Source organism: Klebsiella sp. P1954 (assembly GCF_018199955.1).
Lineage (GTDB): Bacteria > Pseudomonadota > Gammaproteobacteria > Enterobacterales > Enterobacteriaceae > Klebsiella > Klebsiella pneumoniae.
In genome coordinates, this window is sequence record NZ_CP073373.1 from 2,456,064 (window position 1) to 2,570,728 (window position 114,665).

Sequence of the window (114,665 nt, forward strand, 5' to 3'; positions counted from 1 at the left end):
ATTCAGCCGCTGGCCGATGAAAATCACCAGACCCTGGCCGCGGTGGTCAACAAAGCGGGCGATAAAGGGGCCTCTATTCAATTTGATACCCGTCAGCTGCCGGTCCTGACACTGTGGAAAAACACCGATACCGTCAAGCAGGGCTATGTCACCGGTATCGAGCCGGGGACCAGCTACGCCTATCCGGTGACCATTGAACGCGAGCAAAAACGCGTGAAGCAGCTGCAGCCGGGCGCCAGCGCGCAGTTTGATCTAACCTACACCCTGCTGCACGATAGCGCCCAGGTAGCCGCCGTTGAGCAGAAAATCGCGCAGATTCAGGGCGATAACAAAGTCGCGGAGAACGAGACGCCGATCGCCAAAGAGTAACAGCGCCGCCAGTCGAATGCCCGGAGCGGTACGCCGAGCCGGGCTACTCCCGCCCCATCACCTCGTGCCCGAGATCCCGGGCAAACTGCTGATACTGCCGCTCATCGATCGGCTGCGGGTAGCTCAGCACCAGCAGCTCATGATCCGCAATGCCCTGATGATAGCTCGGGTGATGATGCGCCCAGGGATTAGCATGGAACCCCATCGACTGATAAAAGCGCAGCCGTTTATGGGCGATGGCCGTGGTTAGCGGATCGATTTCCAGAATGGTCAGCGGGGCGCGCGTCAGGATCTGCGCCAGCAGCTGTTTACCATAGCCGCGGGAGCGCAGCGTGTCGCCGATGGCCAGATGTTCGATATAACCGTAGCCGGCAAACTGCCAGCAGCCGCTGAGGCCGACAAAGACGCCTTCATCGAACCATGCTTCCAGCGCGTAGCGCGGGTGGCTCAGCGCCTGACGTTTGGCCTCGCTTTCGCGCTGCTCGTGCCACGGAAAGGCGCGCGCGTAAAGCGCGTCCAGCATGGCGAAATGGGGCGAGTCGGTAGAACGTACGCTTTCGCAGGTCAGCATCACACAATTCCTGGTAGCTAAAACAAAACTGCCCTCACGCGGAGGGCAGTGACCGGAGGCGTACGCGCTTATTCAGCCGCGGCCGCTTTTTGCGCCAGCTTATCCAGCAGCTTCTGATGAATGCCGCCGAAGCCGCCGTTGCTCATCACCAGGATATGGTCGCCCGGGTGGGCGGTTTTGACCACCATCTCCGCCAGGGTATCGACGTCGGCGCTCCAGTGAGCCGGCTGGACGCAGGCTTCCGCCACTTCCGCCACCTGCCACGGAATATGCTGCGGCTGCAGGAGGAACACCTCATCGGCGCGGCCGAGAGACGGCGCCAGATCGTCCTTGCAGACGCCCATTTTCATGGTGTTAGAGCGCGGCTCCAGCACGGCGAGAATGCGCGCGGTACCGCCTACTTTACCGCGCAGCGCCTGCAGCGTGGCGAGGATTGCCGTCGGATGATGGGCGAAATCGTCATACACGGTGACGCCGTTGGCTTCGCCGCGCAGCTCCAGGCGACGGCGGGCGTTGATAAAGCTGCCCAGCGCGTTCGCGGCATCCGCCGGCAGCACGCCGACGTGACGCGCCGCGGCAATCGCCATCAGGCCGTTATGCATATTATGCTCGCCGACCAGCGCCCACTTCACTTCGCCGACCTTTTCGCCGTCGAGTAAGACTTCCCACTGCGAGGCGTCGGCGTTCAGTTTTTTCGCCTGCCAGTGGCCCTGCTCGCCCACCAGCTCCTGCTCGCTCCAGCAGCCCATCGCCATCACCTGCTTCAGGTTGATGTCGTTCTCCGGCAGGATAATTTTGCCTTTGCCCGGCACGATGCGCACCAGATGGTGGAACTGTTTCTGAATCGCCTTCAGGTCATCAAAGATGTCCGCGTGGTCGAACTCAAGGTTGTTGAGGATCAGCGTCCGCGGGCAGTAGTGAACAAACTTGGAGCGCTTGTCGAAGAAGGCGCAGTCATATTCGTCGGCTTCAATGACGAAGAACGGGCTGTCGCCCAGGCGCGCGGAGACGTCGAAATTGCCCGGAACGCCGCCAATCACGAACCCCGGTTTATAGCCGCAGGCTTCAAGGATCCAGGTCGCCATGCCGGCAGTGGTGGTTTTGCCGTGGGTCCCGGCGACGGCCAGCACCCAGCGATCGCGCAGCACGAAGTCGTGCAGCCACTGCGGGCCGGACATATAGGGAATATTATTTTCCAGCACCGCTTCAACGCACGGGTTGCCGCGAGTCATGGCGTTACCGATGATCACCAGGTCCGGCCGGGGCTCCAGCTGGCTGGGGTCATAGCCCTGAATTAAATCAATCCCCTGGTTTTCCAGCAGGGTGCTCATCGGCGGATAGACGTTAGCATCCGACCCCGTTACCTCATGACCGAGGGAGCGCGCCAGCATGGCCAGCCCCCCCATAAACGTGCCACAGATTCCTAAAATATGAATGCGCATTCGTCATTTCCTTTTCTTATCCGGGGCACATTTTACCCATATCCCGGGCCCTGGCGAAATGCATTTCAGGCGAATCTGTATTTTGCTGGCGCGATTCACCTGTGCGCACTTTTTTGATTCTTTGTTAAGATTGTTGCGTTCGTTTTACTCAACATAAAAATGCAGGGAACGAGTTATGAAAACGTTAGGTGAGTTTATTGTTGAAAAGCAGCACGAGTTCTCCCACGCCACCGGTGAGCTGACTGCTTTGTTGTCAGCAATAAAGTTGGGCGCCAAGATCATCCACCGCGATATCAACAAGGCCGGTCTGGTCGATATCCTGGGTGCCAGCGGTGCTGAAAACGTTCAGGGCGAGGTTCAGCAAAAACTCGATCTGTTCGCTAATGAAAAATTAAAAGCCGCACTGCGAGCACGCGATATTGTTGCCGGGATCGCCTCTGAAGAAGAAGATGAGATTGTCGTCTTCGAAGGGTGTGAACACGCCAAATACGTGGTGCTGATGGACCCTCTGGATGGCTCCTCTAACATCGACGTTAACGTCTCTGTCGGTACGATCTTCTCTATCTACCGCCGCGTGACGCCTGTCGGCACGCCGGTGACAGAAGAAGACTTCCTGCAGCCGGGCAACAAGCAGGTGGCCGCGGGCTATGTGGTCTACGGATCGTCGACGATGCTGGTGTATACCACCGGCTGCGGCGTTCATGCCTTCACCTACGACCCGTCCCTTGGCGTCTTCTGTCTATGCCAGGAGCGCATGCGCTTCCCGGAGAAGGGCAATACCTACTCCATCAACGAAGGCAACTACATCAAATTCCCGCAGGGCGTGAAGAAGTACATTAAGTACTGTCAGGAAGAGGACAAAGCGACTCAGCGTCCTTATACCTCACGCTATATCGGCTCGCTGGTGGCGGACTTCCACCGCAACCTGCTGAAAGGCGGCATCTATCTCTATCCGAGCACCGCCAGCCACCCGGAAGGCAAGCTGCGCCTGCTGTATGAATGCAACCCGATGGCCTTCCTCGCCGAACAAGCGGGCGGTAAGGCCAGCGACGGTAAAGAGCGTATTCTGGATATTATCCCGGAAAGCCTGCATCAGCGTCGCTCCTTCTTCGTCGGCAACAACCACATGGTAGAAGACGTCGAGAACTTTATTAAAGCGTTCCCGGACGCCTAAGCGCCCTGCCCGCTCCTCCCGCGCCTGCGGGAGGAGCATTTCTTAGCGACTCCCCGCCCCGCTCACCCGCGTCACCGCCGCATTCTGCCGATTTTCCCACAGCACGGTCAGCCCACGCTGCAGCGCGATAAAGATAAACAGCAAAATGCCGATGGCGATTTTCGTCCACCATGAGCTGAGGGTACCGTCGAAGTTGATGTAGGTCTGAATCAGCCCCTGGATCGCCACCCCGAACAGCGTTCCCAGCACGGTACCGACGCCACCGCTTAGCAGCGTACCGCCGATCACCACCGAGGCAATCGCATCCAGCTCGACGCCGACGCCCGCCAGCGCATAGCCCGCCTGGGTATAAATGGAAAAGACGATCCCGGCCAGCGTCGCCAGTCCGGTGGAGAGCATATAGATACGGATCGTGGCGCTGCGAGTCGAAATCCCCATCAGATTCGCCGACATGGCGTTGCCGCCGATGGCATACACCTGGTTGCCAAAGCGGGTGCGATGGGCGACAAAAATACCGGCCACCACCACCAGCAGCATCAGCAGTCCCATGGCGCTGAGACGACCGCCGCCGGGAATGGTCCATGCCAGCCCGGACAGGGTGTCGTACACTGGGTGGTTAATCGGAATCGACTCCTCTGACACCAGATAGCTCACGCCGCGCAGGAAGAACATGCCGGCGAGGGTGATGATAAAGGCCGGGATCTTCAGGGCGTCAATCAGCAGCCCCATAAACGCGCCGAAGGCGCAGCCCATCACCAGCACCAGCGGAAAGGCCACCAGCGGCGAGATTCCCCAAAAGCCAATCGCTTTGGCGAGGAAGACGCCGGTAAAGGCGATCACCGACCCCACCGACAGATCGATCCCGCCGGAGAGGATCACGAAGGTCATGCCCACGGCGATGATCCCGAGGAAGGCATTATCCGTCAGGATATTGCAGATCACCCGCGTTGAGGCAAAACCGGGGAACTGAGTCAGGCAGTAGAGGTAGCCCAGCACAAACACCGCAAGGGTGATCATCAATGGTAAATTACGTTTTATCACGGCCGCGTACCCCTTTCAGTAAACCGATAAAGCGCGGCGACTGGACAATCAGTACGCACAGCACCACCACCGCTTTCACCACCTGGTTGAGCTCCGGCGGGAAGCCGGAGAGCAAAATCCCGGTGTTCATTCCCTGGATAATCAGCGCCCCCACCACCGAGAGCAGCAGGTTAAAGCGCCCGCCCATCAGCGAGGCGCCGCCGATGACCACCGCCAGAATGGCGTCCAGCTCAAGCCATAGCCCGGCGTTATTGGCATCCGCGCCGCGGATGTCCGCCGCCACGATGATCCCGGCGATCGCCGCGCAGACGCCGCTCAGGACATAGGCCAGCATCACCACGATGCGGGTATTGACGCCGGCGTTTTTCGCCGCGCGGATGTTGATCCCTACCGCCTCAATAAACATGCCCAGCGCCGTTTTACGGGTAAACAGCCAGAACAGCAGCAGCGTAGCGGCGGCGACGATCACCGGCGTCGGAAACAGCAGAAACGATCCGCTGCCGAGCCACGCCAGGGCCGGGGAATCAAAGGTGACGATCTGCCCGGCGGTGATCAACTGCGCCACCCCGCGCCCGGCCACCATCAGGATCAGCGTCGCCACAAAGGGCTGGATCTTAAGGACCGCCACGAGGATGCCGTTCCACAATCCGGCCAGCGCGCCCGCGGCCAGCGCGGCCAACAGCACCACCGGCAGGCTGTGCCCGGCGACGGTCATCGAGGCGGCCGTCGCGCCGGCAATCGCCATCACCGCCCCTACCGACAGGTCGATGCCGCCGGTGGCGATCACCAGCGTCATGCCAATCGCCAGCAGCGCCACCGGCGCGGCGCGGTTGAGAATATCGATCGGGCTGCCAAACAGGCGGCCATCCTGGAGCACCACCTGATAAAAATGGGGCGCCACCAGGCTGTCTACCAGCAGAACCAGCAGCAGGGCAATAATCTGCGGGGTGCCCTTCGGCCAGGTGAAGCGTCGCTTCTCCGGGCCGGTTTGCGAAAGAGATCGAGGCATCATGGGTTACTCCTTATGCCGCAATAGCGTTCATGATCGCCGGAACAGAGAGCTCGGCGAGCGGGATCTCCGCCACCTGTCGGCGATCGCGCAGGATAATGACCCGATCGGCGTAACCCACCAGCTCCTCCAGTTCAGAAGAGATAACCAGCAGCGCCAGGCCATCGGCGCAGAGGGTTTCAATCAGGCGAATAATTTCCGCATGGGCGCCGACGTCGATGCCGCGGGTCGGCTCATCGAGGATCAGGAACTGCGGTTTGGTCAGCAGCCAGCGGGAGAGCAGCACCTTCTGCTGGTTGCCGCCGGAGAGAAACTCGATCGGCTGCTCGGCGCTCGGGGTACGGATCCCCAGCTGGCGAATAAAGCGCTCGGCGATCTCATTCTGCTCCCGGCGGGGGATCGGCCGCAGCCAGCCGCGCTGCGCCTGCAGGGCGAGAACGATATTTTCCCGCACCGAGGCAGCGGCGATAATGCCGTCGGTTTTGCGATCCTCCGGACAGAAGCCGATCCCGAGGCAGGACGCCTGATGCGGGGAGCGCAAGGTCTGAGGTTTGCCTTTGATCCACGCCTTCCCGCTGTCCGCCGTTTTAATGCCGAAGATCACCTCGGCGGTTTCCGTGCGTCCGGAACCCAGCAGGCCGGCGAGGCCTACAATTTCACCCGGGCGGACCTGCAGGTCGAACGGGGCGATGGTTCCTTTTTTACCGTAGCCTTCAAACGCCGCTACCGGTTTATCGCTCAGCAGGGTACGGCCCGCCCGCTGCAGGGCATTGTGGTCCAGTTCGCGACCCAGCATCATTTTCACCAGCTCAATCTGCGGCAGCTCGCGGGTCTCACGGCAGCCCACAAATGTGCCGTTACGCAGCACGGTGATGCGGTCGCTGACCGCATAGACCTGGTCGAGAAAATGGGTGACGAAGATCAGGCTGACGCCGTTATCCCTGAGCTGGCGCATCAGGGTGAACAGCATCTCCACCTCCTGGGTATCGAGGCTGGCGGTGGGCTCGTCGAGGATCAGCACCTTGGCCGACAGGTCGATGGCCCGACAGATAGCGACGATCTGCTGCATCGCCACCGAAAAGCGGTTCAGCGGCTCGCGCACGTCGAGGGAAAAGCCGTAGGAGGCCATCAGCGCCGTCGCCCTGGCCTCCATCTCTTTACGTCGCAGCAGACCAAACCGCCGCGGCTCACGGCCGATGAACAGGTTATCCGCCACCGACATATTGGGCAGCAGGTTCACTTCCTGGTAGACGGTGCCGATCCCCAGCTGCTGGGCATGGGCGGTATTTTTGGGCGAAATAGCCTGGCCTTCCAGCCAGATAGTGCCGCGATCGGCATGGTAAACGCCGGTCAGCGCTTTGATCAGCGTCGATTTTCCGGCGCCGTTTTCGCCCAACAGGGCCATGATTTCGCCGCGCCGCAGGCTAAAGTTGACGTTATCCAGCGCCTTAACGCCGGGGAAGAATTTACTAAGTCCTTCGGTGCGAAGGATCTCCTGGTGTGCCTCGGCGCTCATAATCGATGTCACCTTCAAATGATGTCAGGTTACCCCGGGTCGCGCTGGGCTTCCCGGGGTTTCTGGAACGCTGCTTTTTACCCTCTCCCATCGGGGAGAGGGATGGAATGAGGGGCTCCCCACTCAGTAGCCCATATTTTTCTTCTTCTCTAACTCTTCTTTCGCCGTATCCGGCAGATACAGCGTCGATTTGGTGATGGTCAGCTTCTCCGGCAGGGTGCCGTCTTTTTTATATTTCTCCAGCGCATCAAACGCCGGGCCGGCCATATTTGGCGTCAGCTCGACGCTGGCGTTGGCTTCTCCGGCGATCATCGCTTTATAGATATCCGGCACGCCGTCGATGGAGCCGGTCAGAATATCTTTGCCCGGCTTCAGGCCAGCTTCTTTAATGGCCTGGATGGCGCCGATGGCCATATCGTCGTTATGAGCGAACACCATGCAGATGTTTTTGCCGTTATTCTCAGCTTTGATAAAGCTCTCCATGACCTCTTTCCCTTTACTGCGGGTGAAGTCGCCGGACTGGGAGCGGATAATTTTGATATTCGACGCTTTGGCAATCGCGTCGGCGAAGCCTTTCTTACGATCGATGGCCACGCTGGCCCCAACGGTGCCCTGCAGTTCAACGACGTTGCACGGCTTACCGTCGACGGTTTTCACCAGCCAGTCGCCAATCAGCTGGCCTTCCAGCACGTTGTTGGCGGTCACGGTGGTCATGTAGAGATCTTTATCTTTAACATCAATGGAACGGTCGAGGAGGAAAACCGGGATCTTGGCCTCTTTCGCCTCTTTCAGCACCGGTTCCCAGCCGGTAGCCACCACCGGCGCAATGAAGATCGCGTCGACCCCTTGAGCAATAAAGGAACGTACTGCTTTGATCTGGTTTTCCTGTTTTTGCTGACCATCAGCGATCTTCAGGGTGATACCGCGCTTGGCGGCCTCCTCTTTCGCGACGCTGGTTTCCGCCGCACGCCAGCCGGATTCAGAACCGACCTGCGAAAAACCTACGGTTAGCGGGGCAGCTATCGCCATAGACGACATAGCTGCGGAAACTGCTGTGACAAGAAGTAAGCGCTTCCACATAAGGGTATCCTCGTAGGGTTATTGTTGGTTAAAGTCTCACCTGCGGACAAACTATAGACAATCGGTGATGTAACTGAATGCGTTACATCACACTTCAAAAAAGTAAATGAGATGTTAATGATGGCCCTACTGCCCAGCGGAGAGCCGATAAGGCTTCGCAGGGAGCGCGGCTGTTGCGGTTTATGACGTTTTTTTAAGCAGTATGATAAATCAATCACATGCAATGAAAACGGTTACATAAATTTATTCATGATGTGGCTATGTTTATGGATTTTCATGTCATTATTACGCGAAAAATTCGGAGCACTCTGCGGCGATATCGGGAAAAAGAAGCGAAGACTTTCGATGTGAGTTGGCTATAATACCGAGCACTTGTTTGCCATACATTTTAAAGGAAACAGACATGAGCTTACTCAACGTACCTGCGGGCAAAGATCTGCCGGAAGACATCTACGTCGTGATCGAAATCCCGGCGAACGCAGATCCTATCAAATACGAAGTCGACAAAGAGAGCGGTGCACTGTTCGTTGACCGTTTCATGTCCACGGCAATGTTCTATCCGTGCAACTACGGCTACATCAACCACACCCTGTCCCTGGACGGCGACCCGGTTGACGTGCTGGTCCCGACTCCGTACCCGCTGCAGCCGGGCTCCGTGATCCGCTGCCGTCCGGTTGGCGTTCTGAAGATGACCGACGAATCTGGTGAAGATGCGAAACTGGTTGCCGTACCGCACACCAAGCTGAGCAAAGAATACGATCACATCAACGATGTGAACGATCTGCCGGAACTGCTGAAAGCCCAGATCACTCATTTCTTTGAGCACTACAAAGATCTGGAAAAAGGCAAGTGGGTTAAAGTCGACGGTTGGGACAACGCGGAAGCGGCGAAAGCCGAAATCGTTGCCTCTTTCGAGCGCGCTAAGCAGAAGTAATTCTGTCTCAGGCAGGGTCATCCCCTGCCTGATTGCGGCACGGATAGCCGCGATAACACCATGGAGGGTGTCCCGTGAAAAGCGTTCGCTATTTCACCCTTAACTTTTCTGGCTTCACGACCGCCGCCTGTGAAAAACAGGGGTATCTGCGTCTTATCGCCGGCGACCATATCTTTTATACCGATAAACGCTATTTTAACGACCCCTCGCTTTTTGACCACCTGACGATCAATCAGCCTTTGCATCCTGGCGCCCGTAGCTATTGCTCGCGCTGACGATGCTGGCTTCCGTGAAGTGGATGGTGAAGGATTATCTTCCGCTCTGGTAAGAAGGTGGGCGCAGGAAAAAACAACGCCACCCGAAGGTGGCGCTGTCGTGGTTAATACTGGTCGCGATCCAACCAGTTGCCGTTCGCTATCAACGTACAACCCTCAACGGAACGTTGATAGACATACATCCATGCGCTGCCGTAAGGCGTCTGAATCAGGTGGCGCGCATACTCGCCCCCCTTGGTGCGCAGCGCATCCAGTTCGGCCAGCGTCGATGCATCAATACGATAAACTTCACCATGTACTGTGCCTTCGCCGGGCACCGCGCCTGGATAGTGGCCCAGGCTGTACAGCTGATAATCGTCGACACTATGAGCGCCCAGCCACTGGGCGTTGGTCATCCAGTGGCTGTTGCCTTGTTTGCGTCGTAAACTGCCGTAAACAAATATTCGCATTGCTAAAACTCAAACTGATAGAGCAAATCGAGCGCCTGGTCGATGCCAGACACCGCTTCCACATATAGCTTAGGCATCAGGCGATAACGTAAAGTCAGCGTCGCCAGGGAATCGAAGATACCGACCCCGTATTTTACCTGTAGACCCGGCAGTACATAGCCGCTGACCACCACCTGGGAAGAATCGCCTACCCCTTCGGTGTCCAACGCCAAGTTGCTTACGCCAAACGTCTCGCCGATTTTACCCACAACCTGACCACTTTGTGCAACCCCCATACCAATAAGCATTGAGGTCATCGCGGCGCTATCGCTCTGACCACTACTCAAACCCTGGCCGCGCAGCAGATAAGACAGCGCTTCCTGCTGGGACATAACCGGATCAGAGAAGATCTCCGCTTTCGGCTGATCGGCGGAGCCGGTGACGCGAACGCCGGCGATCACATCGTCTTCGGTGGCATCCGGGTTACGAATCGCTTCGATATTCAGCAACGGCTGATCCGGCGGACCGGAGAACAGCAGCTCCCCTTTGCGGACAATCAAGTCCTGACCATAGGCGTGGAAACGGCCGTCCGGAATATTAATCTGCCCGTTGAGGCCCAGCCCCTGCTTGTCCTGCGCCACTTTCAAATCACCGGTCAGACGCGCTTTCAGGCCGAAGGCTTCCAGACGAACGTTGTTGCCGACGTGAATGGTCAGGTTGCTGTTGATCGGGATGCTGGCGCTCTGCTGCTTAATCGGCTTGAGGTTTTTATCCAGCATCACTTCATCAGAGGAGACGCCGACCGCGCTCTCCGGCACCTCGTTGACCACGATCCGCGCCCAGGGCACATCCACTTTGCCGTCGAGATTGAACAGGCTTGGCGTGGCGGTAAACACCACATCCGGCGATACATCGAGACGCACCATCGGCGGCACCGTGATCCGCACCCGGCTGCCTTTCGCCGCAATTTGCGCCCGCCAGTTATCGATCTGCGTCCAGTCGGCGTTACCGCTGAGGGCGATTTGCCCCTGGCGGGTGTTCACCGTCCCCTGCAGGGTCGAGCGCGTGCCGTTGAAGTTCATCGCCAGCTGGCTCGGCTGCATATCAAACGGCATAAAGTTGCCGTCGATATCCACCCCGCTCAGCTGCATCTGGCCAAACAGCTGCGGACTTTTCACATTGCCGCCCAGACGCAGACGGGCGTTGAGCCTTCCCTCTGCCTTTTCACCACGAGCGAAAATCGGGTTGATCATCGCCAGCGAGAAGTTGCTGATATTGACATTGCCGCCGAGATTACGCCGCCCCTGCGGGTCGGTAACCTGCACCTGCCCATCCAGCTGACCATTGTTGGTCAGGCGGATAAGCCAGCCCAGCTCGGCGCGATTGTTGTGCAGGTCGGCGCTGAGGTTCAGCGTATCGAACGCCACCGGCAACGGCGCGTCGTTGACGACCTGGGTCACCTTGACGTTGCGCCCGCTGAGGGTCACTTTGCCCTGCGGCAGTCCCTCTTTGGTGGTGTCCCAGCTCACATCGGCATTACCAGTAAACACGCCGCTGGCCTGGGTCGCCTCCGGCATAAACGGCTTGAGCATCGCCAGATCGAAGCGGTTGAGATTCACCCGCGCCCGTCCGCTGGCGCCCGCGTCAATGGTTTCAGGCACGCAGAGCTCGGCGTTCGGGTTGGTCCAGCAGTGTGGCCCAATGCTGATTTTCTGCTCCAGATTGCGATAGTCCAGCGCAATGCTGCGCGTCAGCGCTACCGGCCCCACCGGCGTCTGGAAGCGGGTATCGCTCAGCGAGCCCTTCCAGCGTTCGGCCTGACGATCGAAGCTGCCTGCCAGCGTCAGCTGGCCGGAAACCGGATCGCCCTGCACGCGCAGCCGCAGCTCATGCTGTTTCTCTGTACCTTTGGCATTGAGCTGCACCAGGCTGATATTGACCCCCGGCTGGCTGATGCGATCCACCCGCACGTCCAGGTTACCGCCAATCTGATCGGTGGATTTCACATCCCCTTTGACGTTGACCTGGGCGATGGTCAGCTCCTGCCAGCGCAGCGCCCGGGCGGTGATGTCGGCCAGCAGCTGCGGTGCATCGACAGTGCCGCGTACTTTTACCAAGCCCTTCGCCGTCCCGCCGAGCCCCGGCAGCGCATTATCCAGGTGCGGCGCATCGATGGTGGCGTCGAGATTAAGATCCTTCACCCCCAGCTCGCCTTTGATATCAGCGCTGTTCGGGCCTAACGCCAGATGCAGTCCCGGGATTTTCCACTGCAGATAGCTGTTACCCTGCAGCGAGCCCGCCACATCCACTTTGTTCTGCTTCACGTTGCCGGTAATTTTCAGCTCCGGCACCGACATCTGCCAGCTGCCGCCGTACAGGCTGCCCTGGGTCTTGATCCGGCCGTTAAGCTTCGACGGCCAGTCCGGCACCTCTTTGGCGGTGTTGATGCCGTCGAGGGTCAGCTCGCCGCGCCAGCTGATCGCCTGCTGCCAGTCAAGCAGCGCCTTCAGCTCGGTTTTCCCTTCCAGGGCGTTGACCGTCAGCTTGTCGAGATTGATCTGCCGTTCATTGCCTTTGGCGTTGAGGGCGATTTTCGCAGGCGGCAGCGATTGACCTTTCACCGCGGTGGAGAAGGCCAGCGCATAGTCGGTCATTTTGCCGCTGAACTTCAGCTGGACATCGTCGGCCTGGAACTGCTTCTCGCCGTTGAACGGCCAGGCGAGCTGCTTACTCTTCAGCTCCATATTGAGCGGCAGCCCGGCCTCCGCCAGCTGCGCATCCGCGCGCAGCGTGGCCGCGACCGGCCCGCTTAAGTCCACTCCGACTTTGAGCGTTTTACGCACTTCTCCGCCCACCTTCAGCTGCACCTTCTCCCCTTTCATTGGGTCGACGTTCAGGGTTCCGGCGAGGGTAATGTCCACCGGCCAGTTATCCTGCAGCTGCGCGCTGCCCGAGGCGCTGACCTTGCCCTGATCGGAGTCGATATCAAGGGCGTCGAGCTTCATCTGGCCGTCGATACTGCTGACTTTCAGCAGCAGGTTATACACGGTGATATCGGTATCGCCGGTCAGGCGCAGCTGCTCGCCGCGGAACGCCTGAATATTGAGGTTCAGCGGCAGATGGACATCGGTCATCGCCGGCAGCACCGGCTGCGAGAAGAGGTCGGTCATCGTCTCGCCGAGCGGTTTTTCCTGCGGCTGCGGGTTGTCAATTTTCGGCTCAACCACCTGCTCCTGCGCCACTTTCGCCACCTTAGGCAGGGCGATCAGCAGCCCCTGCAGCGAGGTCGGCGTCAGGGTCAGATTTTTCTCCTGCCAGTTCAGGCCGGTGGAAAAGTCGCGTACGGAGACCGCGGTATCATCGATTTTGACGTTGACGTTATGCAGCGCGACGCGGCTGAGGGTGATCGGATAAGGAGTGGAGAGATTCAGCGGCCCGCTGTCCTCTTCCTCGACCGGCGCTGAGGGCGGCATCTTCTTGGTATCGACGGCGACATAAATATCGCGCAGCGCGATGTCGTTTACGCACAGGCTGCTGTCCCACAGGCAGCGCAACCTGACGCTGAGGTGAAACTGACCGGCGGTCACCGCCACCCCGGGCTGTTCGTAGCGAACATTATCGAGGGTTAAATCACGCCAGCCACCGGTCACTTTGCCGATTTCCAGCCCCGGTACCCAGCGATCCGCCGCTTTGAACACCAGATGCAAGCCGGTGGTGGTCCCCACCAGGAACCCGACGGTGCCCAGCAGGAGCACCAACACGATTAAGACGCCGAGGCTTATCTTCTTCCATAAACTCATAATTCAGGCCCCAGACCGATGTAAAACTGTAAACCATGCTCTTCTTTGTCGCCGATCGGCCGGGCGATATCCAGCTTGATCGGTCCCACCGGCGACTGCCAGCGCACGCCCACCCCGGCGCCGGTTTTGAAATCGCTCTCGCGAATATCGCTGACCGCTTCGCCGCTATCGACAAACACGGCGCCCCACCATTTACCACTGACGTTGTACTGATACTCCAGCGAGCCGGTGGCCAGCTTCGAGGCCCCGATCAGCTTGCCGTCATCGTCCTTCGGCGAGATAGATTTGTATTTATAGCCGCGAATACTGCGGTCGCCCCCGGCGAAAAAGCGCAGATCTGGCGGCACCTTGTCAAAGTTGTCCGCTTCGATCCAGCCAAGGTTGCCGCGCACCACAAAGCGGTGGCGGTCATAGAGGGTACGGATCCAGACGTCCTGGGCCTGCATCACGATGAAGTTGATGTCCGAGCCCCACATGGTGTTGGAGTAATCCACCGAGTAGCGCTGGGAATCGCCCCAGGTAGGCATCAGGCCGCCGCGGGAGCGAGTGCGGTTCACCGAGACCCCAGGATAAATCAGCATGGTGGTGTTGGTGACGTTCGCCTGGGTAAAGTGATCCAGGCTCCAGCGCAGGTTAATAGCTCGCTGCCAGCCGCTCGACATCTCCCAGAAACGCGAGACACCCAGGGTGGTAGAGTCGGCCTGGGTATCATTGAGGTCGGTACGCTTAAAACCGCCCTGCATCAGATAATACTGTTCAAGGGGGCTCTTCAGCAGTGGGACTTTGTAGGTAAAGTCGAACTGCTGCTCCGGGGCGGAGAGGCTGACGCTGGAGGTCAGGCTGTGGCCATACGAGTTGACCCATGGTTTTTTCCACGTGGCTTTCACCCGCGGACCGACGTCTGTGGAATAGCCGACCCCGGTTTCCACGGTGTTCTCTTTGCGAGGCGAGACAACGCCCTGCAGAGGCAGCACCTTGGTTTTCCGCGACTTAGCAAAATCAGGCGCCACCACCACCGAACTGAACCAGCCGGTCGCCGCCAGGCGGCGGTTTAGCTCGGCCAGGTCCTGCGAGGTGTAGTAGTCGCCCTCTTTAAACGGCACGAGGTTTTGCAGGTATTCATCGCGGATTTGCGAGCCAGAGAAAGTGACGTGGCCAAAGCGATAGCGTTCGCCGCTGTCGTAATCGATATCCCAGAACGCCTGATGACGGTCGAGGGAGACCCCGAGCTGGCTCTTAAGAAACTCGCTGTCAAAGTAGCCTTTGCGCAGGGCGACGCGGGTCAGCGAGCTCTTGAAGCCGTCGTAATCCCCGTGGTTGAGCACCGTCCCGATGGCCGGGCGCGTTTTCAGCAGAGCCAGGTAGTCGCTATCGGTGCGGGCGCCGCCGCGCAGAATCACCTCGGTTCCGCCAATGCGCACCGGTTCTCCCGGGGTCACTTTGGCGATCAGCACCTGACGTCCCCTTTTCGGCGGCGGACGCAAATCAAATTCAATCGTCGGCTCGTAATAACCCAGCGCTTTCAGACCTTCGCGAATGGCGTCATCGACGCGCGCGCGAAAGCGACGATCCGGCGTGACTTCATCGCTCTGGATGGTGGAAAGCTGGGCGCGAACGTTTTTCTCCAGCTCCCCGGATAATCCCTCAACCTGCAAACGCACATTCGCTGCGCTGGCGACCCCGCTGACCAGCAAAAGGCTGGTGACACATAACTGGCGGATTTTTAGCACATTTTCTCCTGAATATCCCTGTTTCCTCTACAGGAAACACTGGCGCCGCTCCACGGCTTAACAAAACCCTAACAACATAGGGTTGAAAAAGTGGCAATAACCCAAATAATTCTTATGTATTAATCTAGACGTATTACGCGTATTTATTGTGTTAAAAGACACGCTTCGTTACAACCTTAACGACGATTTCTGTATTGAGAGGCCAACCGTGAGTCTATTTGATAAAACGCATCTTGTCGCCCAGGCGGATGCGCTGCCTGGACGCAATACCCCCATGCCAGTGGCGACGCTCCACGCAGTTAACGGCCACTCGATGACCAACGTCCCGGCGGGGATGGAAGTGGCGCTGTTCGCCATGGGCTGCTTCTGGGGAGTTGAGCGCCTGTTCTGGCAATTGCCGGGGGTCTACAGCACCGCCGCAGGTTACACTGGCGGCTATACGCCCAATCCGACCTATCGCGAAGTATGCAGCGGCCAGACCGGTCACGCGGAAGCGGTACGCGTGGTTTATGATCCGCAGGTGATTAGCTATGAGCAGTTATTGCAGGTGTTCTGGGAAAATCACGACCCGGCGCAGGGTATGCGGCAGGGTAACGACCACGGCACCCAGTACCGCTCGGCGATTTACCCGCTGACCCCGGAACAGACGGAGGCGGCAAAGGCCAGCCTCGCGCGCTTCCAGGCGGCGATGAACGACGCGCACGATACCCGTCACATCACCACCGAGATCGCCACCGCCAAACCGTTCTACTATGCCGAGGACGATCACCAGCAGTATCTGTATAAAAACCCGCACGGCTATTGCGGCATCGGCGGCATTGGCGTCTGCCTGCCGCCTCAAGCGTAATTCTGATTTCCGCCTCAACAGCGAGGCGGTCAATGAACGCTCTGGCGGCTTTACATTCCCTTACGCTATACTAGCCAGTGTGACAGCCGGTCCAGCGCCTTCGGACCGGTTTTTTATGTATTCCACATTTGAGTTATCAACTTCCCTTCCGAGGATCTGGCCTCAACGGTCAGAAAAGATATGTTAAACAGTATTTTAGTAATACTCTGTCTGATAGCCGTCAGTGCGTTTTTTTCGATATCGGAAATTTCACTGGCAGCCTCACGTAAAATCAAACTGAAACTGCTGGCCGATGAAGGCAACGTCAACGCACAGCGGGTGCTGAAGATGCAGGAGAACCCGGGCACCTTCTTTACCGTCGTGCAGATTGGCCTCAACGCCGTCGCCATTCTTGGCGGTATTGTGGGCGACGCGGCTTTCTCACCGGCGTTTCATAGCCTGCTCAGCGGGTATTTGTCGCCGGAGCTCTCCGAGCAGCTGAGCTTCATCATCTCTTTTACCCTGGTCACCAGCTTGTTCATCCTGTTTGCTGACCTGACTCCGAAACGCATCGGTATGATTGCGCCCGAAACAGTGGCCCTGCGCATCATCAACCCGATGCGCTTCTGCCTGTTAGTCTTCCGCCCGCTGGTGTGGTTGTTTAACGGCATGGCCAACATGATCTTCCGCATCTTCAAACTGCCGATGGTGCGGAAAGACGATATCACTTCCGATGATATCTATGCCGTGGTCGAGGCCGGCGCGCTGGCCGGGGTGCTGCGCAAGCAGGAGCATGAGCTAATTGAGAACGTGTTCGAGCTGGAGTCCCGCACCGTTCCTTCCTCCATGACCCCGCGTGAAAGCGTCATTTGGTTTGATTTGCACGAAGACGAGCAGAGCCTGAAGAATAAAGTGGCCGAACATCCGCACTCGAAGTTCCTCGTCTGTAATGAAGATATCGACCACATTATCGGTTACGTCGATTCAAAAGATCTGCTGAACCGCGTGCTGGCGAACCAGAGCCTAGTGCTGACCGGCGGCGTACAGATCCGCAACACGTTGATCGTGCCGGACACCCTGACCCTGTCGGAAGCGCTGGAAAGCTTCAAAACCGCCGGGGAAGACTTCGCGGTGATCATGAATGAATACGCGCTGGTGGTCGGGATCATCACTCTCAACGACGTAATGACCACCCTGATGGGCGACCTCGTCGGCCAGGGGCTGGAAGAGCAGATTGTCGCCCGCGATGAAAACTCGTGGCTGATCGATGGCGGTACGCCGATTGATGACGTGATGCGCGTGCTGGATATCGACGAGTTCCCGCAGTCCGGGAATTACGAGACCATCGGCGGCTTTATGATGTTTATGCTGCGTAAAATCCCCAAACGCACCGACGCGGTGAAGTTCTCCGGCTATAAGTTTGAGGTCGTGGATATCGATAACTACCGTATCGACCAGCTGCTGGTGACCCGCATCGATAACAAGCCAACGGTGCTGGTGCCGAAGCAGGCGGAAACGGCGGAAAGCCAGAACGCCTGAGCGTAATCTTTTCTCTCTCCTAAGGGCGGATGACCATCCGCCCTTTTTTATGGCTCGAATGTGAAGCGGCTCACGCCCCTCTGCCGATAGCAGATTACTCCTGCTCGATAGCGAAACGTTCATGACTCCCCGACGCGCAAAAAGGTAACGTTGCTCGCATCAACACGATCATATTCCTGAATAAAGGAAGCGAGGGTTACCATGATAACGTCAAATAAAAATTACTTTATCAGCTGTCTGTTTTTCCTGTTCTTCTTTATAGGTTGGGGATGCTGCTACCCTTATTTATCCCTGTGGTTGACGGAAACCATCGGTATTAACTACACAGACGTCGGCCTGGTTTATTCTTTCACCGCCATTGTCGCCGTCTGCGTTCAGCCATTATTCGGCTTCATCTCCGATAAACTGGTGTATCGTAAGAATCTGATGTGGATGCTGGCGATTATTATCACGTTATTCGCCCCTTACTGGATTTATGTCTTTGCTCCCCTGTTAAAAATAAATGTGTTCCTCGGCGCGCTGGCTGGCGGCCTTTATATTGGCATGGCCTACGGCGCAGGCTGCGGGGTTTGCGAAGCCTACATTGATAAAGTCAGCCGCGCCTCCGGCTTCGAATTTGGCCGGGCGCGGATGTTCGGCGGCATCGGCGCCGCAATCGGCACCTTTGCGGCAGGAAAACTCTACGGCATTGATCAGAATATGATTTTCTGGTTGGCCAGCGGCGCAGGCGTCTGCCTGCTGGTCATTGTCTGGAAAATGCAGATCAGCGCCCACCCTCAGCAGGGATTGCTGCCTGGCAAAGCCTCGCCGGTTACCCTCCGCGATGCCGTCTCGCTGTTAAAAATTAAAAAATTCTGGTTCTTCGCCCTCTATGTCATTGGCGTCGGGGCGGTCTATGAAACCTATGACCAGCAGTTCGCTATCTATTACAGCCATTTCTTTGAGAGTAAAGCCCGGGGTGCAGAAGTCTTCGGTTATTTAACCACGGGTCAAATTTTCCTTGATGCCATCGTGATGTTCTTTGCGCCATGGTTTGTGAATAAAATCGGCCCGAAAAATGCGCTGTTATACTGCGGGCTGATTATGAGCTTGCGCATTATCGGCTCCGCATGGGCTATTGGCCCGGTATCCATCAGCCTGATTAAACTCCTCCACGGCTTTGAAAGCTCGGTGCTCCTCGTCGCGGCGCTAAAATATATTACCGCTAACTTTAACCCTCTGCTGTCAGCGACCGTTTACTTAATTGGCTTCCAATTTTCGAAAAGCTTTAGCTCTATTTTTCTCTCGACCGGTATCGGCCATATGTACCAGAGCATGGGCTTTACCAGTAGCTATATCGTACTCGGCGGTATCGCTCTGTGCTTCACGCTTATTTCTTTTATTACGCTGGATAAAGCGCGTGTCTTCTCTTCACAACCGGTGCCCGCGAATTAATGTCAGGAGGTAGTGTGTATGTCTCATTTATTTTATGGCGTGGCGTATTACGATGAATATATGCCGGAAGATCGGCTGGCTAAGGATATCGCCTTAATGCGCGAAACCGGCATTAACGTGGTGCGTATTGCCGAGTCCACCTGGAGTACGCTGGAGCCTGAAGAGGGCCAGTATAATTTCTACCATATCGACCGGGTGCTGGAGGCGATGCATGAGGCCGGCATTGCGGTCATCGTCGGGACGCCCACCTACGCAGTCCCGGCCTGGCTGGCGGCGAAACATCCCGATATTCTGGTCACCACCGTCGCGGGGCAGCAAAAATATGGTCCGCGGCAGATCATGGATATCGTCAACCCGACCTTTCGCCGCTATGCCGAAAAAATTATCCGCACGCTGATGGCCCATGTGCAACACCATCCGGCGATTATCGGCTGGCAACTGGATAACGAAACCAAGCATTACGACAATATTGGCCGCTATATGCAGGAGGGCTTCGTGCGCAGCCTGCAGGAGAAATATCCTGACCTCCGGCAGCTGAATCACGATTTCGGCCTGGATTACTGGAGCAACCGCATTGACCGCTGGCAGGATTTTCCGCCGGTGGAAAACACCATCAACGCCAGCCTCGCCTGCGCCTTCTCCCGCTATCAGCGTCAGCAGGTCACCGAGTATCTGGCCTGGCAGGCGGCCATCGTTCGGGAATACGCCCAGCCGCACCAGTTCGTCACCCACAACTTCGATTTCGAATGGCGCGGTTACTCTTACGGCGTGCAGCCGCGGGTCGACCATTTTGCGGCGGCGCAGGCGCTGGATATCGCCGGCGTCGATATCTATCACCCGAGTCAGGCACACCTGACCGGACGGGAAATCGCCTTTGGCGGCGCCATCACCCGCTCGCTTAAGCCGGGCCAGAACTACTTCGTGCTGGAAACCCAGGCTCAGGGTTTCGCCCAGTGGACCCCCTTCCCTGGCCAGCTACGCCTGCAGGCATTCAGCCATATCGCCTCCGGCGCCGCCATGGTCTCCTACTGGCACTGGCATTCGATTCATAACGCCTTTGAAACCTACTGGAAGGGGCTGCTCAGCCACGACTTCTCGCGCAACCCAACCTGGCAGGAAGCTACCACCATCGGCGCCGATTTCGCCCGACTGTCCCCGCAGCTGGCGGAGCTGAAGGCCGAAAATGACGTCGCGTTGCTAATAAGTAATGAGGCGATGGACGCTCTCAATCACTTCCTTCCCGGCGACGCCAGGGGCAACATTTATAACGATATCTTCCGCCGCTTCCACGATGCGCTGTATGACCACAATATCAGCCTCGACATCATCCACGATGTGAACGAGGAAACCTCGCGCTACCGGGTGCTGATCGTTCCTGGTCTGTACGCCGCCGATGAGGGCCTGCTAACGCGGATTAACGACTATATCGCCCGGGGCGGTAGAGCGCTGATCGGCTTTAAATCAGGCTTTAGCGATGAAAACGTCAAGGTGCGCAGCAGCGCGCAGCCGGGGGTTTTGCGCCAGAGCTGCGGCGTCAGCTACAGCCAGTTCACCCTGCCGGAAGAGACGACGGTAAGCTCTTGCTGCGCAGAGATTGATTGCCGCAATGACAATCAGGCTGAGCTGTGGATGGAATTACTGACGCCCGATGACGGGACCCGCACCCTGCTGCGCTATCAGCACCCGGCATGGGGCGAATACGCCGCCGCAACGGAGGCGGATTACGGTCAGGGTCGCGCCCTGTACGTTGGCTTTCTGCCGCAGAAGGGCCTGATTAGCCAGCTGTTTGATGTCCTGACGGCGGATCTCACGCTGAACTCGCGAACTTCCGCCTATCGCTATCCGTTAGTGGTTAAAAAGATGCGTAACCGCGCCGGAAATAATATCCACTTCCTGTTCAATTACTCCGGCGAGGCGATGGATGTTGTCAGCGAGACCCTGGGTACCGCGCTGCTGAGCGGGGAGACAGTATACGTCGGCCAGCCGTTGCGCCTCAGGGCCTGGGAATTTACTATCATCGAAAGCTAACGACGCGGCGGCGCTCAGGTGGAAGAGAGAATGGAACTGGATATCAATGAGCTACTCAATTTCTCGCCATTGATGAAGACCTTTACCTTCAATGCCTGGGTCGTCGCAGGCTTCACGCCGATTACCCGCGGCTCCACGCTGGACTACTACATTAATCGCCCGCAGGGGATGAAAGGTTACATCATTAATCTGACCCTGCGCGGCCAGGCGCGGGCGAAAGCGGGCGATGGCTTCCTGCTGTGCCGGGAAAACGATCTGTTGCTGTTTCCTCCCGGCGTGCCCCATCATTACGGCAGGGACGAACACAGCGAGTACTGGGACCATCTGTGGATCTACTTTATCCCCCGCCCCTACTGGATAGACTGGCTGAAGTGGGACCAAACCACCCACGGTATCGGCAAAACAACCATTAACGATCCCGACCAGCTCCAGCAACTGCGCGATCTGTTCTACGAAGTGATACGCCACCACTCTGCGTCCGTACCGCTGTCAGAAGCGCTGGCAATGAACGCGCTGGAGAGATTAATTCTCCGCTGTTTTCAGCAGCAGCCCATTAGCAACCGCCATGCCCACGACCCACGGATTAACGCCATCTGCGACTATCTTAACGCCCATATTGCACAGGAGGTAAAAATCGAGACTCTGGCGGCGATGGTGTTTATCTCCCCTTCACGTCTGGCGCACCTTTTCAAAAATGAACTGGGGCAAACGGTCTATGCGTGGCGGGAAACGCAGCGCATCAACCGCGCCAGGTGGCTTATTCAGAGCACTTCGCTCCCACTTAACAAAATTGCTTTATCGGTGGGCTACAGCGATCCGGTCTATTTCACCCGCTTGTTTCGTAAACATAACGGCATCCCGCCGGGCGAATATCGCAAACGCTATGCGGAAATGAAGGGCTAAAAACATCAACGGCTCCCATCGGGAGCCGTCTTTTACCTACTACGTACTGCTACGTGCCAGGTTATGCCATCTCAGTTTGCAGACGCAACACCTGACGATTGACTTCGGACATCACTGACAGATGCAGCTTGTCCTTGACCTTCGGGATAAGGATTTTGCCCTTATCAAATTCAAATGCGCCAACGTCCTTGATGTACAACCGTCCACGAAACAGGATCTTCACGTACTTCGCCACTTGCAGCGGATTGTAGCGTTGGAAAATTTTCATTCTTCTCTCCTGCCAGGGTTACGCTCTTGTGGTGCCACAGTTAGCCCACGTCTTGGGAGCGCAAATTTTAATGCCCTAAAACTATAGTCCAGAATCTCAGAGGGACCCAGTATGTATAAGTTTATTTACCCTTTGATGACAATAATTCAGAATTTTCGTTTCAGACATACGATGAAGTAAGTATAAGTCGCCGTTTTACGACTAATTTGTGCGTCAACACGCAAACTGGCATCCTCATTGCGGGTAATCACCGTCAATCGCACTTATGATTAAACGAGACCAAGTGGTCGGATCACCTGCATAAAAATGATTAAGGATTGCGCATGACCCTACGTAGCATACTGGCCGCCTCGTTACTGCTTCTCCCGCTGCTGGCCACAGCGCATAACTTCGTCGACGGCCAGCGCGTGGCGCCCGTTGGCGTCGCGGATCGGGGAGAGCTTATTCTGGATAAGGATAAGTTTAGCTATAAAAACTGGAATAGCGCCCAGCTGGCGGGAAAAGTGCGCGTGGTCCAGCACATCGCCGGTCGCTCGTCAGCAAAAGAGAAGAATGCCAACCTGATCGAGGCGATTAAAGCGGCGGGCTTCCCGCACGATCGCTATCAGACCACCACCATTGTAAACACTGACGACGCCATCCCGGGCACCGGGATGTTTGTACGTAACAGCATTGAAAGTAATAAAAAGCTCTTCCCATGGTCGCAATTTATCGTCGACAGCAATGGCCTGGTGCGGAAAGCCTGGCAGCTGGACGAGAAGAGCTCAGCGATCGTGGTGCTGGATAAGAACGGGCGTGTGCAGTGGGCTAAAGACGGCGCCCTCACCCAACAAGAGGTGCAGCAGGTGATCGACCTGCTGCATAAATTGCTTAATAAATAGAGACCCGGAAGCCGGGGTTAAGGAAGGATTCACGCGGCGTGTAGTCGAGGGTTTTCCCCTGCCAGTCGTGAACATGCGCCCCGGCGGCCACCGCGACCGCATGGCCGGCGGCGGTGTCCCAGGTGCTGGTCGGCCCGAAGCGCGGATAGAGCTGGGCCTGACCTTCCGCCACCAGGCAGAATTTCAGCGACGAACCGATTGAGGTGGTCTGGTGTTCGCCAAGTTGCTCAAGATACTCCTGCAGCTCCGGATCGTTGCTATGGGAGCGGCTAATTACCACCAGCGGCGGACGGGCATCGCGGACCTGGATCTGCTTGCGTACGCCGCACTCTTCTTTCCAGGCTTTGCCATTTTGCGCGCTGTACATCACCTTCATCACCGGCGCATAGACAACGCCCAGCGTCGGCTTGCCGTTTTCAATCAGCGCGATATTGACGGTGAATTCGCCGTTACGCTTAATAAACTCTTTGGTGCCGTCCAGCGGGTCGACCAACCAGTAGCGCTGCCAGTGCTGGCGCACTTCCCAGGACGGCGGGTCCTCCTCGGAGAGGATCGGGGTATCCGGATCCAGCGCCTGCAGGCCGCTGACAATGACTTTATGCGCTGCGATATCCGCCGCCGTGACCGGAGAATCATCTTTCTTGCTGGCGACGTTGATCGGCTGGTTTCCATCGTAGACTTCCATGATGGCATCGCCCGCATTCCGTGCAAGCTGACATACTTGTTCTAACATTCTCCACCTCGTCTGGTTACAGTGGCGTTAACTCGTTGTTTTATTTATATCGCATCACCGCGAGTTCCGCTATCTGTGATAACGATGGCGGTTTCTCTGCCCGCTTTTCTGGCAAGATTCACATTTCTGTAAGCAACAGAATATAAATACATTTTCTTCTGTGCTATCGCTCATAAAAAAGGACGCCTCTGATGATTAAGTTTAGCGCAACGCTCCTGGCCACGCTGATCGCCGCCAGCGTCAACGCCGCGACGGTCGACCTGCGGATCATGGAAACCACCGATCTGCACAGCAATATGATGGACTTCGACTATTACAAAGATGCCGCCACGGAGAAATTCGGCCTGGTGCGTACCGCCACCCTGATCGAACAGGCGCGAGCAGAAGTTAAAAACAGCGTGCTGGTGGATAACGGGGATGTGATCCAGGGGAGCCCGTTAGGCGACTATATGGCGGCAAAAGGGCTCAAAGAGGGCGATGTACATCCGGTATATAAGGCGATGAACACCCTGAATTACGCCGTCGGCAACCTGGCCAACCATGAGTTCAATTACGGTCTCGACTTCCTGCACAAGGCGCTGGCCGGGGCGAAGTTCCCCTACGTGAACGCCAATATCATCGATGCCAAAACCGGCAAACCGATGTTTACGCCGTACCTGATCCAGGATACCCGGGTCATGGACAGCGACGGTCAAATCCACACCCTGCGCATCGGCTATATCGGCTTTGTGCCGCCGCAGATCATGACCTGGGATAAAGCCAATCTTAACGGCAAGGTGACGGTCAATGACATTACCGAAACCGCGCGCAAATATATCCCGGAGATGCGGGCGAAAGGGGCTGATGTGGTGGTAGTGGTCGCTCACTCCGGCCTCTCCGCCGACCCGTATCAGGCGATGGCCGAGAATTCGGTTTACTACTTAAGCCAGGTGCCCGGGGTGGACGCCATTATGTTCGGCCATGCCCACGCGGTGTTCCCAGGTAAAGACTTCGCCAACATCAAAGGCGCGGATATCGCCAAAGGGACGCTAAACGGCGTACCGGCGGTGATGCCGGGAATGTGGGGCGATCATCTCGGGGTGGTCGATCTGGTGCTAAATAACGACAGCGGTAAATGGCAGGTAACTCAGAGTAAAGCGGAAGCGCGGCCAATCTATGACGCGGTGGCGAAGAAATCACTGGCGGCCGAAGATGCCAAGCTGGTGGCGGTGCTGAAAGCCGATCATGACGCCACTCGCGAATTCGTCAGCAAGCCGATCGGCAAGTCCGCCGACAACATGTACAGCTATCTGGCGCTGGTGCAGGACGACCCGACGGTGCAGGTGGTCAACATGGCGCAGAAAGCCTACGTAGAACACTATATTCAGGGCGACCCGGATCTGGCGAAGCTGCCGGTGCTCTCCGCCGCCGCGCCGTTTAAAGTCGGCGGGCGTAAAAACGATCCGGCGAGCTTTGTCGAAGTGGAGAAAGGCCAGCTCACCTTCCGCAATGCCGCCGACCTCTATCTCTACCCCAACACCCTGGTGGTGATGAAGGTCAGCGGGAAAGAGGTTAAGGAGTGGCTGGAATGCTCTGCAGGACAGTTTAACCAGATCGATCCCGCCAGCAGCAAGCCGCAGTCGCTGATCAACTGGGACGGCTTCCGCACCTACAACTTCGACGTCATTGACGGGGTGAACTACCAGATCGACGTCACTCAGCCGGCCCGCTACGACGGCGAATGTCAGATGATCCATCCGCAGGCAGAGCGTATTAAGCACCTGACCTTCAATGGAAAACCGGTTGATCCGCAGGCTACTTTCCTGGTCGCGACCAATAACTATCGCGCTTACGGCGGCAAATTCGCCGGCACCGGTGAGAGCCATATCGCCTTCGCCTCACCGGATGAAAACCGTTCGGTGCTGGCGGCGTGGATTGGCGCGCAATCGAAGAAGGAAGGCGCGATCCATCCGGCGGCGGATAACAACTGGCGTCTGGCGCCGATCCACAGCAACACGCCGTTGGATATTCGTTTTGAGACCTCGCCTGGCGACAAAGCCGCGGCGTTTATCAAAGAGAAAGCGCAGTATCCAATGCGCCAGGTGGCCACCGATGATATCGGCTTCGCCATTTATCAGCTGGATTTGAGCAAGTAATGCCTGTTCCCCGGTGGCGTTGCGCTTACCGGGGCTACAGGGAGTGATACATTTTCACTCCCCGTGGTTAGCCAGCACCGAGGGCAGATTAACCTCGATCCAGTCCGCCAGGGCGGCCACCTTCTCGCTCACCTGCAGGCCGAGCGGCGTCAGGCTATATTCAACGTGCGGGGGCACCACCGGATAAGAGACGCGATCGATAAAACCATCCTGCTCCAGCGCCTGCAGCGACTGCGCCAGCATCTTTTCGCTGACCCCGCCCATCTTACGGCGCAGATCGCTGAAACGGTGGGTTCCCTCGCGCAGCGCCACCAGAATCAACACGCCCCAGCGGCTGGTGACATGTTTAAGCACATCGCGCGACGGGCACTGTTCCGCAAACAAATTGCCGGTGCGCAGTTTCTCGCTCAGCGTCGGTTCGGCCATTTCACACTTACCTTTTTGTACGTACTTACTAAAAGTTAGTTAAGGTGGTAGCTTACCACAATTGCCAATAAACACGAAGGAGAAGACCCATGATCGCTCTTACCGGTGCCACCGGCCAGCTTGGCCACTACGTTCTGCAAGACCTGCTTAACACCGTCCCTGCCAGCCAGATTGTGGCGATTGTCCGCAACCCGGCCAAAGCCCAGGCGCTCAGCCAGCAGGGCGTGGTTGTCCGCCAGGCCGACTACAGCGACGAAGCGGCGCTGACCGCCGCGCTGCAGGGCGTGGATAAACTGCTGTTAATCTCCTCCAGCGAAGTCGGCCAGCGTGCTGTACAGCACCGCAACGTCATTAACGCCGCCAAAGCCGCCGGGGTGAAATTCATCGCCTATACCAGCCTGCTGCATGCCGACACTTCGCCGCTGGGTCTGGCCGCAGAGCATATCGAAACCGAGCAGATGCTGGCCGACTCTGGTATCGCTTACGCCCTGCTGCGTAACGGCTGGTATACCGAAAACTATCTGGCCAGCGCGCCGCCGGCGCTGGAGCATGGCGTGTTTATCGGCGCCGCCAGCGAGGGTAAAATCGCCTCCGCCACCCGCGCGGATTATGCCGCCGCTGCCGCCCGCGTTATCGCCAGTGAGGGTCATGAAGGCAAAATTTACGAACTGGCGGGTGATAACGCCTGGACGCTGAGCGACCTGGCTGCCGAGCTGAGCAAGCAAAGCGGGAAAAACGTGGTCTACCAGAACCTCAGCGAAGCCGATTTCGCCGCCGCGCTGAAAAGCGTCGGCCTGCCGGCCGGGCTTGCCGATATGCTGGCGGATTCCGACGTCGGCGCGTCGAAAGGCGGACTGTTTGACGACAGCCGCACCCTGAGTACGCTGATCGGCCGCCCGACCACCTCCCTTGCCGTGAGTGTAAAAGGCATTCTGTAACCGCCCCTCTCAGCTTTTGCGGTTGCGTCCCGGCGGTTCCTCTCTCATATTGAAGGGATAACCGTCGGGAGGCAGGCATGCAGGGCGTACCACTCCAATTTAGTGATGAAAAAGACCGCGCGCGCTTTCGCCATCTCGAACAGCTGCCCGGGGTGGAGCTTTACCACGCCCATATATCCCGCTACGCCTTTGAACCCCATACCCACGAAGCCTTCGGCATCGGCGTGATTGAGCAAGGCGCGGAGCGCTTTCGCTACCGCGGCAGTCAGCATATTGCCGCCGCAAACTCCATTGTCACCATGAATCCCGACGAGCTGCACACCGGCGAAGCGGAAACCGCCGACGGCTGGCGCTACCGGATGATTTATCTGGAGCCGGACCGTCTGGAAGCCATCACCGGGGTGCGCGACTGGTGGTTCAGCGAGGTGGTCCGCGAGGATCCCCTGCGTTCCCGACAGATTGGCCAGCTGATTTATGGCCTGTGGCATAGCGACGATCCGCTGGCCCAGCAGGGACTGCTGCTCGACCTCATCGACGCCTTCCGCCCTCTGGCCCACTATGCCTCTGCGCAAGGTGAGGCCGGACATCGCTTTGACCGCGTGCGCGATTACCTGCACGATAACTATATGCGTCCCATCACCCTCGACGAGCTGGCGCAGGTGGCAGCGCTGAGCCCGTACCACTTTCAGCGCCAGTTTAAAGCCCACTATCACGTGACGCCCCACCAGATGCTGATGGCTATCCGTCTGTGGCGCGCCAAGGCGTTTCTCACCCACGGCATGCCCGCCGCCGAAGTAGCGATTGCCGTCGGCCTCACCGACCAGTCCCACCTGACCCGCGCCTTCACCCTGCGTTACGGTATTACGCCGGTGCGCTATCAGAAGCAGGTCGCCAGGCGCTAATGCGCAATCTCATACAATATTCCTGCCCGCCCCCCTTCTACACTGCAGACAACGGTAATGACAACGGATGCAATGATGATTAGTGGTGTGCTGTACGCCCTGCTGGCGGGGCTGATGTGGGGGTTAATTTTTGTCGGGCCTTTGCTGGTGCCAGAGTATCCGGCGATGCTGCAGTCGATGGGACGCTATCTGGCGCTGGGCCTGATCGCCCTGCCGCTGGCGTGGCTCGGGCGCGCGCGACTGCGCCAGTTGAGCCGGCACGACTGGTGGACCGCGCTGGGCCTGACAATGATGGGGAACCTTATCTATTACGTCTGCCTGGCCAGCGCCATTCAGCGCACCGGGGCGCCGGTTTCCACCATGATTATCGGCACGCTGCCGGTGGTACTGCCGGTGTTCGCCAATCTGCTCTACAGCCAGCGCGACGGGAAGCTGCCGTGGCGACGCCTGTTTCCGGCGCTGATCTGCATCGCTGTGGGCCTGATCTGCGTTAACGTCGCGGAGCTGCGTCAGGGGCTGCCGAATTTTAGCCCGTGGCGCTACGGCTCCGGCATTGCGCTGGCGCTGGGATCGGTGGTCTGCTGGGCCTGGTATGCCCTGCGCAACGCCCGCTGGCTGCGGGAGAACCCGCATCAACCGCCAATGATGTGGGCTACCGCTCAGGCGCTGGTGACGCTTCCGGTTTCGCTGGCCGGCTATCTCGCCGCCTGCGCCTGGCTGCACGGTCAGCAGGCCGGGTTTCCCCTGCCCTTCGGCCCGCGTCCGGCGGTGTTTATTACGCTGATGCTGGCCATCGCGGTGCTCTGCTCATGGGTCGGCGCGCTATGCTGGAATATTGCCAGCCAGCGGCTGCCGACGGTGATCCTCGGCCCGCTTATCGTCTTCGAAACCCTGGCCGGACTGCTGTATACCTTCCTGCTGCGGCAAAGCTTACCGCCGCTGCTGACCCTGAGCGGCATCCTGCTGCTGGTGCTCGGCGTGGTCTCTGCCGTACGCGCCAGACCGGAAAAACCGATGCTGCAGCCGCTGGCGGACGAAAAAAAGTAGCCTCGCCTCCTTAAGGGGTATTCCCTCGCCAAAAAGATGCATTTAAAATACATCTTATATTCCTGATGACGAGGTAACTGCTATGGCTTTCCGTGACCAACCTTTAGGCGAGCTGGCGCTGACCATCCCGCGCGCCTCCGCCCTGTTCCGTCAATACGATATGGATTACTGCTGCGGCGGCAAACAGACCCTGGCGCGCGCCGCATCGCGCAAAGCGCTGGATGTCGCGGTGATTGAAGCCGAGCTGGCGAAACTGGCCGAGCAGCCTCTTTCCCGCGACTGGCGCGCGGCGCCCCTCGCGGAGATTATCGACCATATCATCGTTCGCTATCACGACCGGCACCGTGAACAGCTGCCGGAGCTGATCCTGCAGGCCACCAAGGTTGAACGCGTCCATGCCGATAAACCGAACGTACCGAAAGGACTGACTAAGTACCTGACCATGCTGCATCAGGAGCTTTCCAGCCACATGATGAAAGAGGAACAGATCCTGTTCCCGATGATCAAACAGGGAATGGGCGCCCAGGCCGGGGGGCCGATCAGCGTGATGGAAAGCGAGCATGATGAAGCGGGTGAACTGCTGGAAGTCATTAAGCACATCACCCACAACGTGACGCCGCCGCCGGAAGCCTGTACCACCTGGAAGGCGATGTATAACGGTATCAACGAGATGATCGACGATCTGATGGAACACATCAGCCTGGAAAATAATGTGCTGTTCCCGCGCGCCCTCGGCGGAAAGTAAAGAAAAAGGCGCCCGCAGGCGCCCTCGACATTGTCCGTCTTATTTGGCCACTCCGGGTGGCCTTTTTTATGACGGGCCGTTGCAAGCAACGTTAAAATTTTCGTTTATTTCGCCAGCCGTTTTTTGCCGGCAAACAGCCAGCCCGCGCCCAGCAGCACAAACCACAGCGGGGTGACCATCAGCGCTTCACGGGTATCGTCTTCCAGGGTCAACAGCACCAGCACAAAGACGAAGAAGGCCATGCACACCCAGCACATGACTTTACCTAGCGGCATCTTGTAGCTCGACTTCTCATGCAGCTGAGGGCGGTTTTTGCGATACGCCAGGTAAGAGCAAAGGATGATGGTCCAGACGAACATAAACAGGATCGCCGACACCGTGGTGATCATGGTGAAGGCGGCAATCACGCTCGGGTTGACCATCAGCATCACCACCCCGCCCAGCAGACACATGCAGGAGAAGGTTAAGCCCTTCGCCGGCACCGCACGCTTCGACAGCTTGGCGAACATCTTCGGCGCCTGACCATCCTGCGCCAGACCGAACAGCATACGGCTGGTAGAGAACACGCCGCTGTTGGCCGAGGAGGCCGCGGAGGTCAGCACCACGAAGTTGATCAGGCTCGCCGCCGCCGGCAGACCAACCAGCACGAACAGCTCAACGAACGGGCTCTTGCTCGGCACCACGGAGCTCCACGGCGTCACCGACATAATCACAATCAGCGCGAAGACGTAGAACATAATGATACGCAGCGGGATGGAGTTAATCGCTCGCGGCAGGGACTTTTCCGGGTCTTTGGTTTCGGCGGCGGTGGTCCCCACCAGCTCAATCCCCACGAAGGCAAACACCGCAATCTGGAAGCCGGCGAAGAAGCCGCTCAGCCCTTTCGGGAACCAGCCGCCGTCATTCCACAGGTGGGCAAAAGAGGCTTCGACCCCGGTCGGCGATTTGAAATGCATCATCACCATTACCAGGCCGACCACGATCAGCGCCACGATGGCGACAATTTTGATCATCGCGAACCAGAACTCCATTTCGCCAAACATCTTGACGGTGGCCAGGTTCAGGCCCAGCAGCAGCAGGATCACCGCCAGCGAGGCGACCCAGTCGGAGAGTCCGGGAAACCAGAACTGCGCGTAGGCGGTGATGGCGACAACGTCCGCCATCCCGGTCACTACCCAGCAGAACCAGTAGGTCCAGCCGGTAAAGTAGCCCGCCCACGGCCCCAGCAGATCGGCCGCGAAGTCGCTAAAGGATTTATATTCGAGGTTCGACAGCAGTAATTCGCCCATGGCACGCATCACGAAAAACAGCATAAAACCGATAATCATATAAACAAAGATAATGGATGGTCCGGCAAGGCTGATGGTTTTGCCAGAACCCATAAATAACCCGGTGCCGATCGCTCCGCCAATCGCGATCAGCTGAATATGTCGGTTTGTGAGATTTCGCCGTAGCGATTGTTCAGTCGGCTCCTGCTCGACAGCAGCGACTTTAACCTGATCTACCATGTGATTTCTTCCTGTTGTACCTGTCTGTGTTGTTCAGGCTCTGATGGCCCGTCGTCTGTCATTAACCCCAGCAAGGGCTAGTCGATATTAGGTAAGAATCGGAGGGATGAATACTATGATTTAGATATAATGTTAATTTTATGTTTAAAGTGAGTGTTATATCACTCATCTAACGCGAAATAGCTCACAAAAATACACCCATACGTGATGAATGCAAAACATAATTCCAATTAATTTTTAACTTAAGGATTTTACGCTATTTTTATGGCTTCCCCTGCCGCGGGGAAGAGGAAGCCGCTGCTGTTTAGATAATGTCCAGCAGTTCAACTTCGAAGATCAGGGTGCTGAACGGAGGAATCGATGCGCCAGCGCCGCGCTCACCGTAGGCGAGGTTGTGCGGGATCGTCAGTTCCCATTTGGAACCTACCGGCATCAGAGTCAGCGCTTCAATCCAGCCGCCGATCACGCCGGTCACCGGGAATTCAGCCGGTTCACCGCGAGCGACGGAGCTGTCGAAGACGGTGCCGTCGATCAGTTTGCCAGTGTAGTGCACGCGAACGCGGTCAGTACGCGCCGGGATCGGGCCTTCGCCCTGGGTCAGTACGCGGAACTGCAGACCAGACTCGGTGCTGTTCACACCCTCTTTCTCGCGGTTTTCATCAAGGTATTTTTGGCCGTCAGCGGCCATGGCCTGAAAACGCTCGCGACGCACAGCGTCAGCACGCTCGTGGATTTCACGCAGCGCGCGGTGAACGGCTTCCACCGGCACCTGCGGCTGGTTACCTTCCAGCGCATCGGCGATACCCGCCACCAGCGCTTCCGGCAGCAGCCCCTGCAGGCCGGATTCGCTCAGCTGTTGTCCAACCTGCAAGCCGATACCGTAACTTGCCTGCGCTTCGATAGTGTCAAAAGTTGGGGTTGCCATCGTTGTTCCTTTTTGGGTGATAAACATCAAGATAAAAGCGTGCGAAAGCATAACAGCCATAGCGAAATGGGTAAAACTTTGTCGGCGGATGATGACAAATCTCAGCGAAAAAGAAACAATAGGCGGCAGCAGGTTAACTTCACTTTGTTCCGGTCATCAGGACGTTAGCCATCTATACTCATGAGCAGGATATAAATATGCGGAGCAGGAGGAAAGCCATGCCCGGGCGCTTTGAACTGACATCTACCCTGGCGAAAATCTGGCACGCCCCGGATCATTTTCGCCTCCTGGACCCGCTGCCTCCGATGCACCGCCGGGGAATTATCGCTGGCTTCCTGTTGGTTATTATCGGTATTCTGCTTCCCTCCGATGATAGCCAAAGCCCGGCGTCCACCAGCCGTGAAGCGAACCTGAACCTACAGTCGCAGTCCCAGCCGCAAGCTGGCGGCAATCAGGCCGTTCCGCTGCCGCCGATCACTAATACGCCTACCGTGAGCGACGCCGATCAGATGGCGCCGGTCGCCCCGGAGCCGATTCAGGATGAGCAGCCGGATCAAGCGCAGACGCAGCAGCCCGCCGCCACCCAGCCTTATCAATCCTCATCACAGCAGTCCGCGCCGGGTATTGAGCAGCAATGGCGGACCTATCGCATCGAGTCAGGCAAAACCCTGGCGCAGCTGTTCCGCGATCATGGGCTGCCGGCCACTGACGTCTACGCCATGGCGCAGGTTGAAGGCGCTGGCAAGCCGCTAAGTACTTTGCAGAGCGGACAGACGGTGCAGATTCGGCAGAACGCCAACGGCGTGGTCACCGGGCTCACTATCGATACCGGCAACGGCCAGCAGGTGCTGTTTACCCGCCAGTCGAACGGCAGCTTTGTGCGTGCGCGATAGCAGAGAAGACGACAGCAAGCGTTACGCCGCCGCAAAATGAAAGGCGCTAAAAAGCAAAACGCCGGCACAAGGCCGGCGGTTTGTTGTTACCAGAACGTCAGAGGCCGATTACTCAGCAACCACGTTGATGATAACTTTAGCGAATACTTCGCTGTGAACCTGGAAGTTCACTTCGTGCTCGCCAACGTTACGCAGAACGCCGTTCGGCAGGCGAACTTCGCTCTTAGCAACTTTAACGCCTGCTGCAGTAACAGCGTCAGCGATGTCGCGAGTACCGATGGAACCGAACAGTTTACCTTCGTCGCCAGCTTTAGACGCGATGGTTACGGATTCCAGGGCGTTGATCTGCTCAGCACGAGCTTCAGCTGCTGCCAGAACGTCAGCCAGTTTGGCTTCCAGTTCAGCGCGACGTGCTTCGAAGAATTCAACGTTTTTCTTGGTAGCAGGAACAGCTTTACCCTGCGGGACCAGGAAGTTACGAGCGTAGCCCGCTTTAACGTTAACCTGATCACCCAGGCTACCCAGGTTTGCTACTTTATCAAGCAGAATAACTTGCATTACCTTATCCTCTCAAAGTCGTATTAATGGACCGTGACCGATTACTGATGACGATCAGTGTACGGCAGCAGGGACAGGTAGCGAGCGCGTTTGATAGCGCGAGCCAGCTGACGCTGGTATTTTGCACGGGTACCGGTGATACGGCTCGGGACAATCTTACCGCTTTCGGTGATGTAGTTTTTCAGCGTAGCGATATCTTTATAGTCGATCTCTTGAACGCCTTCCGCGGTGAAACGGCAGAACTTGCGACGACGGAAATAACGTGCCATATGGCTAGTCTCCAGAATCTATCAATTCAATCTGCTCGGCATGCAGAACCATTTTGCTCAAGCCGTTCTTTGCCTTATGGCAAGAGATGAACCCTCGAACGGTTACTGCGCTACCGACCGTTATACTGTGAGTAATGGCCTGGTTCTCATGACCGCTAATAATAACGGGCATTTGACACCATGCCTGCCGGTGAAAACCGGCTTCCTCCTGCACTGAACGATGCTCAAGCACGAACTGGCAGTGAGGAATTCCTGACGGGCTGACCTTACGAAGTGGAGTCCTGCAAATAATGCCGGACAGCTCCAGACGGTTGGTCATCAGGATTACTCTTCAGAATCCCCAGCTTCAGAATCATCTGCGGTTTCGTTGGCGAAATCTTCGCGACGCTCACGGCGCTCGTCTTTCGCTTTAACCATCGGAGATGCTTCGGTAACAGCGTGCTTAGTACGCATTACCATGCTGCGGATAACGGCGTCGTTGAAGCGGAAGTTAGTTTCCAGCTCATCGATCGCTTCCTGCGGCGCTTCAACGTTCATCAGAACGTAGTGAGCTTTGTGCAGTTTGTTGATCGGATAAGCCAGCTGACGGCGGCCCCAGTCTTCCAGACGGTGGATCGTACCTGCTGCTGCAGTAATTGCACCAGTGTAACGTTCGATCATGCCCGGAACCTGTTCGCTCTGGTCAGGATGGACCATAAAAACGATTTCGTAATGACGCATCGAATTGCTCCTTACGGATTATTCAGCCTCCTGTCTGGGTCAGCCGCGGCCCATGGAGGCAAGGAACGTGTTAAAGGGCGGCTGAAAAATTGACGCGTCATTCTAATGGCGGCCCCTCAGGAACACAAGCGCATTTGCACAAATAATTCGCACTAAGCGCCAAGCTGGGCTAAGTGGGTGATTTAAAATCAACCAATAAAGGAAGCGGCATTTTTTTGAACAACTGCATCAGAAAAGGTCGCCATGCGATGAACGCGCAGCGATTACACTTATATCAAAGCCTAACGACCACAGGAGAGCCCCGAGTCAGCGTCAGGAGTGTCAGTCAGGAGCGTAGTATATGAAACTGAAAATCATCGCCATGATGGCTGCGCTTTTCTTCAGCGCCAACGCGCTGGCAGCTATCCAAATCACCGAACGTCAGGCCCGCAACATGGACGACGTGCAGAGCCTCGGCGTTATCTATATCAATCACAATATGGCCACTGAGCACGAGGCCGAACAGGCCCTTAGCCAGACGAGCGATGCGCAGGGGGCGAAATACTTTCAGCCTATCCTGATGCACGAACCCGAAACCAACGGCCCGCTTCGCGCCAGCGCGGTGATATACCGCTAACGCCTGCCCGATTCTTCGCCTCTCCTCGCGAGGGGCGAAGCGAGGTCTGCGCCCAAACGCAATTGAGAATTATTTTACAAACCGACTTACCAGCGTCATCGCAACCTGATTTAATCAGCCACTCGCCATTTGATAATCAGGAGTGATTGATGGTTCCGCGTTTCGCCACCTTAGGCCGTATCCCCAAAGGCGTTTGGGTACTCGGCGGCGTCAGCCTGCTGATGGATGTCTCCTCCGAGATGATCCACAGCCTCTTACCGCTGTTTATGGCCACTACCCTCGGCGCCAGCGTGATAATTATCGGTCTTATCGAGGGACTGGCGGAAGCCACCGCCCTGATCCTGAAGGTCTTCTCCGGCGCAATCAGCGACTATGTCGGCAAGCGTAAAGGACTGGCGCTGCTGGGCTACGGCCTGGGCGCGCTCAGTAAGCCGCTGTTTGCCATCGCCCCTACCGCCGGGGTGGTGTTTAGCGCCCGCATGATTGACCGCGTAGGCAAAGGTATTCGCGGCGCGCCGCGCGATGCGCTGGTCGCCGACGTCACCCCGCCGGAGATCCGCGGCGCCGCCTACGGACTACGCCAGGCGCTGGATACCGTCGGCGCCTTTCTCGGCCCGCTGCTGGCGGTGCTGCTGATGTTTATCTGGGCCAACGATTTTCACGCTATTTTCTGGGTGGCGGTCATTCCCGCCGTGCTCTCCATTCTCCTGCTCGGATTCGGCCTACAGGAGCCAAAATCCGCCATCGCGCACAAACGCAGCAATCCGCTGAAGCGCGAAAACCTGAAAAAGCTCTCCGCCGCCTACTGGTGGGTGGTCGCGATCGGCAGCATTTTCACCCTCGCCCGCTTCAGCGAAGCCTTTCTGGTGCTGCGCGCCCAGCAGATGGAGATCCCGCTCTATACCATCCCGCTGGTGATGGTGGCGATGAACCTGGTCTACAGCCTCACGGCTTACCCGTTCGGTAAACTCTCAGACAGCATGAGCCACAGCAAACTGCTGCAGTGGGGGCTGCTGGTGCTGATCCTCGCCGATATCGTGCTGGCGCTCAGCGGCCACTGGAGCACGCTGCTGATCGGCGTCGCGCTGTGGGGGATTCATATGGGAATGACCCAGGGCCTGCTGGCGGCGATGATCGCCCATACGGCGCCACCGGAGCTACGCGGCACGGCGTTCGGTATGTTTAATCTGATGAGTGGCCTGGCTCTGCTGCTGGCCAGCACCGGCGCGGGGGTACTGTGGGAAACCTTCGGCGCCGCCTCGACGTTTTACGCCGGGGCGATAATTTGCGTGGTCACGCTCATCGGCATGCGCGTGATGCCGTCGGCCTATCGTCAGGATTAAAAACGGCTCCGGGGCCAGACCAGTTGTTTCACCGTGACGGTGAAAGCCCCGGAGCGCGCTATCTACTTTTGCCCATAGTAGGCGTTTGGCCCATGCTTACGCTGAAAATGCTTATTCATCAGCCAGCTATCGATGGGCTGCAACTGCGGATTAATGCCGTGGGCAATCCACGCCATGCGCGCCACCTCTTCCATCACCACCGCGTTGTGTACCGCCTCGTGGGCGTCTTTGCCCCAGGCAAATGGCCCGTGCTGATAGACGACGATCCCCGGCGTATGCAGCGGATTGGCCTCACCCAGCGTTTCGATAATCACCTGCCCGGTGTTCAGCTCGTAGGCCTCGTCCACCTCCTGTGCGCTAAGCGCCCGGGTGCAGGGAATATCGCCGAAGAAGTAGTCCGCATGGGTGGTGCCGAGCGCCGGGATCGCCAGCCCCGCCTGCGCCCAGGCGGTGGCGTGCGTCGAATGGGTATGCACCACCCCGCCAAGGTCGGGATAACGGCGATAGAGCGCCAGATGGGTGGCGGTATCAGAGGAGGGACGCCAGCGCCCTTCCACCACGTGCCCCTGCAGATCAACCACCGACATGTCATCGACGGTCATTGACTCGTAGGCGATGCCGCTGGGCTTAATCACCACCAGCCCACGCTGCCGATCAATGGCGCTAACGTTACCCCAGGTAAAGGTCACCAGGCCGTAGCGCGGCAGATCCATATTGGCCTCGAACACCTGCTGTTTCAGCTGTTGCATTATGCCGCCTCCATCAGGCCCGCGCGGGCCATCCGCGCCTTCACCCAGTCACGCGCCTTCGCCACCTCCGCCAGCGGGTCAGCGCTGGCTTCGCTCCACATCTCAATCAGGTACGGTCCGCAGTAGCCGGTCTGCTTGAGCGTTTCGAAGCAGCGGACAAAATCGACCACCCCTTCGCCGAACGGCACGTTTTTAAAGACGCCAGGTTTCGTGTCTTTGACGTGTACCGCCACGATATGCCCGCTCCCCGCCTTCAGTTCCATCTGGACGTCGTTATCCCACGCCGACAGATTGCCGATATCCGGGTAAAGCTGGAACCACGGATTATTCAGGTAATGGGCATAGCCCAGCGCTTTACTGATCGAGTTCATCAGCGGGTAGTCCATGATCTCCATCGCCAGGGTTACCTGGGCTCGGCTGGCCATCTCGACGCTCTGTTTCAGGCCGTCACGAAAGCGGCGGCGCGTCTCATCGTTCGCCTGCTGGTAATAGACGTCGTAGCCTGCCAGCTGGATCACCCGAATCCCCACATCCTGCGCCAGCTGAATAGCTTTACGCATAATTTCCAGCCCCTGATGCCGCACCGCGTCGTCTTCGCTACCCAGCGGAAAACGGCGATGGGCGCTAAGGCACATCGACGGCACCCGGACGCCGGTTTCAGCCACCGCCTTGACCAGCGCCAGACGCTGCTCCGGGCTCCAGTCCAGCCGCGCAAGGCGGGCGTCCGTTTCATCGAGAGACATCTCAACGAAATCAAAGCCCAGCGCTTTTGCAAGCTTTAGCCGCTCCAGCCAGCACTCCCCGGCGGGGAGCGCTTTTTCATAGATGCCGAGCGGAATGGATTTCGCCAACATAGTCGCTCCTTAACCCCACAGCTGGGCGATAGAGCGTTTAAACTGGCGCGCCGCTTCCACCGGCGAGGCGGCATCGCGGATGCTGCGTCCGGCAATAAAGACGTGAACAGGGATCCCGGCAAACAGCGGCAGGTCTTCCAGCGCCAGCCCGCCGGTGACGGTCACTTTGAAGCCCATATCAGACAGACGCTTAATCGCGCTGATATCCGCCTCACTCCACGCCACGCCTGCCGCCTGCGCGTCGCGGCTGCGGTGATAGACCACCTGCTGAATACCCGCCTCGCGCCACGCCTGCGCCTGCTCCCAGGTCCAGAAGCCGGTCAGCTCAATTTGCACATCGCCGTTGAACTCTTTGGCGACGTCCAGCGCCCCTGTGGCGGTGTTGATATCGGCGCAGCAGATCACCGTGACCCAGTCGGCGTTGGCTTCGAAGCACATCCGCGACAGGATCTTGCCGGCATCGGCAATTTTGGCGTCCGCCAGCACGATTTTATGCGGATACAGCGCTTTCAGATCGCGCACCGCGCGTACACCTTCACCGACGCAGAGGATAGTGCCGACTTCAATGATATCTACCTCTTCGGCGATCAGACGGGTTGTTTCATAAGCGCTGGCCAGCGTTTGGTTGTCCAGGGCGACCTGTAACATAGGTAATGACATGATAGTGTTCCTTTTAAACAGCCGCCGCGGTGGCGTTTTTGATTAAATCCAGCACTTCCTGCTCGCTGCGGCAGGCGCGTAAACGGTCGAAATTGGCTTCGTCATCAAACAGGTTAACGATCTGCATGATGCCCACTTCCTGGTGGGTGGTGGCGTCAACCGCCGCCATGGTGATCAGGATGTCGACCGGGTCGTTATCTTCGTGGTTGAAAATCAGCGGTTTCTTTAGCGTGACCAGCGCAAAGCCGGTTTTTTTGACGCCCTCTTCCGGCCGCCCGTGCGGCATGGCTAATCCCGGAGCGATCACAAAATAGGGGCCGTGCTGCGCGACGCCGTCGAGGATTGCCTGGTAGTAGCGCGGTTCCACCACGTCGGCGGCCACCAGCAGATCGACGCCGATTTTCACCGCCTCCTGCCAGGTTTCCGCTTCCGCCTGCAGGCGAATGGAGTGATTCTGCGCCAGTGATTCATGGAGTTTCATAGCCGCTCCTTATTTCACGTCCTGCGGGAAATGAGCTTTAATCACCTCCAGCAGCTTTGGCCCGAAATCCGCGGGGGAAAGCATATTACGCACCCCCACCACGTGTTTATTGCCGGAGACGGTAATCTCCCCCGCGATATGGGTTGAAGCGATGATGATATCCGCGCCGTTTAGTTCGCTTTTGTATTCACCCACCGCGCAGCTGTTCACCGTGTGGTCGATATTGGATTGCGTCAGGAACTGATCCACTTTCATTTTCATGATCATAGAACTGCCTTGCCCGTTACCACACACAGCCAGAATACGTACGGTCATAATCAGAACTCCTTATTGGGCAGAGGCCTCTGCCAGTTGTTTTTCCGCGTCTTCTTCGGCGCGCAGCGCGCGGCCAGCGAAGAACATATAAGCGAGAGCAATCAGGATGATGACGGCCATAAACGCCAGCCCGATGGAGGCGAAGCCCTGCATCATCGGCGGCGCCAGAATCGACCAGTCCGCCATTCCCATCCAGGCGCTCATACCGGTGAGCTTCACCGCCCACACGCAACCGAAAATTTCAACCATGCCCATCACCAGGCAGATTTTGAGCGCCGCGCGCCAGCCGCCGAAGTGGTTGGCAAAGACGCCAATCGTCGCGTTGGAGAAGAACATCGGGATAAAGCCCGGAATAATCAGAATTGAAGAGCCAATGCCAACCAGAATGCCGACGGCAATCAGCTGGCCGATGGTGCCCCACATAAAGCCCCACACCACCGCATTCGGCGCAAAGCTATAGATCGCGGCGCAGTCAATCGCCAGCACCGCGCCGGGGATCAGGCGTTGCGAGATACCGTTGAAGGCTTCGGACAGTTCGGCGACGAACATCCGCACGCCCTGGGTAATGATGAAAATGGCCACCGCGAAGGAGAAACCGGTCTGCAGGATATAGACCGTCCAGTGGGTTTTCCCCGCCATCGCCTGCACGACGTCAATACCAAAGGAAAGCAGGATCGCGCCAAAGAAAATGGTCATGACAATCGCGGTGGAAACGATGTTGTCGTGGAAGATATTGAGCCAGCCTGGCAGCTTGAGGTCTTCCACACTCTCCTCTTTTTTCCCCAGATACGGCGCCACTTTGTAGGCAATCCACGAGGCAAACTGCTGCTGGTGACCGATGGAGAAGCCGCAGCCGTCGGTGACCAGCTGAGTCGGCTTGAACATCATGTTGGAGGTGATACCCCAGTACAGGGAGACCAGCACGGCGGTACAGATGATGGTCGTCCACATTCCGTAACCAAAGATAAAGAACGAGACGGCGATCAGCCCCGCCTGCTGAAACATGATATGGCCAGTCAGCATGATGGTGCGGATGCCGGTTATCCGGCGCAGCAGGACGTAACAGATGTTGAGCGCCAGCGCCAGCAGCACCGCATAGCCCACCCAGCTATAGGCCTCGCCCATCCGGTCGATGGTCGCCATCATCGAGGCATAGGTGTCAGAGATCGCGCCGTTGATGCCGTACACCTCTGACATTTTCGCCACCACCGGTTTAAAAGTGCTGGTGAGGATGCCGGAGCCGGCCTGTAACAGCATGAAGCCGATAATGGTTTTGATCGTGCCTTTAATAATCACGCTGACGCTTTTGCGCAGCAGGATATAGCCCAGACAGGTGACGATACCCAGCAGCAGCGGGGCATTGGTCATCACCTGATTAAAGAAAACGGTAAAGATGTTGTAGAGGATTGCCATAACACACTCCCGATGGTGAAGGCGCTGAACGCGCCTTACGCTCAGCATTTCTCGCTGCCCACTCTAATAATCAAAAATAATCACAACAAGATTGAATTTGATTAAATGTGACGCGCGCCGCAATAATCCTCTATTTCATTGTGACTATTGCCGATCAGTAGCGCCGAAACATAATTAAACATTTTCAAATCATATAGATAAAACAAAGCACAACCTTTATGGATGCTGGAACCCCTAAGAGATGATGCGCATCTCTTCGTAAAATTGATGGAAAACAAGATTGCAATCTTGAAAATCCAGTGACAACATAAATCAAAACCAATCAAAATTTGATTACTATTGAAAATACGAGGAAGAGCACGATGAGTAAAGTACAGACCATCACCCGTGAATCATGGATCCTGAACACCTTTCCGGAATGGGGCAGCTGGCTGAATGAAGAGATTGAGCAGGAGCAGGTTGCGCCCGGCACCTTCGCCATGTGGTGGCTCGGCTGTACCGGTATCTGGTTAAAATCCGAAGGCGGGGCTAACGTCTGCGTCGATTTCTGGTGCGGCACTGGCAAACAGAGCCACGGCAATCCGCTGATGAAAACCGGCCACCAGATGCAGCGGATGGCAGGCGTGAAAAAATTACAGCCTAACCTGCGCACCACGCCGTTCGTGCTGGATCCGTTCGCCATTCGCCAGATTGACGCGGTCCTCGCGACCCACGATCACAACGATCATATTGACGTCAACGTCGCCGCCGCCGTCATGCAGAACTGCCCGGCCGATGTGCCGTTTATCGGCCCGAAAACCTGCGTCGACCTGTGGATCGGTTGGGGCGTGCCGAAAGCGCGCTGTATCGTCATGAAACCTGGCGATGTCGTGAAGATCAAAGACATTGAGATCCATGCGCTCGATGCGTTCGATCGCACCGCGCTGATCACCCTCCCGGCGGACCAAAAAGCCGCTGGCGTACTGCCGGACGGCATGGACCAGCGCGCGGTCAACTACCTGTTTAAAACACCGGGCGGCAACCTGTACCACAGCGGCGATTCCCACTACTCCAACTACTACGCGAAGCATGGCAACGAGCATCGGATTGACGTCGCCCTCGGCTCGTATGGCGAGAACCCGCGCGGGATCACCGACAAAATGACCAGCGCCGATATCCTGCGCATGGCAGAGTCGCTCAACGCCAAAGTTGTGATCCCGTTCCACCATGATATCTGGTCAAACTTTCAGGCCGATCCGCAGGAGATCCGCGTTCTGTGGGAGATGAAAAAGGATCGTCTGAAGTACGGCTTCAAGCCGTTTATCTGGCAGGTCGGCGGCAAATTTACCTGGCCGCTGGATAAAGACAATTTCGAATATCACTACCCGCGCGGTTTCGACGATTGCTTCACCATTGAGCCGGATCTGCCTTTCAAATCCTTCCTGTAAGTCGCCGCCGGCAGGCCCTGCCTGCCGGAAATACCCCGCCGCAGGGTTAGTATTTTCACATGATTTCAAATATCATCTTTGCCGTTCACTTTTAATCGGATTCGCTCATGACGGAAGCGCAAAGGCACCAAATTCTGCTGGATCTGCTCGCCCAAACGGGGTTTGTTACCGTGGAGCAGGTGATGTCGCGGCTCGGGATCTCACCCGCTACCGCCCGACGTGATATCAACAAGCTGGATGAAAGCGGCAAACTGAAAAAGGTTCGTAATGGCGCGGAAGCCATTAGCGAACAGCGCCCCCGCTGGACGCCGATGAACATCCACCAGGCGCAAAATCTGGATGAAAAAGTGCGTATTGCACGCGCCGCTTCGCAACTGATCGCGCCGGGTGAGAGCATCGTCATTAACTGCGGCTCCACCGCCTTTCTGTTGGGTCGGGAACTGTGCGGCAAACCGGTGCAGATCATCACCAACTATCTGCCGCTGGCTAACTACCTGATCGACCAGGAGCATGACAGCGTGATTATCATGGGCGGCCAGTACAACCGCAGCCACGCCATCACCCTCAGCCCCCACGGTAGCGAGAACAGCCTCTATGCCGGACACTGGATGTTTACCAGCGGCAAAGGGCTCACCGCCGAAGGCCTCTACAAAACGGATATGTTGACCGCCATGGCCGAGCAAAAAATGCTTAACGTGGTCGGCAAACTGGCGGTGCTGGTCGACAGCAGCAAGATCGGCGAGCGCGCCGGGATGCTATTCAGCCAGGCCGGACAAATAGACGTGGTGATCACCGGCAAACAGGCCGATGCCGCGATCCTCAAACAGCTTGAGGATCAGGGCGTCAGCGTAATCCGCGTTTAAAGGTGCTGCTGAAAAAAGGCGACCGTGGTAGCCAGCGCCTCTGGCGTAATGCGATGGCGGACGCCTTTCTGCCAGACGCAGGTCAGCCTGGCGGCAAGGTCAGCCTGCCGGAGCGCCTGCTCTAGTCGAAAGGTTTCTTCCGGCGGCACCACGTCATCGGCATCGCCATGCCAGAGCAATAGCGGCCGCCGGGCAAGGGACGCCAGCTGATGGCTGACATCCCATTCGTTGAGGCTATCGACATCAAAATCAGGCGAGGGGAACAGGGTTTGCGACAGGGAACGAAAATAGCCCGACCCCATCAGACAGGCGACGCTGTTCAGCTCGGGGTGATGCGTCATGATGCCCAGCGCCGTCATTCCCCCCATCGAAGCGCCCGCCACCGCCAGCCGCTCCCCTTCCAGCCATCCTTCAGCGATTATCGCCTCGCGCAGCGCAGGAAACTCCCTGAAATTCTGCTGCAGAATCGGCCAGAAGCGCTGCATCCGCCCGGCCTCATCGCCCTGATAGCGCGCCCCATGCTCCGGCGCGTCCGGCATGATCACCCGGAATCCGGCCTCGGCCAGCGCCACCGCAAAGTAGCTGTAGACCAGCTTCGACGAGGTAAAGCCATGATAAAAGACGATACAGGGCAAGGGCTTATCCAGACTCTCCTGCGGACAGGCATGTAAAATTTCACCACCGCCGAGGTTGCGCATTTCTAGTGCAATCATTTATCGTCTTCCTTCTCTATCGTGGTTAGGCGTCATGGGAAAATTCATTCACCAGGCAACCCAGTTTGCTACGATTCATAATGTTGAGAACCCGGTTACGCTTTCACAACATTTTCATTCGAAAATCGCGTCAGAGATAACAGTTCGGGAACATTCCCCGGCAATCCTGTTAAGGCTACCACTACACTATCACTATCAGGAAACGAGATATGGTTATGCGCAGGTTTTCACCGTGGTTACTGGCTATCGTCCTCAGCGGGTGTAGCGCCCTGCAGGGAACGCCGGAAGCCCCGCCGCCCGCCACCGACCATCCGCAGGAGATCCAGCGCTACCAGACTGCTGGCCTGCAGAAAATGGCCACGGTAAGCGTACTGATGTACGGTTCGCCGATGGATGTCGAAGCGGCGCTGAAGGCCAAAGCAGAAGCAGCCAAAGCCGATTACTACGTCATCATCATGATCGATGACACCATGGTACCCGGCCAGTGGTATTCGCAGGCGATCCTCTATCGTCGATAACGAGGCGGCGTCTTTAAATCTGCTTTACACAGCTTTGCGTCCATTCACGTTCTCCTGTGCATAATAACGTTCGGCCAGCCACCTGGCAGGACGTTAGCAACGGACTGCCCTTGGGACTACGTGAAATGGAGCTGACGATGAAACGATCTTTTACCCTATCCAGCCTGCTGTTAACCGCTGCGACGGCCAATACGTCCGCGCAGTCAGCCGAATTCGCCAGCGCGGATTGCGTCACTGGCCTGAATGAAATCGGTCTGATCTCCGTCACTAATCTTTCCGGTAGCCAACAGGATGTAGAGCACGCCATTGCCCGCAAAGCAGACGAGCAAGGCGCCTCCTGGTATCGCATTATTCAGATGTACGAGGAACAACAGCCGGACAGCTGGCGCGTGCAGGCCATTCTCTACGCCTGAGGCGCCTGGCGCCCGCGCCCCATAGCCCGCAGCAGCAGGTCGTCGAGGGTCGGCGCGTCAAGACGTATGCCGCCGCGGGTGTCGAGCATCATCCGGCACCAGGCTTCGGCCAGCGGCGGCGAAGCATGGCGCAGCATCTGCGCCCCCGCGCCAAGACGATAGACCAGCCGGGCAATCTCTCTCCCCTGCTCTTCGGCGGGTCGTTTCAGCAGTTGCTGCAGCTGACGCCATGCGCGGTCGAGATGGCGGTTCTGTCCTTTCACCTCCGCACACTCCGCGGCCAGCAGCTCCATCGCCGCCGGCTGCTTGCTGAGCACCCGCATCACATCGAGGCACATAATATTGCCGGAGCCTTCCCAGATGCTGTTGACCGGCATCTCGCGATACAACCGCGGTAGTTCGCTCTCCTCGCAATAGCCGATGCCGCCCAGCACTTCCATCGCCTCGGCGACAAACGGGATACCGGCCTTACAGATGGCAAACTTGGCCGCAGGCGTAAACAGGCGCGCCCAGGCGCTTTCCCGGGCATCATCCCGACGATCCCAGGCCCGCGCCAGGCGAAACAGAAACGCGGTCTGCCCCTCCAGACGGAGCGCCATTTGCCCCAGCAGCTGGCGCATCATCGGCTGTTCGACCAGGTTTTTGCCAAACGCCTGACGCTGTAGCGCGTGATACAGCGCCACCGAGAAGGCGCGACGCATCAGGGCATGGCTGCCCAGCGCGCAGTCAAAGCGGGTCAGGCCGCCCATCCTGAGGATCTGCCGCACGCCGTCGCCTTCGTCGCCCACCAGCCAGCCGCAGGCCTCATAAAACTCCACTTCGCTACTGGCGTTGGAGCGGTTGCCGAGCTTCTCTTTTAAGCGTTCAAGACGCACGCCGTTACGCTGCCCGTCGGGCAGCAGACGCGGCACAAAGAAGCATGAGAGCCCCGCCGGAGCCTGAGCCAGCACCAGGTGAGCATCGCTCTGCGGCACCGAGAAGAACCACTTGTGTCCCACCAGTCGGTAAAACCCTTCCGCCGTTTTCTCCGCGCGAGTGGTATTGCTCAGCACATCAGACCCCCCTTGCTTCTCGGTCATCCCCATGCCGATCAGCAGGCCGCGCTTCTGGCCGCCAGGCGCAAGGTGCGGATCGTAACGGTCGCTCAGCAGCGGCGACAGCCAGTCGCGAAAGGGCGCGGGCAGGGCGTGCTGCAGCAGGGGCGTCGCGGCGAAGGTCATGGTAATCGGGCACAACGTCCCGGCCTCCACCTGGGCATGGAGCAGAAAGCGGGCGGCGCGGGCAACAAACGCGCCTTCGCGGGCATCCTCCTGCCAGGCGAGGTTATGTACCCGGTTCGCGCACAGCCCCTGCATCAGCAGGTGCCAGGCGGGATGAAAGCGCACGTCGTCCAGCCGGGCGCCGGTGGCGTCATAGCGCAGCAGCTCCGGCGGATTGCTGTTGGCCAGGCGTCCCAGCTCCAGCGATTCGGCTGTCCCCAGCTGCTGGCCAATGCTGGCGAGCAGATCGCCATCCCAGCCGGCGCCTTCGCGGACCACTGCTTCACGCAGAGCGGTATCGGACAGAAACAGATTGCTGTTATTCAGCGGGGTGGGTTGATTAAAAACGGTGTGCGTTTGCCAGTGCATCGTGTCTCCCTCCATCAATGGCGATAGCCATAAGTATGGTTATCCGGAGGGATACTCGCCCGCGAGAGCGGTCACAAAAAAGCCATCCCGGAGGATGGCTTTTTTGATTCGTCGATGGTTCAGCTTAGCTGCGCTGGCGTACTGCTTCAAACAGACAGATGCCGGTAGCCACCGAGACGTTCAGCGAGGAGACGCTGCCCGCCATCGGGATGCTGATCAATTCATCACAGTGTTCGCGGGTCAGACGACGCATGCCTTCGCCTTCCGCGCCCATCACCAGCGCCATCGGGCCGGTCATTTTGCTCTGGAACAGCGTATGGTCGGCTTCCCCTGCAGTTCCGACGATCCAGACGTTCTCTTCCTGCAGCAGACGCATGGTGCGCGCCAGGTTGGTGACGCGGATCAGCGGGACGTTCTCCGCCGCGCCGCAGGCCACTTTCTTCGCCGTCGCATTCAACTGAGCGGAACGATCTTTTGGCACGATCACCGCATGCACGCCGGCGGCGTCAGCGCTACGCAGGCAGGCGCCGAGGTTGTGCGGATCGGTTACGCCGTCGAGGATCAGCAGGAACGGTTGATCGAGCTGCGCCAGCAGATCCGGCAGATCGTTCTCCTGATACTGACGCCCCGGCTTCACGCGGGCAATGATCCCCTGGTGCACAGCGCCTTCGCTCTTCTCATCAAGAAACTGACGGTTGGCCAGCTGAATCACCACGCCCTGCGCTTCCAGGGCATGGATCAGCGGCAGCAAGCGCTTATCCTCACGGCCTTTCAGAATATAAACTTCCTGAAAACGCTCAGGTGCGCGCTCCAGCAGTGCCTGCACCGCATGGATGCCGTAAATCATTTCACTCATTGATGTACTCGTTTTAGGTTCTGTTATCTGCCCCCTTCACCCCATCCTGCGTCAGCAGACTTCAGGGTGAAGGGAGGTCAATCACTCGGCGATCTTCTTCTTTGCCGCGCGCTTGGCTTTCGTCGCGGCGGCGATTTTCTGTGTTTTCGCCGACGGTTTTTTCGCTTTTTTCTCTTTCTTCGGTCGGGCGGTCTCTTTCTCTTTACGGAAAGCGCTGTCCGGCTCGAAGTTTACCTGCTTACCCACCTGGCGGCGACGGCCGCCCGGCTTGCCAGAGGTACTCTTTTTCGCTTTCTCACGGGCGGTCTTGCCGACATTACGCGGCGCACGCTCGCTGGAGATCAGGGTAAAGTCGATTTTCCGCTCGTCCATGTTGACCGCTTCCACACGGACTTCCACGCGGTCGCCCAGGCGATAGGTCTGGCCGCCGGACTCACCAATGAGACGCTGCCCCACCTGATCGAAACGATAATAGTCGTTATCCAGGCTGGAAACATGCACCAGACCGTCGATAAACAGATCGTTCAGGCGGACGAAGAAGCCAAAGCCGGTCACGCTGGCGATCACGCCGGAGAAGATGTTGCCCACCTGATCCTGCATGAAGTCGCACTTCAGCCAGTCAGACACTTCGCGCGTCGCTTCGTCGGCACGGCGCTCGGTCATCGAACAGTGCTGACCCAGCTGGAGCATCTCTTCCATGCTGTAGTGCCAGCCGCCGGTCTCGGTGCTGTTGCCTTTATGTCCCTGCTCTTTGGCCAGCAGATACTTGATAGCGCGGTGCAGCGACAGGTCCGGGTAACGACGAATCGGCGAGGTGAAGTGGGCGTATGACTGCAGCGCCAGGCCAAAGTGACCGCGGTTTTCCGGATCGTAGACCGCCTGCTTCATGGAGCGCAGGAGCATCGTCTGCAGCATTTCCGCATCCGGGCGATCGGCGATGGAGGTTAGCAGCTCGGCGTAATCACGCGGCTCCGGCTTGTTGCCGCCAGGCAGCTCCAGTCCCAGCTCAGCCAGCACGGTACGGAAGGAGGTAATCGCTTCGGTGGTTGGCTTATCATGGATACGGAACAGCGCCGGCTCCTGCGCCTTCTCAACGAAGCGCGCGGCGGAGATGTTCGCCAGGATCATGCACTCTTCAATCAGCTTATGCGCATCGTTACGCTGAGTCTGTTCGATACGCTCAATACGGCGTTCGGCATTGAAGATGAATTTAGCTTCTTCACTTTCAAATGAGATACCGCCGCGCTCTTCGCGGGCGCTCTCCAGCACTTTGTAGAGGTTATGCAGCTCTTCAATGTGCTTCACCAGCGGCGCGTAGTGTTCGCGCAGTTCCTGGTCACCCTGCAGCATATGCCACACTTTGGTATAGGTCAGGCGAGCATGTGAACTCATCACCGCTTCATAGAATTTATAACCGGTCAGACGGCCTTTTGACGAAATCGTCATCTCGCACACCATACACAGGCGATCGACCTGCGGGTTCAGCGAGCATAGACCGTTAGACAGCACTTCCGGCAGCATCGGCACTACCTGCGACGGGAAGTAGACCGAGGTGCCACGACTGCGCGCTTCCGCATCCAGCGGCGTCCCCGGGCGCACGTAGTAGCTGACGTCGGCAATGGCTACCCACAGGCGCCAGCCGCCGCCGCGTTTCTTCTCGCAGTACACCGCGTCATCGAAGTCGCGGGCATCTTCGCCGTCAATGGTAACCAGCGGCAGCGAGCGTAAATCGACGCGTCCGGCCTTCGCCTCTTCCGGCACCTGTTCTTTGAGACCGGAAACCTGTTTTTCCACCGCCGGCGGCCAGACATAAGGAATTTCATGGGTACGCAGCGCCATATCGACGGCCATGCCGGTGCCCATGTTGTCGCCCAGCACTTCGACGATTTTACCCACCGCTTTGGTGCGGCGGGTTGGTCGCTGGGTCAGCTCGACCACGACCACGTAGCCCATCCGCGCGCCCATTATCTCTTCCGGCGGGATCAGGATATCGAAGCTCAGGCGGCTGTCGTCCGGGACGACAAAGCCGACGCCAGCGTCGGTGAAGTAACGGCCAACTATCTGGCTGGTTTTCGGCACGAGGACGCGGACGATGCGCGCTTCGCGGCGGCCCTTACGGTCCGCGCCCAGCGGCTGAGCCAGCACCTGGTCGCCGTGAATACAGGTTTTCATCTGTTCTGACGACAGGTACAGATCGTCTTTGCGCCCTTCAACGCGCAGGAAACCATAGCCATCGCGGTGGCCAATAACGGTTCCTTTGAGGAGATCGAGGCGTTCCGGCAGGGCATAGCACTGGCGGCGGGTGAAGACCAGCTGACCGTCGCGCTCCATCGCGCGCAGGCGGCGGCGCAGCGCTTCGGTTTGCTCTTCGCCCTCGATATTTAACTCGATGGCCAGCTCATCGCGGCTGGCAGGCTTTTCCCGTTTAGTTAAATGTTCGAGGATAAATTCCCGGCTCGGGATAGGGTTCGCGTACTTCTCAGCTTCGCGTTCCTGGAATGGATCTTGTGACATATCGGTTCCTCCGTTGTCATCTCCGGTAGAGTGGCGTCACTCCACCAGCAATAATTTATAAAGCGGTTGATTCTTCTCAACCAAATCAGCCAGCGTATAGTTATCCAGTTCCTTGAGAAAACTCTGCGCGGCTTCAGCTAGTGCCTGTTTCAGACGACAGGCTGGTGTAATGTGGCAAAACTCGCTGCTGCAGTTGACCAGCGATAAGGGTTCAAGGTCACGCACCACGTCACCGACGCGGATCTGTCCTGCTGGTTTGCCGAGGCGAATGCCCCCGTTCTTCCCCCGCACGGCAGTCACGTAGCCCATGCGACTTAACTGATTGATTATTTTAACCATATGATTACGGGAGACGCCATAGACCTCGGTCACTTCCGAGATACTGGTCATTCGTCCTTCCGGCAGCGACGCCATATAAATCAGCGCGCGTAGTCCGTAATCGGTGAAACTCGTTAACTGCACATAAACCTCAGGGAAAAGAAAACAGGGTATGTCGAGCGACATCATTATTATTGATGATAAACCAGCCAGCGCTCAGGCCGCTAATTTATTTGAAATGGGGCGGGCGAACAGCAAAAACAAGGGCGCCCGAACGGCGCCCCTTGAGAGTGATTACGCGTCGAACGGATCGCGCAGAATCATAGTCTCGGTACGGTCTGGACCGGTAGAGATGATATCCACCGGCACGCCGGTCAGCTCTTCAATACGCTGGATGTAGTTCAGGGCTGCCTGCGGCAGGCCGCTGCGCTCTTTCACGCCGAAGGTGGTTTCGGACCAGCCCGGCATGGTTTCGTAGATAGGCTCGATACCTTCCCAGTTATCGGCAGCCAGCGGAGTGGTGGTCACTTCGCGGCCATCCGGCATACGGTAGCCAACGCAGATTTTCACTTCTTTCAGGCCGTCGAGGACGTCCAGTTTAGTCAGGCAGAAGCCGGACAGGGAGTTAATCTGCACCGCGCGACGGACTGCGACCGCATCCAGCCAGCCGGTACGACGACGACGGCCGGTGGTGGCGCCGAATTCGTTACCCTGCTTGCAGAGGAACTCGCCAGTTTCATCAAACAGCTCGGTCGGGAACGGACCTGCACCGACGCGAGTCGAGTAAGCTTTAATGATGCCCAGTACGTAATCCACATAACGCGGGCCCAGGCCGGAGCCGGTCGCCACGCCACCTGCGGTGGTGTTAGAGGACGTAACGTACGGGTAGGTACCGTGGTCGATATCCAGCAGCGTACCCTGCGCGCCTTCGAACATCACGAAGTCGCCGCGCTGACGCGCCTGATCCAGCAGATCGGATACGTCCACCACCATGCTGGTCAGGATGTCGGCAATCGCCATCACATCGTCCAGCACTTTCTGGTAGTCAACCGCTTCTGCTTTGTAGAAGTTCACCAGCTGGAAGTTGTGATATTCCATCACTTCTTTCAGTTTATCGGCGAAGGTTGCTTTATCGAACAGATCGCCAACGCGCAGACCGCGACGAGCGACTTTATCTTCGTAAGCCGGGCCAATGCCGCGACCGGTAGTGCCGATCGCTTTCGCGCCACGCGCTTTTTCACGCGCCACGTCCAGCGCCACGTGATAGTCAAGGATAAGCGGGCAGGCTTCAGAGAGCAGCAGACGCTCGCGAACCGGGATACCACGGTCTTCCAGGCCCTTCATCTCTTTCATCAGCGCGGCCGGAGACAGCACGACGCCGTTACCGATGATGCTGGTGACGTTTTCACGCAGAATGCCTGATGGAATAAGATGGAGAACGGTTTTTTCACCGTTGATTACGAGAGTATGGCCGGCGTTGTGACCACCCTGGTAGCGCACAACATATTTAGCCCGTTCAGTCAGGAGATCGACGATCTTCCCTTTACCTTCGTCACCCCATTGGGTGCCCAGTACGACGACGTTGTTACCCATTTTTCAAAATCACCGTTTGCTTAAAAATGGATTCTACCATCGCTTTTTCAGAGTTACAGCACTTTTTGCATCCAAAATAAGGCAAATCCGACCACTTTTTGATCAGCCAATCGATTTCCTCAACATGTAGTAGATCACAATCCCGGCAACCACAAGTCCGCCGCCAAAACGACGCAATAAATTATCCGGTAGCTGGCTCAGGCTGGCGACCATCTTGCGCCAGGCGCGCGGATAAAGCAGCGGGCCAAGCCCTTCGAGTACTAAAACCAGCGCCAGCGCCAGCCAAATGGTGGAGTTCATCGTCAACCCTAATTGAAAAGTATCATTGCCGCCCTCGCGGGCGTCATCGGCCAGCATGGTGAATTCATTCCCTCATTTCACATTGTCCCGTATTTCAGCTTCATTATGAACCAGAAAGGTGAAACAAAATTCACAACTAATTGTATTGCTGGATATTTTTTAAATTGTAACTATGCCATCGCGTACTACAACCCGGTACGTCTACTTAATCAGGAAGATTATGATGAGAGAATTAACCGCATTTGAAATCGAAAATGTGAGCGGCGCAGGCTGGTTACAGGATGGTCTGGCGGCCTTAGGCAGCAAGGTCGGCGCAGCCGCATGGACGATGGGCACTGATGCCCTGAGCATTAACCTGCCACTGCTTGGCACCCTCAATCTGGCCGACCTGGCGCCGGACCTGGGCAAAACCTTAGGCGAAAGCATCGGCTCTTCTATCGGCGGCACCATCGAAAGTACGCTGGCAGGCCTGCCGGTGATCGGCGGCCTGCTGAACAAGCTACTCGGCAACTAATTCCCGCCCTCGCAGCATGAAAAAAGGCGCCTGTTTCAGGCGCCTTTTCGCATTATTACTTCAGGTTTACACCTTCTCCGGCTTATTTACGCGCCGAATCCGGTGAACGCATATAGCGGAAGAAATCGCTGTCCGGACTCAGGACCATCACATCCTGATTGCTCTGGAAGCTCTTCTCATAGGCACGCAGGCTACGGATAAAGGAGTAGAAGCCTGGATCCTGGCTGAACGCGTCGGCAAACAGTTTCGCTGATTCCGCATCACCTTCACCACGCAGGATACGGCCCTGGCGCTCGGCTTCCGCCAGCGTCTTGGTGACTTCATAGTCCGCAGTCGCGCGCAGTTTTTCCGCCTCTTCCTGACCCTGTGAACGATGGCGACGAGCAACCGCTTCACGCTCCGCGCGCATACGGTTATAAATCGCTTCCGACACTTCTGCCGGCAGGTTGATCTGTTTGATACGTACGTCGACAACTTCGATACCCAGCGCCGCCATACTGTTCGGGTTGATCACCTGCACTTTACCGTTGGTTTCGGCTTCCACACGCTCTGCCGCTTTAGCAATCGCGTCGTCAGCAGCCGGGGTGCTAACCTCATCTTCCGTACCGGCCGAACCCGAGTTCAGCGCATCGCGCACTTCCAGGGTCAGGCGACCACGGGAGTCGGTGACGATATCTTTCACATCCAGACGACCAATTTCAGAACGCAGACGGTCAGAGAATTTACGCTTCAGCAGCACCTCGGCCTGGGAGACGTCGCCGCCGCCGGTTGCCAGGTAGTAACGGCTGAAGTCGCTGATGCGCCACTTGATATAGGAGTCGACGATCAGGTCTTTCTTCTCTTTAGTAACGAAACGGTCAGCCTGGTTGTCCATGGTCTGAATACGCGCATCCAGCATCTTCACCGATTCGATAAACGGGATCTTGAAGTGCAGGCCTGGCGCATACACCAGCGGCTTGTTTTCGTCGTCGCGCAGAACTTTACCGAAACGCAGCGTGATACCGCGCTCGCCTTCTTTTACGACAAAGACAGACATGTAGAGCACTACCAGCACGATGACAATGATCGCGATAACAGATTTACGCATCGTTATTCCCCCTGACGCTGGTAGTCGTTACGCTGCGCGTTAGCGCGGCGTTGGTCCATAATGCTACCCCCGGTTGAGCTCGAGGTTGATGAGGTGCTGGCGCTGCTTGAGCTGGATGCTGGCGGCAGGCGCAGCAGATCGCTGGCGTCACTGCTATCGCTCTTTGCTGCCGGCGCAGCGGCGCCTTTCAGCATCTGATCCAGCGGCAGAACCATCAGATTGCCGTTTTTGCTGTCATTGACCAGCACTTTACGGGTGTGGCTCAGCACTTTTTCCATGGTTTCGATATACAGACGCTCGCGGGTAATTTCCGGCGCGGCTTTGTATTCCGGCAGGATCTTCGCAAAGCGAGCCACTTCACCCTGGGCTTCCAGAACGGTCTGGGTCTTATAGGCGCGTGCCTCTTCGAGGATACGCTGCGCCTGACCATTCGCCCGCGGCTGGACTTCGTTGGTATACGCTTCCGCTTCACGAATGTACTGCTGCTCGTTCTCACGCGCGGCAATGGCATCGTCAAACGCGGCCTTCACCTCTTCCGGCGGACGCGCCGTCTGGAAGTTGACGTCCAGCAGAGTGATACCCATGTTGTACGGGCGAATCGTCTCTTCCAGCTCACGCTGGGTATCGCTACGGATCACGGTACGACCTTCGGTCAAAATGCGATCCATGGTGTATTTGCCGATCACGCCGCGCAGCGCGCTGTCGGTGGCCTGACGCAGACTGTCGTCCGCGCTGGTCACGCTAAACAGATAGCGCTCCGGATCGGTGACGCGGTACTGCACGTTCATCTCAACGCGCACCACGTTTTCGTCAGAGGTCAGCATGACGCCGGAAGCCGCAAGTTCGCGCACCGACTCCACGTTCACCGCCTGAACGTTATCGATAAAGGTCGGTTTCCAGTTCAGGCCAGGCTCAACCAGATGGCTGAACTTACCAAAACGGGTGACCACGCCGCGCTCGGCCTCTTTAATGGTATAGAAACCGCTGGCCGCCCAGATAATCACTGCCGCCGCGGCAACGATGCCGACAATACGCCCGCCCATCGGTCCGCGAGGCCCCTGCGCGCTATTGCCGCCGCCCAGTCCGCCCTTGCCGCCGCCGAGCCCGCCAAGTTTTTTACTTAACTTGCGGAAGATATCATCCAGATCCGGCGGCCCCTGCTCGCGACCGCCTTTATTGCCATTTCCCTCAGAGTTGCCGCCAGGTTTGCTGCTCCCCCACGGGTCGCGGTCCTGTCCGTTATTACCGGGCTGATTCCACGCCATGTATATGCTCCATATTTGTTTTTGATATCCCCACAGGGGTCAATATCTTCAGGCAAGCTGCAAGGTTAAACCACATAGTCAACAAGCGTTGGCTCTTGCTTACAGAGGCGCCGCCAGTCAACGATCGGCATGCGCACCTGCAGACTCACGCTGCCGTCATCCTCCATCCACTCTTTTTCTATCGCCTGAAGCTGATAGAAACGGCTTCTCAGTCGCCCTTCTTTCGGCGGTAAGCGCAGCGTATGCTGGGCCACTTCACCGGAAAGACGCTCCGTTAATGCCTGAAAAAGCAGTGGTACGCCAACCCCGGTCTGGGCTGAAAGCCAGACCCGAATCGGTTTATTTTCATCGTCGCGATCGATGCGCGGTTCAAAATCGTCAAGCATGTCGATTTTGTTCATCACCAGCAGCGCCGGGATCTCATCGGCCTCAATTTCAGCGAGAACCGTATTTACCGCATCAATGTTTTCCTGCACGCGGACATCCGCCGCGTCAATCACATGCAGCAGCAGCGTCGCCTGACGCGTCTCCTGCAACGTCGCTTTAAACGCGGCTACCAGATCGTGCGGCAGATGGCGAATAAAGCCGACGGTATCGGCCAGCACCGTTTCGCCGACGTCAGGGACGTCAATGCGGCGCAGCGTCGGGTCCAGGGTGGCGAACAGCTGGTTCGCGGCATAGACCTCGGCGGCAGTGATCTGGTTAAAGAGCGTTGATTTTCCGGCGTTGGTATAGCCCACCAGCGACACGGTAGGAATATCGGCTTTCGCACGCGACCGCCGCCCCTGCTCGCGCTGTTTCTCGACTTTTTCCAGCCGCGACAGGATCTGCATGATACGGTTACGCAATAAACGGCGGTCGGTTTCGAGCTGGGTTTCACCCGGGCCACGCAAACCAATCCCGCCCTTCTGTCTTTCAAGGTGGGTCCAACCGCGGACAAGGCGAGTCGCCATATGGCGCAGCTGCGCCAGCTCGACCTGCAATTTCCCTTCATGGGTGCGCGCGCGCTGGGCGAAAATATCTAAAATAAGACCGGTGCGATCGATAACCCGGCATTCGCACAGGCGTTCCAGGTTACGTTCTTGCGCCGGACTCAGGGCATGATCGAAGAGCACGACCGAAGCGCCGGTCGCTTTAACGGCTTCCGCAATTTCGACTGCCTTACCTTCACCAACAAAATACTTCGGGTGCGGTGCTTTACGGCTACCGGTAATCACCTGCATTGCTTCGACACCGGCGGAAGAGGCCAGAGTTTCAAACTCCTGGAGATCTTCCATATCTTTGTCTTGCGAAAAATAGATGTGTACCAGTACCGCCTGCTCACCGGCGTCATAACGGTCAAACAAGCGTAAACCCCTTATAAAATACCAGCGGGGAACGCAGAAAACCTGGCTCCCCGGCGTGGAAAAACAGCACTGGCCTTATTCGGCGTCGTCGCTGTCTTGTTGCGGCGCAGAAGAACCCTGCGCGCTACCACCGTGGTGATAGTTACTGGAACCGCCGCCAGCATTGTTGCTGTGGTGAGACACCGGGCGAGACGGGACAACAGTAGAAATTGCGTGCTTATAGACCATCTGGCTGACCGTGTTCTTCAACAGGATCACGAACTGATCGAAAGACTCAATTTGCCCTTGCAGCTTGATACCATTCACCAAATAAATAGAAACCGGAACGCGTTCCCGACGCAAAGCGTTCAGGAACGGATCTTGTAAAGATTGCCCCTTAGCCATTCTCTCTTTTCCTTATATGTATGCTTGTTTTGTACTCAGAACCTTACGATTCTCAAAAAAAATTACGCACGATACCGTTTAATTGTACACGTTCAGTTCTGGCTCGCACCAACAACCTGTAATACTTTGTTGAGCGCTTGTTCAGGTTGTTCACTGTCTAACCAGTGCACACCTTCCCAACCGCGCAGCCAGGTGACCTGACGTTTGGCTAACTGTCTCGTGGCGCAAACACCTCGATAAACCATCTCATCATACGGGATCTCGCCATTGAGATATGACCACATCTGGCGGTATCCGACACAACGGATGGAAGGCATGTCCGTATGCAAATCTCCGCGGGCAAAAAGCGCCCGTACTTCTGCTTCAAAACCTGAAGCTAACATCTGATGAAAACGCTGTTCTATGCGTTGATGGAGCAGTTCACGGCTCGCCGGGGCGATGGCGAACTGATGCACCTGATATGGCAGAGCGTCTCCTGACGTTTGCGTCAGTTCCGTTAAAGTTTTACCCGAAATGAAAAAAACTTCCAGTGCCCGGGAAAGCCTTTGCGGATCATTTGGATGAATACGCGCAGCAGCCACGGGATCGATCTCCTGTAATTGCTGATGTAACGCATTCCACCCCTGCTCTGCGGCCTGCTGCTCAATCCGCGCTCTGACCTCTGGGTCAGCCGACGGTAAAGGCGACAATCCTTCCAGCAACGCTTTGAAATACAACATCGTTCCGCCGACTAACAGCGGAATTCGCCCGGCGGCGACAATATCCGCCATCGCCGCCAGCGCATCGCGGCGAAAATCCGCCGCGGAATAGGCCTCCGCAGGATCCAAAATATCCAGCAGCCGATGCGGCGCAGCGCTAAGCTCCGCAGCATCCGGTTTGGCGGTGCCAATATCCATTCCCCGATAAATGAGGGCGGAATCAACGCTAATCAACTCTACTGGCAAAACTTTACGTAAGGCTATCGCCAGCGCGGTTTTGCCGGAGGCCGTCGGGCCCATTAAAAAAATTGCCTTGGGCAGGCTCGCCTCGGTTACATCATTCATCTTTCAGGGCATTCATCGCCGAATGGAGATCTACAGGTTGTAACAGGCCACCCGGCGGCGTTCTCACCAGCTGCGGGCAAAGACGCTCAACGTCCGCCAGCAGCGCAATCGCCTGCGCCATATTCCATGACGTCTGTTCGCTCGTCAGATTACGCGCCATCCATTGGGCGATATTGCCGACGTCGAATGCGTTTTGCTGCGCCAGGTAGCCTATCAGTTCAGGAATCAAGATTTGTAAATTTTGTTGTCTTAAGGGTAAAGGGACCGCGCGCACCGTCACGTGCAGGGCATCGGTATGCACATCGATCCCTAGCTGCGCCAGCGCCGGCTGAGCGGCGGCCAGCGCCTGCTTTTCCCCTTCCGTAACTTTTAACCGCAGCGGGATCAGCAGCGGCTGAGCACATACCGCCTCCGCTCCCGGGGTCAACTGCGCCTGGCGCAGCCAGCGCTCGGCAACGGTCAACGACAGCAGCGCCAGACCGCCCTCGCGCTCCAGCAGCGCGCAGTCGCCGCCAACAATCGTCAGCACTCTGCCAAAGCTCTGACTGTGACCGGCCAACTCTGCCGCCGCCGGAGGCTGCAACGCTGGCTTTGGCGCCGTTGGCGTGTCGAGCAGTTGACGATAAAGCGCTCCCTGCTGCTTCTGGTAACCCGGCTGCGCATGCGGCCAGCTCGCGCCGCCCGGTTTGCCGCTGGAGGCCGCAGGCTCACGCGATGGCGTGATGCTGAAGCGGGTCGCAGGTTCCCGCGCTTCCGCTGGCCGCGCAAACTGGTTGCCTCCCGCGGCGATGCGGTTCTCCGGCATCTGGCGCGGCGCCGGCGGGTCGTCTTTTTCCGCCAGCGGCGCGTCAAGCTGCTGCTGCAGTACGCTCAGTACGCCCTGGTAGATAAAGTCGTGCACCAGGCGCGACTGATGAAAACGCACCTCATGCTTGGCCGGGTGGACGTTTACATCCACCTGATGGGGATCGATCTCCAGATACAGCACAAATGCCGGTTGCTGATCGGCCCCCAGCTTGTCTTCACAGGCCTGGCGGATAGCATGGTTGATCAGCCGATCGCGCATCATCCGCCCGTTAACGTAGCAATACTGAATTTCCGCCAGCGCCGGGGTGGTATGCAGCGGATCGGCGACCCAGCCGCGCAGGGTCAGATCGCCATGCTGCCACTCAATCGCCAGCGCATGTTCGAGAAAAGCGGCGCCGCAAATTGTCCCCAGCCGGCGCTCGCGCTGGCCATCCTGAGCGACTGCCCGATACTGGCGCATCACCTTGCCGTTATGGCTGAGGTTGATAGTGACGTCGAAGCGCGCCAGCGCAATGCGGCGCACCACCTCGTCAATGTGGCCGAACTCGGTCTTTTCGGTGCGCATAAATTTGCGCCGCGCCGGGGTGTTATAGAACAGATCGAGGACTTCCAGAGTGGTACCGACCGGGTGCGCCGCCGGCTTCACCGTCACCGCCTGATCGCGGCCTTCAGCATACGCCTGCCAGGCTTCCTGCTGCTCCGCCGTGCGCGAAGTCAGCGTTAAGCGCGCCACCGAACTGATACTGGCCAGCGCTTCGCCGCGAAAGCCGAGGCTAATAATGGCTTCCAGATCGTCAAGCGAGGCGATCTTGCTGGTCGCATGACGAGCCAGGGCCAGCGCCAGCTCGTCTTTTTTGATGCCGCTGCCGTTATCGCGGATGCGAATAAGCTTCGCGCCGCCGCGTTCGATATCAATGTCAATCCGCGTAGCGCCCGCATCAAGACTGTTCTCAACCAGCTCTTTCACCACCGACGCGGGCCGCTCCACCACCTCGCCGGCGGCAATCTGGTTGGCGAGCTGCGGCGGCAGAACCTGAATCGGCATCCCCTGCTCCTTAGTTAATCAACATCCCGCCCGGCGCCGCGGCGCTGGCGGTCTGCGCCGCCTCGCCGCGAGGCGCCGACTGCAGCGGATGCTGCATAAAGTAGTTGCGTAAGCCGTTATAAATCGCCTCCGCAATCTGCTCCTGGTAATCATCGCTACCCAGCAGCCGCTCTTCGCCGTTGTTACTGATAAAGCCCGTTTCCACGAGGATCGACGGGATGTCCGGCGAGCGCAGCACGCCAAGGCTGGCATGCTCCGGGCGGCGTTTGTGCAGGTTGCCAATACGCTGCAGCTGGCTCAGCACGTTGGTCGCCACATCGTAGCCGACGCGCTGGGAATGACCAAACTGCAGATCCAGCACCGCCTGGCTCAGGTAGGGGTCGGCCTGGCTGTTTGCCAGCACATCGCCCGCACCGCCGAGCAGTTCAGACTGTTTCTCATGCTGCTCGAGCCAACCGGCCATTTCGCTGTTGGCGCGACGGTTCGAGAGCACCCACACCGAGGCGCCAGTGGCATCGCGGTTTGGCGCGGCGTCAGCATGGATAGAGACGAGGAAATTGGCGTTTTGCTTACGCGCCACGTCAGAGCGGCCCATCACCGAAATAAAGTAATCCCCGTCGCGGGTCAGCACCGGCTTAAACTGCGGATCGGCGTTCAGTAACGCCCGCAGCTTGCGCGCGATAGCGATAGTCACGTTTTTCTCTTTGGTGCCGTTCGGGCCAATCGCGCCAGGATCCTGGCCGCCGTGCCCGGCATCAATGGCGATAATGACTTTATCATCCGCCGACACCGTGCGGGCCGCCGGGCGAGTCACGGTCTGATTGTTGGTCATCGCCGGCTGAGAGGAGGTCATCACCGTCTGCCGTTCATGACCCGACGAGCTGAACGGGTTACGCCCTGACGTCGTCGTCCGGGAAGGCATCACCGGCGGCGGGTCGGCCCGTTTCACCACCACGGGCGGCGGAGGCGGCGGCGGCGCGTCGGCGTTGATGGTAAAGACCACCGTGTAATTCGCCCCGTTCTGTTGCTTCACCGCCCGGGTTTTGCCATCTTCCGTCAGATCCACCAGCAGACGCAGCGTCTGCGTATCCTGCGGCGTGCCGGCGCGAATACTCTTCACCAGGTTGCTGCCGCTAAACTGCAGAGGTAGTCCCTGCAATACGCCGGTCTGCTTGATATCCAGCGCCACCAGACGTTTACCCTGTGGGGTAAAGGAGTACTCCGGCTCACCGACAAAGCTTAGGGTAATACGGGCCTGCTGGTCTCCGTTAGAGACCTGGATATCGGATAAACTCGCCGCAGTGGCGTGAAGACTCGACAGCATCAGCGCAGCGGCAAGCCAGGTGGTTATGCGATACTTCATCCCGTCATCCTTCAGGCTAAAAGGCTAAACGCGCCAGTAAAGATTCACCCCGTGAGGAGATCGCGGTAATACGCGCCTCACGCCCTTGTGCCTGGTAATCAAGGTGAATTTCAACATCCGGGTCAGGCAGGACACCTGCGCCTTGCTGCGGCCATTCCACCAGGCAGATGGCATCGTCGGCAAAATAATCACGGATCCCCATAAATTCGAGTTCCTCAGGATCCGCCAGACGGTAGAGATCGAAGTGATACACCATCAGGTTCTCGAGGGTATAGGGCTCCACCAGGGTATAAGTTGGGCTTTTGACATTGCCGCGGTGACCGAGCGCCTGCAAAAAGCCGCGGCTGAAGGTCGTTTTCCCCGCGCCTAAATCACCATACAGATAAATCACGGTGGCGCCGGTACAGGCCTGCGCGATGCGGTCGCCAAGGGCCAGCGTGGCCTGCTCATCGGGTAAAGGAATCACTCGGTTAATCATGGTCTACGTCAATCACATCCGGGTTAACAACACGCCTGAGCGTGGAAAAGAGATCGGTCGCCAGCATGCCGCGGGTGCCCTCGCGAGCGGCCAGTCGGTCGGCGGCATCGCCATGCGCGACGCACCCGGCACAGGCAGCATCATACGGCGTCAGGTGCTGTCCTAACAACGCGGCGATGATGCCGGTGAGCACATCACCCATCCCGCCGCTGGCCATCCCGGCATTGCCGGCATCGATAATGCCCATCGCCCCGCTTTCACTAGCCACCACCGTGCCCGCGCCTTTCAGCACAACCACGCCGCCATACCGTTTTACCAGACGCTGCGCAGAAAGTAAGCGATCGCTTTCAATTTCTGCCACGCTGACGTTCAGCAAACGGGCCGCTTCGCCGGGGTGCGGCGTTAGCACGCGATTGTGACGTTTATCGGGATTGAATGCCAGCAGGTTCAGCGCGTCGGCGTCCCAGACCATCGGTTTGTTAAAACTTTCCACCGTGCGCAGGGCGCTGCGCCCCCATTCGCGCTGCCCCAGGCCCGGGCCAATCGCCACCACGTCCACCCACTCCAGCGCGGCTTTCAGAGTCTGCGGCGTCAGCTCATCTACCATTAACTCCGGCCGCACGGTGACAATGGGCGCCACGTTCTCCGGGTGAGTAAGTACTCGCACCAGTCCCGCGCCGCTGCGTAGGGCCGCTTCACCGCACATACGGATAGCGCCTGCCGTGCCGCGATCGCCGCCGACAATCACCAGCTTGCCGTGATCGCCTTTATGGGAGGTGGCCCGCCGCGGCGGCAGCCAGTCGGCGAGGTGGGCGGCGCAAAACCGCGTCAGAGGAGTGCTTTGTCCGGCGAGCCAGCGTTCGAGCCCCAGCGCATGATGGTGGAGTTGCCCGACGACATCCCGCGCCTTGCCGGTCAGCAGCCCCGGCTTGAGGGCGATAAAGGTCAGCGTATGGTCGGCCTGTACCACTGCACCTGGCGTCGCGCCCGTCTGCGCATTCAGGCCGGAAGGGATATCCAGCGCCACCACCGGCGCCGGGTGGTGGTTCGCCTGGTGGATGAGCGCCGCAACGGGATCGCGCGGCGCGCTGTGCAGACCGGTGCCGAGCAGGCCATCAATAATCAGTGAGATATCGTCGGGCCATGGGATGGTCGCCGCATGGATCACGCCGCCGGCGTTAAGCCACGCCTCCCGCGCCGCCTGCGCCTCTTCCGGCAGCGGGCTGTCACTCTCCACCGCCAGCAGCGTCACCCGCCGCCCCGCGGCCTGTGCCAGACGCGCAACGACATATCCGTCGCCGCCGTTGTTGCCATGTCCGCACAGGATCAGCCAGTGCGCGCTGGCAGGATAAGCACAGCTGGCCAGCTGGAACGCCGCCTCGCCCGCGCGCTGCATGAGTTCGAACAGCGTCAGCCCCAGGCTGTCCGCCGCCTCTCGTTCGGCCAGGCGCAGCGCCTCCGCAGGCCAAATGTTGTATGGTATACTGTCAGGGTTTTTCGTCATTGTATGGTCCATCATGTCACAGCCCCTCGATCTCGTTCAGTTAGCGCAACAAATCAAACAATGGGGCACAGAGCTTGGGTTCCAGCAGGTGGGGATCGCCGATACCGACCTCAGCGCCAGTGAACCCAAACTGCAGGCATGGCTGGATAAACAATACCACGGCGAAATGGAATGGATGGCCCGTCACGGTATGATGCGCGCCCGTCCCCACGAACTGCTGCCCGGTACGTTACGCGTCATCAGCGTGCGGATGAACTATCTGCCCGCTAACGCCGCCTTTGCCCGCACCCTGAAAGATCCCACGCTGGGTTACGTCAGCCGTTATGCCCTCGGGCGTGATTATCATAAGCTGCTACGTAATCGCCTGAAAAAGCTGGGGGAGAAGATTCAGGAACAGTGTGCTTCGCTCAATTTTAGACCTTTTGTCGATTCCGCGCCTATCCTGGAACGGCCAATCGCAGAAAAAGCGGGCCTAGGCTGGACAGGTAAGCACTCACTTATCTTAAGCCGCGACGCCGGATCGTTCTTTTTCCTCGGCGAACTGCTGATTGATCTGCCCCTGCCGGTCGACAGCCCGGTCGCGGAGGAGTGTGGGCGCTGCGTCGCCTGCATGACCATCTGTCCCACCGGGGCCATCGTTGAGCCCTATACCGTCGACGCCCGGCGCTGCATCTCCTATCTCACCATTGAACTGGAAGGTGCAATCCCCGAGGAGTTCCGTCCACTAATCGGCAACCGTATTTACGGTTGTGATGATTGTCAGCTGATCTGCCCGTGGAACCGTTTCTCACAGCTCACCGATGAAGAGGATTTCAGCCCACGCAAAGCGCTGCATGCCCCGCCGCTGGTGGAGCTGTTCGCCTGGAGCGAAGCGTGGTTTCTGAAGGTGACCGAAGGGTCGGCGATTCGTCGCATTGGCCACCTGCGCTGGCTGCGCAATATCGCCGTCGCGTTGGGCAATGCGCCCTGGGATGAAGCCCATCTTCGCGCCCTGGAGAGCCGCCGGGGCGAGCACCCGCTTCTCGACGAACACATTGAGTGGGCGATTGCCCAGCAACTGAAAAAGCGGAACGCCGACGCCGTTGAAGTACAGCTGCCGAAAAAATTACGTCTGGTCAGAGTGGTAGAGAAAGGCTTGCCGCGCGACGCCTGATTCATTCACAGGCTGTGAATAAAATCTAAAACACATTGCGTTTCAAGGCGCAGACCAAGGTCAAGTGATCGGATTAACATTTTGAAATGAAATTTATTTGTTAAATTTCAATCACATACAAAGATACTATTTACAAAGCGAAGCATTTGCGCCGCCAGTGACGGAACGACAACCTGTGGATAACTCTGTTCACAGTATTTCTGCAGACCAAACGAAAATCATCCCCGGCGCTGGATTGCACTGTGGATAAATAAGAGATGGAAGAAAATTTGGAGCGGGAAACGAGACTCGAACTCGCGACCCCGACCTTGGCAAGGTCGTGCTCTACCAACTGAGCTATTCCCGCTTAATCATCGTCATTCAAGCTACCGTCTAGCAACCTGAAAACTGCGACTGGTGTGGTGTGTCTTTCAAATTTTGGAGCGGGAAACGAGACTCGAACTCGCGACCCCGACCTTGGCAAGGTCGTGCTCTACCAACTGAGCTATTCCCGCTTAATCTTCGGCTTTCGCCCCGCATCTGCGAGATGAAATCCTTTGATCAGGATGGTGCTTTCAAATTTTGGAGCGGGAAACGAGACTCGAACTCGCGACCCCGACCTTGGCAAGGTCGTGCTCTACCAACTGAGCTATTCCCGCGTTACTGCATTTTTTGCCATATTTCGATGGCGTCGTAATTTGCATTTCTGCGTCGTTACGGGAGGCGCATTATACGAGAATTCGATGCCCCTGCAACCCCCTGACGATCACTTTTTTGCGTTTTTTGTTTAAATGGACATTTTCTCGCCATCTACGCCGCTGAATTGTATAAATAAGCGTCATAACGGGCAAAATCGCTTTTTCCGCCCGGCTGAATGACGCAAAATCGCTCGCATCATACAGCGGTGGCGCGACGTATAACGAGGCCACCCCGACGCCAAACAGGGAATTAGCATGAGAAAAGTCCTCACCGTCCTGCTGCTGAGCACGCTGGCCATCGGAACCGCGTCAGCCGAGACGCTCCATTTTGGCACCACCACGGCCAATCCACCGTTTGTCACCGCCAACGGCAAAAATCAGCCCGTTGGCTTCGATATCGATCTCGCGCACGCCCTGTGCCAGCAGATGCAGGCGCAGTGCCAGTTCACGGCGCAGCGTTTCGATACCCTGATCCCGGCTTTACGCTTTAAGAAATTTGACGCGGTGATTGCCGGCATGGAAGTGATCCCGATGCGTGAGAAGCAGGTCGCCTTCAGCCGCCCCTATCGCCAGGCGCTCTCCGGGGTAGTGATCGTCAACAAAGATGTCGCCCATACCTTTGCCGATCTGAAGGCTAAAAAAGTCGGCGTGGTGAAAGGCACGCTGCATCAGCGCTACCTGCGTGATAAACAGAAAGCCGTACAGGCTGTCCCTTACGACGATGTCGCCAGCGCCCTGGCCGCGCTGAAAGCCGGGCAAATAACCGGCGTCATGGGCGACTTCGCCACCCTCGACGCCTGGCAGCAGGAGAACCCTGACTACGCCATCATGGATGAACGGGCTACCGACCCGGCTTATTACGGTAAGCAGTATGCGATTGCGGTGCGCAAAGACGATCCGGAGCTGCTGAACGCCATCAACGATGCCCTGGCCGCGGTCATGGCGACACCTGACTTCCAGCAGATGCAGCAGAAGTGGTTTAAATAACGCAGAAAAGTGTACCGGGCCGCGCACAGGGCCCGGTCGCGGTTTACAGCTTAATGAAGTGTTCGCGGTAGTAAGCCAGCTCGGCGACCGACTCGCGGATATCGTCCATCGCCTGATGAGTGCCCTGCTTTTTAAAACCGTCGAGAATTTCCGGCTTCCAGCGGCGCGCCAGCTCTTTCAGCGTGCTAACGTCCAGGTAGCGATAGTGGAAATAGGCTTCCAGTTGCGGCATGTACTTAAACAGGAAGCGACGATCCTGGCCGATACTGTTGCCGCAGATCGGCGACTTGCCCGCCGGCACCCACTGCTTAAGAAACTCAATGGTCGCCAGTTCGGCATCGTGCTCGCTGACGGTGCTGGCCTTTACGCGATCCACCAGACCGCTGCCGGTATGCGTCCGCACATTCCACTCGTCCATTAATGCCAGCTGAGCGTCCGACTGATGCACCGCGATGGTCGGGCCCTCAGCCAGAATGTTCAGGTTGGCATCGGTCACCAGGGTGGCGATTTCGATAATGCGATCGCGCTCCGGATCCAGCCCTGTCATCTCAAGATCGATCCAAATGAGGTTGTTTTCATTTGCACTCATGCTATTTTCCACCCTTCTCGCGTGACTATATTCATCTAAAATAGCGTGTATCATAGAGGTTTTGCCCCATCAGGGCGACCAGGAGCCAGTTCGATTGAGTAAAAATAAACTCTCCAAAGGCCAGCAGCGCCGCGTCAAAGCCAACCACCAGCGCCGTCTGAAAACCACTGCGGAGAAGGCCGACTACGATGACAACCTGTTTGGCGAAACGTCGGAAGGCATTGTCATCAGTCGCTTTGGTATGCATGCCGACGTCGAATCCGCTGACGGCAGCGTGCATCGCTGCAATATCCGCCGGACGATCCGCTCGCTGGTCACCGGCGACCGCGTGGTCTGGCGGCCGGGTAAAGACGCCGCCGACGGCGTAAGCGTCAAAGGGATCGTCGAGGCGGTGCACGATCGCGCCTCCGTCCTGACGCGTCCGGATTTTTACGACGGCGTGAAGCCTATCGCCGCCAATATCGACCAGATCGTGGTGGTTTCCGCGATCCTGCCTGAGCTGTCGCTGAATATTATCGATCGCTATCTGGTGGCCTGCGAAGCGCAGGATATCGAGCCGCTCATTGTGCTGAATAAAATCGATCTGCTGGATGATGATGGTCTTCGCTTCGTCAATGAGCAAATGGATATCTACCGCAACATCGGTTACCGCGTGCTGCTGGTTTCCAGTCGGACTCAGGACGGCCTTAAGCCGCTGGAAGCGGCCCTGACCGACCGCATCAGTATCTTCGCCGGGCAGTCCGGGGTCGGTAAATCTAGCCTGCTGAACGCCCTGCTCGGGTTGAACGAGGATCAGATCCTCACCAATGATGTCTCGGACGTTTCCGGCTTAGGTCAACACACCACCACCGCGGCACGCCTCTACCACTTCCCGCACGGCGGCGATGTGATTGATTCACCGGGGGTACGTGAGTTCGGCCTGTGGCATCTGGAAGCGGAACAAATCACCAACGGCTTTGTCGAATTCCATGATTATTTAGGCCGTTGCAAATATCGCGACTGTAAACACGATACCGATCCTGGCTGTGCGCTTCGCGAAGCGGTAGAGAACGGCAAGATCGCCGAAAGCCGTTTTGAGAACTACCACCGCATCCTGGAAAGCATGGCGCAGGTACAGGTAAAAACGCGTAAAAACTTTTCCTCGTCCGATGACTGATCATTAAGCTGAGCATCACATCAGGCGCTGCCGGGCAGCGGTGATGACGCAGCTTACGCGGATGCCATTTGGCGAGTTTTACGTATAGAATCGTCCCCTTTTTTCAGGTCCCCGCCCGCAGGCGGGGTCAGGAACGACATATCATGGCCTGGAGGCTACTTTGTTAAACGATCTTAAACTTTCACTGCAATACATTCTGCCTAAACTGTGGCTCACCCGCCTCGCAGGCTGGGGTGCGAGCAAACGCGCAGGTTGGCTGACGAAGCTGGTCATCGATCTGTTCGTGAAATACTACAAGGTCGATATGAAAGAGGCGCAGAAGCCGGATACCGCGGCTTATCGCACCTTCAACGATTTCTTCGTGCGCCCGCTGCGCGACGACGTTCGCCCGCTGAATACCGATCCAAACGTGCTGGTGATGCCGGCCGATGGCGTGATCAGCCAGCTTGGCGCCATTGAGAACGATAAAATCCTGCAGGCTAAGGGTCATGACTACAGTCTGGAAGCCCTGCTGGCCGGCAACTATCAGATGGCCGACCTGTTCCGTAACGGCAGCTTCGCCACCACCTACCTGTCGCCGCGCGACTATCACCGCGTACACATGCCGTGCAACGGCATCCTGCGCGAAATGATCTACGTTCCTGGCGACCTGTTCTCTGTTAACCACTTGACGGCGCAGAACGTGCCGAACCTGTTCGCCCGTAACGAGCGCGTCATCTGCCTGTTTGATACTGAGTTTGGCCCGATGGCGCAAATTCTGGTGGGCGCAACTATCGTCGGCAGCATCGAGACCGTGTGGTCCGGCACCGTGACCCCGCCGCGCGAAGGCATTATTAAACGCTGGACCTGGCCCGCTGGCGACAACGAAGGCTCCATCGCCTTGCTGAAAGGCCAGGAGATGGGCCGCTTCAAACTGGGTTCCACCGTGATCAACCTGTTTGCCCCGGGCCAGGTGAAGCTGGTCGACACGCTGCAAAGCCTGTCCGTGACCAAGATCGGCCAACCGCTGGCGACAGCAGTGGAAGCGACCGCCGCCGCTGAACCCGCGCCGTTACCGGAAGAAGAGATCCGCGCCGAACACCGCGCCAGCCCGCTGGTTGACGATAAACAAGACCAAGGTTAATTCTTCAGCAAAAGGGTTATGCCGTGCGCCTGATATACACTTTCCTGTTGGCCTTGAGCCTCAGTTTCGGGGCGTACGCTGCGACAGCCCCGGATGCTAAACAGATAACCCAGGAACTGGAACAGGCGAAGGCGGCAAAGCCCGCCCAGCCTGAAACCGTTGAAGTTCTGCAGTCCGCGCTGAACGCGCTTGAGGAGCGAAAATCATCCCTCGAGCGCGCCCGTCAGTATCAGGACGTTATCGACAATTTCCCCAAACTGTTTCAAAGCCTGCGTGCCCAGCTCAATAATCTGAGCGAAGAGCCGCGCCAGGTGCCAACCGGCCTGACCGCCGATGCGCTGAACCAGGAGATCCTGCAGGTCAGCAGCCAGCTGCTGGAATCGAGCCGCCAGGCGCAGCAGGAGCAGGATCGCGCGCGTGAAATCGCCGACTCCCTGAACCAGCTGCCGCAGCAGCAAACCGATGCCCGTCGTCAGCTCAATGAGGTTGAGCGCCGCATCGGCACGCAAACCGGCAACAATGCTCTCGCCCAGGCGCAAAATCTTGCCCTGCAGGCGGAATCAGCGCGTCTGAAGGCGCTGGTGGATGAACTCGACCTCGCCCAGCTCTCCGCCAACAACCGCCAGGAGCTGTCGCGCGCCCGTTCCGAGCTGGCGCAAAAACAGAGCGAGCAGCTGGATGCCTATCTGCAGGCGCTGCGCAATCTGCAAAACAGCCAGCGCCAGCGGGAGGCGGAAAAGGCGCTGGAGAGTACCGAACTGCTGGCGGAGAACAGTGAAAACCTGCCGCCGGACATCACCGCCCAGTTTAAGGTCAACCGTGAACTCTCCCAGGCGCTGAACCAGCAGGCGCAGCGCATGGATCTGGTGGCGTCCCAGCAGCGGCAGGCGACGAATCAAACGCTGCAGGTGCGCCAGGCGTTAAACACCCTGCGCGAGCAGTCGCAGTGGCTGGGCTCCTCCAATCTGCTGGGCGAAGCCCTGCGCGCCCAGGTGGCGCGGCTGCCGGAGCGCCCTCGCCCGCAACAGCTGGATACGGAAATGGCGCAGCTGCGCGTGCAGCGTCTGCGCTTTGAGGATTTACTCAGTAAGCAGCCGCAGCTGCGGCAGATCCGCCAGGCCGACGGCGAACCGCTGACCAGCGAGCAGAACAAGATCCTGCAGGCGCAGCTGCGCACGCAGAACGAGCTGCTGAACTCGCTGCTGCGCGGCGGCGACACCCTGATGCTGGAGCTCACCAAGCTGAAGGTCGCCAACGGCCAGCTGGAAGACGCGCTGAAAGAGATCAACGAAGCCACCCACCGCTATCTGTTCTGGACTTCGGACGTCAGCCCCATCGGCTTCTCCTGGCCGCTGGAGATCGTCCAGGATCTGCGGCGCCTGATCTCCCTGGATACCATCAGCGAACTGGGCAAAGCCAGCGCGATGATGCTTACCAGCAAAGAGACCCTGCTGCCGCTGTTTGCCGCCCTGCTGCTGGTTGGCTTTAGCATCAGCTCGCGGCGCCATTTCACCCGCTTTCTCGAGCGCTCCAGCGCCCGGGTGGGGAAAGTCACCCAGGATCACTTCTGGCTGACGCTGCGCACGGTCTTCTGGTCGATACTGGTGGCCTCGCCGCTGCCGGTGCTGTGGATGACGCTCGGCTATGGTCTGCAGTCCGCCTGGCCGTTCCCGCTGGCGGTGGCGATTGGCGATGGAGTCACCGCGACGGTGCCTTTGCTGTGGGTGGTGATGATCTGCGCCACCTTCGCCCGGCCAAACGGGCTGTTTATCGCCCACTTCGGCTGGCCGCGTAGCCGCGTGGCGAAGGCGATGCGCTACTACCTGATGAGCATCGGGCTGATTGTGCCGCTGATTATGGCGCTGATCATGTTCGATAATCTTAACGACCGCGAATTCTCCGCTTCGCTGGGCCGCCTGTGCTTCCTGCTGATCTGCGGCGCGCTGGCGGTGGTCACCCTGAGCCTTAAGCACGCCGGTATTCCGCTCTATCTGGATAAAGAGGGGAATGGCGACAATATGGTGAACCGCCTGCTGTGGAACCTGATGCTTGGCGCCCCGCTGGTGGCCATGCTGGCGGCCGCCGTCGGCTACCTCGCCACCGCCCAGGCGCTGCTTGCGCGTCTGGAAACCTCGGTCGCCATCTGGTTCCTGCTGCTGGTGGTCTATCACATCATCCGCCGCTGGATGCTGATCCAGCGCCGCCGGCTGGCCTTCGACCGGGCCCGCCATCGTCGCGCGGAAATTCTCGCTCAGCGCGCCCGCGGCGAAGATGAGCCCGTTCACGTCAGCAGCCCGGAAGGGTCGGTGGAGACGGAGGTCAGCGAGGTCGACCTCAATGCCATCAGTACCCAGTCGCTGCGGCTTGTGCGCTCCCTGCTGATGCTGATCGCGCTGCTATCGGTCATCGTGCTGTGGTCGGAGATTCACTCGGCGTTTGGCTTCCTTGAGAATATCTCGCTGTGGGACGTGACCTCGACGGTACAAGGGGTGGAAAGCCTTGAGCCTATTACGCTTGGCGCGGTGTTGATTGCCATTCTGGTGCTGATCATCACCACTCAGCTGGTACGCAACCTGCCCGCGCTGCTGGAACTGGCGATCCTCCAGCATCTCGATTTAACGCCCGGCACCGGCTACGCCATCACCACCATCACTAAGTATCTGCTGATGCTGGTCGGCGGGCTGGTGGGCTTCTCGATGATCGGTATTGAGTGGTCGAAGCTGCAGTGGCTGGTCGCCGCGCTGGGTGTGGGTCTCGGGTTTGGCCTGCAGGAGATCTTCGCCAACTTTATCTCCGGCCTGATTATCCTGTTTGAGAAGCCGATCCGCATCGGCGATACGGTCACCATTCGCGACCTGACGGGCAGCGTCACCCGCATTAATACCCGTGCGACCACCATCAGCGACTGGGACCGAAAAGAGATTATCGTGCCGAACAAGGCGTTCATTACCGAACAGTTTATCAACTGGTCGCTGTCGGACTCGGTTACCCGCGTGGTGCTGACGGTGCCGGCGCCTGTGGACGCCGATACCGAAGAGGTGACGAAAATTCTCATCGCCGCGGCGCATCGCTGCTCGCTGGTCATCGATACCCCGGCGCCGGAGGCGTTTCTCGTCGACCTGCAGCAGGGGATCCAGATTTTCGAGCTACGTATTTTTGCCGCGGAGATGGGGCACCGCATGCCGCTGCGCCATGAGATGCATCAGCTGATCCTGGCGGGCTTCCGCGAGCATGGCATTGATATGCCGTTCCCTCCGTTCCAGATGCGTCTGGAAAGTATTGACGGCAGGCAAAGCAGTAAAACCATGACCTCGGCCGGAAAAACCAGCCGCCGTACGGCTGGTAGCCTGTAAACCATCCCCTGCCCGGCTGCACCGCCGGGCAGGTTCTTTAACTCTCCATCACCAGCGCGCCGGACGCCATGCGCCGACGGTAGCTTTCGTAGATCCCCAGCGCCAGCAGTGAGAAGAAGATCGGCCCACCGACCATCCACAGGGTGCTGTTCCAGTCCCCGCTGTCGATGACGGGTTGGATAATGGTGAAGATATTGGCGAAGGTCACCACCAGCAGCACCACGCCGGTCGCCAGCAGCGTCGACGGACGGTTTTTGAAGATCACGAACGGCCGGTCAAGATGGGTTTTCGCCTTGAAGAACGGGAAGGCGATGGTCAGGAACAGATAAGGCAAGGTCATAGAGACATTGGCCATCAGCGTCAGCTTGTTATAAAACGCGGAAGCGCTATCCCCACCGAACGATACCAGTACGATAAACACCCCGACCAGCAGACACTGCAGCCACATCGCCGCGGCGGGCATTCCGTTGACGTTGAGACGGGTCATCACCGACGGCCAGAGCGCTTTTGGCGTGCCCTGGATAATCGCTTTCAGGGGAGAATAGCTGAGGGTGAAGAACGCGCCGGTGTAGGCGAGAAACATCGACAGGCCGGTAATACGGGCGAACCAGACCCCGGTCAGGGCTGACGCCGCAGGGGTCAGGTGCAGGGCCTGGCCCAGCGTCGCCCCGAGGCTGGTCATCAGCACATAGGTGATGTTGCCGAGGTTGGTCGAACGCGCGCCAAGCACCTGCTGCCAGTTGGCGCTCACGCCCCACAGCACAATCGCCAGCGAGTAACCGATCGAGATAACGATCGCCGCGATGATAATACCTTTGGCAAAGTTCTTTTCCGGCTTATCGGTCTTATCCACTAAGCCGCCAACCGCCTCAATTCCGCCATAGGCAAAGATGGCAAATACCACAAACGACAGCATCGCCATGCCCGACTGATACCCGGGATTAGGCGAAAGGGTGAAGTTTAACGGCTGGGCGAAATGACCGCCGTTAAGCAGAAGGATCGCCCCGCTCACCAGCAGCAGCACCAGGTTAAGCCCCATCACCGCGATACCACCGACGGCGGTAATTTTAGCGATTTTATTGATCCCTTTGACGGCAATAAAGGTCACCACGACCATCCAGCAGGCCGCCAGAATACCGACCGTCTGCGTCGGCGTCAGGCTACCCAGCGCCCAGGTCTGGGTTTTGTCCGCGCCAAACAAAAAAGTAGAGAGCGGGACCCAGATCTTAGCGGCGGTACTCACCATCCACACTACGTACGAGGCAAACCACATAAAGGTACCAATGAAGGCAAAGCGCGGCCCGACGCTGTGGTTCATCCAGGAATAAATCCCGCCCTCTTCGCGACGATAAGCTGAGCCCATCTCCGCCATCATCAGCGCGAACGGGATAAAGAAAAAGAGGGCGGAAAAAAGGTAAAACGGCATCGCGCTATAGCCCATCAGATAAAACGCCGATGGGCTGTTGGCAAAGCCAAACACCGAGGTGAAGATCATCAGAATCAGCCCGATCAGGCTCATCTTCTTGAGTTGTTGATGCATAAATCTATCCAAACGTGGGCATCGCCCGACGAGCGACGCCTGGCCTCATAAAAAGAGCGCGGATAGTAGCAAAATCACGGAGGGAAATTGTGGGTATTCGGGCTAAAGCCGGGGCGAGGGTGTCAGGTTCAGAGTCGTCTTTCACCTCCCCCACCCGGCGGCGGAGGGAGGTGAAAAAGCGATCAGGCGCGGTCTACCGTAAAGGCGATCACTTCGCCGATGCTTTCAGCGCCCAGCGCCAGCATGACCACGCGGTCAACGCCCAGCGCCACGCCGGAGCAGTCCGGCAGACCCGCCTCCAGCGCCGCCAGCAGGTTGTTATCGATGGGCTGCTGCGGAAGGCCGCGCGCGGCGCGTTTGCGGTTATCCTGCTCAAACCGCAGGCGCTGTTCATGGGCGTCGGTCAGCTCGTGGAAACCGTTCGCCAGCTCAATACCTTTGTAATAGACCTCAAAGCGCTCAGCGACCCGATGATCTTCCGGGCTGATCTGCGCTAAAGAGGCCTGAGTCGCCGGGAAATGATAAATGAACGTTGGTCGATCTTTGCCGATGTGCGGCTCCACGCCCATGGTGAACAGCAGCTGCAGCAGGGTATCGCGATCTTCTTCAGTATCGGCGATATTGCTCAGATCCAGCTTCGCTGCGACTTCACGCAGCTGTGCTTTATCGGCAGAGAGCGGGTCAATTTCCAGATGGCGCTGAAACGCCTGCTGATAGGAGAGACTTTCCGCCGGTTGGCACTCCAGCACCTGCTGCAGCAGATCGTCCACCTCATTGATCAGGCGATACATGTCATAGCATGGACGATACCACTCCAGCATGGTGAATTCCGGATTGTGATGACGCCCCATCTCTTCATTACGGAAGCTGCGGCACAGCTGGAAGACCGGGCCGCAACCTGCCGCCAGCAGGCGCTTCATGTGGTATTCCGGACTGGTCATCAGGTACAGGTTAAGCCCCTGAGAATGGCCCGGGCCGACGAAACGGGTTTCGAACGGGAACAAATGAATATCCGTTACCGTCGCCTGACTCATGCAAGGCGTCTCCACCTCCAGCACGCCGCGATCGGTAAAGAAACGGCGGATTTCCGCCATCACCGCCGCGCGCTTCAACAGATTGGGAATGGGTGCGCTCGGCTGCCAGGTTGCCGTCTCGCTCATGGTACTTTCTCCGATTGCAAATTAAGGGCACGAAGTCTACTCGCAACCGGCGAGTGAAACAAATTTTGTGCAATCTCCGGCAGACTACATGCCATTAATCTATCGTTAACCCTGACGCATAAATACCACTGATAAATAACCGCACATATCGATAAAAAAATCGAACACGTCAATTTTCCATACTGACCCTAAGGCTATACTCCTGTACCTATAAAGGAGCAGTGATACTTTTTCGCCAGCCCGGCGGCGAAATACACTAAAACTGGAGGAATGTCGTGCAAACTTTTCAAGCCGATCTCGCCGTAATTGGCGCCGGCGGGGCAGGCCTTCGTGCCGCTATCGCCGCCGCTCAGGCCAACCCCAACGCTAAAATCGCCCTGATTTCTAAAGTCTATCCGATGCGCAGCCATACGGTCGCTGCAGAAGGGGGATCCGCAGCCGTTGCCCAGGATCACGATAGCTTTGAGTACCATTTTCACGACACCGTCGCGGGAGGCGACTGGCTGTGCGAGCAGGATGTCGTCGACTATTTTGTTCATCACTGCCCGACGGAAATGACCCAGCTGGAGCAGTGGGGATGCCCATGGAGCCGCCGCCCCGACGGCAGCGTCAACGTCCGGCGCTTCGGTGGCATGAAAATCGAACGCACCTGGTTTGCCGCCGACAAAACCGGCTTCCACATGCTGCATACCCTCTTCCAGACCTCCCTTCAGTTTCCCCAAATTCAGCGCTTTGACGAACATTTCGTCCTTGACCTGCTGGTCGATGACGGGCAGGCCCGCGGCCTGGTGGCGATGAATATGATGGAAGGCACCCTGGTGCAGATCCGCGCTAACGCCGTGGTGCTGGCTACCGGCGGCGCCGGGCGCGTCTACCGCTACAACACCAACGGCGGCATCGTCACCGGTGACGGGATGGGGATGGCCCTGGGACACGGCGTGCCGCTGCGCGACATGGAATTCGTTCAGTATCACCCGACCGGCCTGCCGGGCTCCGGGATCCTGATGACCGAAGGCTGCCGCGGCGAAGGCGGGATTCTGGTCAACAAAAACGGCTACCGCTATCTGCAGGATTACGGCATGGGCCCGGAAACCCCGCTCGGCGAACCGAAGAATAAATATATGGAGCTGGGCCCACGCGACAAAGTGTCCCAGGCCTTCTGGCACGAGTGGCGGAAAGGGAACACCATCCCGACGCCGCGCGGCGACGTGGTCTACCTCGATCTCCGCCACCTCGGCGAGAAAAAACTGCTGGAGCGTCTGCCGTTTATCTGTGAACTAGCGAAAGCCTACGTCGGCGTCGATCCGGTGAAAGAGCCGATCCCGGTGCGCCCGACCGCGCACTACACCATGGGCGGTATTGAAACCGATCAGCAGTGCGAAACCCGGATCAAAGGGCTGTTTGCCGTGGGCGAATGCTCGTCCGTTGGCTTACATGGCGCCAACCGTCTGGGCTCCAACTCGCTGGCCGAGCTGGTGGTCTTCGGCCGCCTGGCCGGGGAGCAGGCCATGCAGCGCGCCGCTCAGGCGGGCGAGGCAAACGGCGCCGCCCTCGATGCGCAGGCTGCCGATGTGGAGCAGCGCCTGAAAGATCTCGTCAACCAGGAAGGTAACGAAAACTGGGCGAAAATTCGCGATGAAATGGGGCTGTCGATGGAGGAAGGCTGCGGCATCTACCGCACGCCGGAGCTGATGCAGAAAACGATCGACAAGCTGGCTGAACTGCAGGAGCGCTTTAAGCGCGTGCGCATTACCGATAACTCCAGCGTGTTCAATACCGATCTGCTTTACACCATTGAGCTGGGGCACGGTTTAAACGTTGCCGAATGTATGGCGCACTCGGCCATCGCCCGTAAAGAATCGCGCGGGGCGCACCAGCGTCTGGATGAAGGCTGTACCGAACGCGACGACGTCAACTTCCTCAAGCACACTCTCGCCTTCCGCGAGGCCGATGGCACTACCCGTCTGGAATATGGCGATGTGAAGATCACCACGCTGCCGCCGGCAAAACGTGTCTATGGCGCAGAAGCGGACGCGGCTGAGAAGAAGGAGACCACCCATGGCTGAGATGAAAAACCTGAAAGTCGAAGTGGTGCGCTACAATCCGGAGGTCGACACCGCACCGCACAGCGCGTTCTATGACGTGCCTTACGATGAACAGACCTCGCTGCTGGACGCGCTGGGCTACATCAAAGACAACCTGGCGCCAGACCTGAGCTACCGCTGGTCCTGCCGAATGGCAATCTGCGGTTCCTGCGGCATGATGGTCAACAAGGTGCCGAAGCTGGCCTGCAAAACCTTCCTGCGCGATTACACCAAAGGCATCAAAGTTGAGGCGCTGGCCAACTTCCCGATCGAGCGCGATCTGGTGGTGGACATGACCCACTTTATCGAAAGCCTGGAAGCCATTAAGCCGTATATCATCGGCAATAACCGCACGCCTGACCAGGGGCCAAACAAGCAGACCCCGGCCCAGATGGCGAAATACCATCAGTTTTCCGGCTGCATCAACTGCGGGCTGTGCTATGCCGCCTGTCCACAGTTCGGCCTGAACCCGGAATTTATCGGCCCGGCGGCGATCACCCTCGCCCACCGCTATAACGAAGACAGCCGCGACCACGGTAAAAAGGAACGCATGGCGCAGCTTAACGGCCAGAATGGCGTCTGGACCTGTACTTTCGTTGGCTACTGCTCGGAAGTGTGTCCGAAGCACGTCGACCCGGCGGCCGCGATCCAGCAGGGCAAGGTGGAAAGCTCGAAAGACTTTCTTATCGCCACCCTGAAACCACGCTAAGGAGTGCATTATGACGACGAAACGCAAACCCTACGTGCGACCAATGACCTCCACCTGGTGGAAAAAGCTGCCGTTTTATCGCTTCTACATGGTACGGGAAGGCACGGCGGTACCGACGGTATGGTTTAGCATTGTGCTGATTTATGGGCTGTTTGCCCTCAAGCACGGCGCCGAGAGCTGGGCGGGATATATCGGATTCCTGCAAAACCCGGTGGTGGTAATCCTCAACCTGATTACTCTGGCGGCGGCGCTGCTGCACACCAAAACCTGGTTTGAGCTGGCGCCGAAAGCCGCCAACGTCATCATCAAAGGCGAAAAAATGGGGCCAGAGCCGGTCATTAAAGGGCTCTGGGTGGTGACGGCGGTGGTCACCGTGGTGATCCTGTTTGTCGCCCTGTTCTGGTAAGGAGGCTGAGATGATTAATCCCAATCCGAAACGTTCCGATGAACCCGTATTCTGGGGGCTGTTTGGCTCAGGCGGCATGTGGGGCGCGATTGTCGCGCCGGTGATGGTGCTGCTGGTCGGCATCCTGCTGCCGCTAGGGCTAGCTCCGGCCGACGCCTTCAGCTATGAGCGTGTGCTGGCCTTTGCCCAAAGCTTTATCGGCCGCGCGTTCATCTTTCTGATGATTGTCCTGCCGCTGTGGTGTGGGTTGCATCGTATTCACCACGCCATGCACGATCTGAAAATCCATGTGCCAAACGGTAAGTGGGTCTTCTATGGCCTGGCGGCAATCCTCAGCGTCATCACCCTCGTTGGCGTACTGTTTATCTGATCCTGCAAGAGCCCGGTCGCATTTCTGCTACCGGGCTCGCTTCATAGAAAAATCTTGCCGCCTTTTCCCTGCTGGACTCTACACTTAGCTTAAAAGCCAGCAAGGAGCATGCCATGCGTATCCTGCCGATAATCACCGCGATTGCCGTCTCGTTCCTGTCTGTCGCCTGCAGCACGCCCGCCCCGCCGCCGGGCGTCACCGTGGTCAGCCCCTTCGACGTTCAGCGCTATCTGGGTACCTGGTATGAAATCGCCCGCTTTGACCACCCTTTTGAAAGCGGTCTGGAAAAGGTCACGATCGCCTGGCACCCACGTGATGACAGCGGTCTGGATGTGGTGAATAAAGGTTATAACCCCGACCGCGGCATGTGGCAGAAAACGGACGGGGTAGCGTACTTTACCGGGGAGCCCAGCCGCGCCGCGCTGAAGATTTCCTTCTTCGGCCCTTTCTACGGCAGCTATAACGTCATTGCTCTGGATAAGGAGTATCGTTACGCGCTGGTCTGCGGCCCCGATCGCGACTATCTCTGGCTGCTGGCCCGGGCGCCGACCATCGCCCCGGAGGTCAGGCAGCAGATGCTGGACATTGCCACCCGACAGGGCTTTGATGTCGGCAAACTGGTCTGGGTCAATCAGCGCTATGATTAGTGCGCGCTGATCTTCAGGCCAATGATGCCAATCACGATACAGACAAGGCTGGCGATACGCATGGCGCTGGCGGATTCCCCTAACAGCACAATACCGGTCACGGCGGCGCCCACCGCGCCGATCCCGGTCCAGACGGCGTAGGCGGTACCTACCGGTAGGGTTTTCATCGCCCATGAGAGCAGCGCCATGCTGGCCACCATCGCCACGATGGTGATAACGCTGGGAACCAGGCGGCTAAAGCCATGGGTATATTTCAGGCCGACGGCCCACACCACTTCCAGCAGGCCAGCGATAAACAAGACTATCCAGGACATAAGGCTCCTTTGCTGGGGCCGTCCCCGGATGAGAAACGCTTACGGGTCGTCCCGTAAGGTGGATGAAAAGTCGTGGTGAGTATATCCAACGGAATGAGAGAAGTGAAGAACGGTACGGCGCTAAACCGTACCGTTGACGGCGTTTATTGCTGAGCTTTGGTTGCCGCGCCAGAGATTGCGTTGCCGCCGTCTGAAATATCCTCACCGACACCGCGCGTGGTGTTACAAGCGGTCAGTGCTGAAGAGAGGACCAAAACCGTAAAGAACGCTGCAATCGTTTTTTTCACCATAATGTCATCCTTAGTGTCAGTTTTGTTTTCATGCCCTATAAGCATAGACAAACCGTCCAAAGATGAAGGGATCTTTGCGATTTTTAAGAGAAAAGGAGTATGCGTGGAGGAGGCTGACATACCGGGAGGCAAGCGCCATTAACGAAACGGCAGGGAAATTCAGCTCACAGCGTGAGAGATAGCGTGGCCCAGGCCCTGAATATCTTCACCCACACCGCGGGCGGTATTGCAGCCAGCCAACAGCGCGCTGCTCAGAAAGAGTAACACCAGGAGTTTAACGCTGCGCTTCATGTCTCGTGCTCGTTGTGCCTGTGCGTAAAGAGCGGCGCAGCACGGAGGCTACGCCGGTCATCATGACGCGAAATTACTTCACGCGGGATACATATTCGCCAGAGCGAGTATCCACTTTGATCACTTCGCCGATCTGAACGAACAGCGGAACTTTAACCACCGCGCCAGTAGACAGGGTCGCCGGTTTACCGCCGGTACCCGCGGTGTCGCCTTTCAGGCCTGGATCGGTTTCAATGATTTCCAGCTCAACGAAGTTCGGCGGGGTGACCGCGATCGGCTGGCCGTTCCACAGGGTCACGATGCACTCAGCCTGATCCAGCAGCCATTTAGCGTTGTCACCGATCGCTTTCGCGTCAGCAGACAGCTGCTCGAAGGTTTCGTTGTTCATGAAGTGCCAGAACTCACCGTCGTTGTACAGGTAAGTCAGGTTCATATCGACAACGTCCGCGCCTTCTGCGGAATCGGTAGATTTGAAGGTTTTCTCAACGCGGGTACCGGTCAGCAGACGGCGCAGCTTAACGCGCGCAAACGCCTGGCCTTTACCTGGTTTAACGAATTCGCTGGCTTCTACCGCATAAGGTTCGCCATCTAACATGATTTTAAGACCAGCACGAAAATCGTTGCTATAGTAAGTCGCCATAAGGCCCTCTGAAATTGTTTAACTGGTAGCTAAGCCACAAAATGGCGCATATTGTAACCCTAAATACCCCATCCAGAGAAGATTGGATAACGCAACTTGCCAATGTTGTGACCAGTCCTGATGAACTGCTGCGTCTTTTAAATGTAGACGCTGATGAAAAACTGCTGGCCGGACGCGAGGCCAGACGCCTGTTCCCGCTGCGCGTCCCGCGCGCGTTTATCGCCCGCATGGAGAAAGGCAACCCTAACGATCCACTGCTTCGTCAGGTACTTACCGCCGAGGAAGAGTTTATCGTCGCCCCCGGCTACTCCACCGATCCACTGGAAGAACAGCACAGCGTGGTGCCCGGTCTGTTGCACAAGTATCGCAACCGGGCCCTGCTGCTGGTGAAAGGCGGTTGTGCGGTAAATTGTCGTTACTGCTTCCGCCGCCACTTCCCTTATGCCGAAAATCAGGGCACCAGGCGCAACTGGCAGACAGCGATGGACTACATCGCGGCGCATCCGCAGCTTGATGAAATCATCTTCTCCGGCGGCGACCCGCTGATGGCAAAGGACCATGAGCTTGACTGGCTAATGACCCAGCTGGAAGCTATTCCACACGTTAAGCGCCTGCGTATTCACAGCCGCCTGCCGATTGTGATCCCGGTGCGCATCACCGAGACGCTGGCCAGCCGCTTCCAGCGTTCGTCGCTGCAGATAATCCTGGTTAACCACGTCAACCACGCCAATGAAATTGACGGTGAGTTTCGCGCGGCGATGGCCATGCTGCGTCAGGCGGGCGTCACGTTGCTCAATCAGAGCGTGCTGCTGCGCGGGGTGAACGACAACGCGCAAACCCTGGCCGACCTCAGTAATGCGCTGTTCGACGCCGGGGTAATGCCCTACTACCTGCACGTGCTGGACCGGGTGCAGGGAGCGGCGCACTTCATGGTCAGCGATGATGAAGCCCGTGAAATCATGCGCGAACTATTGACCCTCATCTCCGGCTATATGGTGCCGAAGCTGGCGCGCGAGATTGGCGGGGAACCCAGCAAGACGCCGCTGGATTTAGGGCTGAAGCAGCGTTAATAAACTGAAGGTCTGCCAGGACGTTCTGGCAGACCTTCGGATAGGAAGATTTCGACAGACGGGTGTTAAGGTGACCAGCAAATGACTATCGCACCGCGCTATAACCCCTGGGTGCGACGAGCTACCGATTTAGCGCGACCAACACAATAATATTAATTACAATCATCACTACAATTAGCGCGATTAACCATATGGGTATTTTAAAAGTAACATGTAACCGCTCAGATACTTTTTCACCTTCTTCCGTTTTATTTGCCATCAAATCACTGTCATGATTTGATGAGTTTTCTATTAGTGGAAGATTTAAATGAGTGTCAGGTTTTTCCTTATCTTCAGAAATAAAGCCGACAACTTTATTATTCTGATAATGCGTTAATGTCACCCGGTTCATATTCTCGCACTCTTCATCAGAGAGAGGAATGACCAATGTATTCGGAGCGACGCTAAAGCCTTTTTGCCGGACGGTGATAATGATATCCTCAGATAGTCCAGCTTTTACCAGCGATTTTCGCAGCAAAGAGATATTTTGATAGAACGTATTTTGCGAAACGACCACCCCCCGTGTTTCCCATACAGCCGCCAGGAACTCATCCCGTGAAATGACTTTGCCGCAATTCTGCAAAAGCAGCAGCAAGCATCTGGCGGTAGGCGCATTGAGGCTGATGCACTCCCCGTCCCCGGCAAGCGGCCGCAGCTCATTCATATTGGCATTAAATATAATCTCCTGATTAATTATACACCCATTAAATAATACTGCGTCATCCATATCCTTGCCCCACGTAACCCTATTATCCATAATAAAATCAAATGATTTCAACCAAACGATTATGTGAACATTCTTGTTTCAGATGGAAACAGGTACATTTCACATTGAAGTTCAGCCCACAGGATACCGCAGATAAAAAAACAAGCGATAGCTAACTTGCTTAATGGTCACATTTTCAGATTAAATTAATCTCAACTGGAATCCACATCTCATCAGAGAGGGGGGAAGCATTAAATTCACGGGTGCTTCATCAACAATTCACAAGCATTTTTTGCACAAGACTTTTAAATTACTCCCGCTTCTCCATGGTTCGCTATGGCAAGCGATATGGTAGCGTCGTTCAACAGGATGATTGGTCTCAGCACTATATAAAGGAAAGCTGACGCTTATTTTCAATATCAATGCGAATACATACTCCATTCCCTTGATAACTGTTATCGATTCTACACAGGACTAAGTATCTATATATGGATTAATTAAATGAAAAAGACAATCGTAGCTGTAATGGTCGCTGCATCTGCAGTGCTGAGTGCTCAGGCAATGGCAACCAACACCGCTCAGGTAACTGTACTGGGTGAAGTCTCTGATGCATCTAACTCTTGCGTCGTGACTCCGACGGGTACCCTGAACAACGGTATCGTTCAGCTGATCACTGTAACCACCACTGAAGCAAATGCTGAAGCCGCTGGTAAACTGTTCAAAACCCAGGACTTTGGTTTTGAGGTGAAAGACTGCGCACAGGGCAGCACTAACCCGGTTACTGGCGTGACCGTAAATGTAAGTGGCACCTCCAGCAGCGATGCAACCATTCTGGACAACACCGCCGCTAACGGTGCAGCTGGTATCGGTATTGGTATCCAGCGCGTCAGCGATGCGCATCGCGTAGCCTTCGACGGTTCCGACACTATGTCCGAAAGCTACTCTGCAACCAACGGTACTCAGCTGAAGTACACCACTGGTTATGTAAGAACTAACGCCGCGACTCCGGTTACCGAAGGTCCGGTTAAAGGTGTTGCGACCTTTACTATCGATTACACCAATTAATTTATCCCCAAAGGGTCCCGCTTCACGGCGGGCCCTTTTTCGCATTTAGAGAAAAGCCATGTTCAGGACCTTATTAAATCTCACCGCATCCTGTGCATTACTCCTCAGCAGTATTGCTCATGCCGGTATTGTCGTTGAATCCACCCGCTACCTCTATAAGGAAGGTGCGCGTGAAATTACCGCGCAAATCGAAAATAAAGATGATATTCCCTATCTGATTAAATCCTGGGTTGAAACGCCTGCAGGGAAAGCGCCTTCGTTTATGGCTACCCCACCGCTTTTTCGCCTCGAGGGGAAACAACAGAATACGGTTCGTCTGTTTGCCACCGGCAACGTTAATGCACCGACCGACCGGGAATCCATGTACTATTTTAACGTCATGGCGATTCCTCCGGCAGATGATGCCAAAGCGAATAACAATACTATTCAACTGGCGGTTCGTCACCGCATGCGTCTGGTCTATCGTCCCAAAACACTTTTCGACCTCTCCCCTAATACGGAAGCGAAAAAGCTCGAATGGCGTAAGGCCGGCAAAAAGCTGACCATCAAAAATCCGACACCGTTTTTCTTTTATTTCAATAGCATCCAGATTGGTGGAAAAGAAGTGAAGCCGGAAGTCAACTCCGTCGCCCCAATGACGACCAAAGAAGTGACGCTAAAAGAAAATATTAATGCCTCCAGCATTACCTGGAAAGTGGTCAATGATTATGGCGGAGCAGGGTCGCTCTATTCCTCATCGCTGTAATAAGAAATTTATTTTATCATTATAGGGATGTGTCTATGCCAAATAAGAATAATGGATTATTCAAACTATCCACCGTCTTTCTCGCAATGCTTCCGGCATTGCTTTCTGGTTTGAATAATAAAGCGCAAGCACGTGACTTTTTCGATCCCTCATTCATTAGCTCATTGAATGGTAGCGATCCATCAACCACTCCCGATTTATCCATATTTCAGACTCAGAACGCGCAGGCGCCAGGGGATTATCGGGTCGATATTATGTTTAATGGCCGCTACCTGGACACCAGGACGATAAAGTTTGTTGCCAACAATCGCGCCAGCAGCGATAACCGCGAACCAACTCTGGTTCCCTGCCTGAGTCTAAAAACACTCGCGGAATATGGCGTAAGGATAAAAGCCTTTCAAGAGTTAGCCGAGGATAAAAACGGCTGCGCAAACTTTTCTGTCATTCCGGACACCAAAGCGGATTTTGACTTCACCGCCCAGCGCTTAAATATCTCTATTCCGCAGGCGGCCTTATCCACCACCGCGCAGGGATATATTCCACCGGATCAGTTTGATGATGGCATCAACGCGTTATTGGTGAACTATCAGTTCAGCGGCTCAAACGACATGCAGGCCAATGATGAATACTACAGTCTGAATCTGCAGTCCGGCCTCAACGTTGGCCCGTGGCGCATCCGTAACCTCAGCACCTGGAATAAAAACAACAGCGGTGCCGGGGACTGGGATTCCGCCTATCTCTATATGCAGCGCAGCATCCGCTCCATCAACAGTAACCTTGTGATGGGTGAGAGTTCATCGCTCAACGGTATCTTCGACAGCGTGCCGTTTACCGGTATTCAGCTGGCCACCGATACGACGATGTTGCCGGAAAGTATGCGCGGCTATGCGCCGATTATTCGCGGTATCGCCAGAACCAACGCCCGCGTAACGATTAAGCAGAACGGCTACCAGGTTTACCAGACCTACGTGGCGCCAGGGGCATTTGAAATCACCGATATGTACCCGAGCGGCGGTAGCGGCGACCTTTACGTCAGCGTGGAAGAGTCCGACGGATCCAAGCAAGAATTTGTTGTGCCGTTCGCCACCCTGCCGGTCATGGTGCGTGAAAATCAACTGGAATATGAGATTACTTCCGGTAAATATCGTCCTTACGATGGTGGAGTTGATGAAACGCCGTTTACCCAAGCCACCGCGACCTACGGCGTCTCCAGCAGCCTGACGCTATATGGCGGCATGCAGGCGGCCTCGCGCTATCAGGCGCTGTCAACAGGTCTCGGCTATAACCTGGGTGAACTGGGCGCCGCCTCGGCAGACGTCACCCAGGCTTGGTCAAAAATGAAAGACGATGAAAAGACCTCCGGACAGTCCTGGCGAGTTCGTTACGGGAAAAACATCGTTGAAACCGGCACTAACGTCACCATCGCCGGCTACCGCTACTCCACCCGCGGATTTCATACCCTCTCGGAGGTCCTGGATAGCTACTCTAATGACGGCTACTACACTTCGCGCTCGCTGCGCAACCGCACCAATCTGACGGTTAACCAAAGCCTGGGTAAAGGTCTCGGTAGCCTGTCGATAAGCGGTTTAATCGAAGATTACTGGGATGATAAGCGTACTAACAAGTCGATTAGCGTGGGCTATAACGGCGGCTTCCGCAATGTGAACTACTACCTCGGCTACAGCTATAACCGCTATACCTGGGGTGGAGATAACTCAGGGAAAGACGCTCAGGACGACCAACGTATTACACTGACGGTAACGCTGCCGTTGAGCAATTGGTTGCCTGGCACCTACACCAGCTATCAGTTAACCAACAGCAATCCGGGATCAACCGATCAGTCGGTTTCCATCGGTGGTAATGCGCTGGAGAACGATAGTCTGGAGTGGAGCCTGCAGCAAGGATACAGCAACCGGGAATACTACAGCGGCGATATGCGCGCGACCTATAATGGCGCCCGCGGCAGCGTCAATGCCGGCTACAGCTACGATCGCAGTAGCGAGCGCATTGACTACGGCGCCAACGGCAGTATCGTTGCCCATGCCGATGGCATCACGCTGGGTCAGGACATCACTGATGCAGCGGTACTGGTTAAAGCGCCGGGGCTGGATAACGTCAAGCTCACCAATGATAACACCATCTCTACCGACTATCGCGGCTACGCCATCGTTCCCTACGTAACACCATACCGTCGCACCGATATCACGCTCGACAGTTCCACGTTAGGCGAAGATATGGAGCTGCCTGAAACCACGCAGAGCGTCGTTCCGACCCGTGGTGCCATCGTGCGTGCTAATTATGCCGGCAATATTGGACGTAGAGCACTCATACAACTAGAAATGCCTGGAGATAAACCGGTTCCTTATGGTTCCACGGTAACGATAAAAAACAGTGCCAATACTCAAGCCAACATTGTCAGTGATGAAGGGATGGTTTATCTCTCTGGCTTGCAAGATAGTGGTGAGTTACTTGTTTTATGGGGCCAACGGCAGGATCAACGTTGCAATGCAACGTATCAATTACTTCCCACGCAAGGAAGTCTCACAACATCCAAAGCTATTTGCCGCTAGTGATAAAAGGATATCACATATGAAAAAAATATTTTTATTCTCGGCTTTATTGATTATCGCTTGTGGTCAAGCAGAAGCAACTTGTAATATCAAAGATATCGCCAAAAGGGTTAATTTTAACATGCCAAGCAATGTTAAAATATCTACTGATCCAACTATACCGGTAGGAAGCATACTCTATACAAAATTGATGGGTATCGGCGGTTCTGCACCCGCATTTACTTGCGACAACTCATCTAAGAATAGATACACTACCGTGATCACTGCCAGCGAAGTTCCAGGAGTGACTGGCATTATGGGTAAACCTGTTTATGAAACGGGAATTCCAGGCATTGGTTATCAGATTAGTGATTTACTTACTGGCTCGGTCTATGGAATGATACCCGCGGTTGCAGGAAGCATACCGGTTCCAGGAACAACTGAAAATACACTTTATCGCTATTGGTTAATCAAAACTGGAACTATTGACTTAAGTCAGTCCCCAACCAATAGCAGCGTATCATTTTATGTTGCTGATAGCGATTATAAAGCCACAATGCCATCTAGCTTACTATTATCAATAAATATGAAATTTGTAAGCCCTGTACCTCGCGAAAACTCATGTGAAATAACATCAACTAAAACCGTAAACCTCTCAAGAATTGATAAAGTGACACTTTTGTCTACTTCACCGGGAAGTAAAACCTCAAAAGAAAAATCCTTTACCTTGAATATTAACTGCGAACAAAAGTCAACTGGAAATACGATTTACTATTGGTTTAACCCTCGTTCGAGTACTGATGGCACTCCCGGCGTTCTCCTTAACAGCGATTCAACAAGTAGCGGAGGTGCACAAAACGTCAACACTATAATAAAAGAAAATGGTATCCCTGTTAATTTTTATGATTATGAAGCTAAGTCATTTATAGTAGATGCCAACAAGCTCAATAAAGAGATTAATCTTACCGCAGATTACTATCGTACTACCGATGACATTACTATTGGCACCGTCAGAGGGTTGTTAGAGGTCGTCATTCAAGAGGAATAAATTTAATTCACATGAAATCACAATATAAACATAATAAATCATCAAGTTAGAGGTTGCTTTAAAGAAAGGATGAGCATAGCATTTACCACCGTGAAATATACGAACCAAATAGAGATCTCTGGCAAATAATCTTTATTTGAGTGATGGTATGTTTCTTATCTTGAGGGCAATGCTCTCTATTAAATCATGGCTCAGTAAAATGACCATATAAACTTTACTCCCTTTACAGGAAGTAAATTATTTTATTACAGGAGTATATATAATGCGTGAGTTAAACGTTTTTGAAATGCAGGAAATTTCTGGTGGCTATAGCTGGGATACCTCAAGCTTTATGTCCACTCTTACCAGCCTGGTAACGAATGGTGTAGAAGCAGTAGGTTCCGCAATAGCATTCGGAACTGTAGCGGCTATGTGGGGTGCTTTTGCTGCAGGTGGTAAGGCTGGTGACGGCGGTGGCATCCTTGGGTTTGGTATCATCGCCGAACTAGGTGGGGTCATCTTTGGTGCCATTGGCGGCTTTATTGGTGGCGCCGTCAGCGGTATTGCACTTGGCTGGGAACAAACTGTAAAATATATCGCAGATTCTTATACTTCTGCTCTTGACGGCACATTCACACCTTGGGCATAAGTTAAAAATTCCTTTAACAAAGGCCCATTCCGGGCCTTTTTACATCGGTAAATAAACAAAAAATGACAAGAAGATTATATCGCAAGGAAGCGATTGAGTACAAAAGAGTATATTGGAAAGGGAAAGCTTTATTGCTGGCTGGAATGCCGACTTGGTTAATCATAGTATTATCTTTGCTATTCCTTGGTTTGCTTATATCAGCCATGATCTTTTGTAGCTTTACTCAGCGGATAGATGTTAATGGGGAGGTTATCACCTTACCTCATTCTGTAAATGTTTATGCGCCACAACAAGGTTTTATCGTATCACAATATGTGAAAGTTGGTGATCTGGTTAAAAAAGGACAACCTCTCTATGAAATAGATATCTCTCGTGACACGACTACTGGAAATGTTAGTTCTGTACAGATAGAAGTTAATAAAGAAAAGATAGCCAATGCTGAAGAAATAATAAACAAGCTTTCTCAAAACAAGCAAGAAACATTGTCTTCAATAGAAAAGCAACTTAAAGCCAATAAAGAATCATTGAAAGAGATCAATCGTCTTCTTGCTAATGCCTTAGCTGGATTAAAGAAAATGCACGATAATTTATCCAGCTATGATAGTTATCTTAGAGATGGACTCATCACAAAAGATCAATATAACTATCAACATTCATTATATTTCCAACAACAGAGCACATATCAATCTCTTGTAAGTCAAAAGATGCAATTAGAATCGCAAATCACACAATATAATAGCGATAAAATAACTAAAATCGCTGATTTTGACAATCAGATAACAGCACAACAGAATCAAATAAATGATTTCAAAAACCAATTAGTTGAATCAAATGCCAAAGGCAATGCTATTATAAAAGCTACGACAGAAGGACGCATTGAGTCACTCTCGGTAACTAAAGGACAGATGGTTGATAATGGCAGTAGCTTGGCTCAAATCAAGCCTACAGGTAACATTGAGTATTATCTTATATTATGGCTGCCGAATAATAGCATACCTTATGTAAAACCTGGTGATGTTATAAATATTCGCTATGATGCTTTTCCTTCTGATAAATTTGGACAATTCCCTGGCGAAGTCATATCAATATCTTCCGTCCCCGCAGCGAGGCAGGAAATGTCAGAATATACTAACGTGAGTAATGGAACTAATCAGCAAGAACTGGCACTTTATAAAACAATTGTAAAGATTAAAAATAAAACTTTTTCTTATAATGGGAAAACACTTAAGCTCTCAAATGGACTTAAAGCACGGGCAGTTGTTTTCCTTGAAAAACGTCCTCTTTACATGTGGATGTTTACTCCTTTTTATAAAATGTCTCAAAGTGTAAGTGGGCCGATCCATGACTAATGAAATATTTACCACTATTATATCCAGACTAAATTTTTCATTGCGCCATAAAACGCCAGTTATATTACAGTCGGAGGCAACAGAGTGTGGGATCGCTTGCCTGGCGATGGTTTGCGGTCACTATGGTCTGGATATTGATCTGTTTAATTTCCGCCAGCGCTTTGGCAGCGCTTCGCAGGGAGTAACGATGATGTCATTAAGCAAAACGGCAGATCATGCCGGCTTGAAAAGCCGTGCTCTGTCGTTAGACCTGAATGAGATTCGTCAGCTTAAACTGCCCTGTATCCTGCATTGGGGAATGAATCACTATGTGGTTCTCACCAAAGTACGTAAATCAAGTTTCATTGTACACGATCCGGCATTGGGTAAACGAGTCATTGGCAATCAGGAGATGTCCAATTATTTTACCGGTATCGCCCTGGAACTCTGGCCGGATCAAAACTTTCAACAGGAAAAAGCCAAATCTCGCCTGCGTCTGTTGGATCTGATGCGTAATATTATCGGATTGAAGTCAACGCTACTGAAAATTTTCGCCTTCTCGGTCGTGGTTGAAGCGATTGGCTTATTGCTGCCGATAGGCACTCAACTGGTGACTGACCACGTGATCATGGCCCATGATCAGAGCCTGCTATCCGTAATCTGTATCGGTCTGGTCTTCTTCACCCTGTTCCGCACCTTTATCAGTATGCTCCGGGCCTGGACATCGTTAACATTAAATACGTTAACTAATATTCAATGGAAAACCACGCTTTTCGATCATCTGGCCAGTCTGCCACTATCCTTTTTTGAAAAGCGTCATTTAGGAGATATCCAGTCGCGTTTTTCCTCTCTGGACACCATACGCTCGACGTTTACGAATAGTATTGTCAGCGGCATTATTGACTCGATCATGACTATTGGTCTGCTGATCATGCTGACACTGTATGGGGGCTGGCTGACCTGGGTGGTCGTTGGTTTTACCCTATGCTATGCGATTATGCGCTTTGCTACCTACCGCTTTTATCGTCGCGTAGCGGAAGAACAAGTGATTAAAGGCGCACGCTCCAGCTCGCATTTTATGGAGTCTCTGTATGGAATCTCGACCATCAAGGCCTTAAACCTGAAAGAGCGTCGCTCCCAGCATTGGCTCAATATTAATATTGAAGCCTGCAATGCCGGAATCAAACAAACGCGCTTCGACATGATGTTTGGTGGAATCAATACTTTTATAACTACTATCGATCAGGTCGCGGTTCTTTGGCTGGGTGCCATTATGGTTATTGATAATAATATGACTCTCGGTATGTTTATGGCCTTCAACGCCTACCGTGGCCAGTTTTCACAGCGAGCTTCTAGTCTGATTGATCTCTGTATGCAACTCCGTATGCTTTCTTTACATAATGAACGTTTGTCAGAGATCGTCTTCAGCGAACCGGAGCAGGAGCTTCCTGCAAGAGAAGTTTTCTCTGCTGACTCGGGTGCAAAACTAGAAGTAAAAAATCTCTGTTATCAATACGATCCCTTTTCTCAGCCTATATTTTCTAATTTAAATATTACGGTAGAACCTGGGGAATCTGTTGCGTTAATCGGACCTTCCGGTGTTGGTAAAACCACGCTGTTAAAAGTGATGTGCGGTTTGCTTTCACCTACTAGCGGAGATGTATTAGCCGATAACCTCGATATCACTAAAATTGGTTTGAATAACTATCGTCACGGTACCGCCTGCGTACTGCAAGAGGACCGCCTTTTCTCCGGGTCGCTTATCGATAATATCAGCGGCTTCGAAGATAATGCCGATATTAATTTTGTGATGGAATGCGCCAGGCGCTGTAACATTCATGACGAAATTATGAAGATGCCAATGGGCTATGAAACCATTGTTGGTGAACTGGGGTTAGGTATTTCCGGCGGGCAAAAGCAGCGTATTCTGATCGCTCGAGCTTTGTATCGTAAACCAAGCATTCTGTTTATGGATGAGGCCACCAGCCATCTCGACTTAAAGAATGAATCAGTTATCAATCAGTCAATCTCGGCGTTAAGCATTACCCGGATTATCGTTGCCCATCGGCCATCCACTATTGCCTCTGCAGATCGCGTTATCGATCTGTCGCAGACAAAGAATCTCGCGCCAGCATAAAAAGGAGAGAACTATGCAAGGAACGTTTATTGGATTTAATACCGCAGGTATTACCTTTGAAAATCGCTTTATGGCATTGCTGTTGAAAATAAAGCAGGAAAATGGTTTCTGTCAGCAGTATTATCTGCAAGCACCGATAGTGCTCGATCTTCTTCTTATCCTGCAAAACCGTCTGCTTGTAACATTTAAATCTTTGCAAGATCAAGGCGAAACGTATAAAGAAAAGCTGATCGCTTATAATGAATCGTTGATCGCAAATATCCCTGCTGTAGAGATGACCGAGATTCAGCAGCCAAATCCGGAACGTCGCATTATGTCGATCACTCACAAACCAGACGAAACCTGGTCAACGCTTATACTGGTTCTCCAGAATGAGCAAGTTTGTACGCTATGTATTGAAGACAGGCAGGTAGAAGCTCTCCTTGCTGGCATTGAGTACACATTGAAAACCGTAGGCGATCAAGCGTTTATTCAGTACTTAAGCTCGAATCTTGAATTCTTAATGTGCTATGCCGTGGACTTAACCACTCAACCCAATATTGATTACCAGCAGTATCCCCAGGAAGAATGGAAGCTAAACCTGTTTTCGCATTATCTGGGCGTGCTGTACTGCAGCGAGACAGACGAAGGCAAGAAAATTGTCTCCGGGGCGGTGGTGAAAACCAGCGCGCCGCATTTATCGGAACTGGAAAACAACGTCGTGACGCGGCTTATCGAGAAAAGCCCCAAGCTCAAGGCGATGCACGCAGAGCTGGCGCCATGCCAGATCTTCAGTACCATTATCCCTTCCCAGCCGGGAAGAATGCTCAGTCTGGAAGAGTGTCTGCGTCCCCTGCACGCCTTCTACCTTGAAAAGAAAGCGGAGCTTAGCGCCTGATCCTCATCTAACGACCACGCCTCTCTCTGCGCTCGCGGAGAGAGGCGTCACGCATCAGTTCGGGCACTTATAAACCTGGCCGTTCATTTCGCTGTCGGTAGGCACAAAGCTCGACAGCAGGTTTTGCGTCGGGCTGCTGACGCCGTAAATCACGTTGCCGCCCATGGCTGCCGCCTGGTTGCGCAGGGCGTTTGCCGCACCGCGCATGGAACCACCCTCATCGCCATTCTGGCCGGAGAGCCAGTTGCTCTGTTTACCCGTCGCGGTCCCTAACAGCTGACACTCTGCGCCCGGCTTCTCCTGCACGAAGCGCACATTCTGGCCGGCAGAGGTTAATTCATTGCTGGAACTGCAACCTGCCAACAGTAAGGCTGCGCCGACAATCCCTGCTAAATATTTTACCTGCATGTTATTCCCCATGATCGATGAGCTGGACGCACTGGCCCGGATGTAAATCTGTCATCCTTCAAACTGCGTCGGCATGAGCCGCGTTCATTTCCTCCCCGGTCGCGCTTGTCAGTTCACGCCCGAAACAGAGGTGCTTGCCGCTCTGATGCAGCTTAAATGATTTTTATGTATAAGCCTTATACTAAAAAGCGCGCCAAAAGAAAAACCCCCAGCCATTGCTGGCCAGGGGTTTCTGCTTTTTTATGCCGTAGAGCGCACGATTACATCATGCCGCCCATACCGCCCATGCCGCCCATACCGCCAGCAGCACCTAAGTCAGGCGCGTCGCCTTTCGGCAGGTCGGTCACCATGCACTCGGTGGTGATCATCAGGCCAGCCACGGAAGCCGCGTACTGCAGTGCAGAACGGGTGACTTTGGTTGGGTCCAGGATACCGAAGTCGATCATGTTGCCGTATTCTTCAGTTGCTGCGTTGTAACCGTAGTTACCGTCGCCAGCTTTCACGTTGTTAGCCACAACAGACGGCTCTTCGCCGGCGTTGGAAACGATCTGACGCAGCGGTGCTTCCATTGCGCGCAGCGCAACTTTGATACCGACGTTTTGATCTTCGTTCTGACCGGTCAGGCCAGCGAGTTTCGCCGCAACGCGAACCAGCGCTACGCCGCCGCCAGCCACCACGCCTTCTTCAACCGCAGCACGGGTTGCGTGCAGGGCGTCGTCGACGCGTGCTTTTTTCTCTTTCATTTCAACTTCGGTAGCCGCACCGACTTTGATTACTGCTACGCCGCCAGCCAGTTTAGCGACACGTTCCTGCAGTTTTTCACGATCGTAGTCGGAGGTCGCTTCTTCGATCTGCTTACGGATCTGAGCTACGCGGCCCTGGATTGCGGATTCTTCGCCAACGCCATCGATGATGGTGGTGGTGTCTTTGTTGATAACCACGCGTTTCGCCTGGCCCAGGTCTTCCAGAGTCGCTTTTTCCAGCTCCATACCGATCTCTTCAGAGATAACAGTACCGCCAGTCAGAGTAGCGATGTCCTGCAGCATAGCTTTACGACGGTCGCCGAAGCCCGGTGCTTTCACCGCAGCCACTTTAACGATGCCGCGCATGGTGTTAACCACCAGGGTCGCCAGCGCTTCGCCTTCAACGTCCTCAGCGATGATGACCAGCGGTTTGCCAGCTTTCGCTACGGCTTCCAGAACCGGCAGCATTTCGCGGATGTTGGAGATTTTTTTGTCAGCCAGCAGGATGAACGGGCTTTCCAGCTCAACGGCACCGGTGTCCGGCTTGTTGATGAAGTACGGAGACAGGTAGCCGCGGTCGAACTGCATACCTTCAACTACGTCCAGTTCGTCTTCCAGACCGGTACCGTCTTCAACGGTGATCACGCCTTCTTTACCAACTTTATCCATCGCTTCCGCGATCAGTTTACCGACGGTTTCGTCGGAGTTAGCGGAGATGGTACCTACCTGAGCGATAGCTTTGGAGTCAGAGCACGGAACGGACAGCGCTTTCAGCTCTTCTACTGCAGCCAGTACCGCTTTGTCGATACCGCGTTTCAGATCCATCGGGTTCATGCCTGCAGCAACAGCTTTCAGGCCTTCGTTCACGATAGCCTGAGCCAGTACGGTTGCGGTGGTGGTACCGTCGCCTGCTGCGTCGTTCGCTTTAGAGGCAACTTCTTTCACCATCTGCGCGCCCATGTTTTCGAACTTGTCTTCCAGTTCGATTTCACGTGCAACGGAAACACCATCTTTGGTGATGGTCGGCGCGCCGAAGGATTTGTCCAGAACCACGTTACGGCCTTTCGGGCCCAGGGTCACTTTAACTGCATCTGCCAGTACGTTTACGCCGCGCAGCATTTTTACACGAGCGTCGTTACCGAATTTTACGTCTTTTGCTGCCATTTCTTTTATTCCTCAAATTCGTTCAGGGTCGTGCGAATTAAGCTTCAACAATTGCCAGGATGTCGCTTTCGGACATGATCAGTACTTCTTCGTTGTCGATCTTTTCAGTCTTCACGCCGTAGCCATCGTTGAAAATCACGATGTCACCAACTTTAACGTCCAGCGGCTGCACGGTCCCGTTTTCCAGGATGCGGCCTTTACCGACAGCGATGATTTCGCCACGAGTTGACTTAGCTGCTGCAGAACCGGTCAGAACGATGCCGCCCGCAGATTTGGTTTCAACTTCTTTACGTTTGACGATCACACGATCATGTAACGGACGAATACTCATTGATAGCTCTCCTTCGAGAAAGTCATTATCAGTTATGGGTGACGCCGGGCCGAACGCGGTTTACCGGCTAGTGCAGAGAGAGATGGGGATGGCCATTTCCGGCTTCAAGGGCAAAATTAAAAAAAATTTTTACCTTTGCGCTGGCGCACAAAAAGCGGCCATGTCAGGCAATCGGTCATAAGGAAAAGCGATTGTGATACTCTCTTTTTTTTCACTGGCGCAGGATTGAATCATGAGTGGTTTAAAACAGGAGTTAGGGCTGGGACAGGGAGTTGGGTTGCTTTCCACCTCATTGCTGGGTACCGGCGTCTTCGCCGTCCCGGCGCTGGCGGCGCTGGTCGCTGGCGATAACAGCCTGTGGGCATGGCCGCTGCTCATTCTCCTTGTTTTCCCGATTGCCATCGTCTTCGCCCTGCTCGGCCGCCATTTTCCCAGCGCGGGCGGCGTGGCCCACTTTGTCGATATGGCCTTTGGGCCACGTCTGGCCAGCGTCACCGGCTGGCTGTTTTTATCGGTTATCCCGGTCGGACTCCCCGCCGCTCTGCACATCGCCACCGGTTTTGGCCAGGCGCTGTTCGGCTGGCATGATGCGCAGCTGCTGCTGGCGGAGCTGGGCACCCTGGCCATCGTCTGGTGGGTCGGTTCGCGTGGCGCCAGCTCCAGCGCCAACCTGCAGACGTTGGTTGCCGTACTGATTGTGGCGCTGATCGTCGTAGTCTGGTGGCGCGGCGGGATAAGCCCGGCGCAGATCCCCTTCCCGGCCCCGGCGGAGATTGACCGCGGGCAGCTCTTTTCGGCGCTGTCGGTGATGTTCTGGTGCTTTGTCGGTCTGGAAGCCTTCGCGCATCTCGCCTCGGAGTTTAAACATCCCGAGCGTGATTTCCCCAGGGCGCTGATGATAGGCCTGCTGCTTGCCGGCTCGGTCTACTGGGCCTGCACCGTGCTGGTGCTGCACTTCCACGCCTTTGGCGAGGAGATGGCGGCGGCGGCGTCATTACCGAATATCGTGGTCCGTCTGTTCGGCGTCGAAGCGCTGTGGGTAGCCTGCGTCATCGGCTATCTCGCCTGTTTCGCCAGCCTCAACATCTATATTCAAAGCTTTGCCCGCCTGGTCTGGTCGCAAGCGCAGCATAAGCCACACAGCTACCTCGCAAGGCTGTCGCCACGGCAGATCCCGCGCAACGCCCTCAACGCCGTGCTGGGATCCTGCGTAGTTAGCACCCTTGGCATCTATCTGCTCGATATCAATCTGGACGCGCTGATCGTTTACGCCAATGGCATTTTCATCATGATCTATCTGCTGTGCATGCTGGCGGGTTGTCGTTTGCTGCGCGGTCGCTATCGGCTATTGGCGGTGGTGGGCAGCATTCTCTGTCTGCTGCTGCTGGCGATGGTCGGCTGGAAAAGCCTGTACGCGCTGGTGATGCTGGCGGGGCTGTGGCTGTTTTTACCCAGGCGCAAGCTGGCGACGGGAAGCGTGTAGGCCTGCAAAGAAAGCGGCCCGGTCGCATCTGCTGACCGGGCCGGGGGAATGTTAATCGCGGCGATCGTCCTTATGGTCCAGACGGTCACGCTGCTCATCTTTGCGCTGGAATTCCCCTTCGAAGGTCTCTCCGCCGCCAGTTCCGGCGCTAAAGCCGCCGCCCGGCATCCGGCTGAAGCGCAGGTGCGGCATCAGCTTCATCGTCAAATGCTTTTGCACCGGCGGCAGCAATAGCAGCAGGCCGAGGAAGTCGGTAAAGAACCCCGGGAGCAACAGCAGCAGACCAGCGATAATCAGCGATACGCTCTTGATCATCTCCGCCGCCGGGCTCTCGCCCGCGGCCATCTTCTGCTGCATCAGCAGGAAGTTTTTGAAGCCCTGGTTACGCACCAGCGACATCCCTACCACCGAGCTAAAGATCACCAGGATCAGGGTCATAAAGACGCCCAGCACGTGCGCAACCTGGATAAAGATCGATATCTCAATGTAAACGTAAAGAAAAAAGGCAATAAACGGAATCCAACGCACCGGCGTCTCCTTCATCAACGGGCGCTGCGTTCAGCGCCCGTAATCATCAATTTGCTGATCGCATCCCACTAACATGGGGATGCTGAGCGGCTTTTCAATCAGCGGAAAGGCTTATTTTTCTCAGGAATAAGAAAGCGGTGACCCATTTCACAGATTAATAAATCTTCTCCTACCCGCAATGTAATAAGTGATCAAGCTTACTGATATTCGCTATCATCAGCATATGATCTTGGGCACCGGGCCGGTTAAGGAAATAATCGTCGGCCAGAAAATATACTGAATACTGGATATTCTGTGTGTTTGGTGAATTCATTGGCAGCTTGAAAAGAAGGTTCACATGTTAAACAACATTCGTATCGAAGAAGATCTGTTGGGCACCAGGGAAGTTCCCGCGGACGCTTACTACGGCGTTCATACTCTGCGAGCGATTGAAAACTTCTACATTAGCAACAGCAAAATCAGCGACATACCAGAATTCGTGCGCGGCATGGTCATGGTTAAGAAAGCCGCCGCGCTGGCGAACAAGGAGCTGCAGACCATTCCCAAAAGCGCGGCAAATGCGATTATCGCCGCCTGTGACGAAGTCCTGAATAACGGCAAATGCATGGACCAGTTCCCGGTCGATGTCTTCCAGGGCGGGGCCGGTACCTCCGTAAACATGAACACCAACGAAGTCCTGGCGAACATTGGCCTTGAGCTGATGGGCCACCAGAAAGGCGAATACCAGTACCTGAACCCAAACGATCACGTCAACAAATGCCAGTCCACCAACGATGCTTACCCCACCGGGTTCCGCATTGCGGTGTATGCCTCCATCCTTAAGTTAATCGATGCGATTAAACAGCTGGGCGAAGGCTTCCAGGCGAAAGCCGAGGAGTTCCAGGACATCCTCAAAATGGGCCGCACCCAGCTGCAGGACGCGGTGCCGATGACCCTCGGCCAGGAGTTCCATGCCTTCAATGTGCTGCTTAATGAAGAGACCAAAAGCATTTTGCGCACTGCGGAGCTGCTGCTGGAGGTGAACCTCGGCGCCACCGCCATTGGTACTCGCCTCAACACCCCGGACGGCTATCAACAGCTGGCGGTGCAGAAGCTGGCTGAAGTAAGCAACTTACCGGTCGTCCCGGCGGAAGATCTGATTGAAGCCACCTCGGACTGCGGGGCGTACGTTATGGTTCACAGCTCGCTGAAACGCCTGGCGGTGAAACTGTCCAAGATCTGTAACGACCTGCGCCTGCTCTCTTCCGGTCCGCGCGCGGGCCTCAACGAAATCAACCTGCCTGAGCTGCAGGCTGGCTCTTCAATCATGCCGGCGAAGGTTAACCCGGTGGTGCCGGAGGTGGTCAACCAGGTCTGCTTCAAAGTTATCGGCAACGATACCACTGTGACCATGGCCTCCGAAGCCGGTCAGCTGCAGCTGAACGTGATGGAGCCGGTGATCGGCCAGGCGATGTTCGAGTCGATTCATATCCTGACCAACGCCTGCTACAACCTGCTGGAGAAATGCGTTAACGGCATCACCGCCAATAAAGCGGTATGTGAAGGCTACGTCTACAACTCCATCGGCATCGTCACCTACCTCAACCCGTTTATTGGCCACCACAATGGCGATATCGTCGGCAAGATCTGTGCCGAAACCGGCAAGAGCGTACGGGAAGTGGTGCTGGAGCGCGGACTGCTGACGGCGGCGGAGTTGGATGATATTTTCTCTGCGCAAAACCTGATGCATCCCGCTTATAAAGCAAAGCGTTATACCGATGAAAGCGAACAGTAATCTTTCAGGTTAGTCATTCAAAGGCATGTCAGCGATGACATGCCTTTTTTGCTTTTTGGTTTTACTAAAATACAACAATTCAATATCAACTTGTTAAAAAACAAGGAAGGCATATATGTTTGGTGCAGAACTGGTTATTGTCCTGCTGGCGATTTATCTCGGCGCCCGGCTCGGCGGCATCGGTATCGGCTTTGCCGGTGGCCTTGGCGTCCTTGTCCTGACGCTTATTTTTCAAATTAAACCGGGTGCGATCCCCTTCGACGTTATTGAAATCATTATGGCGGTGATTGCCGCTATCGCCGCCATGCAGGTCGCCGGCGGGATGGATTACCTGGTCAGCCTCGCCGAACGGATGCTGCGCCGCCACCCGAAGTACATTACCTTCCTTGCCCCGCTGGTGACCTGGTTTATGACCGTGCTCGCTGGCACCGGCCATACCGCCTTCTCCACGCTGCCGGTGATCACCGAAGTTGCCAAAGAGCAAGGCATTCGTCCGTCTCGTCCACTGTCGATTGCGGTGGTGGCCTCCCAGATAGCGATCACCGCCTCGCCCATTTCCGCCGCAGTGGTCTTTTTCGCAGGTATCCTTGAACCGCTGGGCGTTAGCTATTTGACGCTGCTGGCCATCTGTATTCCGGTCACGCTGCTGGCGGTGATGCTCACCGCTATCGTCTGCAACTTCCTCGGCTGCGAACTGAAAGACGATCCGGTTTACCAGGAGCGGCTGGCCAAGGGGGAAGTCAGACTGCGCGGCAGCCAGGTATTTGAGCTGCAGCCGCACGCCAAACGCTCTGTCCTGCTGTTTTTGATCGGCATCGTGGCGGTGATGTTCTACGCCACGGCCATCAGCGATACCGTCGGCCTGATTAAGAACCCGGTGCTGCCGCGTAACGAGGCGATCGTGGTATTTATGCTGACCATCGCCACCCTGATTAGCATCACCTGTAAAATCGACACCGGCGAAGTGCTCAACGCCAGCACCTTTAAGTCCGGGATGAGCGCCTGCGTCTGCGTCCTCGGCGTCGCCTGGCTGGGAGATACCTTCGTTAAAGCGCATATCAGCGACATCCAGGCCGTGGCCGGCGATCTGCTGCACAATTACCCATGGCTGCTGGCGGTGGTACTGTTTTTCGCCGCCACGCTGCTCTACTCGCAGGCAGCCACCACCAAGGCGTTGATGCCTGCCGCGCTGCTGCTGGGCGTCAGCCCGCTGACGGCTATCGCCTCGTTTGCCGCGGTCTCGGCGCTGTTCGTTCTACCGACCTACCCAACCCTGCTGGCGGCGGTAGAGATGGACGACACCGGCTCAACCCGCATTGGTAAATATGTCTTTAACCACGCCTTCCTGATCCCCGGCGTTATCGCTATCACGCTGTGCGTGATCCTCGGCTTTATCTTTGGCGGGATTATGCTGTAAATACCGCTGGCGGCGGGCCCACTACGGGCCCGCCTTCCGTTGCCCTCACTTTCCCCGCTCGTTACGCTAATATCCCCGCATCTTGCGTGTTATAGTGCCTCTTTTCGCTGATACGAGGTTCATGATGACTACGCCTGATGCTGTTGTTGTGCTCTGTACCGCGCCGGACGAAGCGACCGCCCAGGATCTGGCGGCAAAAGCGCTGGCGGAAAAGGTGGCAGCCTGCGCTACGCTGCTGCCGGGAGCCACCTCTCTGTATTACTGGGAAGGGAAACTCGAGCAGGAGTATGAAGTGCAGATGCTACTCAAAACTGACCTTGCCCATCAGCAGGCGCTGCTGGACTGCCTGAAGTCACACCACCCGTATCAAACCCCAGAACTGCTGGTTCTACCCGTCACGCATGGAGACAACGATTACCTCTCATGGCTTACCGCATCATTACGCTGATCCTGCTGCTGTGCAGCACATCAGCCACCGCCGGGTTATTCGACGCGCCGGGGCGCTCGAACTTCGTGCCTGCTGATCAAGCTTTCGCCTTTGACTTTCAGCAGCAACAGCATGACGTCAACCTGAGCTGGCAAATCAAGGATGGTTATTATCTTTATCGTCAACAGTTTACCTTCAGCGCCGCCGGGGCGACGATCGACGAACCGGCGCTGCCGGCGGGAGAGTGGCATGAAGATGAGTTTTACGGCAAAAGCGAGATCTTTCGCCAACGCCTGACCGTGCCGGTGACGGTGAAGGAGGCGGACAAAGAGGCTACTCTCACCGTCACCTGGCAGGGCTGCGCCGATGCCGGATTCTGTTATCCGCCGGAGACTAAAGTGATCCCGCTGAGCGCCGTGCGGGCGGCCTCAAACGACGCTCAGCCAACCGCCGCCGCGCCCGTGTCGTCGCTGAACCATCGCCCGGCCTTCAATCCGCCGCTGCCGGTTGAACCGCGCCCGATGGAGGAGAACGCCGTGCCGCAGGCGCCTGCCATGGCGCCGCCAGCAGACGTCCCCGCTCGTCTGCCCTTCACCGCCCTGTGGGCGCTGCTGATTGGCATTGGTATCGCCTTCACCCCCTGCGTGCTGCCGATGTACCCGCTGATTTCGGGCATCGTGCTGGGCGGAAAACAGCGGCTTTCCACCGCGCGCGCCCTGCTGCTGGCCTTTATTTACGTCCAGGGGATGGCCCTGACCTATACCGCGCTGGGGCTGGTGGTAGCCGCCGCCGGGCTGCAGTTCCAGGCGGCCCTGCAGCACCCATATGTCCTGGTCGGCCTGTCGGCGGTGTTTATACTGCTGGCGCTCTCCATGTTCGGCCTGTTCACGCTGCAGCTGCCGTCGTCGCTGCAGACCCGGCTGACGCTGCTCAGCAATAAGCGCCAGGGCGGCTCGCCCGGCGGGGTCTTTGCGATGGGGGCTATTGCCGGGCTGATCTGCTCCCCCTGCACCACCGCGCCGCTAAGCGCCATTCTGTTGTATATCGCCCAGAGCGGTAATCTGTGGCTGGGCGGCGGCACGCTGTACCTTTACGCGCTGGGCATGGGTCTGCCGTTGATCCTTGTGACCGTGTTTGGCAATCGCCTGTTGCCGAAAAGCGGCCCGTGGATGAGCCATGTGAAAACCGCCTTCGGGTTTGTGATCCTTGCCCTGCCCGTCTTCCTGCTGGAACGCATACTCGGCGACCAGTGGGGGTTACGGCTGTGGTCAATGCTCGGTGTCGCCTTCTTCAGCTGGGCGTTTATCACCTCGCTGGGCGCTACCCGGCCGTGGATGCGGCTGGTACAGATCATTCTGCTTGCCGCCGCGCTGGTCAGCGCGCGGCCTCTGCAGGACTGGGCGTTTGGCGCCCCGGCGGCCGAGCAGCAGGCGCACCTGGCTTTCACCCGCGTCAGCTCGGTGGCCGAGCTTGACCAGGCGCTGGCGCAGGCGAAAGGTCAACCGGTGATGCTCGATCTTTACGCCGACTGGTGCGTGGCCTGCAAAGAGTTTGAAAAATACACCTTTAGTTCACCTGACGTGCAGCAGGCGCTGAAAGGCACCGTGTTATTACAGGTTGATGTGACGAAGAACAGCCCGCAAGACGTTGCGCTGCTGAAACACCTGCAGGTGCTGGGTCTGCCGACGATCCTGTTCTTTAACGCTGAGGGTCAGGAACAGCCTGAGCGGCGAGTCACCGGCTTTATGGATGCCGCGGCATTCAGCGCCCATTTGCGCGATTGGCAAGCGTGAGCGACACTTTAGGAGGAAAGATGGAGGAGAACACCGTGCTACGTGAAGACGTCCTGGCAGAAGCCATTAAGATTCTTGAAATTGAAGGTATCGCCAACACGTCGCTGGAGATGGTCGCTGAGCGCGTGTCCTGCCCGACGAGCGACCTGAAACGCTTCTGGCCTGACCGCGAAGCGCTGCTGTACGACGCGCTTCGCTATCTGAGCCAGCAGGTGGATGCCTGGCGTCGTCAGCTCCTGCTGGACGAGACCTTAAGCGCAGAGCAAAAGCTGCTGGCACGCTATGCCGCACTCACCACCTGCGTAAGCAACCAGCGGTACCCGGGCTGCCTGTTTATCGCCGCCTGCACCTTCTACCCGGATCCTCAGCACCCCATTCACCAGCTGGCGGAACAGCAGAAGCAGGCTTCGCTGGCCTACACTCACGAGCTGCTGACTCAGCTGGAGGTGGATGACCCGGAAATGGTCGCCAAGCAGATGGAGCTGATTGTCGAGGGCTGTCTGAGCCGTCTGCTGGTCAAACGTAGCCAGACGGATGTGGATACCGCCCGGCGGCTGGCTGAAGATATTCTACGCTTCGCCCAGTGCCGTATGGGCGGCGCCTTGACCTGATTCTGATATCCTAACCGCCACGTCGCGCCTATAATTTCCCCCTCACTGATTGCTGACAGGGATTGATATGCGCGCGTTCTTCTGGGCTGCCTGGCTGGGCCTCTGCTCTACGCCCCTGCTGGCGGCTCCCCTGCAAGGTTTTTCCTTTGCACAAAAAGACTGGGAGCTCGCCTGCGATAATACCGGCGCCTGCCGGGCGGCGGGTTACGGCGTCCGCATGGGTGAGGTCAGCGTGCTGTTGACCCGCAACGCGGGCAGCGAACAGCACCTCACCGCTACGGTAACCTTTGCGCAAATCGAGCACGATATCCCCGCCGACTCCACCGCCAGCCTGCTGATCGACGACCGGGATTTTGGCGCGCTGGACGCTCTCGACGACAGCCACTTTCGCCTCGACAGCGATCAGACCACCGCCCTGCTACAGGCGTTAACGAATCAGCGCAAAATCGAATTCACCCTTAACGGCCAGCACCTGCCGCTTTCCAGCGCCGGCAGCCGCGAGGTGCTGGGTAAAATGGATGCGTTTCAGCGACGCACCGGCACCGCCGATGCGCTGCTGGATAAAGGCGATGCCGGCGACGATGCCATTTTGCCAGCCACTCCCGCCCCGGAAATTATCGCCGCCCCGGTTCTCCATAACGCGCAGCCAGTGCCGTTGAGTATGCTTCAGCGCCAGAAACTGCTGCCCATCCTGACGCCGCTGCTGAACCAGCGCTGCGACGACTGGCAGAATCAGGCCATTCCGGCGGCAGATCGCCAGATCACGCTGACCGCGCTGGATAAAACCCATTCTCTGGCGCAGGCGCTCTGCTGGCGAGCGCCCTATAACGACGGTTACGCCCTGTGGCTGGTCGATAACGCCCAGTTGAGCAAACCGCGACTGCTCACTACCGAGGCCTCCAGCTACGCCGACGGCGCTATCGTCTTTTTGCACAAAGAACGGGGCATGGCCGACTGCGTCACCGGCGAGACGCGCGTTTGGGATGGTAAAACCTTTACCCCCAGCCTGAAGTACAGCACCGGTATGTGTCGGGAAATCACCCCGGGTGGCACCTGGATGCTGCCGACCTTTGTCAGCCAGGTGATCCCCAGGCAGCAGAAAGAGGCGGATAACCTGGCTCTGCGCACGTTGTATAACGCAGTGTTGAAAGCGCAAAAAAGCGATCCAGAATTGTCGCTGAATAAGGTCGCCGAGCAGTTTCCGTTAACCGGCCATATTACCGACTTCACGCTCACTTACGCCGACGATACGCTGATCACGACCAGTAAACCGTCCCCGGATATCAGCGATGATGAGTGGCAGGCGTTTCTGCGCTCCTCGATTAGCGCGGATTCAGAAAACGGCAAAGTCAGCTTTACCCTTATCGACCTCGACGGCGACGGCAAACGCGACCTGATCATCGACAGCTACGTGGGCGGCACCGGGCTCTTCAGCTACACCGGGGTGCTCAAGCGAGGTGATGATGATTTTGCCGCCGTCAACGGCAGCGACAGTGATAATGGTGATGATTTCGATGCCGGGGTGCCCGGCGCCCTCTTTTCCATTAATGGCCGCGGGGCTAACCAGTGGAACCACTGGGTCAAAATCAACGGCCAGGTGTATGCCCTGTGGTACAACGGCCAGTTTGGCGAAGATAACCTCTACCTGCTACGCCCGTTCAGCACCACCAGCCAGACGCCCGCGGTGACGGTTCGCTATCGCTATACGCTGAACAGCATCCGCTCCCCGGAGAAAGACCAGCCGCTGACCCCCAGCCTGAGCGACGGCGATAAAGCTGACCTGCTGCGCTCGCTGGAGGTAATGCAGGGCAGCCTGCTGAAAGACAGACCCGCCAGCGACAACGACGCGCCGATCTGCCCCATCCCGCCGGGCACCTCCGCTGACGAGGCGGATAACTACTACAGCGGCGTCGCCGTTAACTATATCTATGAGACGGTGGCCTATATTCCGGTCTGGCTGAACGGGAAGTGTTATATCGGCACCATTTTCAGCCATCATGGCGCCTATCGCCACGGCGTGGATGCGGAAATTACCCTGAGCTCGCCGCGTGAGGACGAGGAGGTCATTGGCGATTATCTCATCTCCGGACTACGCCACGTTATCGCCATTACCAGCGGCTGGAAAACCCGTGAGGGCGATAACGGCATGCAGTGAAGTTAAGCCAAAACGCGCCTTTGAACGCAGAATTGCCGCAAAGATAAGCAATCGATAAGTAATTTAAGAAATTTGGTTGACGGGGTGGGCGGATTACGGTTTAATGCGCCCCGTTGCCCGGATAGCTCAGTCGGTAGAGCAGGGGATTGAAAATCCCCGTGTCCTTGGTTCGATTCCGAGTCCGGGCACCACTATTTAAAGAACCCGCCCAAAAGGCGGGTTTTTGCTTTTCTGCATCCGGACTCTTCATCGAACCCCGTTCGATTATTCGCCGCACAGCGGCTCACCCCTTCGGGGCCAGCGCGGTAAGCGCGCTGTTCAACGCCTGCGGCGTTAGTCCGAGTCCGGGCACCACTATTTAAAGAACCCGCCCAAAAGGCGGGTTTTTGCTTTTCTGCATCCGGACTCTTCATCGAACTCCGTTCTATCACCCGCTGCCCGGCGGCGCTGCGCTTGCGCGGGCCTGCGCTGTTTAAACCTGTGGAGGACCCGTAGGCCGGATAAGGCATTTATGCCGCCATCCGGCACAACCGCGGGTACGGTGTCTGATGTGTATCGCCCGGCGGCGCTGCGCTTGCGCGGGCCTACGCTGTTTGAACCTGTGGAGGACCCGCAGGCCGGATAAGGCATTTATGCCGCCATCAGGCACAACCGCGGGTACGGTGTCTGATGTGTATCGCACGGCGGCGCTGCGCTTGCGCGGGCCTACGCTGTTTGAACCTGTGGAGGACCCGCAGGCCGGATAAGGCGAAGCCGTCAGGCAAACGTCGTGAAGAAAGGCATTACTCGGCGGCCGTTTTCCCTTTGCCGGGCAGCCTGAATGCTTCGCCATAGGGCTTCGCAATGCCCATACGATATTGAGTCTCTTTCGCCGCCTGGTGGAGGTCGGCAAACTCCTCTTTCGGCGCCGGCGGACGTTGCGCCTTTTTCAGACACTGATTGCGATGGTGACGGATCCACTCTCGGTCCTCATCGTCCAGGCAACGCTGCATCACCTCAATCCATCTGGATGCCGCCCGACGGTAGAGCCCGCATGCCTCTAACCGCTCAGCAATACTGTCCCTTATTCTCATCCACCTCGCTCCTCTGATGCTTTCACGATATCTCATGGTATTCCGACGCGTGAGTCGGAATACCATGGTAGTGTTAATTTATGACAAAACTATTCCTGTGCGGCGCAAGGAATATATTCATTATAATAATCGCTGTGCATAGCAAACCGCATTGGCGGTAAATACTTCCAAAGAGCTCCGGAATTATATGCCGAATGCCATCATCGATACCGCCGGGTATCGACGGTTGTACCTATCAATATCTATTTAATTTATTAGATTTTCGTCAACAAATACCTTGCGATAACATACATTCTCTGTACAGCGAAGCTTCATAACGAACGTTCGGTCTGCTCCAGCAGCTTATTTCGAAAGATAAATAAGCAAGCTTCATTAAAATTATCTAACCCCAACCGCTCATAAAGCGCAGTACGCTTGCGGTAAAGGCTTTTTAGTGACGTATTGAGATCGACGGCCACCTCCTCCATGGTCATCCCCGCCATGAGTAAACGTAACATTAACTGTTCAGACAAACTTAAGCGCAGATCGTCAAACCACTCTTTGGTCAGACGCTTGCTATTCATCTCCAGAAAAAGGCCAAATAATGTCGCCATATCCGCGGGTGATAATGACATGTTTAAAAACGATTTCAGGCTCAGTAAATGCTCTTCCCGATGGCGCATATCGAGGACGATACAACATATTCGCTTTCTGGATTTCGCCGCTGCCAGCACGAGATAATCGTAATGGCAAAGCGGCGAGCGGCTATCAACCAGCAGAGAGACTTCATCAACCTCATTATCTAAAATCGCTTTTCCGCTAGAATCTAACTGAATGATATCAGGAAAAAAATTCTTAACACCTTGAAAAAGATAGTAATCCTGGGTAACCAATATCATTAAAGTTGCCACAAATCGTCCCTTTAACATTTAATCAACAAATTCTCGTCAACCAGACGTTTTCCCTCCCCCTATGGAACGCTTCGCATGGCGGTGAAAATAACGAGACCTGTGATTTATCATTAGCGCGGCATCTGAATCTGGCTGTGAAAACCCTCCTTGCGTTCTGACAGGAAATAAACAGATTGATTATAAATAAAAAATATCCACAGAAAAGATGCTTTTTTTGCTATTGAGAATTTTTGTCAGAAATCATCTTAAATATTGCCTAAAAAACTCTAACCCCAACTAAATATAAGTCACACCGCCATTTTGAAACAAAATTCCACCTGACTTTCTCTTTTATTTATATCAGTAGGTTAAAGAAATCAACTTGAACACTTCCGTTCGAATGAAGTCGATTTTACAGAATTATCTTAAAACGCAGACCATAATTTATCCATATTTATCGGTTGCCGTATCGGGTATAAATTACCCATTCATTTATCAACAGGAGATATGTTTATTAGTTTGCAATAGGTCATTCACCTGCAGTGCCAGTCAGCTAAATGGGACCATCCTCATCCTTTAACTCACCGTCAAAGGACGGTCGTGTTGTGCAATGGATTCTTGATGAACATATGGCAAATAGAAATGGAAAGATCACCTTATTCAAATACGTTATTGTTTAATCGCAACACGAAACTCTCGCTATCAATCGGCTTGCTTTTGCTCTTCCCGGCGCTGGTTCAGGGAGCGGATTCGCTCTATGACCAGCAAATCTTGCAAGCGCGCCAAGGCCAGTACGCCCCCTTTCTCAGTTACCTTCAGCAGTACCAGCTGCGGCATGCCTTAACCCCTTCTCAGGTGGCGGACTGGCTGCAGGTGGCCCTCTGGGCCGGTCAGGACGATGAAGTGGTGAAAGTCTGGCGACGCTACCAGGTCTATATGCCGCTTCCCGCACGGGGCACCGCCGCCGCGGCGCAGGCCCTGCGCAACCAGAAGCAGTGGCAAACCTCGCTCACCCTCTGGCAGCAGGCGCTCAGCCAGGCCCCTGGCAGCGACGACTATCGTATCGGCTATATCAAAACGCTCGCCGATGCCCGCAAGGACGGCGAGGCGCTCAGCGAAGCGCGTCGCCTGGTGGCGGAGCAGGCGAGCGTTGCGCACCTGCAGACGCTCTCCTATGTCTACCTGCGGCTGGGCAAAAGCTGGGACCAGCTGTTGGTGGACACGCAGATCCTCGATCGTGATCCGCAAAACAAAACCGCGCTGGCCAGCCTGATGGCGACCCTGACCCGCAACCGGATTGATTCCCCTGCTCTCGGCCTGGCGAATAGCGTCGAACTGACGCCTGCGGAAAAGCGTAACTTGCAGCTGAACGCCGCCGCCGAACTGGTGCGCCTTGCCGATACCCCTTCCCGCGAAGAAAAGGCGCGTTACGCGCTGGCCCGCACGGCGCTCACGCAGTATGACGCGATGATCGCCGCCTGGCACCCCGACCCACAGGCTGCGCCCGACATCATCCGGGCGCGTATTGATCGTCTGGGCGCGCTGTACGCCAGCGCCGAGTACGCGCAGGTCATCCGCGAATACCAAAGCCTGATCGCCCAGCAGCGGGCCGTTCCCGACTGGGCCATCGGCTGGGTCATCTCCTCTTTTATCGCCCTTAAGCAAATTGAGCCTGCGCTGACGCTTATCCACCAGCATCCTTCGTGGCTGACAAGCCAACAGAATGAGGAACACGAGCTTTTCTACGCTCTGCTGGACACCGGTCAGTACCCGGCGGCGCAACGGTATGTCGCCCGCCTCACCAGGAATGCGCCCTACATCCGTCGTTTCTACGGCTCGCCAACGTCGCAGCCGAACGACGACTGGCTCACCGCACAGTCGCTTAACGTGCACTATTTAGCGGCCACCAACGACCTGCCGCAGGCCGAAGCCCGAATGCAGCGCCTGGCGGCGACGGCCCCTGGAAACCAGGGCCTGCAGATAGACTATGCCGCCCTTCTGCAGGAGAGAGGATTGCCACGGGCAGCCGAACGCCAGCTAAAAGCGGCGGAATCGCTAGAACCCGCCAGCCTGCAGCTGGAGCGCCAGCAGGCCTGGGTCGCCCTCGATCTGCAGGAGTGGCGGCAAATGGATCTGCTGACTGACGACGTCGTCGCCCGCTCGCCACGGGATCTGAACACCCAGCGCCTGGCCAGAGCGCGCGAGATCCATCATCTCTCCGAGCTGCGCCTGAGCGTTGGCAAAGGGCTGCATTCCGACAACCCGGTGAGCGGCACGCACGACCTCAGTTTTGAGACGGCGATCTACAGCCCGCCGCTAGCTGACAGCTGGCGGTTGTTCGGCGGGCACCGCTTCGCTGAAGGCAATTTTGAAGAGGGGAAAGGCAGCCGTCGCCAGCTGTTTGCCGGTATTGAATGGCGTCCGCGCGACTACTGGGGCGAGCTTGAGCTCTCCAGCGTCAATTTTCACGGCGAGAACAAGCCCGGCGTCCGCCTTTCCGCCGCCCATGACGTTAGCGATCGCTGGCAGCTGGGCGGCGAACTGGAGCGGATTTCGCAGCAGACGCCGCTGCGCGCGTTACGCAACGGCGTCAGCGCCAACCGCGGCGAAGGCTGGCTGCGCTGGTCTCCAAACGAACGCCGGGAGTACCGCGTCAGCGCGGCCGCCAGCCGGTTTACCGATCGCAACCGCCGCCAGGAGTACACCCTCTCCGGTAAAGAACGCCTCTGGCAAACCCCATGGTTAACGCTGGATTTGCAGCCCGGTCTGTCGGCCAGCGCCAATAGCCGCACCGACACCGCCTACTACAGCCCGGCACGGGACCTCGCCGCCACCGCGGCGCTGGCCGTCGATCACACGCTTTACCAGCGCTATGACACCGTCTGGAGCCAGCAGTTACTGGCCGGCGGCGGCAGCTACTGGCAAAAAAATCACGCCGCCGGGGCGATCACGGTGCTGGGTTACGGGCAGCGCCTGCGCTGGAACAACGTCGTCGACACCGGGGTGATGCTGAACTGGGATAAGCGCCCCTACGACGGCAAACGTGAAAACAACCTAGCCATCACTCTTGATGCAAATATACGGTTTTAAGGATGACCATGCTGAACACGACCCTGCGCAACGGCCTGATGCTTCTCATCTGGCTGTGCCTTATCTTCAGCGTGCGTGCTGAGGAAGTCCCCTTCCTCGCCCCGCAGCAGCGCCCCCAACTGGAGGCCAATCAACCCTGGCCGGCGGATCGCTTTCTGGTGCTGGCCTACCATGACGTCGAAGACGATGCCGCCGACCAGCGTTATCTTTCGGTGCGCACCAGCGCACTCAATGAGCAGATCGCCTGGCTGCTGCATAACGGCTACCATGCGATTAGCGTTCAGGACATTCTCGATGCACATTATGGCTTAAAGTCGCTGCCGCCCAAGGCTTTTCTCCTCAGTTTTGACGATGGTTACAGCAGCTTTTACACCCGCGTATGGCCGCTGCTTAAAGCCTGGAACGTCCCGGCGCTATGGGCGCCGGTGGGCAGCTGGGTGGACACTCCCGCTGGTCAGCCCGTTAATTTTGGCGGCCTGATGACGCCGCGCGAGCGCTTCGCTACCTGGGAGATGGTGCGCGAGCTCAGCCGCTCGCCGCTGGTGGAGATCGGCGCGCACACCTGGGCCTCGCACTACGGTCTGCCGGCCAATCCGCAGGGCAGCCGCGAGCCTGCCGCCGCCAACCGCGGCTGGGATAAAACCACCGGCCGCTATGAAAGCGACGCGCAGTTTACCCGGCGAATGACCGATGACGTGCAGAAAGTGACGGCGAAAATCCATGAGGTTGCCGGGAAAACGCCGCGCGCCTGGGTGTGGCCCTACGGCGCCGCCAGCGGCAGCACCCTGGCCATCGCCAAACAGCAAGGGTATCAGCTGGCGTTTACGCTGAACGACGGCCTGGGCAACGTGAAGGATCTGGACAATATTCCACGCCTGCTGATCGCCGGTAACCCGTCGCTCAAGGCATTTGCCAGCGCCGTGACCCAAATTCAGGAAGCCGATCCTGTTCGGGTGATGCATGTGGATCTGGACTATGTCTATGACCCCAATCCCGTCCAGCAGGCAAAGAATATCGATAAGCTGGTGCAGCGCGTCTATGACATGAAAATCAGCCACGTCTTTCTGCAGGCCTTTTCCGACCCGCAGGGCGACGGCACGGTCAAGTCGCTCTATTTCCCCAACCGCTGGCTGCCGATGCGCGCCGACCTGTTTAACTTCGTCTCCTGGCAGTTGCAGACCCGCGGCAATGTGAAGGTTTATGCCTGGATGCCGGTGCTGGCCTTCGATCTTGCCTCAGATCTGCCGCGCGTTCAGCGCTGGGATCCGCAAACCGGGAAGGCGTTACTTGCCCGCCAGCCGTACGTCCGTCTGTCGCCCTGGGATCCCCGGGTTCGCCAGCAGATCACCGACATCTACGAAGATCTGGCCCGACACGCCAGCTTCAGCGGGATTCTGTTTCACGACGACGCCGTGCTGACCGATTTTGAAGACGTGAGCCCGGAGGCGGTCGCCGCCTGGCGGCAGACGGGTATGGCGCACGATGCCGCCCCGGTGCCCCAACGTCCGCAAGAGCGCCAGGCATGGATGCGTTTCAAAAGCCAAACCCTGACCCGCTTCACTCTGGATCTACGCCAGGCAGTGCAGGCCATCCGCGGCCCGCAGGTGAAAACGGCGCGTAATCTCTTCGCCCTGCCGATCCTGGAGCCGCAAAGCGAAGCCTGGTTTGCGCAGAATCTGGATGATTTCCTTGCCGCCTATGACTGGACGGTCCCCATGGCGATGCCGCTGATGGAGTCCGTGCCGATCGACGCCAGCCAGGCCTGGCTGACGCGGCTGGTGCAGGCCGTCGCCCGCCAGCCGGGTGCGCTGAAGAAAACCATCTTTGAACTGCAGGCCAGAGACTGGAATCGACACCAGCAAAACGCCATTCCCGACCAGCAGCTGGCGGACTGGATGCGTTTGCTGCGGCTGAACGGCGTCAAAAACTACGGCTACTACCCTGACGATTTTATTAACAACCAGCCTGATATCTCTCGTATCAGGCCGCAATTTTCTTCCTGGTGGTACCCTGACCATGACTGATCGCATTATCGCACTGTGCATTTTATGCCTCGTATTCGGGCTGCCGTTAGGTGTCGCAGCGGTATTTACCGGCGAGCTTATCCTCGACTTTGTCTTTTTCTGGCCGCTGTTTATGTCAGTGTTGTGGATCACCGGGGGTCTCTACTTCTGGTTTCAGCTGGAACGTCACTGGCCGTGGGGGGAGGATACCCCGCCGCCGACGCTGCCGGGCAATCCACTGATCTCGATCCTGATCCCCTGCTTTAACGAGGAGAAAAACGCCCGGGAAACCATCAGCGCAGCGCTGGCCCAGCGTTACGCCAATCTTGAAGTGATCGCGATTAACGACGGCTCTTCGGACAACACCGCCCAGGTGCTCCAGCAGCTGGCGCAGGAGGAGCCGAGGCTGCGGGTGATCCATCTGGCCGCCAATCAGGGAAAAGCGGTGGCGCTCAAAGCGGGCGCCGCCGCCGCCCGCGGCGATCTGCTGGTCTGCATCGATGGCGACGCCCTGCTGGACCGGGATACCGCGGCCTGGCTGGTCGCGCCGTTGATCCATTATCCGCACGTCGGGGCGGTCACCGGCAATCCGCGGATCCGCACCCGATCCACGCTGATCGGCCGCATTCAGGTTGGGGAGTTCTCGTCGATCATTGGGCTTATCAAACGGACGCAGCGGATCTATGGCCGGGTCTTTACCGTCTCCGGCGTAATCGCCGCCTTCCGGCGCCAGGCGCTGGCGGACGTCGGCTACTGGAGCCCGGATATGATCACTGAAGATATTGATATCAGTTGGAAGCTTCAGCTCCGCCACTGGGACATCTTTTTCGAGCCGCGAGCGCTGTGCTGGATCCTGATGCCGGAGACCCTCAAAGGGTTATGGAAGCAGCGTCTGCGCTGGGCCCAGGGCGGCGCCGAAGTCTTTCTGGTCAATCTGCGCCGCCTGTTTCACTGGCAGCATCACCGGATGTGGCCGCTGTTTCTGGAGTATGCCTGCTCCACGCTGTGGGCCTTTGCCTACGCGATCACCATTCTGCTGTTTATCCTCAGCCGCCTGATGCCGCTGCCTGACAATCTGGCGGTGCATAGCCTGTTTCCACCGGAATTCACCGGCATGCTGCTCGGCCTGATGTGCCTGCTGCAGTTCGTCGCCAGCCTGTATATCGAGCGGCGCTATGAGAAAAAGGTCGCCAAATCGCTGTTCTGGGTGATCTGGTTCCCGATGGTCTACTGGATGATCGGCCTGCTGACCACGCTGGTCGCTTTTCCGAAAGTGATGGTGAAACGTCAACGTTCCCGCGCGCGCTGGGTGAGTCCGGACCGGGGAAAAGGAAGCCTGTGATGAATGAAAATACGCTCATCTTAACCGAACATCGGGTGCTGCCCCGGCTGGTCGACGCCGGCTTAACGCTGCTGGCCTGGCTCGGTTTTCTGTTCTTTCTGTACGCCAATTTGCTGATGCAGTTCATCGCGCCGCCCTCTCCGCGCTGGGAATCGCTGATGGACTCCCTGAATACGGCGCTGGTGTATCTGCTGATTGCCGCGCTGAACGGCTGGCTGTTGATCCTCTGGTATCACTACAACCGGCGCCGCGCTCATACCCGGCGTCATACCGCGGTGCTCGCTCTGCGCGACGATGAGCTGGCGAGCAGCTTTAA

General features: G+C 56.6%; 107 protein-coding genes, 4 tRNA genes and 1 pseudogene (2 of these 112 cut by a window edge). 55 read left to right on the forward strand and 57 right to left on the reverse strand.

Annotated features, from left to right (window positions below):
• Positions 1-369, forward strand: partial view of an aldose 1-epimerase family protein gene (locus tag KB890_RS11775; RefSeq protein WP_020324896.1) — the 3' portion only. The gene continues 840 nt to the left of window position 1, outside the view; 369 of the gene's 1,209 nt are visible here — the last part of the coding sequence; the start codon falls outside the window, past its left edge; the stop codon is at positions 367-369.
• Positions 370-412: 43 nt separating this feature from the next.
• Here KB890_RS11775 and KB890_RS11780 read toward each other — a convergent pair whose 3' ends face one another.
• Complete coding sequence (locus tag KB890_RS11780; protein WP_019704694.1) at positions 413-940, reverse strand: GNAT family N-acetyltransferase; 528 nt, start codon at positions 938-940, stop codon at positions 413-415.
• Between the two features lie 68 nt (positions 941-1,008).
• Complete coding sequence (gene mpl / locus KB890_RS11785; RefSeq protein ID WP_002886886.1) at positions 1,009-2,382, reverse strand: UDP-N-acetylmuramate:L-alanyl-gamma-D-glutamyl-meso-diaminopimelate ligase; 1,374 nt, start codon at positions 2,380-2,382, stop codon at positions 1,009-1,011.
• A 175-nt stretch (positions 2,383-2,557) separates the two neighbouring features.
• Between mpl and fbp the strand changes: the two genes are divergently transcribed.
• Positions 2,558-3,556 carry a class 1 fructose-bisphosphatase gene (gene fbp, locus KB890_RS11790; RefSeq protein ID WP_002886827.1) on the forward strand — a complete coding sequence of 333 codons (999 nt, stop codon included), beginning with the start codon at positions 2,558-2,560 and terminating at the stop codon, positions 3,554-3,556.
• Between the two features lie 42 nt (positions 3,557-3,598).
• On the opposite strand, the gene yjfF is transcribed toward fbp, so the two are convergent.
• From yjfF to ytfQ, 4 genes are all read right to left on the reverse strand, one after another.
• Positions 3,599-4,597 carry a galactofuranose ABC transporter, permease protein YjfF gene (gene yjfF, locus KB890_RS11795; RefSeq protein ID WP_004178367.1) on the reverse strand — a complete coding sequence of 333 codons (999 nt, stop codon included), beginning with the start codon at positions 4,595-4,597 and terminating at the stop codon, positions 3,599-3,601.
• Positions 4,584-5,609 (reverse strand): galactofuranose ABC transporter, ATP-binding protein YtfT, encoded by a 1,026-nt coding sequence (ytfT, locus tag KB890_RS11800; protein WP_004177668.1) that lies wholly within the window; start codon positions 5,607-5,609, stop codon positions 4,584-4,586. Before ytfT ends, yjfF begins: the two co-directional genes overlap by 14 nt.
• 10 nt (positions 5,610-5,619) lie before the next feature.
• Positions 5,620-7,122: a galactofuranose ABC transporter, ATP-binding protein YtfR gene (gene ytfR, locus KB890_RS11805; protein WP_004177669.1), complete on the reverse strand. Its 1,503-nt coding sequence runs from the start codon at positions 7,120-7,122 to the stop codon at positions 5,620-5,622.
• Positions 7,123-7,245: 123 nt separating this feature from the next.
• Positions 7,246-8,202 carry a galactofuranose ABC transporter, galactofuranose-binding protein YtfQ gene (ytfQ, locus tag KB890_RS11810; protein ID WP_002886769.1) on the reverse strand — a complete coding sequence of 319 codons (957 nt, stop codon included), beginning with the start codon at positions 8,200-8,202 and terminating at the stop codon, positions 7,246-7,248.
• Between the two features lie 403 nt (positions 8,203-8,605).
• On the opposite strand from ytfQ, the gene ppa reads away from it, so the two are divergent.
• On the forward strand, positions 8,606-9,136 hold the full coding sequence (gene ppa, locus KB890_RS11815) for an inorganic diphosphatase (RefSeq protein WP_002886766.1): 531 nt from the start codon (positions 8,606-8,608) through the stop codon (positions 9,134-9,136).
• Positions 9,137-9,210: 74 nt separating this feature from the next.
• Positions 9,211-9,393: pseudogene (locus KB890_RS11820) on the forward strand (hypothetical protein); the annotation flags it as partial.
• Between the two features lie 122 nt (positions 9,394-9,515).
• Here KB890_RS11820 and KB890_RS11825 read toward each other — a convergent pair.
• The 3 genes from KB890_RS11825 to tamA are packed head-to-tail and all read right to left on the reverse strand — an operon-like array spanning position 9,516 to position 15,369.
• On the reverse strand, positions 9,516-9,860 hold the full coding sequence (locus KB890_RS11825; RefSeq protein ID WP_002886724.1) for a gamma-glutamylcyclotransferase family protein: 345 nt from the start codon (positions 9,858-9,860) through the stop codon (positions 9,516-9,518).
• A 2-nt stretch (positions 9,861-9,862) separates the two neighbouring features.
• The gene (tamB, locus tag KB890_RS11830; RefSeq protein ID WP_020324898.1) at positions 9,863-13,639 is read right to left on the reverse strand and encodes an autotransporter assembly complex protein TamB; all 3,777 of its coding nucleotides are present in this window, start codon (positions 13,637-13,639) and stop codon (positions 9,863-9,865) included.
• Positions 13,636-15,369 (reverse strand): autotransporter assembly complex protein TamA, encoded by a 1,734-nt coding sequence (gene tamA / locus KB890_RS11835; RefSeq protein ID WP_002886722.1) that lies wholly within the window; start codon positions 15,367-15,369, stop codon positions 13,636-13,638. Before tamA ends, tamB begins: the two co-directional genes overlap by 4 nt.
• Positions 15,370-15,577: 208 nt before the next feature.
• On the opposite strand from tamA, the gene msrA reads away from it, so the two are divergent.
• The 5 genes from msrA to araC all read left to right on the forward strand — a co-directional run bounded on the left by msrA (position 15,578) and on the right by araC (position 22,099).
• Positions 15,578-16,216 carry a peptide-methionine (S)-S-oxide reductase MsrA gene (gene msrA, locus KB890_RS11840; RefSeq protein WP_002886721.1) on the forward strand — a complete coding sequence of 213 codons (639 nt, stop codon included), beginning with the start codon at positions 15,578-15,580 and terminating at the stop codon, positions 16,214-16,216.
• Between the two features lie 180 nt (positions 16,217-16,396).
• Positions 16,397-17,734, forward strand: a complete 1,338-nt coding sequence (locus tag KB890_RS11845; RefSeq protein WP_002886718.1) for a polyamine export protein PaeA — start codon at positions 16,397-16,399, stop codon at positions 17,732-17,734.
• Positions 17,735-17,935: 201 nt separating this feature from the next.
• The gene (locus KB890_RS11850; RefSeq protein WP_020324899.1) at positions 17,936-19,168 is read left to right on the forward strand and encodes an oligosaccharide MFS transporter; all 1,233 of its coding nucleotides are present in this window, start codon (positions 17,936-17,938) and stop codon (positions 19,166-19,168) included.
• A gap of 18 nt (positions 19,169-19,186) precedes the next feature.
• Positions 19,187-21,196, forward strand: a complete 2,010-nt coding sequence (locus KB890_RS11855; RefSeq protein ID WP_004210661.1) for a beta-galactosidase — start codon at positions 19,187-19,189, stop codon at positions 21,194-21,196.
• 30 nt (positions 21,197-21,226) lie between these two features.
• The gene (gene araC / locus KB890_RS11860; RefSeq protein WP_004178353.1) at positions 21,227-22,099 is read left to right on the forward strand and encodes an arabinose operon transcriptional regulator AraC; all 873 of its coding nucleotides are present in this window, start codon (positions 21,227-21,229) and stop codon (positions 22,097-22,099) included.
• Positions 22,100-22,160: 61 nt separating this feature from the next.
• On the opposite strand, the gene KB890_RS11865 is transcribed toward araC, so the two are convergent.
• The gene (locus tag KB890_RS11865) at positions 22,161-22,367 is read right to left on the reverse strand and encodes a DUF1107 domain-containing protein (protein ID WP_002886707.1); all 207 of its coding nucleotides are present in this window, start codon (positions 22,365-22,367) and stop codon (positions 22,161-22,163) included.
• Positions 22,368-22,690: 323 nt separating this feature from the next.
• Here KB890_RS11865 and KB890_RS11870 point away from each other — a divergent pair, with 323 nt between their 5' ends.
• A complete protein-coding gene (locus KB890_RS11870; RefSeq protein ID WP_002886706.1) occupies positions 22,691-23,248 on the forward strand; it encodes a YtfJ family protein in 558 nt (185 codons plus the stop codon).
• On the opposite strand, the gene cysQ is transcribed toward KB890_RS11870, so the two are convergent.
• Positions 23,238-23,981, reverse strand: a complete 744-nt coding sequence (gene cysQ, locus KB890_RS11875; RefSeq protein WP_002886705.1) for a 3'(2'),5'-bisphosphate nucleotidase CysQ — start codon at positions 23,979-23,981, stop codon at positions 23,238-23,240. The two genes, KB890_RS11870 and cysQ, sit on opposite strands and share 11 nt — an antisense overlap.
• Positions 23,982-24,172: 191 nt before the next feature.
• Here cysQ and cpdB point away from each other — a divergent pair, with 191 nt between their 5' ends.
• A complete protein-coding gene (gene cpdB, locus KB890_RS11880; RefSeq protein ID WP_020324902.1) occupies positions 24,173-26,116 on the forward strand; it encodes a 2',3'-cyclic-nucleotide 2'-phosphodiesterase in 1,944 nt (647 codons plus the stop codon).
• A gap of 54 nt (positions 26,117-26,170) precedes the next feature.
• Here cpdB and KB890_RS11885 read toward each other — a convergent pair whose 3' ends face one another.
• Positions 26,171-26,542, reverse strand: a complete 372-nt coding sequence (locus tag KB890_RS11885; RefSeq protein ID WP_004152015.1) for a winged helix-turn-helix transcriptional regulator — start codon at positions 26,540-26,542, stop codon at positions 26,171-26,173.
• An 89-nt stretch (positions 26,543-26,631) separates the two neighbouring features.
• On the opposite strand from KB890_RS11885, the gene KB890_RS11890 reads away from it, so the two are divergent.
• From KB890_RS11890 to ytfE, 4 genes are all read left to right on the forward strand, one after another.
• Positions 26,632-27,480: an SDR family oxidoreductase gene (locus KB890_RS11890; protein ID WP_020324904.1), complete on the forward strand. Its 849-nt coding sequence runs from the start codon at positions 26,632-26,634 to the stop codon at positions 27,478-27,480.
• Positions 27,481-27,557: 77 nt separating this feature from the next.
• The gene (locus KB890_RS11895; protein WP_004894734.1) at positions 27,558-28,382 is read left to right on the forward strand and encodes an AraC family transcriptional regulator; all 825 of its coding nucleotides are present in this window, start codon (positions 27,558-27,560) and stop codon (positions 28,380-28,382) included.
• A gap of 75 nt (positions 28,383-28,457) precedes the next feature.
• Positions 28,458-29,429, forward strand: coding sequence for a DMT family transporter (locus KB890_RS11900; RefSeq protein ID WP_002886691.1), 972 nt, complete (start codon positions 28,458-28,460; stop codon positions 29,427-29,429).
• A gap of 82 nt (positions 29,430-29,511) precedes the next feature.
• Positions 29,512-30,174: an iron-sulfur cluster repair protein YtfE gene (gene ytfE, locus KB890_RS11905; protein ID WP_004152016.1), complete on the forward strand. Its 663-nt coding sequence runs from the start codon at positions 29,512-29,514 to the stop codon at positions 30,172-30,174.
• 104 nt (positions 30,175-30,278) lie between these two features.
• Here the strand turns inward: ytfE and cycA are convergent, their stop codons facing one another.
• Positions 30,279-31,682, reverse strand: coding sequence for a D-serine/D-alanine/glycine transporter (cycA, locus tag KB890_RS11910; RefSeq protein ID WP_002886688.1), 1,404 nt, complete (start codon positions 31,680-31,682; stop codon positions 30,279-30,281).
• Positions 31,683-31,986: 304 nt separating this feature from the next.
• Positions 31,987-32,607, reverse strand: coding sequence for an FKBP-type peptidyl-prolyl cis-trans isomerase (fklB, locus tag KB890_RS11915; RefSeq protein ID WP_002886687.1), 621 nt, complete (start codon positions 32,605-32,607; stop codon positions 31,987-31,989).
• Between the two features lie 218 nt (positions 32,608-32,825).
• On the opposite strand from fklB, the gene KB890_RS11920 reads away from it, so the two are divergent.
• Positions 32,826-33,500, forward strand: coding sequence for a LysM-like peptidoglycan-binding domain-containing protein (locus KB890_RS11920; RefSeq protein WP_004177687.1), 675 nt, complete (start codon positions 32,826-32,828; stop codon positions 33,498-33,500).
• 108 nt (positions 33,501-33,608) lie between these two features.
• Here KB890_RS11920 and rplI read toward each other — a convergent pair whose 3' ends face one another.
• From rplI to rpsF, 4 genes are read right to left on the reverse strand one after another with little or no spacing between them, the layout of a single operon-like run.
• A complete protein-coding gene (gene rplI, locus KB890_RS11925; protein WP_002886682.1) occupies positions 33,609-34,058 on the reverse strand; it encodes a 50S ribosomal protein L9 in 450 nt (149 codons plus the stop codon).
• A gap of 41 nt (positions 34,059-34,099) precedes the next feature.
• Positions 34,100-34,327, reverse strand: a complete 228-nt coding sequence (gene rpsR / locus KB890_RS11930) for a 30S ribosomal protein S18 (protein WP_000135199.1) — start codon at positions 34,325-34,327, stop codon at positions 34,100-34,102.
• 4 nt (positions 34,328-34,331) lie between these two features.
• On the reverse strand, positions 34,332-34,646 hold the full coding sequence (gene priB, locus KB890_RS11935; protein WP_002885722.1) for a primosomal replication protein N: 315 nt from the start codon (positions 34,644-34,646) through the stop codon (positions 34,332-34,334).
• Positions 34,647-34,651: 5 nt separating this feature from the next.
• Positions 34,652-35,047 (reverse strand): 30S ribosomal protein S6, encoded by a 396-nt coding sequence (gene rpsF / locus KB890_RS11940; protein WP_002885691.1) that lies wholly within the window; start codon positions 35,045-35,047, stop codon positions 34,652-34,654.
• A 340-nt stretch (positions 35,048-35,387) separates the two neighbouring features.
• Here rpsF and KB890_RS11945 point away from each other — a divergent pair, with 340 nt between their 5' ends.
• Both KB890_RS11945 and KB890_RS11950 read left to right on the forward strand, forming a co-directional pair.
• A complete protein-coding gene (locus tag KB890_RS11945; protein WP_004178349.1) occupies positions 35,388-35,663 on the forward strand; it encodes a YdgH/BhsA/McbA family protein in 276 nt (91 codons plus the stop codon).
• Between the two features lie 149 nt (positions 35,664-35,812).
• Positions 35,813-37,006 carry an MFS transporter gene (locus tag KB890_RS11950; protein ID WP_004178348.1) on the forward strand — a complete coding sequence of 398 codons (1,194 nt, stop codon included), beginning with the start codon at positions 35,813-35,815 and terminating at the stop codon, positions 37,004-37,006.
• A 62-nt stretch (positions 37,007-37,068) separates the two neighbouring features.
• Here the strand turns inward: KB890_RS11950 and KB890_RS11955 are convergent, their stop codons facing one another.
• From KB890_RS11955 to ulaA, 6 genes are read right to left on the reverse strand one after another with little or no spacing between them, the layout of a single operon-like run.
• Positions 37,069-37,755, reverse strand: a complete 687-nt coding sequence (locus KB890_RS11955) for an L-ribulose-5-phosphate 4-epimerase (RefSeq protein ID WP_004178347.1) — start codon at positions 37,753-37,755, stop codon at positions 37,069-37,071.
• Positions 37,755-38,609 carry an L-ribulose-5-phosphate 3-epimerase gene (locus KB890_RS11960; protein ID WP_004178346.1) on the reverse strand — a complete coding sequence of 285 codons (855 nt, stop codon included), beginning with the start codon at positions 38,607-38,609 and terminating at the stop codon, positions 37,755-37,757. The genes KB890_RS11955 and KB890_RS11960 overlap by 1 nt, the downstream gene beginning before the upstream one ends.
• Positions 38,610-38,618: 9 nt before the next feature.
• Positions 38,619-39,269 (reverse strand): 3-keto-L-gulonate-6-phosphate decarboxylase UlaD, encoded by a 651-nt coding sequence (gene ulaD, locus KB890_RS11965; protein ID WP_004178345.1) that lies wholly within the window; start codon positions 39,267-39,269, stop codon positions 38,619-38,621.
• A 13-nt stretch (positions 39,270-39,282) separates the two neighbouring features.
• A complete protein-coding gene (ulaC, locus tag KB890_RS11970; protein ID WP_002885683.1) occupies positions 39,283-39,750 on the reverse strand; it encodes a PTS ascorbate transporter subunit IIA in 468 nt (155 codons plus the stop codon).
• 9 nt (positions 39,751-39,759) lie between these two features.
• Positions 39,760-40,065, reverse strand: coding sequence for a PTS ascorbate transporter subunit IIB (gene ulaB / locus KB890_RS11975; protein ID WP_002885682.1), 306 nt, complete (start codon positions 40,063-40,065; stop codon positions 39,760-39,762).
• 12 nt (positions 40,066-40,077) lie between these two features.
• Positions 40,078-41,478, reverse strand: coding sequence for a PTS ascorbate transporter subunit IIC (gene ulaA / locus KB890_RS11980; protein ID WP_002885681.1), 1,401 nt, complete (start codon positions 41,476-41,478; stop codon positions 40,078-40,080).
• Between the two features lie 362 nt (positions 41,479-41,840).
• Here ulaA and ulaG point away from each other — a divergent pair, with 362 nt between their 5' ends.
• Together ulaG and ulaR are read left to right on the forward strand one after the other, a co-directional pair.
• On the forward strand, positions 41,841-42,905 hold the full coding sequence (gene ulaG / locus KB890_RS11985) for an L-ascorbate 6-phosphate lactonase (RefSeq protein WP_004194176.1): 1,065 nt from the start codon (positions 41,841-41,843) through the stop codon (positions 42,903-42,905).
• A 107-nt stretch (positions 42,906-43,012) separates the two neighbouring features.
• Positions 43,013-43,768: an HTH-type transcriptional regulator UlaR gene (ulaR, locus tag KB890_RS11990; protein ID WP_004177697.1), complete on the forward strand. Its 756-nt coding sequence runs from the start codon at positions 43,013-43,015 to the stop codon at positions 43,766-43,768.
• On the opposite strand, the gene yjfP is transcribed toward ulaR, so the two are convergent.
• A complete protein-coding gene (gene yjfP / locus KB890_RS11995) occupies positions 43,765-44,481 on the reverse strand; it encodes an esterase (RefSeq protein ID WP_004178343.1) in 717 nt (238 codons plus the stop codon). The two genes, ulaR and yjfP, sit on opposite strands and share 4 nt — an antisense overlap.
• Positions 44,482-44,690: 209 nt before the next feature.
• Here yjfP and bsmA point away from each other — a divergent pair, with 209 nt between their 5' ends.
• On the forward strand, positions 44,691-44,999 hold the full coding sequence (gene bsmA / locus KB890_RS12000; protein ID WP_002885674.1) for a biofilm peroxide resistance protein BsmA: 309 nt from the start codon (positions 44,691-44,693) through the stop codon (positions 44,997-44,999).
• 137 nt (positions 45,000-45,136) lie between these two features.
• On the forward strand, positions 45,137-45,412 hold the full coding sequence (yjfN, locus tag KB890_RS12005) for a DUF1471 family protease activator YjfN (RefSeq protein ID WP_002885673.1): 276 nt from the start codon (positions 45,137-45,139) through the stop codon (positions 45,410-45,412).
• Here yjfN and KB890_RS12010 read toward each other — a convergent pair.
• The 6 genes from KB890_RS12010 to KB890_RS12035 form a co-directional block, all read right to left on the reverse strand.
• Positions 45,403-47,040 carry an isovaleryl-CoA dehydrogenase gene (locus KB890_RS12010; protein ID WP_004178342.1) on the reverse strand — a complete coding sequence of 546 codons (1,638 nt, stop codon included), beginning with the start codon at positions 47,038-47,040 and terminating at the stop codon, positions 45,403-45,405. The genes yjfN and KB890_RS12010 overlap by 10 nt on opposite strands.
• Before the next feature lie 124 nt (positions 47,041-47,164).
• Positions 47,165-47,896 (reverse strand): 23S rRNA (guanosine(2251)-2'-O)-methyltransferase RlmB, encoded by a 732-nt coding sequence (gene rlmB, locus KB890_RS12015; RefSeq protein WP_002885669.1) that lies wholly within the window; start codon positions 47,894-47,896, stop codon positions 47,165-47,167.
• An 81-nt stretch (positions 47,897-47,977) separates the two neighbouring features.
• Positions 47,978-50,410, reverse strand: coding sequence for a ribonuclease R (gene rnr, locus KB890_RS12020; protein ID WP_002885668.1), 2,433 nt, complete (start codon positions 50,408-50,410; stop codon positions 47,978-47,980).
• 36 nt (positions 50,411-50,446) lie between these two features.
• Entirely contained in the window at positions 50,447-50,872 is a 426-nt protein-coding gene (nsrR, locus tag KB890_RS12025) for a nitric oxide-sensing transcriptional repressor NsrR (RefSeq protein ID WP_002885667.1), read from the reverse strand.
• Between the two features lie 150 nt (positions 50,873-51,022).
• Positions 51,023-52,321 carry an adenylosuccinate synthase gene (locus KB890_RS12030; RefSeq protein ID WP_002885665.1) on the reverse strand — a complete coding sequence of 433 codons (1,299 nt, stop codon included), beginning with the start codon at positions 52,319-52,321 and terminating at the stop codon, positions 51,023-51,025.
• A gap of 102 nt (positions 52,322-52,423) precedes the next feature.
• Positions 52,424-52,621, reverse strand: coding sequence for a DUF2065 domain-containing protein (locus tag KB890_RS12035; RefSeq protein ID WP_002885664.1), 198 nt, complete (start codon positions 52,619-52,621; stop codon positions 52,424-52,426).
• A 223-nt stretch (positions 52,622-52,844) separates the two neighbouring features.
• On the opposite strand from KB890_RS12035, the gene KB890_RS12040 reads away from it, so the two are divergent.
• On the forward strand, positions 52,845-53,135 hold the full coding sequence (locus KB890_RS12040) for a hypothetical protein (protein ID WP_020324907.1): 291 nt from the start codon (positions 52,845-52,847) through the stop codon (positions 53,133-53,135).
• A gap of 82 nt (positions 53,136-53,217) precedes the next feature.
• Here KB890_RS12040 and hflC read toward each other — a convergent pair whose 3' ends face one another.
• From hflC to nnr, 9 genes are all read right to left on the reverse strand, one after another.
• The gene (gene hflC / locus KB890_RS12045) at positions 53,218-54,222 is read right to left on the reverse strand and encodes a protease modulator HflC (protein ID WP_002885662.1); all 1,005 of its coding nucleotides are present in this window, start codon (positions 54,220-54,222) and stop codon (positions 53,218-53,220) included.
• 2 nt (positions 54,223-54,224) lie between these two features.
• A complete protein-coding gene (gene hflK / locus KB890_RS12050) occupies positions 54,225-55,487 on the reverse strand; it encodes an FtsH protease activity modulator HflK (protein ID WP_004146726.1) in 1,263 nt (420 codons plus the stop codon).
• A 65-nt stretch (positions 55,488-55,552) separates the two neighbouring features.
• On the reverse strand, positions 55,553-56,833 hold the full coding sequence (hflX, locus tag KB890_RS12055) for a ribosome rescue GTPase HflX (RefSeq protein ID WP_004146725.1): 1,281 nt from the start codon (positions 56,831-56,833) through the stop codon (positions 55,553-55,555).
• Positions 56,834-56,908: 75 nt separating this feature from the next.
• Positions 56,909-57,217, reverse strand: a complete 309-nt coding sequence (gene hfq / locus KB890_RS12060; protein ID WP_002885659.1) for an RNA chaperone Hfq — start codon at positions 57,215-57,217, stop codon at positions 56,909-56,911.
• A 92-nt stretch (positions 57,218-57,309) separates the two neighbouring features.
• A complete protein-coding gene (gene miaA / locus KB890_RS12065; protein ID WP_002885652.1) occupies positions 57,310-58,260 on the reverse strand; it encodes a tRNA (adenosine(37)-N6)-dimethylallyltransferase MiaA in 951 nt (316 codons plus the stop codon).
• On the reverse strand, positions 58,253-60,112 hold the full coding sequence (mutL, locus tag KB890_RS12070; protein ID WP_004178337.1) for a DNA mismatch repair endonuclease MutL: 1,860 nt from the start codon (positions 60,110-60,112) through the stop codon (positions 58,253-58,255). Before mutL ends, miaA begins: the two co-directional genes overlap by 8 nt.
• A gap of 10 nt (positions 60,113-60,122) precedes the next feature.
• On the reverse strand, positions 60,123-61,475 hold the full coding sequence (gene amiB, locus KB890_RS12075; RefSeq protein WP_004178335.1) for an N-acetylmuramoyl-L-alanine amidase AmiB: 1,353 nt from the start codon (positions 61,473-61,475) through the stop codon (positions 60,123-60,125).
• 16 nt (positions 61,476-61,491) lie between these two features.
• Entirely contained in the window at positions 61,492-61,953 is a 462-nt protein-coding gene (gene tsaE, locus KB890_RS12080; RefSeq protein WP_002885589.1) for a tRNA (adenosine(37)-N6)-threonylcarbamoyltransferase complex ATPase subunit type 1 TsaE, read from the reverse strand.
• Positions 61,946-63,457, reverse strand: a complete 1,512-nt coding sequence (gene nnr, locus KB890_RS12085) for a bifunctional ADP-dependent NAD(P)H-hydrate dehydratase/NAD(P)H-hydrate epimerase (protein ID WP_004178334.1) — start codon at positions 63,455-63,457, stop codon at positions 61,946-61,948. Before nnr ends, tsaE begins: the two co-directional genes overlap by 8 nt.
• 13 nt (positions 63,458-63,470) lie before the next feature.
• Between nnr and queG the strand changes: the two genes are divergently transcribed.
• A complete protein-coding gene (gene queG, locus KB890_RS12090) occupies positions 63,471-64,610 on the forward strand; it encodes a tRNA epoxyqueuosine(34) reductase QueG (protein WP_004178333.1) in 1,140 nt (379 codons plus the stop codon).
• A 270-nt stretch (positions 64,611-64,880) separates the two neighbouring features.
• On the opposite strand, the gene KB890_RS12095 is transcribed toward queG, so the two are convergent.
• The 3 genes from KB890_RS12095 to KB890_RS12105 all read right to left on the reverse strand — a co-directional run bounded on the left by KB890_RS12095 (position 64,881) and on the right by KB890_RS12105 (position 65,248).
• Positions 64,881-64,956 (reverse strand) — tRNA-Gly (locus KB890_RS12095).
• A 72-nt stretch (positions 64,957-65,028) separates the two neighbouring features.
• Positions 65,029-65,104 (reverse strand) — tRNA-Gly (locus tag KB890_RS12100).
• A gap of 68 nt (positions 65,105-65,172) precedes the next feature.
• Positions 65,173-65,248 (reverse strand) — tRNA-Gly (locus KB890_RS12105).
• Between the two features lie 294 nt (positions 65,249-65,542).
• Between KB890_RS12105 and KB890_RS12110 the strand changes: the two genes are divergently transcribed.
• Positions 65,543-66,274, forward strand: coding sequence for a transporter substrate-binding domain-containing protein (locus tag KB890_RS12110; RefSeq protein ID WP_004177719.1), 732 nt, complete (start codon positions 65,543-65,545; stop codon positions 66,272-66,274).
• 43 nt (positions 66,275-66,317) lie between these two features.
• On the opposite strand, the gene orn is transcribed toward KB890_RS12110, so the two are convergent.
• The gene (orn, locus tag KB890_RS12115; protein ID WP_002885538.1) at positions 66,318-66,863 is read right to left on the reverse strand and encodes an oligoribonuclease; all 546 of its coding nucleotides are present in this window, start codon (positions 66,861-66,863) and stop codon (positions 66,318-66,320) included.
• Between the two features lie 94 nt (positions 66,864-66,957).
• On the opposite strand from orn, the gene rsgA reads away from it, so the two are divergent.
• The 3 genes from rsgA (at position 66,958) to mscM (ending at position 72,495) form a co-directional block, all read left to right on the forward strand.
• A complete protein-coding gene (gene rsgA, locus KB890_RS12120; protein WP_004178332.1) occupies positions 66,958-68,019 on the forward strand; it encodes a small ribosomal subunit biogenesis GTPase RsgA in 1,062 nt (353 codons plus the stop codon).
• A gap of 160 nt (positions 68,020-68,179) precedes the next feature.
• On the forward strand, positions 68,180-69,142 hold the full coding sequence (asd, locus tag KB890_RS12125) for an archaetidylserine decarboxylase (RefSeq protein ID WP_002885536.1): 963 nt from the start codon (positions 68,180-68,182) through the stop codon (positions 69,140-69,142).
• 23 nt (positions 69,143-69,165) lie between these two features.
• Positions 69,166-72,495, forward strand: a complete 3,330-nt coding sequence (mscM, locus tag KB890_RS12130) for a miniconductance mechanosensitive channel MscM (RefSeq protein ID WP_020324906.1) — start codon at positions 69,166-69,168, stop codon at positions 72,493-72,495.
• A 37-nt stretch (positions 72,496-72,532) separates the two neighbouring features.
• Here the strand turns inward: mscM and yjeM are convergent, their stop codons facing one another.
• Positions 72,533-74,035 (reverse strand): glutamate/gamma-aminobutyrate family transporter YjeM, encoded by a 1,503-nt coding sequence (gene yjeM, locus KB890_RS12135; RefSeq protein WP_004178330.1) that lies wholly within the window; start codon positions 74,033-74,035, stop codon positions 72,533-72,535.
• Between the two features lie 182 nt (positions 74,036-74,217).
• Positions 74,218-75,195: an elongation factor P--(R)-beta-lysine ligase gene (epmA, locus tag KB890_RS12140; RefSeq protein WP_004146714.1), complete on the reverse strand. Its 978-nt coding sequence runs from the start codon at positions 75,193-75,195 to the stop codon at positions 74,218-74,220.
• Positions 75,196-75,470: 275 nt separating this feature from the next.
• Between epmA and frdA the strand changes: the two genes are divergently transcribed.
• The 5 genes from frdA (at position 75,471) to KB890_RS12165 (ending at position 79,411) form a co-directional block, all read left to right on the forward strand.
• Positions 75,471-77,261 (forward strand): fumarate reductase (quinol) flavoprotein subunit, encoded by a 1,791-nt coding sequence (gene frdA, locus KB890_RS12145; protein WP_004177727.1) that lies wholly within the window; start codon positions 75,471-75,473, stop codon positions 77,259-77,261.
• Positions 77,254-77,988 (forward strand): fumarate reductase iron-sulfur protein, encoded by a 735-nt coding sequence (gene frdB / locus KB890_RS12150; protein WP_004177729.1) that lies wholly within the window; start codon positions 77,254-77,256, stop codon positions 77,986-77,988. The genes frdA and frdB overlap by 8 nt, the downstream gene beginning before the upstream one ends.
• A gap of 10 nt (positions 77,989-77,998) precedes the next feature.
• Positions 77,999-78,394 carry a fumarate reductase subunit FrdC gene (gene frdC / locus KB890_RS12155; protein WP_002885530.1) on the forward strand — a complete coding sequence of 132 codons (396 nt, stop codon included), beginning with the start codon at positions 77,999-78,001 and terminating at the stop codon, positions 78,392-78,394.
• 10 nt (positions 78,395-78,404) lie between these two features.
• Positions 78,405-78,764 carry a fumarate reductase subunit FrdD gene (frdD, locus tag KB890_RS12160; RefSeq protein WP_004178329.1) on the forward strand — a complete coding sequence of 120 codons (360 nt, stop codon included), beginning with the start codon at positions 78,405-78,407 and terminating at the stop codon, positions 78,762-78,764.
• A 113-nt stretch (positions 78,765-78,877) separates the two neighbouring features.
• A complete protein-coding gene (locus KB890_RS12165) occupies positions 78,878-79,411 on the forward strand; it encodes a lipocalin family protein (protein ID WP_004178328.1) in 534 nt (177 codons plus the stop codon).
• Here the strand turns inward: KB890_RS12165 and sugE are convergent.
• From sugE to efp, 4 genes are all read right to left on the reverse strand, one after another.
• On the reverse strand, positions 79,408-79,725 hold the full coding sequence (sugE, locus tag KB890_RS12170) for a quaternary ammonium compound efflux SMR transporter SugE (protein ID WP_002885521.1): 318 nt from the start codon (positions 79,723-79,725) through the stop codon (positions 79,408-79,410). The two genes, KB890_RS12165 and sugE, sit on opposite strands and share 4 nt — an antisense overlap.
• Before the next feature lie 143 nt (positions 79,726-79,868).
• Positions 79,869-80,015, reverse strand: a complete 147-nt coding sequence (gene ecnB / locus KB890_RS12175; protein ID WP_002885518.1) for a lipoprotein toxin entericidin B — start codon at positions 80,013-80,015, stop codon at positions 79,869-79,871.
• Between the two features lie 159 nt (positions 80,016-80,174).
• Complete coding sequence (locus KB890_RS12180) at positions 80,175-80,306, reverse strand: entericidin A/B family lipoprotein (protein WP_002885511.1); 132 nt, start codon at positions 80,304-80,306, stop codon at positions 80,175-80,177.
• A gap of 73 nt (positions 80,307-80,379) precedes the next feature.
• Positions 80,380-80,946: an elongation factor P gene (gene efp, locus KB890_RS12185; protein WP_002885506.1), complete on the reverse strand. Its 567-nt coding sequence runs from the start codon at positions 80,944-80,946 to the stop codon at positions 80,380-80,382.
• Positions 80,947-80,987: 41 nt separating this feature from the next.
• Here efp and epmB point away from each other — a divergent pair, with 41 nt between their 5' ends.
• On the forward strand, positions 80,988-82,016 hold the full coding sequence (gene epmB / locus KB890_RS12190) for an EF-P beta-lysylation protein EpmB (RefSeq protein ID WP_004178327.1): 1,029 nt from the start codon (positions 80,988-80,990) through the stop codon (positions 82,014-82,016).
• Positions 82,017-82,137: 121 nt separating this feature from the next.
• On the opposite strand, the gene KB890_RS12195 is transcribed toward epmB, so the two are convergent.
• Positions 82,138-82,782, reverse strand: coding sequence for a winged helix-turn-helix domain-containing protein (locus tag KB890_RS12195; protein ID WP_020324903.1), 645 nt, complete (start codon positions 82,780-82,782; stop codon positions 82,138-82,140).
• A gap of 480 nt (positions 82,783-83,262) precedes the next feature.
• Here KB890_RS12195 and KB890_RS12200 point away from each other — a divergent pair, with 480 nt between their 5' ends.
• From KB890_RS12200 to yjeJ, 8 genes are all read left to right on the forward strand, one after another.
• A complete protein-coding gene (locus KB890_RS12200; protein ID WP_004178325.1) occupies positions 83,263-83,826 on the forward strand; it encodes a fimbrial protein in 564 nt (187 codons plus the stop codon).
• Positions 83,827-83,884: 58 nt separating this feature from the next.
• Entirely contained in the window at positions 83,885-84,571 is a 687-nt protein-coding gene (locus KB890_RS12205) for a fimbrial biogenesis chaperone (RefSeq protein ID WP_004178324.1), read from the forward strand.
• Between the two features lie 35 nt (positions 84,572-84,606).
• Complete coding sequence (locus KB890_RS12210) at positions 84,607-87,141, forward strand: fimbria/pilus outer membrane usher protein (protein WP_020324909.1); 2,535 nt, start codon at positions 84,607-84,609, stop codon at positions 87,139-87,141.
• A 19-nt stretch (positions 87,142-87,160) separates the two neighbouring features.
• Entirely contained in the window at positions 87,161-88,168 is a 1,008-nt protein-coding gene (locus KB890_RS12215; RefSeq protein WP_004178322.1) for a fimbrial protein, read from the forward strand.
• Positions 88,169-88,430: 262 nt separating this feature from the next.
• A complete protein-coding gene (locus KB890_RS12220) occupies positions 88,431-88,796 on the forward strand; it encodes a hypothetical protein (protein WP_004178321.1) in 366 nt (121 codons plus the stop codon).
• Positions 88,797-88,858: 62 nt separating this feature from the next.
• The gene (locus KB890_RS12225; protein WP_004178320.1) at positions 88,859-90,145 is read left to right on the forward strand and encodes an HlyD family secretion protein; all 1,287 of its coding nucleotides are present in this window, start codon (positions 88,859-88,861) and stop codon (positions 90,143-90,145) included.
• On the forward strand, positions 90,138-92,261 hold the full coding sequence (locus tag KB890_RS12230) for a peptidase domain-containing ABC transporter (protein WP_004178319.1): 2,124 nt from the start codon (positions 90,138-90,140) through the stop codon (positions 92,259-92,261). Before KB890_RS12225 ends, KB890_RS12230 begins: the two co-directional genes overlap by 8 nt.
• 13 nt (positions 92,262-92,274) lie before the next feature.
• Positions 92,275-93,138, forward strand: a complete 864-nt coding sequence (gene yjeJ / locus KB890_RS12235) for a YjeJ family protein (RefSeq protein WP_004178318.1) — start codon at positions 92,275-92,277, stop codon at positions 93,136-93,138.
• A gap of 54 nt (positions 93,139-93,192) precedes the next feature.
• On the opposite strand, the gene KB890_RS12240 is transcribed toward yjeJ, so the two are convergent.
• The 3 genes from KB890_RS12240 to KB890_RS12250 all read right to left on the reverse strand — a co-directional run bounded on the left by KB890_RS12240 (position 93,193) and on the right by KB890_RS12250 (position 95,784).
• Positions 93,193-93,546, reverse strand: a complete 354-nt coding sequence (locus KB890_RS12240) for a DUF4156 domain-containing protein (protein ID WP_004152419.1) — start codon at positions 93,544-93,546, stop codon at positions 93,193-93,195.
• Between the two features lie 260 nt (positions 93,547-93,806).
• The gene (gene groL, locus KB890_RS12245) at positions 93,807-95,453 is read right to left on the reverse strand and encodes a chaperonin GroEL (protein ID WP_002885441.1); all 1,647 of its coding nucleotides are present in this window, start codon (positions 95,451-95,453) and stop codon (positions 93,807-93,809) included.
• 37 nt (positions 95,454-95,490) lie between these two features.
• Entirely contained in the window at positions 95,491-95,784 is a 294-nt protein-coding gene (locus KB890_RS12250; protein ID WP_004152420.1) for a co-chaperone GroES, read from the reverse strand.
• 232 nt (positions 95,785-96,016) lie between these two features.
• Between KB890_RS12250 and yjeH the strand changes: the two genes are divergently transcribed.
• The gene (yjeH, locus tag KB890_RS12255) at positions 96,017-97,267 is read left to right on the forward strand and encodes an L-methionine/branched-chain amino acid transporter (RefSeq protein WP_009485424.1); all 1,251 of its coding nucleotides are present in this window, start codon (positions 96,017-96,019) and stop codon (positions 97,265-97,267) included.
• 51 nt (positions 97,268-97,318) lie between these two features.
• Here the strand turns inward: yjeH and KB890_RS12260 are convergent, their stop codons facing one another.
• Positions 97,319-97,795 carry an FxsA family protein gene (locus tag KB890_RS12260; RefSeq protein ID WP_002885425.1) on the reverse strand — a complete coding sequence of 159 codons (477 nt, stop codon included), beginning with the start codon at positions 97,793-97,795 and terminating at the stop codon, positions 97,319-97,321.
• Between the two features lie 337 nt (positions 97,796-98,132).
• Between KB890_RS12260 and aspA the strand changes: the two genes are divergently transcribed.
• From aspA to KB890_RS12295, 7 genes are all read left to right on the forward strand, one after another.
• A complete protein-coding gene (gene aspA / locus KB890_RS12265) occupies positions 98,133-99,569 on the forward strand; it encodes an aspartate ammonia-lyase (RefSeq protein WP_004177762.1) in 1,437 nt (478 codons plus the stop codon).
• A gap of 115 nt (positions 99,570-99,684) precedes the next feature.
• Positions 99,685-100,986, forward strand: a complete 1,302-nt coding sequence (locus KB890_RS12270) for an anaerobic C4-dicarboxylate transporter (RefSeq protein WP_002885423.1) — start codon at positions 99,685-99,687, stop codon at positions 100,984-100,986.
• Positions 100,987-101,110: 124 nt separating this feature from the next.
• Complete coding sequence (gene cutA / locus KB890_RS12275) at positions 101,111-101,434, forward strand: divalent cation tolerance protein CutA (protein ID WP_002885422.1); 324 nt, start codon at positions 101,111-101,113, stop codon at positions 101,432-101,434.
• Positions 101,410-103,206 carry a protein-disulfide reductase DsbD gene (locus KB890_RS12280; protein ID WP_004222008.1) on the forward strand — a complete coding sequence of 599 codons (1,797 nt, stop codon included), beginning with the start codon at positions 101,410-101,412 and terminating at the stop codon, positions 103,204-103,206. The genes cutA and KB890_RS12280 overlap by 25 nt, the downstream gene beginning before the upstream one ends.
• Positions 103,207-103,241: 35 nt before the next feature.
• A complete protein-coding gene (locus tag KB890_RS12285) occupies positions 103,242-103,817 on the forward strand; it encodes a transcriptional regulator (RefSeq protein ID WP_004218175.1) in 576 nt (191 codons plus the stop codon).
• A gap of 67 nt (positions 103,818-103,884) precedes the next feature.
• Positions 103,885-105,972, forward strand: coding sequence for a DUF1176 domain-containing protein (locus KB890_RS12290; RefSeq protein ID WP_020325135.1), 2,088 nt, complete (start codon positions 103,885-103,887; stop codon positions 105,970-105,972).
• 115 nt (positions 105,973-106,087) lie between these two features.
• Positions 106,088-106,163, forward strand: a tRNA-Phe gene (locus KB890_RS12295).
• Positions 106,164-106,754: 591 nt separating this feature from the next.
• Here the strand turns inward: KB890_RS12295 and KB890_RS12300 are convergent.
• Entirely contained in the window at positions 106,755-107,111 is a 357-nt protein-coding gene (locus KB890_RS12300) for a PerC family transcriptional regulator (RefSeq protein ID WP_305953346.1), read from the reverse strand.
• 128 nt (positions 107,112-107,239) lie between these two features.
• On the opposite strand from KB890_RS12300, the gene KB890_RS12305 reads away from it, so the two are divergent.
• Positions 107,240-107,362 carry a hypothetical protein gene (locus tag KB890_RS12305; RefSeq protein ID WP_004146686.1) on the forward strand — a complete coding sequence of 41 codons (123 nt, stop codon included), beginning with the start codon at positions 107,240-107,242 and terminating at the stop codon, positions 107,360-107,362.
• On the opposite strand, the gene KB890_RS12310 is transcribed toward KB890_RS12305, so the two are convergent.
• On the reverse strand, positions 107,357-107,923 hold the full coding sequence (locus KB890_RS12310; RefSeq protein ID WP_004146685.1) for a helix-turn-helix transcriptional regulator: 567 nt from the start codon (positions 107,921-107,923) through the stop codon (positions 107,357-107,359). The genes KB890_RS12305 and KB890_RS12310 overlap by 6 nt on opposite strands.
• A gap of 633 nt (positions 107,924-108,556) precedes the next feature.
• Between KB890_RS12310 and pgaA the strand changes: the two genes are divergently transcribed.
• The 4 genes in view from pgaA to pgaD are tightly spaced (at most 8 nt apart) and all read left to right on the forward strand, a layout consistent with a single transcriptional unit that may run on beyond the window.
• Entirely contained in the window at positions 108,557-111,004 is a 2,448-nt protein-coding gene (pgaA, locus tag KB890_RS12315; RefSeq protein ID WP_072157862.1) for a poly-beta-1,6 N-acetyl-D-glucosamine export porin PgaA, read from the forward strand.
• An 8-nt stretch (positions 111,005-111,012) separates the two neighbouring features.
• Complete coding sequence (gene pgaB / locus KB890_RS12320) at positions 111,013-113,028, forward strand: poly-beta-1,6-N-acetyl-D-glucosamine N-deacetylase PgaB (RefSeq protein WP_004178313.1); 2,016 nt, start codon at positions 111,013-111,015, stop codon at positions 113,026-113,028.
• The gene (gene pgaC / locus KB890_RS12325; RefSeq protein WP_002885393.1) at positions 113,021-114,349 is read left to right on the forward strand and encodes a poly-beta-1,6-N-acetyl-D-glucosamine synthase; all 1,329 of its coding nucleotides are present in this window, start codon (positions 113,021-113,023) and stop codon (positions 114,347-114,349) included. The genes pgaB and pgaC overlap by 8 nt, the downstream gene beginning before the upstream one ends.
• Positions 114,349-114,665 carry the 5' portion of a poly-beta-1,6-N-acetyl-D-glucosamine biosynthesis protein PgaD gene (gene pgaD / locus KB890_RS12330; RefSeq protein WP_002885392.1) on the forward strand. Its footprint extends 133 nt past the window's final position, so 317 of the gene's 450 nt are visible here — the first part of the coding sequence; its start codon is at positions 114,349-114,351; its stop codon lies off the right edge, out of view. The genes pgaC and pgaD overlap by 1 nt, the downstream gene beginning before the upstream one ends.

What these genes read in the sequence shown, in the direction of transcription:
- KB890_RS11780 (WP_019704694.1), bottom strand. Translation starts at nt 940, where the DNA reads ATGCTGACCTGCGAAAGCGTACGTTCTACCGACTCGCCCCATTTCGCC.
- mpl (WP_002886886.1), bottom strand. Translation starts at nt 2,382, where the DNA reads ATGCGCATTCATATTTTAGGAATCTGTGGCACGTTTATGGGGGGGCTG.
- fbp (WP_002886827.1), top strand. Translation starts at nt 2,558, where the DNA reads ATGAAAACGTTAGGTGAGTTTATTGTTGAAAAGCAGCACGAGTTCTCC.
- ytfT (WP_004177668.1), bottom strand. Translation starts at nt 5,609, where the DNA reads ATGATGCCTCGATCTCTTTCGCAAACCGGCCCGGAGAAGCGACGCTTC.
- ytfR (WP_004177669.1), bottom strand. Translation starts at nt 7,122, where the DNA reads ATGAGCGCCGAGGCACACCAGGAGATCCTTCGCACCGAAGGACTTAGT.
- ytfQ (WP_002886769.1), bottom strand. Translation starts at nt 8,202, where the DNA reads ATGTGGAAGCGCTTACTTCTTGTCACAGCAGTTTCCGCAGCTATGTCG.
- ppa (WP_002886766.1), top strand. Translation starts at nt 8,606, where the DNA reads ATGAGCTTACTCAACGTACCTGCGGGCAAAGATCTGCCGGAAGACATC.
- KB890_RS11825 (WP_002886724.1), bottom strand. Translation starts at nt 9,860, where the DNA reads ATGCGAATATTTGTTTACGGCAGTTTACGACGCAAACAAGGCAACAGC.
- tamB (WP_020324898.1), bottom strand. Translation starts at nt 13,639, where the DNA reads ATGAGTTTATGGAAGAAGATAAGCCTCGGCGTCTTAATCGTGTTGGTG.
- KB890_RS11845 (WP_002886718.1), top strand. Translation starts at nt 16,397, where the DNA reads ATGTTAAACAGTATTTTAGTAATACTCTGTCTGATAGCCGTCAGTGCG.
- KB890_RS11850 (WP_020324899.1), top strand. Translation starts at nt 17,936, where the DNA reads ATGATAACGTCAAATAAAAATTACTTTATCAGCTGTCTGTTTTTCCTG.
- KB890_RS11855 (WP_004210661.1), top strand. Translation starts at nt 19,187, where the DNA reads ATGTCTCATTTATTTTATGGCGTGGCGTATTACGATGAATATATGCCG.
- araC (WP_004178353.1), top strand. Translation starts at nt 21,227, where the DNA reads ATGGAACTGGATATCAATGAGCTACTCAATTTCTCGCCATTGATGAAG.
- KB890_RS11865 (WP_002886707.1), bottom strand. Translation starts at nt 22,367, where the DNA reads ATGAAAATTTTCCAACGCTACAATCCGCTGCAAGTGGCGAAGTACGTG.
- KB890_RS11870 (WP_002886706.1), top strand. Translation starts at nt 22,691, where the DNA reads ATGACCCTACGTAGCATACTGGCCGCCTCGTTACTGCTTCTCCCGCTG.
- cysQ (WP_002886705.1), bottom strand. Translation starts at nt 23,981, where the DNA reads ATGTTAGAACAAGTATGTCAGCTTGCACGGAATGCGGGCGATGCCATC.
- cpdB (WP_020324902.1), top strand. Translation starts at nt 24,173, where the DNA reads ATGATTAAGTTTAGCGCAACGCTCCTGGCCACGCTGATCGCCGCCAGC.
- KB890_RS11885 (WP_004152015.1), bottom strand. Translation starts at nt 26,542, where the DNA reads ATGGCCGAACCGACGCTGAGCGAGAAACTGCGCACCGGCAATTTGTTT.
- KB890_RS11890 (WP_020324904.1), top strand. Translation starts at nt 26,632, where the DNA reads ATGATCGCTCTTACCGGTGCCACCGGCCAGCTTGGCCACTACGTTCTG.
- KB890_RS11895 (WP_004894734.1), top strand. Translation starts at nt 27,558, where the DNA reads ATGCAGGGCGTACCACTCCAATTTAGTGATGAAAAAGACCGCGCGCGC.
- KB890_RS11900 (WP_002886691.1), top strand. Translation starts at nt 28,458, where the DNA reads ATGATTAGTGGTGTGCTGTACGCCCTGCTGGCGGGGCTGATGTGGGGG.
- ytfE (WP_004152016.1), top strand. Translation starts at nt 29,512, where the DNA reads ATGGCTTTCCGTGACCAACCTTTAGGCGAGCTGGCGCTGACCATCCCG.
- cycA (WP_002886688.1), bottom strand. Translation starts at nt 31,682, where the DNA reads ATGGTAGATCAGGTTAAAGTCGCTGCTGTCGAGCAGGAGCCGACTGAA.
- fklB (WP_002886687.1), bottom strand. Translation starts at nt 32,607, where the DNA reads ATGGCAACCCCAACTTTTGACACTATCGAAGCGCAGGCAAGTTACGGT.
- KB890_RS11920 (WP_004177687.1), top strand. Translation starts at nt 32,826, where the DNA reads ATGCCCGGGCGCTTTGAACTGACATCTACCCTGGCGAAAATCTGGCAC.
- rplI (WP_002886682.1), bottom strand. Translation starts at nt 34,058, where the DNA reads ATGCAAGTTATTCTGCTTGATAAAGTAGCAAACCTGGGTAGCCTGGGT.
- rpsR (WP_000135199.1), bottom strand. Translation starts at nt 34,327, where the DNA reads ATGGCACGTTATTTCCGTCGTCGCAAGTTCTGCCGTTTCACCGCGGAA.
- priB (WP_002885722.1), bottom strand. Translation starts at nt 34,646, where the DNA reads ATGACCAACCGTCTGGAGCTGTCCGGCATTATTTGCAGGACTCCACTT.
- rpsF (WP_002885691.1), bottom strand. Translation starts at nt 35,047, where the DNA reads ATGCGTCATTACGAAATCGTTTTTATGGTCCATCCTGACCAGAGCGAA.
- KB890_RS11945 (WP_004178349.1), top strand. Translation starts at nt 35,388, where the DNA reads ATGAAACTGAAAATCATCGCCATGATGGCTGCGCTTTTCTTCAGCGCC.
- KB890_RS11950 (WP_004178348.1), top strand. Translation starts at nt 35,813, where the DNA reads ATGGTTCCGCGTTTCGCCACCTTAGGCCGTATCCCCAAAGGCGTTTGG.
- KB890_RS11955 (WP_004178347.1), bottom strand. Translation starts at nt 37,755, where the DNA reads ATGCAACAGCTGAAACAGCAGGTGTTCGAGGCCAATATGGATCTGCCG.
- KB890_RS11960 (WP_004178346.1), bottom strand. Translation starts at nt 38,609, where the DNA reads ATGTTGGCGAAATCCATTCCGCTCGGCATCTATGAAAAAGCGCTCCCC.
- ulaD (WP_004178345.1), bottom strand. Translation starts at nt 39,269, where the DNA reads ATGTCATTACCTATGTTACAGGTCGCCCTGGACAACCAAACGCTGGCC.
- ulaC (WP_002885683.1), bottom strand. Translation starts at nt 39,750, where the DNA reads ATGAAACTCCATGAATCACTGGCGCAGAATCACTCCATTCGCCTGCAG.
- ulaB (WP_002885682.1), bottom strand. Translation starts at nt 40,065, where the DNA reads ATGACCGTACGTATTCTGGCTGTGTGTGGTAACGGGCAAGGCAGTTCT.
- ulaA (WP_002885681.1), bottom strand. Translation starts at nt 41,478, where the DNA reads ATGGCAATCCTCTACAACATCTTTACCGTTTTCTTTAATCAGGTGATG.
- ulaG (WP_004194176.1), top strand. Translation starts at nt 41,841, where the DNA reads ATGAGTAAAGTACAGACCATCACCCGTGAATCATGGATCCTGAACACC.
- ulaR (WP_004177697.1), top strand. Translation starts at nt 43,013, where the DNA reads ATGACGGAAGCGCAAAGGCACCAAATTCTGCTGGATCTGCTCGCCCAA.
- yjfP (WP_004178343.1), bottom strand. Translation starts at nt 44,481, where the DNA reads ATGATTGCACTAGAAATGCGCAACCTCGGCGGTGGTGAAATTTTACAT.
- bsmA (WP_002885674.1), top strand. Translation starts at nt 44,691, where the DNA reads ATGGTTATGCGCAGGTTTTCACCGTGGTTACTGGCTATCGTCCTCAGC.
- yjfN (WP_002885673.1), top strand. Translation starts at nt 45,137, where the DNA reads ATGAAACGATCTTTTACCCTATCCAGCCTGCTGTTAACCGCTGCGACG.
- KB890_RS12010 (WP_004178342.1), bottom strand. Translation starts at nt 47,040, where the DNA reads ATGCACTGGCAAACGCACACCGTTTTTAATCAACCCACCCCGCTGAAT.
- rlmB (WP_002885669.1), bottom strand. Translation starts at nt 47,896, where the DNA reads ATGAGTGAAATGATTTACGGCATCCATGCGGTGCAGGCACTGCTGGAG.
- rnr (WP_002885668.1), bottom strand. Translation starts at nt 50,410, where the DNA reads ATGTCACAAGATCCATTCCAGGAACGCGAAGCTGAGAAGTACGCGAAC.
- KB890_RS12030 (WP_002885665.1), bottom strand. Translation starts at nt 52,321, where the DNA reads ATGGGTAACAACGTCGTCGTACTGGGCACCCAATGGGGTGACGAAGGT.
- KB890_RS12035 (WP_002885664.1), bottom strand. Translation starts at nt 52,621, where the DNA reads ATGAACTCCACCATTTGGCTGGCGCTGGCGCTGGTTTTAGTACTCGAA.
- KB890_RS12040 (WP_020324907.1), top strand. Translation starts at nt 52,845, where the DNA reads ATGAGAGAATTAACCGCATTTGAAATCGAAAATGTGAGCGGCGCAGGC.
- hflC (WP_002885662.1), bottom strand. Translation starts at nt 54,222, where the DNA reads ATGCGTAAATCTGTTATCGCGATCATTGTCATCGTGCTGGTAGTGCTC.
- hflK (WP_004146726.1), bottom strand. Translation starts at nt 55,487, where the DNA reads ATGGCGTGGAATCAGCCCGGTAATAACGGACAGGACCGCGACCCGTGG.
- hfq (WP_002885659.1), bottom strand. Translation starts at nt 57,217, where the DNA reads ATGGCTAAGGGGCAATCTTTACAAGATCCGTTCCTGAACGCTTTGCGT.
- miaA (WP_002885652.1), bottom strand. Translation starts at nt 58,260, where the DNA reads ATGAATGATGTAACCGAGGCGAGCCTGCCCAAGGCAATTTTTTTAATG.
- mutL (WP_004178337.1), bottom strand. Translation starts at nt 60,112, where the DNA reads ATGCCGATTCAGGTTCTGCCGCCGCAGCTCGCCAACCAGATTGCCGCC.
- amiB (WP_004178335.1), bottom strand. Translation starts at nt 61,475, where the DNA reads ATGAAGTATCGCATAACCACCTGGCTTGCCGCTGCGCTGATGCTGTCG.
- tsaE (WP_002885589.1), bottom strand. Translation starts at nt 61,953, where the DNA reads ATGATTAACCGAGTGATTCCTTTACCCGATGAGCAGGCCACGCTGGCC.
- nnr (WP_004178334.1), bottom strand. Translation starts at nt 63,457, where the DNA reads ATGACGAAAAACCCTGACAGTATACCATACAACATTTGGCCTGCGGAG.
- queG (WP_004178333.1), top strand. Translation starts at nt 63,471, where the DNA reads ATGTCACAGCCCCTCGATCTCGTTCAGTTAGCGCAACAAATCAAACAA.
- KB890_RS12110 (WP_004177719.1), top strand. Translation starts at nt 65,543, where the DNA reads ATGAGAAAAGTCCTCACCGTCCTGCTGCTGAGCACGCTGGCCATCGGA.
- orn (WP_002885538.1), bottom strand. Translation starts at nt 66,863, where the DNA reads ATGAGTGCAAATGAAAACAACCTCATTTGGATCGATCTTGAGATGACA.
- yjeM (WP_004178330.1), bottom strand. Translation starts at nt 74,035, where the DNA reads ATGCATCAACAACTCAAGAAGATGAGCCTGATCGGGCTGATTCTGATG.
- epmA (WP_004146714.1), bottom strand. Translation starts at nt 75,195, where the DNA reads ATGAGCGAGACGGCAACCTGGCAGCCGAGCGCACCCATTCCCAATCTG.
- frdB (WP_004177729.1), top strand. Translation starts at nt 77,254, where the DNA reads ATGGCTGAGATGAAAAACCTGAAAGTCGAAGTGGTGCGCTACAATCCG.
- frdC (WP_002885530.1), top strand. Translation starts at nt 77,999, where the DNA reads ATGACGACGAAACGCAAACCCTACGTGCGACCAATGACCTCCACCTGG.
- frdD (WP_004178329.1), top strand. Translation starts at nt 78,405, where the DNA reads ATGATTAATCCCAATCCGAAACGTTCCGATGAACCCGTATTCTGGGGG.
- KB890_RS12165 (WP_004178328.1), top strand. Translation starts at nt 78,878, where the DNA reads ATGCGTATCCTGCCGATAATCACCGCGATTGCCGTCTCGTTCCTGTCT.
- sugE (WP_002885521.1), bottom strand. Translation starts at nt 79,725, where the DNA reads ATGTCCTGGATAGTCTTGTTTATCGCTGGCCTGCTGGAAGTGGTGTGG.
- ecnB (WP_002885518.1), bottom strand. Translation starts at nt 80,015, where the DNA reads ATGGTGAAAAAAACGATTGCAGCGTTCTTTACGGTTTTGGTCCTCTCT.
- KB890_RS12180 (WP_002885511.1), bottom strand. Translation starts at nt 80,306, where the DNA reads ATGAAGCGCAGCGTTAAACTCCTGGTGTTACTCTTTCTGAGCAGCGCG.
- efp (WP_002885506.1), bottom strand. Translation starts at nt 80,946, where the DNA reads ATGGCGACTTACTATAGCAACGATTTTCGTGCTGGTCTTAAAATCATG.
- epmB (WP_004178327.1), top strand. Translation starts at nt 80,988, where the DNA reads ATGGCGCATATTGTAACCCTAAATACCCCATCCAGAGAAGATTGGATA.
- KB890_RS12195 (WP_020324903.1), bottom strand. Translation starts at nt 82,782, where the DNA reads ATGGATGACGCAGTATTATTTAATGGGTGTATAATTAATCAGGAGATT.
- KB890_RS12200 (WP_004178325.1), top strand. Translation starts at nt 83,263, where the DNA reads ATGAAAAAGACAATCGTAGCTGTAATGGTCGCTGCATCTGCAGTGCTG.
- KB890_RS12205 (WP_004178324.1), top strand. Translation starts at nt 83,885, where the DNA reads ATGTTCAGGACCTTATTAAATCTCACCGCATCCTGTGCATTACTCCTC.
- KB890_RS12210 (WP_020324909.1), top strand. Translation starts at nt 84,607, where the DNA reads ATGCCAAATAAGAATAATGGATTATTCAAACTATCCACCGTCTTTCTC.
- KB890_RS12215 (WP_004178322.1), top strand. Translation starts at nt 87,161, where the DNA reads ATGAAAAAAATATTTTTATTCTCGGCTTTATTGATTATCGCTTGTGGT.
- KB890_RS12220 (WP_004178321.1), top strand. Translation starts at nt 88,431, where the DNA reads ATGCGTGAGTTAAACGTTTTTGAAATGCAGGAAATTTCTGGTGGCTAT.
- KB890_RS12225 (WP_004178320.1), top strand. Translation starts at nt 88,859, where the DNA reads ATGACAAGAAGATTATATCGCAAGGAAGCGATTGAGTACAAAAGAGTA.
- KB890_RS12230 (WP_004178319.1), top strand. Translation starts at nt 90,138, where the DNA reads ATGACTAATGAAATATTTACCACTATTATATCCAGACTAAATTTTTCA.
- yjeJ (WP_004178318.1), top strand. Translation starts at nt 92,275, where the DNA reads ATGCAAGGAACGTTTATTGGATTTAATACCGCAGGTATTACCTTTGAA.
- KB890_RS12240 (WP_004152419.1), bottom strand. Translation starts at nt 93,546, where the DNA reads ATGCAGGTAAAATATTTAGCAGGGATTGTCGGCGCAGCCTTACTGTTG.
- groL (WP_002885441.1), bottom strand. Translation starts at nt 95,453, where the DNA reads ATGGCAGCAAAAGACGTAAAATTCGGTAACGACGCTCGTGTAAAAATG.
- KB890_RS12250 (WP_004152420.1), bottom strand. Translation starts at nt 95,784, where the DNA reads ATGAGTATTCGTCCGTTACATGATCGTGTGATCGTCAAACGTAAAGAA.
- yjeH (WP_009485424.1), top strand. Translation starts at nt 96,017, where the DNA reads ATGAGTGGTTTAAAACAGGAGTTAGGGCTGGGACAGGGAGTTGGGTTG.
- aspA (WP_004177762.1), top strand. Translation starts at nt 98,133, where the DNA reads ATGTTAAACAACATTCGTATCGAAGAAGATCTGTTGGGCACCAGGGAA.
- KB890_RS12270 (WP_002885423.1), top strand. Translation starts at nt 99,685, where the DNA reads ATGTTTGGTGCAGAACTGGTTATTGTCCTGCTGGCGATTTATCTCGGC.
- cutA (WP_002885422.1), top strand. Translation starts at nt 101,111, where the DNA reads ATGACTACGCCTGATGCTGTTGTTGTGCTCTGTACCGCGCCGGACGAA.
- KB890_RS12280 (WP_004222008.1), top strand. Translation starts at nt 101,410, where the DNA reads ATGGCTTACCGCATCATTACGCTGATCCTGCTGCTGTGCAGCACATCA.
- KB890_RS12290 (WP_020325135.1), top strand. Translation starts at nt 103,885, where the DNA reads ATGCGCGCGTTCTTCTGGGCTGCCTGGCTGGGCCTCTGCTCTACGCCC.
- KB890_RS12300 (WP_305953346.1), bottom strand. Translation starts at nt 107,111, where the DNA reads ATGGTATTCCGACTCACGCGTCGGAATACCATGAGATATCGTGAAAGC.
- KB890_RS12305 (WP_004146686.1), top strand. Translation starts at nt 107,240, where the DNA reads ATGCCATCATCGATACCGCCGGGTATCGACGGTTGTACCTATCAATAT.
- KB890_RS12310 (WP_004146685.1), bottom strand. Translation starts at nt 107,923, where the DNA reads ATGATATTGGTTACCCAGGATTACTATCTTTTTCAAGGTGTTAAGAAT.
- pgaA (WP_072157862.1), top strand. Translation starts at nt 108,557, where the DNA reads ATGGAAAGATCACCTTATTCAAATACGTTATTGTTTAATCGCAACACG.
- pgaB (WP_004178313.1), top strand. Translation starts at nt 111,013, where the DNA reads ATGCTGAACACGACCCTGCGCAACGGCCTGATGCTTCTCATCTGGCTG.
- pgaC (WP_002885393.1), top strand. Translation starts at nt 113,021, where the DNA reads ATGACTGATCGCATTATCGCACTGTGCATTTTATGCCTCGTATTCGGG.